The 109616-nt window shown below is 67.6% G+C and carries 115 protein-coding genes and 1 tRNA gene (1 of these 116 running past the window's edge); 53 read left to right on the top strand and 63 right to left on the bottom strand.

Annotation, left to right across the window (positions count from 1 at the left end):
• Positions 1 to 64 carry the 5' end (the start) of an oxygenase MpaB family protein gene (locus ACJH6I_RS21290; protein ID WP_346414869.1) on the bottom strand. Its footprint begins 986 nt before the window's first position, so only the first 64 of its 1050 coding nucleotides appear in the window; it begins with the start codon at positions 62 to 64; its stop codon lies off the left edge, out of view.
• A 17-nt stretch (positions 65 to 81) separates the two neighbouring features.
• Positions 82 to 714 carry a TetR/AcrR family transcriptional regulator gene (locus ACJH6I_RS21285; RefSeq protein WP_318984655.1) on the bottom strand — a complete coding sequence of 211 codons (633 nt, stop codon included), beginning with the start codon at positions 712 to 714 and terminating at the stop codon, positions 82 to 84.
• A 66-nt stretch (positions 715 to 780) separates the two neighbouring features.
• On the opposite strand from ACJH6I_RS21285, the gene ACJH6I_RS21280 reads away from it, so the two are divergent.
• Positions 781 to 2688, top strand: coding sequence for an acyl-CoA dehydrogenase (locus tag ACJH6I_RS21280; RefSeq protein ID WP_406784459.1), 1908 nt, complete (start codon positions 781 to 783; stop codon positions 2686 to 2688).
• On the opposite strand, the gene ACJH6I_RS21275 is transcribed toward ACJH6I_RS21280, so the two are convergent.
• The 3 genes from ACJH6I_RS21275 to ACJH6I_RS21265 all read right to left on the bottom strand — a co-directional run bounded on the left by ACJH6I_RS21275 (position 2685) and on the right by ACJH6I_RS21265 (position 5127).
• Entirely contained in the window at positions 2685 to 3209 is a 525-nt protein-coding gene (locus ACJH6I_RS21275; RefSeq protein ID WP_406784458.1) for a DUF1254 domain-containing protein, read from the bottom strand. The genes ACJH6I_RS21280 and ACJH6I_RS21275 overlap by 4 nt on opposite strands.
• A 158-nt stretch (positions 3210 to 3367) precedes the next feature.
• Positions 3368 to 3640, bottom strand: coding sequence for a hypothetical protein (locus tag ACJH6I_RS21270; protein WP_212808167.1), 273 nt, complete (start codon positions 3638 to 3640; stop codon positions 3368 to 3370).
• Positions 3641 to 3696: 56 nt separating this feature from the next.
• Positions 3697 to 5127, bottom strand: a complete 1431-nt coding sequence (locus tag ACJH6I_RS21265; RefSeq protein WP_318984652.1) for a DUF1254 domain-containing protein — start codon at positions 5125 to 5127, stop codon at positions 3697 to 3699.
• A 150-nt stretch (positions 5128 to 5277) separates the two neighbouring features.
• On the opposite strand from ACJH6I_RS21265, the gene ACJH6I_RS21260 reads away from it, so the two are divergent.
• Positions 5278 to 6276: an AraC family transcriptional regulator gene (locus ACJH6I_RS21260; protein ID WP_212808169.1), complete on the top strand. Its 999-nt coding sequence runs from the start codon at positions 5278 to 5280 to the stop codon at positions 6274 to 6276.
• Positions 6277 to 6280: 4 nt separating this feature from the next.
• Here ACJH6I_RS21260 and ACJH6I_RS21255 read toward each other — a convergent pair whose 3' ends face one another.
• The 4 genes from ACJH6I_RS21255 to ACJH6I_RS21240 all read right to left on the bottom strand — a co-directional run bounded on the left by ACJH6I_RS21255 (position 6281) and on the right by ACJH6I_RS21240 (position 10681).
• Entirely contained in the window at positions 6281 to 6772 is a 492-nt protein-coding gene (locus ACJH6I_RS21255; RefSeq protein ID WP_212808170.1) for a hypothetical protein, read from the bottom strand.
• Between the two features lie 2 nt (positions 6773 to 6774).
• Positions 6775 to 8817 carry a DUF4185 domain-containing protein gene (locus ACJH6I_RS21250; protein WP_318984651.1) on the bottom strand — a complete coding sequence of 681 codons (2043 nt, stop codon included), beginning with the start codon at positions 8815 to 8817 and terminating at the stop codon, positions 6775 to 6777.
• Positions 8818 to 8911: 94 nt separating this feature from the next.
• Positions 8912 to 9277, bottom strand: coding sequence for a hypothetical protein (locus ACJH6I_RS21245; RefSeq protein ID WP_212808172.1), 366 nt, complete (start codon positions 9275 to 9277; stop codon positions 8912 to 8914).
• 6 nt (positions 9278 to 9283) lie between these two features.
• The gene (locus ACJH6I_RS21240; protein ID WP_212808173.1) at positions 9284 to 10681 is read right to left on the bottom strand and encodes a threonine/serine exporter ThrE family protein; all 1398 of its coding nucleotides are present in this window, start codon (positions 10679 to 10681) and stop codon (positions 9284 to 9286) included.
• Positions 10682 to 10815: 134 nt separating this feature from the next.
• On the opposite strand from ACJH6I_RS21240, the gene ACJH6I_RS21235 reads away from it, so the two are divergent.
• The 3 genes from ACJH6I_RS21235 to ACJH6I_RS21225 all read left to right on the top strand — a co-directional run bounded on the left by ACJH6I_RS21235 (position 10816) and on the right by ACJH6I_RS21225 (position 13281).
• Positions 10816 to 10959, top strand: a complete 144-nt coding sequence (locus ACJH6I_RS21235) for a hypothetical protein (protein ID WP_212808174.1) — start codon at positions 10816 to 10818, stop codon at positions 10957 to 10959.
• A 76-nt stretch (positions 10960 to 11035) separates the two neighbouring features.
• Entirely contained in the window at positions 11036 to 12262 is a 1227-nt protein-coding gene (locus ACJH6I_RS21230) for a 26S protease regulatory subunit (RefSeq protein ID WP_212808175.1), read from the top strand.
• The gene (locus ACJH6I_RS21225; RefSeq protein ID WP_318984650.1) at positions 12259 to 13281 is read left to right on the top strand and encodes a tetratricopeptide repeat protein; all 1023 of its coding nucleotides are present in this window, start codon (positions 12259 to 12261) and stop codon (positions 13279 to 13281) included. The genes ACJH6I_RS21230 and ACJH6I_RS21225 overlap by 4 nt, the downstream gene beginning before the upstream one ends.
• Positions 13282 to 13297: 16 nt before the next feature.
• Here the strand turns inward: ACJH6I_RS21225 and ACJH6I_RS21220 are convergent, their stop codons facing one another.
• The 3 genes from ACJH6I_RS21220 to ACJH6I_RS21210 all read right to left on the bottom strand — a co-directional run bounded on the left by ACJH6I_RS21220 (position 13298) and on the right by ACJH6I_RS21210 (position 15173).
• Positions 13298 to 13702: an HNH endonuclease gene (locus ACJH6I_RS21220; RefSeq protein ID WP_318984649.1), complete on the bottom strand. Its 405-nt coding sequence runs from the start codon at positions 13700 to 13702 to the stop codon at positions 13298 to 13300.
• A 46-nt stretch (positions 13703 to 13748) separates the two neighbouring features.
• A tRNA-Thr gene (locus tag ACJH6I_RS21215) sits at positions 13749 to 13820 on the bottom strand.
• A 48-nt stretch (positions 13821 to 13868) separates the two neighbouring features.
• On the bottom strand, positions 13869 to 15173 hold the full coding sequence (locus ACJH6I_RS21210) for a hypothetical protein (RefSeq protein ID WP_318984648.1): 1305 nt from the start codon (positions 15171 to 15173) through the stop codon (positions 13869 to 13871).
• Positions 15174 to 15305: 132 nt separating this feature from the next.
• Here ACJH6I_RS21210 and ACJH6I_RS21205 point away from each other — a divergent pair, with 132 nt between their 5' ends.
• Both ACJH6I_RS21205 and ACJH6I_RS21200 read left to right on the top strand, forming a co-directional pair.
• Entirely contained in the window at positions 15306 to 16025 is a 720-nt protein-coding gene (locus ACJH6I_RS21205; RefSeq protein WP_020098732.1) for a response regulator transcription factor, read from the top strand.
• Between the two features lie 35 nt (positions 16026 to 16060).
• Positions 16061 to 17593 (top strand): HAMP domain-containing sensor histidine kinase, encoded by a 1533-nt coding sequence (locus tag ACJH6I_RS21200; RefSeq protein WP_318984647.1) that lies wholly within the window; start codon positions 16061 to 16063, stop codon positions 17591 to 17593.
• Here the strand turns inward: ACJH6I_RS21200 and ACJH6I_RS21195 are convergent.
• Genes ACJH6I_RS21195 through ACJH6I_RS21175 form a run of 5 tightly spaced genes read right to left on the bottom strand, consistent with a single transcriptional unit; the run spans position 17540 to position 21856 of the window.
• On the bottom strand, positions 17540 to 17944 hold the full coding sequence (locus ACJH6I_RS21195) for an HIT family protein (protein WP_212808180.1): 405 nt from the start codon (positions 17942 to 17944) through the stop codon (positions 17540 to 17542). The genes ACJH6I_RS21200 and ACJH6I_RS21195 overlap by 54 nt on opposite strands.
• A 9-nt stretch (positions 17945 to 17953) precedes the next feature.
• Positions 17954 to 18931 (bottom strand): enoyl-CoA hydratase/isomerase family protein, encoded by a 978-nt coding sequence (locus ACJH6I_RS21190; protein ID WP_318984646.1) that lies wholly within the window; start codon positions 18929 to 18931, stop codon positions 17954 to 17956.
• A gap of 9 nt (positions 18932 to 18940) precedes the next feature.
• Positions 18941 to 20302 (bottom strand): cytochrome P450, encoded by a 1362-nt coding sequence (locus tag ACJH6I_RS21185; RefSeq protein WP_318984645.1) that lies wholly within the window; start codon positions 20300 to 20302, stop codon positions 18941 to 18943.
• Positions 20303 to 20317: 15 nt separating this feature from the next.
• Positions 20318 to 21232, bottom strand: a complete 915-nt coding sequence (locus ACJH6I_RS21180; protein ID WP_318984644.1) for an SDR family NAD(P)-dependent oxidoreductase — start codon at positions 21230 to 21232, stop codon at positions 20318 to 20320.
• Positions 21233 to 21856 (bottom strand): PaaI family thioesterase, encoded by a 624-nt coding sequence (locus ACJH6I_RS21175; RefSeq protein ID WP_318984643.1) that lies wholly within the window; start codon positions 21854 to 21856, stop codon positions 21233 to 21235.
• A gap of 461 nt (positions 21857 to 22317) precedes the next feature.
• Between ACJH6I_RS21175 and ACJH6I_RS21170 the strand changes: the two genes are divergently transcribed.
• From ACJH6I_RS21170 to ACJH6I_RS21155, 4 genes are read left to right on the top strand one after another with little or no spacing between them, the layout of a single operon-like run.
• Complete coding sequence (locus ACJH6I_RS21170) at positions 22318 to 23484, top strand: thiolase family protein (RefSeq protein ID WP_318984642.1); 1167 nt, start codon at positions 22318 to 22320, stop codon at positions 23482 to 23484.
• On the top strand, positions 23481 to 25718 hold the full coding sequence (locus ACJH6I_RS21165) for an MMPL family transporter (RefSeq protein ID WP_318984641.1): 2238 nt from the start codon (positions 23481 to 23483) through the stop codon (positions 25716 to 25718). Before ACJH6I_RS21170 ends, ACJH6I_RS21165 begins: the two co-directional genes overlap by 4 nt.
• Entirely contained in the window at positions 25718 to 26692 is a 975-nt protein-coding gene (locus tag ACJH6I_RS21160; protein ID WP_318984640.1) for an SDR family NAD(P)-dependent oxidoreductase, read from the top strand. The genes ACJH6I_RS21165 and ACJH6I_RS21160 overlap by 1 nt, the downstream gene beginning before the upstream one ends.
• The gene (locus tag ACJH6I_RS21155; RefSeq protein ID WP_318984639.1) at positions 26692 to 27690 is read left to right on the top strand and encodes an NAD-dependent epimerase/dehydratase family protein; all 999 of its coding nucleotides are present in this window, start codon (positions 26692 to 26694) and stop codon (positions 27688 to 27690) included. The genes ACJH6I_RS21160 and ACJH6I_RS21155 overlap by 1 nt, the downstream gene beginning before the upstream one ends.
• Here ACJH6I_RS21155 and ACJH6I_RS21150 read toward each other — a convergent pair.
• From ACJH6I_RS21150 to ACJH6I_RS21115, 8 genes are all read right to left on the bottom strand, one after another.
• The gene (locus ACJH6I_RS21150; protein WP_318984638.1) at positions 27678 to 28100 is read right to left on the bottom strand and encodes a nuclear transport factor 2 family protein; all 423 of its coding nucleotides are present in this window, start codon (positions 28098 to 28100) and stop codon (positions 27678 to 27680) included. The genes ACJH6I_RS21155 and ACJH6I_RS21150 overlap by 13 nt on opposite strands.
• A 70-nt stretch (positions 28101 to 28170) precedes the next feature.
• Positions 28171 to 29301 carry an NDMA-dependent alcohol dehydrogenase gene (locus ACJH6I_RS21145; protein ID WP_064985444.1) on the bottom strand — a complete coding sequence of 377 codons (1131 nt, stop codon included), beginning with the start codon at positions 29299 to 29301 and terminating at the stop codon, positions 28171 to 28173.
• Positions 29302 to 29394: 93 nt separating this feature from the next.
• Positions 29395 to 29958 (bottom strand): nuclear transport factor 2 family protein, encoded by a 564-nt coding sequence (locus ACJH6I_RS21140; RefSeq protein ID WP_053854654.1) that lies wholly within the window; start codon positions 29956 to 29958, stop codon positions 29395 to 29397.
• A gap of 17 nt (positions 29959 to 29975) precedes the next feature.
• Positions 29976 to 30182 carry a ferredoxin gene (locus ACJH6I_RS21135; RefSeq protein WP_212813545.1) on the bottom strand — a complete coding sequence of 69 codons (207 nt, stop codon included), beginning with the start codon at positions 30180 to 30182 and terminating at the stop codon, positions 29976 to 29978.
• The gene (locus ACJH6I_RS21130) at positions 30182 to 31534 is read right to left on the bottom strand and encodes a cytochrome P450 (RefSeq protein WP_318984637.1); all 1353 of its coding nucleotides are present in this window, start codon (positions 31532 to 31534) and stop codon (positions 30182 to 30184) included. The genes ACJH6I_RS21135 and ACJH6I_RS21130 overlap by 1 nt, the downstream gene beginning before the upstream one ends.
• Positions 31531 to 32358 carry an SDR family oxidoreductase gene (locus ACJH6I_RS21125; RefSeq protein WP_318984636.1) on the bottom strand — a complete coding sequence of 276 codons (828 nt, stop codon included), beginning with the start codon at positions 32356 to 32358 and terminating at the stop codon, positions 31531 to 31533. Before ACJH6I_RS21125 ends, ACJH6I_RS21130 begins: the two co-directional genes overlap by 4 nt.
• Positions 32359 to 33588: a cytochrome P450 gene (locus tag ACJH6I_RS21120; RefSeq protein WP_318984635.1), complete on the bottom strand. Its 1230-nt coding sequence runs from the start codon at positions 33586 to 33588 to the stop codon at positions 32359 to 32361.
• A complete protein-coding gene (locus ACJH6I_RS21115; RefSeq protein WP_318984634.1) occupies positions 33585 to 34190 on the bottom strand; it encodes a TetR/AcrR family transcriptional regulator in 606 nt (201 codons plus the stop codon). Before ACJH6I_RS21115 ends, ACJH6I_RS21120 begins: the two co-directional genes overlap by 4 nt.
• A gap of 209 nt (positions 34191 to 34399) precedes the next feature.
• Here ACJH6I_RS21115 and ACJH6I_RS21110 point away from each other — a divergent pair, with 209 nt between their 5' ends.
• From ACJH6I_RS21110 to ACJH6I_RS21090, 5 genes are read left to right on the top strand one after another with little or no spacing between them, the layout of a single operon-like run.
• Positions 34400 to 35869: an aldehyde dehydrogenase gene (locus ACJH6I_RS21110; RefSeq protein WP_318984633.1), complete on the top strand. Its 1470-nt coding sequence runs from the start codon at positions 34400 to 34402 to the stop codon at positions 35867 to 35869.
• A gap of 51 nt (positions 35870 to 35920) precedes the next feature.
• Positions 35921 to 36673, top strand: coding sequence for an SDR family oxidoreductase (locus tag ACJH6I_RS21105; protein WP_020098753.1), 753 nt, complete (start codon positions 35921 to 35923; stop codon positions 36671 to 36673).
• Entirely contained in the window at positions 36670 to 37524 is an 855-nt protein-coding gene (locus ACJH6I_RS21100) for an NAD(P)-dependent oxidoreductase (protein WP_406784457.1), read from the top strand. Before ACJH6I_RS21105 ends, ACJH6I_RS21100 begins: the two co-directional genes overlap by 4 nt.
• Complete coding sequence (locus ACJH6I_RS21095) at positions 37524 to 37967, top strand: carboxymuconolactone decarboxylase family protein (RefSeq protein WP_133428006.1); 444 nt, start codon at positions 37524 to 37526, stop codon at positions 37965 to 37967. Before ACJH6I_RS21100 ends, ACJH6I_RS21095 begins: the two co-directional genes overlap by 1 nt.
• Positions 37957 to 39183, top strand: a complete 1227-nt coding sequence (locus ACJH6I_RS21090) for a hypothetical protein (protein WP_406784456.1) — start codon at positions 37957 to 37959, stop codon at positions 39181 to 39183. Before ACJH6I_RS21095 ends, ACJH6I_RS21090 begins: the two co-directional genes overlap by 11 nt.
• A 7-nt stretch (positions 39184 to 39190) precedes the next feature.
• Here ACJH6I_RS21090 and ACJH6I_RS21085 read toward each other — a convergent pair whose 3' ends face one another.
• Positions 39191 to 39682, bottom strand: a complete 492-nt coding sequence (locus ACJH6I_RS21085) for an EspA/EspE family type VII secretion system effector (RefSeq protein ID WP_406784455.1) — start codon at positions 39680 to 39682, stop codon at positions 39191 to 39193.
• Between the two features lie 72 nt (positions 39683 to 39754).
• On the opposite strand from ACJH6I_RS21085, the gene purD reads away from it, so the two are divergent.
• Positions 39755 to 41023 (top strand): phosphoribosylamine--glycine ligase, encoded by a 1269-nt coding sequence (purD, locus tag ACJH6I_RS21080; protein ID WP_406784454.1) that lies wholly within the window; start codon positions 39755 to 39757, stop codon positions 41021 to 41023.
• Between the two features lie 51 nt (positions 41024 to 41074).
• On the opposite strand, the gene ACJH6I_RS21075 is transcribed toward purD, so the two are convergent.
• Complete coding sequence (locus ACJH6I_RS21075; protein WP_406784453.1) at positions 41075 to 41971, bottom strand: alpha/beta hydrolase; 897 nt, start codon at positions 41969 to 41971, stop codon at positions 41075 to 41077.
• 96 nt (positions 41972 to 42067) lie between these two features.
• On the opposite strand from ACJH6I_RS21075, the gene ACJH6I_RS21070 reads away from it, so the two are divergent.
• Genes ACJH6I_RS21070 through ACJH6I_RS21060 form a run of 3 tightly spaced genes read left to right on the top strand, consistent with a single transcriptional unit; the run spans position 42068 to position 45339 of the window.
• Positions 42068 to 42682 (top strand): TetR/AcrR family transcriptional regulator, encoded by a 615-nt coding sequence (locus ACJH6I_RS21070; RefSeq protein WP_166428169.1) that lies wholly within the window; start codon positions 42068 to 42070, stop codon positions 42680 to 42682.
• Between the two features lie 24 nt (positions 42683 to 42706).
• On the top strand, positions 42707 to 44125 hold the full coding sequence (gene purB, locus ACJH6I_RS21065; RefSeq protein ID WP_406775112.1) for an adenylosuccinate lyase: 1419 nt from the start codon (positions 42707 to 42709) through the stop codon (positions 44123 to 44125).
• Positions 44122 to 45339, top strand: a complete 1218-nt coding sequence (locus tag ACJH6I_RS21060) for a cytochrome P450 (RefSeq protein WP_406784452.1) — start codon at positions 44122 to 44124, stop codon at positions 45337 to 45339. The genes purB and ACJH6I_RS21060 overlap by 4 nt, the downstream gene beginning before the upstream one ends.
• A gap of 57 nt (positions 45340 to 45396) precedes the next feature.
• Here the strand turns inward: ACJH6I_RS21060 and ACJH6I_RS21055 are convergent, their stop codons facing one another.
• From ACJH6I_RS21055 to ACJH6I_RS21045, 3 genes are all read right to left on the bottom strand, one after another.
• Positions 45397 to 46281, bottom strand: coding sequence for a cyclopropane mycolic acid synthase family methyltransferase (locus ACJH6I_RS21055; RefSeq protein ID WP_406784451.1), 885 nt, complete (start codon positions 46279 to 46281; stop codon positions 45397 to 45399).
• A 9-nt stretch (positions 46282 to 46290) separates the two neighbouring features.
• Positions 46291 to 47154 carry a cyclopropane mycolic acid synthase family methyltransferase gene (locus ACJH6I_RS21050; protein ID WP_406784450.1) on the bottom strand — a complete coding sequence of 288 codons (864 nt, stop codon included), beginning with the start codon at positions 47152 to 47154 and terminating at the stop codon, positions 46291 to 46293.
• 377 nt (positions 47155 to 47531) lie between these two features.
• Positions 47532 to 48161 carry a hypothetical protein gene (locus ACJH6I_RS21045; RefSeq protein ID WP_406784449.1) on the bottom strand — a complete coding sequence of 210 codons (630 nt, stop codon included), beginning with the start codon at positions 48159 to 48161 and terminating at the stop codon, positions 47532 to 47534.
• Between the two features lie 30 nt (positions 48162 to 48191).
• On the opposite strand from ACJH6I_RS21045, the gene ACJH6I_RS21040 reads away from it, so the two are divergent.
• Both ACJH6I_RS21040 and ACJH6I_RS21035 read left to right on the top strand, forming a co-directional pair.
• Positions 48192 to 49091, top strand: coding sequence for a phosphoribosylaminoimidazolesuccinocarboxamide synthase (locus tag ACJH6I_RS21040; protein WP_267324618.1), 900 nt, complete (start codon positions 48192 to 48194; stop codon positions 49089 to 49091).
• On the top strand, positions 49088 to 51244 hold the full coding sequence (locus ACJH6I_RS21035; RefSeq protein WP_406784448.1) for a S9 family peptidase: 2157 nt from the start codon (positions 49088 to 49090) through the stop codon (positions 51242 to 51244). Before ACJH6I_RS21040 ends, ACJH6I_RS21035 begins: the two co-directional genes overlap by 4 nt.
• Here the strand turns inward: ACJH6I_RS21035 and ACJH6I_RS21030 are convergent.
• A complete protein-coding gene (locus tag ACJH6I_RS21030) occupies positions 51173 to 51619 on the bottom strand; it encodes a DoxX family protein (RefSeq protein ID WP_212813490.1) in 447 nt (148 codons plus the stop codon). The two genes, ACJH6I_RS21035 and ACJH6I_RS21030, sit on opposite strands and share 72 nt — an antisense overlap.
• A gap of 80 nt (positions 51620 to 51699) precedes the next feature.
• Between ACJH6I_RS21030 and ACJH6I_RS21025 the strand changes: the two genes are divergently transcribed.
• From ACJH6I_RS21025 to ACJH6I_RS21015, 3 genes are all read left to right on the top strand, one after another.
• Positions 51700 to 52251 carry a TetR/AcrR family transcriptional regulator gene (locus ACJH6I_RS21025; RefSeq protein WP_212813488.1) on the top strand — a complete coding sequence of 184 codons (552 nt, stop codon included), beginning with the start codon at positions 51700 to 51702 and terminating at the stop codon, positions 52249 to 52251.
• Positions 52252 to 52619: 368 nt separating this feature from the next.
• Complete coding sequence (locus tag ACJH6I_RS21020) at positions 52620 to 53324, top strand: DUF2334 domain-containing protein (protein WP_406784447.1); 705 nt, start codon at positions 52620 to 52622, stop codon at positions 53322 to 53324.
• Positions 53325 to 53348: 24 nt separating this feature from the next.
• Complete coding sequence (locus tag ACJH6I_RS21015; RefSeq protein WP_406784446.1) at positions 53349 to 54989, top strand: FAD-binding dehydrogenase; 1641 nt, start codon at positions 53349 to 53351, stop codon at positions 54987 to 54989.
• 4 nt (positions 54990 to 54993) lie between these two features.
• Here the strand turns inward: ACJH6I_RS21015 and ACJH6I_RS21010 are convergent, their stop codons facing one another.
• Both ACJH6I_RS21010 and ACJH6I_RS21005 read right to left on the bottom strand, forming a co-directional pair.
• A complete protein-coding gene (locus ACJH6I_RS21010) occupies positions 54994 to 55587 on the bottom strand; it encodes a phosphatase PAP2 family protein (RefSeq protein WP_212813482.1) in 594 nt (197 codons plus the stop codon).
• Between the two features lie 17 nt (positions 55588 to 55604).
• The gene (locus ACJH6I_RS21005; protein WP_212813480.1) at positions 55605 to 56255 is read right to left on the bottom strand and encodes an MBL fold metallo-hydrolase; all 651 of its coding nucleotides are present in this window, start codon (positions 56253 to 56255) and stop codon (positions 55605 to 55607) included.
• Positions 56256 to 56366: 111 nt separating this feature from the next.
• Here ACJH6I_RS21005 and purS point away from each other — a divergent pair, with 111 nt between their 5' ends.
• Together purS and purQ are read left to right on the top strand one after the other, a co-directional pair.
• A complete protein-coding gene (gene purS / locus ACJH6I_RS21000) occupies positions 56367 to 56606 on the top strand; it encodes a phosphoribosylformylglycinamidine synthase subunit PurS (protein ID WP_020098778.1) in 240 nt (79 codons plus the stop codon).
• Positions 56603 to 57277, top strand: coding sequence for a phosphoribosylformylglycinamidine synthase subunit PurQ (gene purQ / locus ACJH6I_RS20995; protein ID WP_064985390.1), 675 nt, complete (start codon positions 56603 to 56605; stop codon positions 57275 to 57277). Before purS ends, purQ begins: the two co-directional genes overlap by 4 nt.
• A gap of 107 nt (positions 57278 to 57384) precedes the next feature.
• Here purQ and ACJH6I_RS20990 read toward each other — a convergent pair whose 3' ends face one another.
• Positions 57385 to 58182 carry a family 1 encapsulin nanocompartment shell protein gene (locus tag ACJH6I_RS20990; RefSeq protein WP_212813478.1) on the bottom strand — a complete coding sequence of 266 codons (798 nt, stop codon included), beginning with the start codon at positions 58180 to 58182 and terminating at the stop codon, positions 57385 to 57387.
• On the bottom strand, positions 58179 to 59195 hold the full coding sequence (locus ACJH6I_RS20985) for a Dyp-type peroxidase (RefSeq protein ID WP_212813471.1): 1017 nt from the start codon (positions 59193 to 59195) through the stop codon (positions 58179 to 58181). The genes ACJH6I_RS20990 and ACJH6I_RS20985 overlap by 4 nt, the downstream gene beginning before the upstream one ends.
• Before the next feature lie 51 nt (positions 59196 to 59246).
• Here ACJH6I_RS20985 and ACJH6I_RS20980 point away from each other — a divergent pair, with 51 nt between their 5' ends.
• Entirely contained in the window at positions 59247 to 60506 is a 1260-nt protein-coding gene (locus ACJH6I_RS20980) for a M18 family aminopeptidase (RefSeq protein WP_406784445.1), read from the top strand.
• A gap of 9 nt (positions 60507 to 60515) precedes the next feature.
• A complete protein-coding gene (locus tag ACJH6I_RS20975) occupies positions 60516 to 60869 on the top strand; it encodes a VOC family protein (RefSeq protein WP_020098783.1) in 354 nt (117 codons plus the stop codon).
• Between the two features lie 4 nt (positions 60870 to 60873).
• Here the strand turns inward: ACJH6I_RS20975 and ACJH6I_RS20970 are convergent, their stop codons facing one another.
• A complete protein-coding gene (locus ACJH6I_RS20970; RefSeq protein WP_212813467.1) occupies positions 60874 to 61044 on the bottom strand; it encodes a hypothetical protein in 171 nt (56 codons plus the stop codon).
• 136 nt (positions 61045 to 61180) lie between these two features.
• Between ACJH6I_RS20970 and ACJH6I_RS20965 the strand changes: the two genes are divergently transcribed.
• Genes ACJH6I_RS20965 through ACJH6I_RS20955 form a run of 3 tightly spaced genes read left to right on the top strand, consistent with a single transcriptional unit; the run spans position 61181 to position 64377 of the window.
• Positions 61181 to 61603, top strand: coding sequence for a DoxX family protein (locus ACJH6I_RS20965; protein WP_212813465.1), 423 nt, complete (start codon positions 61181 to 61183; stop codon positions 61601 to 61603).
• A gap of 51 nt (positions 61604 to 61654) precedes the next feature.
• Positions 61655 to 63943 carry a phosphoribosylformylglycinamidine synthase subunit PurL gene (purL, locus tag ACJH6I_RS20960; protein WP_212813463.1) on the top strand — a complete coding sequence of 763 codons (2289 nt, stop codon included), beginning with the start codon at positions 61655 to 61657 and terminating at the stop codon, positions 63941 to 63943.
• Positions 63944 to 63996: 53 nt separating this feature from the next.
• Positions 63997 to 64377: a sterol carrier family protein gene (locus tag ACJH6I_RS20955; protein WP_406784444.1), complete on the top strand. Its 381-nt coding sequence runs from the start codon at positions 63997 to 63999 to the stop codon at positions 64375 to 64377.
• Between the two features lie 3 nt (positions 64378 to 64380).
• Here the strand turns inward: ACJH6I_RS20955 and ACJH6I_RS20950 are convergent, their stop codons facing one another.
• A complete protein-coding gene (locus ACJH6I_RS20950; RefSeq protein ID WP_406784443.1) occupies positions 64381 to 65724 on the bottom strand; it encodes a DoxX family protein in 1344 nt (447 codons plus the stop codon).
• A 216-nt stretch (positions 65725 to 65940) separates the two neighbouring features.
• Here ACJH6I_RS20950 and purF point away from each other — a divergent pair, with 216 nt between their 5' ends.
• Positions 65941 to 67473: an amidophosphoribosyltransferase gene (gene purF / locus ACJH6I_RS20945; RefSeq protein ID WP_060998897.1), complete on the top strand. Its 1533-nt coding sequence runs from the start codon at positions 65941 to 65943 to the stop codon at positions 67471 to 67473.
• Positions 67474 to 67536: 63 nt separating this feature from the next.
• On the top strand, positions 67537 to 68619 hold the full coding sequence (gene purM / locus ACJH6I_RS20940) for a phosphoribosylformylglycinamidine cyclo-ligase (protein ID WP_020098790.1): 1083 nt from the start codon (positions 67537 to 67539) through the stop codon (positions 68617 to 68619).
• A gap of 60 nt (positions 68620 to 68679) precedes the next feature.
• Here purM and ACJH6I_RS20935 read toward each other — a convergent pair whose 3' ends face one another.
• The 5 genes from ACJH6I_RS20935 to ACJH6I_RS20915 all read right to left on the bottom strand — a co-directional run bounded on the left by ACJH6I_RS20935 (position 68680) and on the right by ACJH6I_RS20915 (position 73245).
• Positions 68680 to 68892 carry a DUF3073 domain-containing protein gene (locus tag ACJH6I_RS20935; protein ID WP_060998895.1) on the bottom strand — a complete coding sequence of 71 codons (213 nt, stop codon included), beginning with the start codon at positions 68890 to 68892 and terminating at the stop codon, positions 68680 to 68682.
• Between the two features lie 144 nt (positions 68893 to 69036).
• Entirely contained in the window at positions 69037 to 70146 is a 1110-nt protein-coding gene (locus tag ACJH6I_RS20930; RefSeq protein WP_212813459.1) for an alcohol dehydrogenase catalytic domain-containing protein, read from the bottom strand.
• Positions 70143 to 71360, bottom strand: coding sequence for an aminotransferase class III-fold pyridoxal phosphate-dependent enzyme (locus tag ACJH6I_RS20925; protein WP_406784442.1), 1218 nt, complete (start codon positions 71358 to 71360; stop codon positions 70143 to 70145). The genes ACJH6I_RS20930 and ACJH6I_RS20925 overlap by 4 nt, the downstream gene beginning before the upstream one ends.
• A complete protein-coding gene (locus ACJH6I_RS20920) occupies positions 71357 to 72373 on the bottom strand; it encodes a transketolase family protein (RefSeq protein ID WP_406775816.1) in 1017 nt (338 codons plus the stop codon). Before ACJH6I_RS20920 ends, ACJH6I_RS20925 begins: the two co-directional genes overlap by 4 nt.
• Positions 72370 to 73245, bottom strand: coding sequence for a transketolase (locus ACJH6I_RS20915; protein ID WP_406775815.1), 876 nt, complete (start codon positions 73243 to 73245; stop codon positions 72370 to 72372). Before ACJH6I_RS20915 ends, ACJH6I_RS20920 begins: the two co-directional genes overlap by 4 nt.
• 281 nt (positions 73246 to 73526) lie before the next feature.
• Here ACJH6I_RS20915 and ACJH6I_RS20910 point away from each other — a divergent pair, with 281 nt between their 5' ends.
• The 3 genes from ACJH6I_RS20910 (at position 73527) to ACJH6I_RS20900 (ending at position 77239) form a co-directional block, all read left to right on the top strand.
• Positions 73527 to 74051 (top strand): Lrp/AsnC family transcriptional regulator, encoded by a 525-nt coding sequence (locus ACJH6I_RS20910; RefSeq protein ID WP_406784441.1) that lies wholly within the window; start codon positions 73527 to 73529, stop codon positions 74049 to 74051.
• A 171-nt stretch (positions 74052 to 74222) separates the two neighbouring features.
• Positions 74223 to 75689: an aldehyde dehydrogenase gene (locus tag ACJH6I_RS20905; RefSeq protein ID WP_212813449.1), complete on the top strand. Its 1467-nt coding sequence runs from the start codon at positions 74223 to 74225 to the stop codon at positions 75687 to 75689.
• Positions 75690 to 75763: 74 nt separating this feature from the next.
• Positions 75764 to 77239, top strand: coding sequence for an APC family permease (locus tag ACJH6I_RS20900; RefSeq protein ID WP_212813447.1), 1476 nt, complete (start codon positions 75764 to 75766; stop codon positions 77237 to 77239).
• Here ACJH6I_RS20900 and ACJH6I_RS20895 read toward each other — a convergent pair.
• Positions 77236 to 78303: a folate-binding protein YgfZ gene (locus ACJH6I_RS20895; protein WP_212813445.1), complete on the bottom strand. Its 1068-nt coding sequence runs from the start codon at positions 78301 to 78303 to the stop codon at positions 77236 to 77238. The two genes, ACJH6I_RS20900 and ACJH6I_RS20895, sit on opposite strands and share 4 nt — an antisense overlap.
• Positions 78304 to 78360: 57 nt before the next feature.
• Between ACJH6I_RS20895 and ACJH6I_RS20890 the strand changes: the two genes are divergently transcribed.
• The gene (locus tag ACJH6I_RS20890; protein WP_371824591.1) at positions 78361 to 79149 is read left to right on the top strand and encodes an aminodeoxychorismate lyase; all 789 of its coding nucleotides are present in this window, start codon (positions 78361 to 78363) and stop codon (positions 79147 to 79149) included.
• Positions 79150 to 79388: 239 nt separating this feature from the next.
• On the opposite strand, the gene ACJH6I_RS20885 is transcribed toward ACJH6I_RS20890, so the two are convergent.
• The 8 genes from ACJH6I_RS20885 to lmeA form a co-directional block, all read right to left on the bottom strand.
• Complete coding sequence (locus ACJH6I_RS20885; protein WP_244872684.1) at positions 79389 to 79793, bottom strand: hypothetical protein; 405 nt, start codon at positions 79791 to 79793, stop codon at positions 79389 to 79391.
• Positions 79794 to 79934: 141 nt separating this feature from the next.
• The gene (locus ACJH6I_RS20880) at positions 79935 to 80594 is read right to left on the bottom strand and encodes an FABP family protein (protein ID WP_212814988.1); all 660 of its coding nucleotides are present in this window, start codon (positions 80592 to 80594) and stop codon (positions 79935 to 79937) included.
• Between the two features lie 291 nt (positions 80595 to 80885).
• Positions 80886 to 81188, bottom strand: a complete 303-nt coding sequence (locus tag ACJH6I_RS20875; RefSeq protein ID WP_020098804.1) for a DUF1416 domain-containing protein — start codon at positions 81186 to 81188, stop codon at positions 80886 to 80888.
• 1 nt (position 81189) lies between these two features.
• The gene (locus ACJH6I_RS20870) at positions 81190 to 82026 is read right to left on the bottom strand and encodes a sulfurtransferase (protein ID WP_061001504.1); all 837 of its coding nucleotides are present in this window, start codon (positions 82024 to 82026) and stop codon (positions 81190 to 81192) included.
• A 38-nt stretch (positions 82027 to 82064) separates the two neighbouring features.
• A complete protein-coding gene (locus ACJH6I_RS20865; RefSeq protein ID WP_212813441.1) occupies positions 82065 to 82532 on the bottom strand; it encodes a DUF4395 domain-containing protein in 468 nt (155 codons plus the stop codon).
• 82 nt (positions 82533 to 82614) lie between these two features.
• Positions 82615 to 82707 carry an Ms5788A family Cys-rich leader peptide gene (locus ACJH6I_RS20860; RefSeq protein ID WP_350224456.1) on the bottom strand — a complete coding sequence of 31 codons (93 nt, stop codon included), beginning with the start codon at positions 82705 to 82707 and terminating at the stop codon, positions 82615 to 82617.
• A 29-nt stretch (positions 82708 to 82736) separates the two neighbouring features.
• Entirely contained in the window at positions 82737 to 83162 is a 426-nt protein-coding gene (locus ACJH6I_RS20855; protein ID WP_318987067.1) for a thioredoxin family protein, read from the bottom strand.
• Entirely contained in the window at positions 83159 to 83956 is a 798-nt protein-coding gene (gene lmeA / locus ACJH6I_RS20850) for a mannan chain length control protein LmeA (protein WP_318987066.1), read from the bottom strand. Before lmeA ends, ACJH6I_RS20855 begins: the two co-directional genes overlap by 4 nt.
• A gap of 208 nt (positions 83957 to 84164) precedes the next feature.
• Between lmeA and ACJH6I_RS20845 the strand changes: the two genes are divergently transcribed.
• The 6 genes from ACJH6I_RS20845 to pstB all read left to right on the top strand — a co-directional run bounded on the left by ACJH6I_RS20845 (position 84165) and on the right by pstB (position 89906).
• Positions 84165 to 84941 carry a response regulator transcription factor gene (locus tag ACJH6I_RS20845; protein ID WP_346414829.1) on the top strand — a complete coding sequence of 259 codons (777 nt, stop codon included), beginning with the start codon at positions 84165 to 84167 and terminating at the stop codon, positions 84939 to 84941.
• The gene (mshD, locus tag ACJH6I_RS20840) at positions 84938 to 85828 is read left to right on the top strand and encodes a mycothiol synthase (protein WP_406775813.1); all 891 of its coding nucleotides are present in this window, start codon (positions 84938 to 84940) and stop codon (positions 85826 to 85828) included. The genes ACJH6I_RS20845 and mshD overlap by 4 nt, the downstream gene beginning before the upstream one ends.
• 149 nt (positions 85829 to 85977) lie before the next feature.
• A complete protein-coding gene (gene pstS, locus ACJH6I_RS20835; RefSeq protein WP_406775812.1) occupies positions 85978 to 87087 on the top strand; it encodes a phosphate ABC transporter substrate-binding protein PstS in 1110 nt (369 codons plus the stop codon).
• 72 nt (positions 87088 to 87159) lie between these two features.
• Complete coding sequence (gene pstC / locus ACJH6I_RS20830; protein WP_036427561.1) at positions 87160 to 88191, top strand: phosphate ABC transporter permease subunit PstC; 1032 nt, start codon at positions 87160 to 87162, stop codon at positions 88189 to 88191.
• An 8-nt stretch (positions 88192 to 88199) separates the two neighbouring features.
• Positions 88200 to 89114, top strand: a complete 915-nt coding sequence (pstA, locus tag ACJH6I_RS20825) for a phosphate ABC transporter permease PstA (protein WP_318987087.1) — start codon at positions 88200 to 88202, stop codon at positions 89112 to 89114.
• Positions 89115 to 89129: 15 nt separating this feature from the next.
• A complete protein-coding gene (pstB, locus tag ACJH6I_RS20820; RefSeq protein ID WP_020098814.1) occupies positions 89130 to 89906 on the top strand; it encodes a phosphate ABC transporter ATP-binding protein PstB in 777 nt (258 codons plus the stop codon).
• 110 nt (positions 89907 to 90016) lie between these two features.
• Here the strand turns inward: pstB and ACJH6I_RS20815 are convergent, their stop codons facing one another.
• Both ACJH6I_RS20815 and ACJH6I_RS20810 read right to left on the bottom strand, forming a co-directional pair.
• The gene (locus tag ACJH6I_RS20815; RefSeq protein WP_212813385.1) at positions 90017 to 90889 is read right to left on the bottom strand and encodes a type IV toxin-antitoxin system AbiEi family antitoxin domain-containing protein; all 873 of its coding nucleotides are present in this window, start codon (positions 90887 to 90889) and stop codon (positions 90017 to 90019) included.
• Between the two features lie 149 nt (positions 90890 to 91038).
• Positions 91039 to 92013 (bottom strand): zinc-binding alcohol dehydrogenase family protein, encoded by a 975-nt coding sequence (locus ACJH6I_RS20810; RefSeq protein WP_212813383.1) that lies wholly within the window; start codon positions 92011 to 92013, stop codon positions 91039 to 91041.
• Between the two features lie 76 nt (positions 92014 to 92089).
• Here ACJH6I_RS20810 and ACJH6I_RS20805 point away from each other — a divergent pair, with 76 nt between their 5' ends.
• Entirely contained in the window at positions 92090 to 92602 is a 513-nt protein-coding gene (locus ACJH6I_RS20805) for a MarR family transcriptional regulator (protein ID WP_212813381.1), read from the top strand.
• On the opposite strand, the gene phoU is transcribed toward ACJH6I_RS20805, so the two are convergent.
• The 5 genes from phoU to ACJH6I_RS20780 form a co-directional block, all read right to left on the bottom strand.
• Positions 92599 to 93267 (bottom strand): phosphate signaling complex protein PhoU, encoded by a 669-nt coding sequence (phoU, locus tag ACJH6I_RS20800; RefSeq protein ID WP_212813379.1) that lies wholly within the window; start codon positions 93265 to 93267, stop codon positions 92599 to 92601. The genes ACJH6I_RS20805 and phoU overlap by 4 nt on opposite strands.
• Before the next feature lie 78 nt (positions 93268 to 93345).
• Complete coding sequence (locus tag ACJH6I_RS20795) at positions 93346 to 95445, bottom strand: LCP family protein (protein ID WP_212813377.1); 2100 nt, start codon at positions 95443 to 95445, stop codon at positions 93346 to 93348.
• A 2-nt stretch (positions 95446 to 95447) separates the two neighbouring features.
• Entirely contained in the window at positions 95448 to 96623 is a 1176-nt protein-coding gene (gene dusB, locus ACJH6I_RS20790; RefSeq protein WP_212814982.1) for a tRNA dihydrouridine synthase DusB, read from the bottom strand.
• Positions 96611 to 97612, bottom strand: a complete 1002-nt coding sequence (locus tag ACJH6I_RS20785) for an acyl-ACP desaturase (RefSeq protein WP_212813375.1) — start codon at positions 97610 to 97612, stop codon at positions 96611 to 96613. Before ACJH6I_RS20785 ends, dusB begins: the two co-directional genes overlap by 13 nt.
• Positions 97613 to 97742: 130 nt before the next feature.
• A complete protein-coding gene (locus ACJH6I_RS20780; protein ID WP_020098821.1) occupies positions 97743 to 98330 on the bottom strand; it encodes a TetR/AcrR family transcriptional regulator in 588 nt (195 codons plus the stop codon).
• A gap of 99 nt (positions 98331 to 98429) precedes the next feature.
• On the opposite strand from ACJH6I_RS20780, the gene ACJH6I_RS20775 reads away from it, so the two are divergent.
• From ACJH6I_RS20775 to ACJH6I_RS20755, 5 genes are all read left to right on the top strand, one after another.
• Complete coding sequence (locus ACJH6I_RS20775) at positions 98430 to 99404, top strand: oxygenase MpaB family protein (protein WP_212813373.1); 975 nt, start codon at positions 98430 to 98432, stop codon at positions 99402 to 99404.
• A gap of 111 nt (positions 99405 to 99515) precedes the next feature.
• Complete coding sequence (locus tag ACJH6I_RS20770) at positions 99516 to 99881, top strand: group 1 truncated hemoglobin (RefSeq protein WP_406784440.1); 366 nt, start codon at positions 99516 to 99518, stop codon at positions 99879 to 99881.
• Between the two features lie 61 nt (positions 99882 to 99942).
• Complete coding sequence (locus ACJH6I_RS20765; RefSeq protein ID WP_212813368.1) at positions 99943 to 101085, top strand: serine/threonine-protein kinase; 1143 nt, start codon at positions 99943 to 99945, stop codon at positions 101083 to 101085.
• Positions 101086 to 101149: 64 nt separating this feature from the next.
• The gene (locus ACJH6I_RS20760) at positions 101150 to 101488 is read left to right on the top strand and encodes a helix-turn-helix transcriptional regulator (protein WP_212813366.1); all 339 of its coding nucleotides are present in this window, start codon (positions 101150 to 101152) and stop codon (positions 101486 to 101488) included.
• The gene (locus tag ACJH6I_RS20755) at positions 101488 to 102147 is read left to right on the top strand and encodes a cation transporter (RefSeq protein ID WP_212813364.1); all 660 of its coding nucleotides are present in this window, start codon (positions 101488 to 101490) and stop codon (positions 102145 to 102147) included. The genes ACJH6I_RS20760 and ACJH6I_RS20755 overlap by 1 nt, the downstream gene beginning before the upstream one ends.
• A gap of 13 nt (positions 102148 to 102160) precedes the next feature.
• On the opposite strand, the gene ACJH6I_RS20750 is transcribed toward ACJH6I_RS20755, so the two are convergent.
• The 3 genes from ACJH6I_RS20750 to ACJH6I_RS20740 are packed head-to-tail and all read right to left on the bottom strand — an operon-like array spanning position 102161 to position 105609.
• Positions 102161 to 103783, bottom strand: coding sequence for an AMP-binding protein (locus tag ACJH6I_RS20750; protein WP_406784439.1), 1623 nt, complete (start codon positions 103781 to 103783; stop codon positions 102161 to 102163).
• Positions 103784 to 103795: 12 nt separating this feature from the next.
• The gene (locus ACJH6I_RS20745; protein WP_318987054.1) at positions 103796 to 104785 is read right to left on the bottom strand and encodes an SDR family NAD(P)-dependent oxidoreductase; all 990 of its coding nucleotides are present in this window, start codon (positions 104783 to 104785) and stop codon (positions 103796 to 103798) included.
• A gap of 32 nt (positions 104786 to 104817) precedes the next feature.
• On the bottom strand, positions 104818 to 105609 hold the full coding sequence (locus tag ACJH6I_RS20740) for an SDR family oxidoreductase (RefSeq protein WP_318987053.1): 792 nt from the start codon (positions 105607 to 105609) through the stop codon (positions 104818 to 104820).
• Between the two features lie 80 nt (positions 105610 to 105689).
• On the opposite strand from ACJH6I_RS20740, the gene ACJH6I_RS20735 reads away from it, so the two are divergent.
• Positions 105690 to 106412: a MerR family transcriptional regulator gene (locus tag ACJH6I_RS20735; RefSeq protein WP_318987052.1), complete on the top strand. Its 723-nt coding sequence runs from the start codon at positions 105690 to 105692 to the stop codon at positions 106410 to 106412.
• Positions 106413 to 106415: 3 nt separating this feature from the next.
• Here ACJH6I_RS20735 and ACJH6I_RS20730 read toward each other — a convergent pair whose 3' ends face one another.
• A complete protein-coding gene (locus ACJH6I_RS20730) occupies positions 106416 to 106766 on the bottom strand; it encodes a YiiD C-terminal domain-containing protein (RefSeq protein WP_318987051.1) in 351 nt (116 codons plus the stop codon).
• A 700-nt stretch (positions 106767 to 107466) separates the two neighbouring features.
• On the opposite strand from ACJH6I_RS20730, the gene ACJH6I_RS20725 reads away from it, so the two are divergent.
• Positions 107467 to 108330: an STAS domain-containing protein gene (locus ACJH6I_RS20725; RefSeq protein WP_318987336.1), complete on the top strand. Its 864-nt coding sequence runs from the start codon at positions 107467 to 107469 to the stop codon at positions 108328 to 108330.
• 2 nt (positions 108331 to 108332) lie between these two features.
• Entirely contained in the window at positions 108333 to 108617 is a 285-nt protein-coding gene (locus tag ACJH6I_RS20720; RefSeq protein WP_318987337.1) for a hypothetical protein, read from the top strand.
• Here ACJH6I_RS20720 and ACJH6I_RS20715 read toward each other — a convergent pair.
• The gene (locus ACJH6I_RS20715) at positions 108605 to 109051 is read right to left on the bottom strand and encodes a hypothetical protein (protein WP_318987338.1); all 447 of its coding nucleotides are present in this window, start codon (positions 109049 to 109051) and stop codon (positions 108605 to 108607) included. The genes ACJH6I_RS20720 and ACJH6I_RS20715 overlap by 13 nt on opposite strands.
• Between the last annotated feature and the right edge of the window lie 565 nt (positions 109052 to 109616).

The following is a 109616-nucleotide window of genomic DNA, read 5'->3' as shown; positions in this document are numbered from 1 at the left end:
TCCAGGTGACGGTGCCGGGGCCGAAGAAGCCGTAGTCGGCGAGGGGTTGCACTGGCTGGGGCACGACTTACTCCTTGATCGTCAGGCCGCGGCGAACGCGCGGCACATGAGTCGTCCGTAAAACTCACCGAGATTGTCTGCGTCCCAGTCGTTCTCGGGGTCGAGCAGGGACCGGACCGCCGCCTCGCTGGACGACACGAACAGTTCGGTCAGAACCGGCATCTTGCGATTGAGGTCGGTGGTCTGCCACCACGTCGTCAGTGCCGGTGCGATCCAGCGCGACGAGCTGCTCGCGAGTGCGCGGCGGGTCTCCGCGACCATGTCGGCGACCGCCGGGTCGGCGTGCGCCAGGTAGACGAAACGCCAGGTATCCGGCTGGTCCTCGACGGCGTGCAGCAGCGCGCGATAGCCGTCGATGAACGCCGCCTCCGGGTCGTCGCCGCGGCCGGTGTGCAGCGCCGCCAGCAGGGTTTCGCGCAACGACTCGCCTTCGCGATCCAGCAGGGCGGCAAGGAGTTCCACGCGGTCCTTGAAGCACGAATAGACAACCGGCCGGGTGACGCCGAGGTGGGTGGCCACGGCGCCGATGGTCACCGCCGCGGTGCCGAATTCCGCAGCGATCTGTAGTGCGGCATCGAGGATCTGCGGACGGCGGCGCTCCGGGCCCAGGTGGGCGGCCCGCTCGCGGGGCTTCGTTGCGGCGTCGGTGGCCATGAACTGAATGTAGCAGGATTATTCTTGTTTGAATAATTTTTCTTCATCCTTGTAGGATTGCTCGCCATGACCATGCTCAACCCGCACAAGCCGGACTTCGCCGACTTTGACGAGCGGACCCAGCAGATCTTCATCGCCACCATCGAGTTCTTCGAGAGCCACGGCAAGGCCTGGCTGACGCAGCAGGACCGCGACCGCGTCTGGTACGCGGAGTTCATCGAATTCCTCAAGAAGGAAAGGGTTTTCGCGACGTTCCTGACGCCGGCATCGGAAGCCGACGGTAACCCCGACAAGCGCTGGGACACCGCACGCAACGCGATGTTCAGCCAGATCCTCGGCTTCTACGGCATGCAGTACTGGTACGTCTGGCAGGTCACGATCCTGGGGCTCGGCCCCATCTGGCAGTCATCCAACACCGCGGCCCGCAAGCGGGCTGCCCAGCTTCTCGAGGCCGGGGAGATCTTCGCGTTCGGCCTGTCGGAGAAGGAGCACGGCGCGGACGTGTACTCGACGGACATGGTGCTGACGCCGGTCGACGACGGCTACCGGGCGAACGGCGGCAAGTACTACATCGGCAACGGCAACCTGGCTCGCATGGTGTCGGTGTTCGGCCGCCGGGCCGACAAGCCGATCCTGGACAGCTCGACCGCGCTGGACGGCGGCAAGCCCGACGAGGATTTCGAGGGGTATCTCTTCTTCGCGGCCGACAGCCAGCATGCCGACTACAAGCTGCGAAAGAACGTCGTCAACGGCCAGATGTACGTCGCCGCTTTCGATCTGGAGAACTACCCGGTCGCCACAGAGGACATCCTGCACGCCGGCAAGGGCGCGTTCCACGCCGCGATCAACACCGTCAACATCGGCAAGTTCAACCTCGGCTTCGGTTCCATCGGCACGTGTGAGCACGCCATGTACGAGGCCGTCACGCACGCCGAGAATCGAATCCTGTTCGGAAAGCACGTCACCGAGTTCCCGCAGATCCGCCGCATGCTGACCGAGGCCTACGCCCGGCTGGTCGGCATGAAGCTCTACAGCGAGCGCGCCATCGACTACATGCGGTCAGCGTCCTCGACTGATCGGCGCTACCTGCTGTTCAACGCCATCGAGAAGATGACCGTCACTCGTGAGGGCGAGAAGATCATCACGCTGCTGTCGGACACGATCGCCGCGCGTGGCTTCGAGAACGACATGTTCTTCGGGATGGCGCTGCTGGGTTCGACCGGTCTGCCGCGCCTGGAAGGCACTGTGCACGTCAACATGGCGCTGTCGCTGAAGTTCATGCAGAACTTCATGTTCCGTCCCGCCGACGCCGGACTGCTGGCGCTGCAGCAGCTTCCCGTCGAGTACTCGCCCAACGCGGCTACGCGGGCACTGGCCACCGGCCTACGTGCGGCCGGCTCGGCACTCATCCCGCGCGTGGCGCGAATTCCGGTGGCGCCGGCGGCATTGCGGTCCGACCGCCTGCCGGTGGTGCGCCGCCGTCGGGACTTCACCAACGACGACTTCCTGTTCCGTCAGGGTCCCAGCCGTGGCCTCGGGCGGGTGGCGTTTGCGGACTGGCGATTCATCTTCGGGCAGTTCGAGCACATCCCCAACGTCGCGGTGTTCCTCAAGCAGGCCAACGGGTTCCAGACCCTGCTGGCTGCGGCCACACCGACCGCCCAGCAGCAGAACGACGTCGATTTCCTGTTCGCGATCGGTGAGCTGTTCACGTTGCTGCCCTACGCGCAGCTGATCCTTGAGCAGGCCGTCATCGACCACACCGACGACGACGTGCTGGACCAGCTTTTCGAGGTTCTGGTCACCGACTTCTCCCGGCACGCCACCACGCTGCATTGCAAGCCGACCGCCACCGCGGCGCAGAAGAAGCTCGCGCTGGATCTGATCGTGGAACCGGTGGGCGACCCGGAACGCCTGGAGCGCATGGTCCGTACGGTGCGGGACCTGGCAGGTCGGTACGAGATGGCGCCCTAGTCGGACACGAACTGAGTGACGTAGGCACTCAATGGAACCAGCGAAATCCGGTCCAGCAGCTCCTGTGCGGCGGCGCGGTCCTCGGCCGTGCCCGTGCACTCGATGCGGCCCAGCAGCCAGATGATCGGGGCGAGCGAGCGGTGTTCGGTGACACCGGCAGGCAGTTCGCCGTTCCAGCTCGGCCCGGTGATGGCATAGGTCTGCGGCGTCGTCCAGGCGACGTGCTCGTCGGCGTCATCGAACACGTCGGCCCGGCCGGAGAGCACCTGGAACAGGTATCTGCGATCGGCGGCGTCCGGCAGTGTCAGCACCCAGGGCTCGGCGTTCACGTCGAGGAACCGGTCGACGTACATGGCGTCGGTGGTGCTCGTCCGCATGAGTTGCTGCAGTGGGCAGCGGCGGGGTGCGGTCGCACCTTCGGCGCGATAGGCCCGGCGAGCCGTGGGGCCGGCCAGGATCACCAGTGCAGCCATGGCGATGGACAACGTGCCGCACCACGGCAGGACATCGGCTGCTGACATGACGGCCGTGCTCCAATCCGGGTGTGGCCCATGGTTGGTCGCGGGCCGGGTTCGGTCCGCTCATCCCACTGTGCAGGACGGCGCTGCCTGAAGTCTTGACATCTAGAGACTGATTCTTGACAGTTCGGGACAGCGCCATCCAGGGCAACAGCCGAGTATCAGCAGGGGGCGCCGGGCGGCGTGTAGTACGGCACGCCTTCGTCTGTGTAGCAGGGAACTTCACCCGCGACATACGGGACGTGCGCCGCCGCAATGGCAGTGCCGACGGCGACGTCGCCCGCGATGTTGGTGCAGCCGCCGGCGGAGAAGTGCCGGCCGCCCGCGCTGGCGCAGACATCCGCGGCGGCGGTGGGGGCCACCGTCAACGGCGCCACGGCCAGGGCCACGCCCATCAGTGGGACGGAAACCAGTGCGGTGATGCGTGGTGTCATGGTGCTCCTTGGGTTGATCAAGGCGAAATCGGCTCGCGTCGAGTACGTTTCGTGGCTTACGGGAGTTTTGTCACGGCCGGTGGCTGCCAGGTGCCATCGATGATCGACGGCGGGTTCTGCTTCGGCCAGTAGAGGCGCAGCATGAGGTTGAAGGCGCCGGCGGGTGCGGGCAACCAGTTGGCCTGCTTCTCCGGTCCCGGATTGTCGTGCTGCAGATACAGATCCACGGATCCATCGGGGTTGCGGGCCAGGTTGTCGCGCTGGCTGAGCGTGAAGCGGTTGAGGGGATTGGCGACGAAGAAGTAGCCCTCGTCGTACATCGTCAGTGACCAGAAGCCCTCGGCGGGAGGCAGCTGGTCCTTGGCGAAGTGCATCACGTACTTGTTGGCGCCGTTGTACGGCTGGCCCGCGGCATCGGTTTTCGATGTCGGGTAGACCGCGTCCTGGGGCCGGTTCGCGCCCAGCCCGATGGCGGTGATCAACGCGCGCTGCAGGTAATCGGTGCCGTATTCGCCCGTCTTGGTGGTGAATTGCCACCCGTTGATGGTGTTCAGGGTGCCGTAGTGGCCCATGATCTTCGCGACGCCGTCCTTGGGTACGGACTTCAGCGCGGCAGCCACATCGGCATCGAGCTTGGTGATGTCGAATTTCTCGCCGGGCACGATGCCGATGCGGGCCATCTTCTCGATGATCGGCTTGTCGGCCGCGGCGGGCGGGTTGTCCTTCAGCAGGGCGGCAAGCATGTCGAAATAGGCTTCGGTACTGAGGTTTTCAACCTGGTCACGGACCGGGGTCTTCATGTCGATGCTGGGGTCGACCTTCCCGGCCGGCGGGGTGTAGGGCTTTCCGTATGAACTCAGCGGCACCAGCGAAATCTGGTCCTGCATCGCGTGCACGGCGGCATAGTCCGCAGGCGTGCCATCGCAGTAGATGCGACCCATCAGCCACACCGTCGACGTCGGCGACTTGTACTCCGTCACGCCCGCGGGCAGCGTGCCCTTCCAGTTCGGGCCGGTGATGGCGTAGGTCTGCGGGCCGGTGCCCGTCGTGCGTTTGCCGGGAACCTGGAACACATCTGTCCAGCCCGACAGCATCGGGAAAAGGTAGTACCGGTCGTGGGCGTCGGGCAGCGTCAGGATCCACGGCTCGTCTTTGACGTCGATGAACCCATTTGTGTAGAGCGTGTCGGCGTTGGGCGCCGTGACGTCGCGGAACGCGGCGTTCGGGTACTCCTGCATGCGCATCAGTTGCCCCATCGGGGCCCGGGGCGCCTGCACCTGGGCGACGTTCGTCATGACCCGCCGCGTCATCTCGACGGTGTTGAGGGCGTAGCCGTAGACGTACGCGTCGACCGCGATGGCCTTGGCCTCGTCGGCGGACAGCTTCGACGGTTTGCTGGATGTGGCACAGCCGGCGGCTGTGGCCGCCAGCGCTGTGATGGTCAGGGCAGCCAGCGTCCGGGTCCACCGGCGATGTCTGTGCAGCATACGGGAAGTGCTCCTATTTCGTTGTTGTGCAGGACACATTGCCTGTACCTGCGGCGCGACGCTGCACCGGCTGATCGTGGGATTCGACTGTGCTGCACCATACCGGTTTGTGTCTTGACATTTCGCGACAAATTTTTGACAGTTAGAGACATGGCGATGATCCGGGGTACGGCGCTCACGTGCTTTCCCGAGTTGGTTGCTGAACTCGGCGGCGACGGTGACGCGCTGCTGGCCGCGGCGCATATCGCGAGCGCGGACATCGGCCGTCACGATCGGTTCATCTCCCTGCCCAGCGGCGCCCTGGCGCTCGAGGCCGCGGCGGTGGCACTGCGCACTCCCGATTTCGGACGTCGACTTGCATTGCGCCAGAACATCGACATCCTCGGACCCGTCGGGCTGGCGGCCCGCAACGCCGAAACGGTCGCCGATGCGTTCGTCATCTTCGACAAGTTCATGGCCGCCTACAGCCCCGCGATCAGTGCCCGGATCACCGTCCCCGCCGGAACCGACCTGCGCCGCTTCGAGTTCGAGTACCTCCTGGACCCGGCACCGCCGCAGGCGCAGGCCATCGAGTTGTCGCTCGGTGTCACGCTGCAGGTGCTGCGACTTTTCCTGGGTCCGGACTACCGCCCGCTCGCGGTGCACCTGCCGCATTCGGCGCGCACCCCGGCCGGCGAGTACCAGTCCTACTTCGGCTGCCCGCCGTCATTCGGTGAACCGGTCGCCGGCTTCACGCTGCGCGCCGCCGACCTGGAGCGGCCGTTGCCCACCGACCGCATCGCGCATCAGACGGCCATGGACTACCTCATGAACACCATCGGTGAATCTGAGCCTGCCACAACGCAATTGGTCCGCACCCTGGTCCGTCAGTTGCTGCCGGGTGGAGCCGTGGGGCTGCAGGACATCGCCCGGCATGTCGGCCTGCACCCGAAGACGCTGCAGCGACGCCTGTCGGCCGAGGGCGCGACGTTCGGTGACCTGGTCGATCAGATCCGCCGCGAGACCGCGCAGCGGTTACTGCTCGATACCGAGCTGACCCTCGACCAGCTCTGCCGGAATCTCGGCTATGCCGAACAGAGCGTGCTCACGCGGTCGTGCAAGCGGTGGTTCGGCACGACGCCCACGGCCTACCGGAACGGCCGGCGCTGACGACTCAGCCGAGCCGCGTCCAGAGGCAATAGCCGGAGAACTCGACCGAGGACGCGGTGGGCGCCACGTCGAAGTGCAGCGTTTGGTCCGGTCCGCCGTCGGTCGCCACGGGCGCGCTGACCACACCGGCGCTGATCACCGCGCGCTGCTCGACATGGCATCGGTTCCCAGGACCGAGCGGCGTGCCACTCCACTTGCCGGACATCAGGTTTGGATTACGCATGCCCTGACCGTGCAGGGCGATGACGGGGCCGGTGCTCCACCAACGGTCGCTGGGTTCCGCGGGTAGTGCGACGGGCTGCCAGCGCCCTTCGTGGCACTGCAGCGGGGTGTTGGCGCCCGACCTGGGCGCCGGCGTCGTCGGCATGGTGGTGGCTTCGTCCGCCGTCGGCGGACACGGCTGATCCTGTTGTGGCGCAACGGGATCAGCCGCGCAGAGGGGCGCGACCGCGGTCGCCAGGGCGACTGCGGCCATCGCGACGGTCGTGCGAATCATGGCTACAGCTTCGTCAGATCGGTCTTCATCAGCATGACGTTGTACTCACTCCACAGTGACAGGTTCCAGTACAAGTCGGTACCCGTGCCCAGGGTCGACGGCGACCAGGGTTGCATCATGGGCGCGTAGATGCCGCCGTTCTGTTGCGGTATCAGCACGGTGGCCGCCGACCACGTGCCCTGTGGGGCGTCGGCGGTGCGCAGCACGACGTTGTTGAACTGGTCGGCGTAGAGCGTCACGTACTTGCCGAGCGTCGGGTTGTACTGCACCGACATCTCGCTGACCTGGTTGCCCGGCTTGCCGATGCCACACGCGCCGGTGTCCCTGCCGAACACCACGCCGGCCTTCGACGGGTCCTTGTACCAGCCCTGTTTGATCGCACCGATGCCGAACCAGCCGCCTGCGCTGCCCTTGTTGTAGTACTCGTACTTCGACACGTCGAGGATGTCGGCTTCGGCCACCCGCGAGATGTAGGCCGCTCCGCCACGGCCGTTCGGGGTGCCATACGAGTAGACGTAGCCGTCCCCCGGACGAACCAGGGCCGCCTGCTGGAAATTGGCGTTGCCGCCCCAGTTCTGGCGGACGCTCTGCGGTGCGATGGTCCAGTTCTCGCCGTTGTCGGTCGAGTAGGCCATCGCCGAGTAGTTCGTCGTCCATTGCCCGGGCGCGCCCCACTGCTTGACCGACATGAAGCTGAGGTACTGGGTGGCGCCGAACTGGGTGCCCGGCGTCGGCACCGAGATGCCGGAGGTCGGGATCAGCGTCACCCCGGACGGTAGACCCGCCGGGAGTTTGGCGGGCAGGATGATCTGGCGTGCTGTCGTCGGCGACGACAGCGGCGTACCGCCGAACATGTTGCCGTTGAACCACTGACCGGCCGGGATCGAGATGCCGTCGGCGAGGTTGGCATCCGACGAGCGGAACAGGATGTTGTTGAGCCAGTTCCCGGTCATGTTGGGGCCGCTGAAGGTGTCGCCGAACGCCATCAACACCTGGTGCTCGTTGATCGGGGTGCTGGGATCGTCGGCGATGCCGTTGTCCCACGCGGTGCCGACGTCGGTGCCCCAGACGCCGAACCGGTTGTAGGTGTCGTTGGGCGCGAAGTTACCCGTCACCCAGTCGACGAAACTCGTCGAGGGACTGAGCTGTTGACCCGGTGTGGGCCAGGCCGGCCGCGGGTTCATGACCGTGGTGAGTGCGGCCATGGGATTGCTCAGCACCTGGCCGGTGGTGGTGAGTGCGCTGACGACGTTCTGCGGCTTGATCGCCGTCAGGAGGTTGTCGATCTCTTTGCGCGCGAACGCCAGCACGGTCCACGCCAGCGTCGGCTGGGCCGGGCTGCCGAACGGGTTGAACGCCCAATTCAGCGCGCCGGACACGGCTTTCATCACGGCGGCCACCGGGTTGGTCGGCTTGACCGTGGGTGCGGTGACGTTGGGGGTGAGCAGGTTCGTCGTCGCCGACACCGGGCTCGGCGACGCCGTGACCGCACTGGTGGTGACCTTCATGACCGTGGGTGCGACGGCCGCCACGCTAACCGGCTTGGGCGCCGCGGTCTGCTGGGCGGCCAGCGGCTTGGCGGCGGGCTTGTCCGGAGTCAGCTGTGGACGTTTCGGGGTTTTCGGGACCGTCGCGGTGTCGCTCGGGTTGTCGTTCTTCGGCTTGTTCGTGCGCTCACGGCCCTTGGCCGGTGGCTTGGTGGGTTTGTCGGTCTTGGGTTCGGGCGTGGTCTCGGCCTTGGGATCGGACTTGGGATCGGCCTTGGGGTCGGACGAGCTGTCGCCGGTGCTGCCCGCGGCCGGAGTCTCGGTCTTGTCGCCGCCCTTCTTGGGCCGGGGCTTGTCGCGACGCGGCTTGGTGGGGCTGCCCGAAGTGCCGGACGCGCCGGCGTTCTCGCCTGTCGTGGACGTGGCCGCCGGGCCGGCGGGCGTTCCTGATTCAGTCTGGTCGGCCCATGCGACGCCTTGGCCCGATGCGATCGCGGTTCCGATGCCGAGTGCGACGGCGAGCCTTCCGACCCGGCCGACGTAGCGTGCGGCGCTCATCGTGTCTCCCTGCTGTTTCAGCTAATTAACTAATGGAACAACATCGGCTCGAACCGCGGGAGACTTTTGGACGGTTGTTTCAGTTTCGACACCGTCAGCGAAGCAGCCCGGCCTCGCGGAGTGCGTCCTCGTACAACTCGATGGCGTGGTCGATGCCGCGATCGACCCAGCTGTCGACGAAGGCCACCCGGTCGGCGATCAGCTGGATTCCGGTGGCCCAGCGCTCGAAATCCCCAGTGCGGCGCAGGATGTCGATCTGGACGCGGGTGCCCTTGATGTGGATGAACCCGCCCAGCTCGGTCGTCTGCGGGCGTAGCACCGTGACGTCGAAGCCTTCGATCCGGCCGTCGTCGACGAGGGCCTGCAGGTAGCCGCGGGCGTCGCGCAGCGCCGCGAGGGCATGCAGTTCCCGTCCCGGGGTGGGCAGTCCCCAGGCAATCCAGATTCCGGTCTCGGACATGGCGCCTTACGCTACGCGCGAGCCGAGCAGTCGGCGGGGAAGACGCGGACGCCGCATGGTGCGCGCCACCCATTCTCCGAGGGTCACCCCGGCGGCCAGCGTGCAACCGACCATGACGGCGGTGAACAGATTTGAGATGGCCGCCAGGGTCTGGCCGGCCATGATCTCGGACAGCCCGCGGTAGACGGCGAGACCGGGCACCAGCGGAGTGATGCCGGCGACGGCGACGATGATCGGCGGGACGACGGCGCGCCGCGCCAGCAGGCCGCCGGCCAGGCCGACGACGGTGGCGGCGACCGCGGAGGCCACGATCGGGCCGAGCCCCGCGTTCAGGATCGACCCGACCAGACCCGCGCCGACAGCGCCCGACGCGAACGAGGTGGTGAGCGCTTTCAGCGACGCGTAGCTGGCGAGCGCGAAGGCCGCCGACGCCAGGCCGCCGGTGAGCACCATGATCGGCAGCGGCGCATAGGGGAGCACCTCCTGCTGCATCGGCGGCAGGCTCGCGCCGAGGGTGCTGGTCAGTCGCAGCGCGATGCCCACGCCGCCGACCAGGCCCGCGGTGTAGACCATCACCTCGATGAACCGGCCGGCCGCTGTGACGGGCGCACCCGTGATGGCGTCCTGCACCGAACCGACGAGCGACAGCCCGGCCATGAGCACGATGATGCCGGACACGATGATGCGGTACGGCGCGACGATGGCGCTGTGCTCGATGGCCAGCTTGTAGATGAACGCGGCCGGGACCGTCGCCATGAAACCGCCCATGACCTGCTGGAAGAAGTAGGGCAGCCCGAGCTTGCCGAGAGAGACGTTGGTTCCGTAGATCGCGGCGGTGGTCACGAACGAGACGACGGCGAGCGTCGGGCTGCCGCCGAGCATGAGCGTCACCGCGGCCGCCATCAGCGCCCAACCCGACAGCGCGACCTTGCGTGAATACGGATGGTCGGCGGCGACGATGTGGTCCAAGGCCGCGCGGGCGGGCTTGAGGCCGAGGTGGCCGCGGCCGATCTGCCGCAGCAGCGTGTCCACCTGCTCGAGCCGGGTGTAGTCCAGCGAGCGGTACTTCACCGTGCGCATGTAGTTGGTCGGCGGCAGTCCCGGACCGCGGCGGGCAGAGACGTGGATGGCGTTGTAGGTGACGTCGACGGCGCAGTCCGGCAGCCCGTAGGTCGCGGCGACGAACGCGATCTGCTTACTGGTGTCAATGGCACCGGTGCCGGAGTCCAGCAGCACCTCGCCGACGTTCATCGCCAGCTCGACCACTTCGGTGACGGCGCGCTCGTCGCTCAGGTCGACGGGCTGTGCCGGTGCGATGACGGGCAGTCCCGCGGTGTCGGCGGTGGACGGCCGGTCACCGAGAATTCGCCGCCGCGCGGAGGCGACGCGATCACGCAGTGTCACAACAGAATCGTAGGTCCCAGGTGTGAACCGCCAGCATTTGCGCGGTGCCGTGTGCCAGATCACGGCCGGGCGACGTTCGGTTGGCCGTCGGTCCGCCGACTACACCTTGCGAACGCGTTCAGAGGGGAGTCGGCGTGAGGGACTTTCGGCCGGGCGGCCGATGGTGGCGGCGGTCGGCCCGCTGGTGGCCGGTGGTGGTGGCGTTGTTGGTCACGGTCGCCCTCGCGATCGCCGGCGAGCATTGGTTGGCGGTCCTCGCCGGTCACCGGCTGAAGTGATGCCCGCCGCATCACCGGGCATGTGCAGGAACCGCCGACCTAGGATTGAGGTCAGCGTGGGGCGAGGGGGATGAAGGTGACCGACGATCCGGTGATCGCGCAGTTGTTGCAAGCGGTCGAGCAGAGTCCGGACGCACTGGCTCTGCGCCTGCACCTGGCAGGACTGCTGGCGGAACGGGGCCGGCACGCCGAGGCGTTGACGCACTGCGGTGCGGTGCTGGCCGCCGACCCGACCGACACCACGGCGCAGGGCTTGTTGCAGCAATGCACCGCGGCGCTTGCTGCCCCGGCACCACCGCCGGAATCTGTTGTACCGCAACCAAAGCCATCGTTCGACTGGGAAGCGGCGGAGGACCAGGTATCCGACATCATCAAGCCGGCGTTCGTCGACGAACCCGCTCAGGCAGTGGGTGAGGACGACTTCGAGGCGGTTACCCGCAGCGAAGTCCGGCTCGCCGACGTCGGTGGCATGGACGCTGTCAAGAAACAACTCGAGCTCTCGCTGCTCGGGCCGCTGCGTAACCCTGAGTTGATGAAGGCCTACAAGATGTCGGCGCGCGGCGGTCTGCTGCTCTACGGACCGCCCGGGTGCGGGAAGTCGTTCATCGCCAAGGCGGTGTCGGGCGAGTTGGGCGCGAACTTCTATCAGGTCGGCATCGCGGACGTGTTGCACCGATGGTTCGGTGAGAGCGAGCGCAGCATCCGCTCGGTCTTCGACACTGCGCGGCGCAACGCGCCCTGTGTGCTGTTCTTCGACGAGGTCGACGCACTGGGCCACCGCCGGTCCGCGTTGAGCGGTACGTCCGGCATCCGGACCATCGTCAACACGCTTCTGGAGGAACTGGATTCGGCATCGGCCAGCAACGACGGTGTGTACATCCTGGGCGCCACCAACGCGCCGTGGGATGTCGACGCGGCGCTGCGCCGACCGGGACGTTTCGACCGGATGGTCTTCGTCGGTCTGCCCGACACCGAGGCCCGGGCCAGCATCGGGCGACTGCATCTGCAGGATCGCCCGATCGAGGGAATCGACCTGTCCGCATTGGCGGCCCGGACGGCAGGATTCTCCGGCGCGGATCTGGCTCATGTCTGTGACACCGCAACGCAATTGGCGATGGCGGACTCGCTGCACACCGGGCAGGTGCGGCCGGTGCGGATGTCCGATGTGGAGGCGGCGCTGCGGCAGGTCCGCCCGTCTACCGGTCCCTGGTTCGATACGGCCCGCAACGTCGTCGAATTCGGCAATCGGGACGGTACCTACGACGAGCTGGCGAAGTACCTGCGTCGCAACAAGATTCGGTGACCGCCGAAAGTGTCGAGGCCGCGCTGCAGCGGGCGCGGCTGTACCTCGACGTCGACAACCATCAGCGCGCCCGCGAGGTGCTGGCCGCCGCGCTTTCGACGGCGCCGGATGACCCGGTGCTGTTGACCCTCGATGCCCAGGCCGCCGTCGGGCTCGGCGACTACATCGGTGCCGAGCGCCGGCTCTATGCGGCACTGAAATCAGCCCCTGATGACGAGCACGCGCTTCGCTTGTACGCGTTGGCACTTCGAGGGCAGGGCCGACTCAACGAGGCGAAGTGGATGGCATGGCGGGCCGTCTGCGTCGATCCGAACGGGTATCGGACCCACCTGGTGTACGCCCAGATCCTGTCGGACGAAGGCTGGCTGGATGCCGCACTGGCCGAGGCCACCGAAGCGATCCGTCTGGAACCCACCGATCCTTCGCTGTTTGTCCTACGAGGGAACATCTTTCGGAAGATGTCGCGAACCGCCGAGTCCGATGCGGAATACACTGCCGCGCTGCAGCTGCAACCCGATCACGCGGTAGCGACACACAACCTGGCGGTCAACCGGATGTCGCGGGGCCGGCTGTTGGGTGCGCTGCGGGGTTTCCTCGGCGCCGGCACGCTGGACCCGGCCCTCGGCGGTTTGGCGCGCAGCAACATCGCGCTCGCGATGGCCCGGTGGCTGCGGTGGTGCACTGCCGGAGTGTTGTTCCTCCTGTGGCTGCTGCTCGTCACGGCAGCTCCGGGGAACACGCTGGGGCTGTGGCCGCGAGTCGGGATCGCCGTGGCGACTGTCGGTCTCGGCGCCGCGCTGGGAAAGCTGGTTGTCACCGTCGGGCGCCGGACCTTGGCCTCGGCGCTGAAGAGCGGGCCACTGCTGGCGGTGCGCCTTGTCGTCGTTGTTGTCGCGGTGATCTTGGGAGCTCTCACAGTCGTCAGCCCCCGCCAGTTGGAGGTGGTGCAGATCGGTGCGCCGATGCTGCTCATCATGACCCTCGTGCTGGCCTGGGTAGGTCGCTTCACGCGGCAGTAGGAGATAGGAGGGTCGGTTAGTACGACTGGCCGTTGGCGTATCGCTCGCGCCGGAAGTGGCGGCCGTTGCCGCGGTTGCGGCTCTTGTACGTCGGCAACTGGGAGTCGCAGTTCGGGCAGATCAGCCGCAGGTTCTCGCGACGGTTGTTCGTTGGGTCGCCGTCGATGTGGTCCAGTACCAACACCAGCGGCAGGTCTTGCCAGGTTGTGTCGCCACCGCAGATGGCGCAGCAGCCGGATTGAGCGCCGAGAAGATAATCCCGGATGTAATGGCCTTGATGGCTGTCGATTCGCCCGACGCCCGTTTCAAGCCAACGTTTCGTGCTGGCGTCGCTGCGGGCCGATGCCTGGCATGCGTTACTGCAGTAGACCTTCTGACTGCGCTTCGAGAGCGGGCTACCGCAAGCGAGACATGACCTCATGCGCGGACACTACGACGGGCCACCGACAAGCGGCTACGGCTATCTGAGCCCCCTGTCAGGATTGAACTGACGACCTTCTGTTTACAAGACAGATGCTCTACCACTGAGCTAAGGAGGCATGCGGTTCGAGCATGCCCGAACCGCCCAGAATCCTAACCCGTCAGCGTCACTGGCTGGATCCCGGCTGGTCCTGCCCATTCTGTTCGACGGCTTGCCGCGCGGCCGCGGCCTTGGCGGCGCGCTTGCCGCGTTGGCGGCTCAGTGGGATGCGCCCGGCGATGTTGCTCAGCGGATTCACCGCGTCGTTGAGCACCAGCACCGCGTCGTACAGCTTGTCGACGGTCGGAGCCAGCCCGGCGAGCACGGGGGCCAGCTGGTTGAGGTTGTCGACGACGTCGTTCAACTTCATCAGGGCACCGTCGGGTGCGGTGAGGACGTCGATCGCGCCGCCCTCGTCGAGCAGCCGTTCGGCGATACCGCCTTCGCTGAGCAGTCGGTCCACGAGGCCGCCGTCGGAGAGCATCTTGTCGACGGGCCCGCCGTCGCCGAGGAGGCGGTCGGCGATGCCGTCGGCGCGCAGCACGCGGTCGACGACGCCGTTGTCGGCCAACAGGCGATCGGCGATGCCACCTTCGCCGACCAACCGATCGGCGATGCCCTCCGGTCGCAGGACGCGGTCCACGATGCCGCCGTCGGCGAGCACCTGATCCACGACGCCGCCTTCGGCGAGGCCACGGTCGGCCACTCCACCCGGGGCGAGCACCCGGTCGAGGATGCCGTCGGTGGACAACACGCGGTCGACGACGCCGCCGTCGGCGAGGACGCGGTCGGCCGGCCCACCCGGTTCGAGCAGCCGGTCGACGATGCCGCCCGAACTCAGCAGCCGGTCCACCACACCGCCGTCGGCGAGGACGCGGTCGGCCGGTCCGTCCTTGGCGATCAGGCGGGCGGCGATGCCGTCCTCACTGAGCACCCGGTCCACCACCCCGTCGGGGGCGAGCACCTGTTCGGCGAAGCCGCCCGGGGCGAGCACGCGGGACAACGCGCCGTCGTCGGATGTCAGCTGATCGAGCAGGCCGCCGTCGAGCGTCAGCCGGTCGATGACGCCGCCGGGTGCCAGGGCCCGTGTCACGGCGCCGCCCTCGGCGGTCAGGCGGTCGAGGAGGCCGCCGTCCTGGCTGATCTGATCGACCAGGCCGCCCGGGCGGAGCAACCGGTCGAGCACACCGCCCGGGGCGAGCGCCCGGCCGAGCGGAGCGTCGTCGTCGATCAGTCGGGTGAGGCGGCCGGCCCGGCTCAGGGCGTCGTCGAAGCCGAAGATGCGGCTCATCGACGGGGCGACGATGGCCGGCCCGCCGCCGTTGAGGCCGCGCTGAACGGCGGTGACGGTGTCGCCGGCGATCTCGAGGCCGACGGTGGCGATCTTGATCGGCGCCGCGGCCAGGTCTGACAGGGCTTTACCCAGATCCATCGGCCAAGTGTATGGCGCCGGTCACATCTGATGTGCCCTGGTGCGGGAGGTCTGGCAAATGGCCGCGCGACTCACAGTATCTTCACAGCCACCAGGCAGGGAGGATTTAAGGCCTGCGAGGACCATGGCTGCATGGCCATGGCTGCAGTTCCTGAGGCGACCCCCGAAGCGCGGATCCTGGTAGTCGACGACGAGACGAACATCGTCGAGCTGCTGTCGGTCAGCCTGAAGTTCCAGGGCTTCGAGGTGCACTCCGCCTCCAATGGCCCCGCCGCACTCGACAAGGCCCGCGAGGTCAAACCCGACGCGGTGATCCTCGACGTCATGATGCCCGGCATGGACGGGTTCGGTGTGCTGCGCCGCATGCGCGCCGACGGCATCGACGCGCCCGCGCTCTTCCTCACCGCCCGTGACAGCCTGCAGGACAAGGTGGCGGGCCTGACGCTCGGCGGCGACGACTACGTCACCAAGCCGTTCAGCCTCGAAGAGGTCGTGGCCCGGTTGCGGGTGATCCTGCGCCGCACCGGCCGTGGTGTCGAAGAGCCGCGCAGTGCCCGGCTGACGTTCGCCGACATCGAGCTCGACGAGGACACCCACGAGGTGTGGAAGGCCGGCGAACCGGTTTCGCTGTCGCCCACCGAGTTCACGCTGCTGCGCTACTTCATCATCAACGCGGGCACGGTGCTGTCGAAGCCGAAGATCCTCGACCACGTGTGGCGCTACGACTTCGGCGGCGACGTGAACGTCGTCGAGTCCTATGTGTCGTACCTTCGCCGCAAGATCGACACCGGCGAGAAGCGCCTGCTGCACACGTTGCGGGGTGTGGGTTACGTGCTCCGCGAGCCGCGCTGAGACACTTTTGGGCGGACATCGCCAACAATGGAGTGATGACACGCCGACTGGGCGAGCGCAGCGACGGGAGATGGCGCGGTACCCGCGGCATTCCGCTGCGGGTTGGGCTGGTCGCCGCGATGGTGCTGCTCGCGGCCTGTGGTCTGCTGGCCTCCGGCCTCGCCGTCACCTCGATCATGCAGCACAGCCTGATCAACCGCGTCGACGAGACGCTGCTGGATGCCTCGCGCAGCTGGGCACAGGAACCGCGGCGCATCCCGGCCACGCCCATCGAAGGCCCGAACCCGGCGCGGCCGCCGTCGAACTTCTATGTCCGCGGGATCGACCCGGACGGGCGGGTGTGGATCGCCGTCAACGACAACGACGCGCAACCGGCGCTGCCGGACAGCAATGACGTCGGGCCCGTCCCGACGACGGTCGGCTCGATCCACCACTCCGACGTGAAATGGCGGGCCATGACGGTGCGCGGCCCGGCCGGGGAGTTGACGACGGTCGCGATCGACCTCTCCGACGTGGCGTCGACAGTGCGGGCACTGGCGTGGTCTCAGGTCGGCATCGGTGCTGCCGTGCTGTTGATCCTGGGCATCGCCGGGTACGTCGCGGTGCACCGCAGCCTGCGGCCCCTCGTCGAGGTGGAGCGGACGGCGGCCGACATCGCGGCGGGGCAGCTCGACCGCCGTGTTCCCGAGCGCGACTCACGCACCGAGGTCGGACGATTGTCGTTGGCGCTCAACGGAATGCTCGCGCAGATTCAGAACGCGGTGGCCTCGTCGGAGCAATCGGCGGAGACCGCGCGCACGTCCGAGGAGCGCATGCGGCGCTTCATCACCGACGCCAGCCACGAGCTGCGGACGCCGCTGACCACCATCCGCGGATTCGCCGAGCTGTACCGGCAGGGCGCCGCCAGCGACGTCGAGATGCTGATGAGCCGCATCGAGAGCGAGGCCCGGCGCATGGGTCTGCTGGTCGAGGACTTGCTGCTGCTCGCGCGGCTGGACCAGCAGCGGCCACTGGAGCAGCGGCCCGTCGACCTGCTGATCCTGGCGACAGACGCGGTGCACGACGCGCGGTCCATCGCACCGCGGCGGACGGTGTCGCTGGAGTTGTTGGACGGGCCCGGCACGCCGGAGGTCCTGGGCGACGAAGCGCGGCTGCGCCAGGTACTGGGCAACCTGATGATGAACGCCGTGCAGCACACGCCGGAGACCGGCGGCATCACGGTGCGCGTCGGCACCGTCGACGGCGACGCGGTGCTCGAGGTCTGCGATCAGGGCCCCGGCCTGTCGGCCGAGGACGCCCACCGCATCTTCGAACGCTTCTACCGCACCGACTCCTCACGAACCCGGACCAGCGGCGGCACGGGCCTCGGGCTGTCGATCGTCGACTCGCTGGTGCGGGCGCACGGCGGCGTCGTCACGGTGACCACCGCGCCGGGCCAGGGCTGCCGATTCACGGTGCGCCTGCCACGTATCGGCGATGCGGCCGACTCAGCCGACGGCGCCGAATCGGCCGAATCAGCCGACGGTGGCGAGGGCAGCGATGATCTTGGCCTGAGCCTCGTCGAGTGATTCCGGCGACGGGTTGCGGTCGACGTTGGCGAACCCGAAGTCGGACAGGTTGCGGGCCGGGAACACGTGCACGTGCAGGTGTGGCACCTCGAGCCCGGCGATGATGACGCCGGCGCGCTCGGTGTCGAAGGCCGAGCACACGGCGCGACCGATCTTCTGCGACACCGCCATCACCTTGTTGAACAGTTCGGGATCCAGGTCCTGCCAGTTGTCCACCTCGGCCCGGGGCACGACCAGGGTGTGACCCTGCGTCATGGGCTCGATGGTCAGGAACGCGACGACGTCGTCGTCCTCGTAGACGAATCGGCCCGGCAGGTCGCGGTTGATGATCATGGTGAAGACGGACGGCATGGTCCCAGCCTATTGCGCGACGCGGGTGCCCGACAGCCAGGGCTCGATGTCCCTGGCGAAGGGACTGTCGCCGATGGCCTCGTAGTCCTGCTGAAAAGCGTCCGCTGTCAAGTGCTTTCGCGGATTTCGGCCGGTCCCGACAAATCCCGCGAGCTCGAAGTCGAGGGCGCCGGACAATGACCTGTTGCCGCCGAAGTAGACGGCGCGTTTGACGGCCGCGATGGCGTAGGGCGAGCGGCGGGACAGGCGCTGCGCGGTGGCATAGACGTCGTCGAGCAATCCCTCGGCAGGGGCGAGCCGGTGCACGATGCCCGCGTCGAGTGCCTCACGCGCGGTCAGCGGGCGGCCTTCCAGCATGTGCTCCAGCGCGGCGGACATCCCGAGCATGGCCGGAAGTCGTTGGCTCCCACCGCCTCCCGGCACGAGGCCGGCCAGAATCTCGATCAGCCCGATACGGACCTGGTCGGCGTCGGCCGCGATGCGCAGGTCGCAGAACAGCGCGAGTTCGAACCCACCGCCGAGGGCGGTGCCGTTGATGGCCGCGATATAGACGACGCCCGACCGGTTCATCCGGGTGATGGTCCGCTTGAGGATGGCGCTGTAGACGATGCCGGTGCCCCAGTCGCCGCCACGGGTCTCGGTGGCCTTGAGCAGGGCGGGCACCCGCATGGCGGCATTGTTCAGCTTGATGGACCAGGTCACCGCGCGCGACGGCAGTGGCGGCGTCGCCATCTGGAAGAACAGTTGGACCTGTTCGGGTTCGGAGTGCGAGATGAACTTGTCACCGGTGCCGGTCAGGACGACGGCGCCGACCGACGGGTCCTGATCCGCGGCACGCGTGAGCCGGTCCATGTCCTTGACCAGCCGCAGTGACAGGAAATGGTTCGGCGGGTCGTCGAACCGCGCGGTGAGGACGCGGCCGTCCTGGTGCAGCGTCAGGGTTTCCAGGTTGAGTTCGGCGGTGCGTACCGGGGCTCGTCGTGGCACGGCGTCTTCCTAGGAGTTCACGGTCTGGACCAGGGCGGGGATGGGCCCGTCCGGCACGATGGTGAGCGGCGCGGTGATGGGGAACGTCGCTTCGCGCGACGTCAGCCGGCAGTGCCGGACGATCGACGCGAGCTCCAGGGTCGCCGCGGTCAGGGCGAAGAACTCGCCGATGCACGACCGCGGCCCACCGCCGAACGGCAGGAACTGCCACTGCATGCGCGAACGGCCGCCGCTGAACCGGTCGGGATCGAATTCCAATGGGCGGTCCCATAATTGCGGGTCACGATGCATGGCGTAGACGCCGACCATGAGCATGCTGCCGGCCTCGACGCGGAAGCCGTCGACGGCCATGTCCTGCCGCGCGATGCGCATCACCGCGGGCGTCGGGCCGCCCAGCCGCAGGGCCTCCTGGATGACGCTGACGGTGTAGGGCAGGTGGCTGCGCGGATTGGTTCGCAGCGCCGTCTCGTCGACCGCGGCGACCTCGGCCGCGACCCGGTCGGAGATCTCAGGATGACGGCCGAGTGCCCACAGGGCGTAGGCGAGCGTCGTCGCGGTGGTCTCCAGTCCGGAGGCCAGGAAGATGACGAGCTCGTGGCAGATTTCCTCGTCGGTCAACGGTTCCGCGGTCTCGGGGTCGCGGGCCTCCATCATGGCTCGGACCAGGGGCGCGCTCAGCTGCGGATCGGCGCGGCAGTCCTGCAGGATCTGCGCGGCGAGGTCGTGCGCCACCTTGTTGAACCTGACCGCGAAGCGTCGTTCCCGGGTCGGGACCCAGCTCGGCAGCTTCACCGGCGCGCGGCCCCGGTCGGCGATGTACTTGCTGATCCGGCGCAGCGGATCGACCAATTCGTCTGTGTACGAACCTGGTTCGAAACCCATGATGGTGCGGCCGAGCACTCGCATGGTGATCCGCCGGCTCTCCTGGTCGAGGTCGATCTCGGACCCGTCACGCCACGAGGTCGCGGCGTCGGTGGCGATGTCGTACATCTGCTCGTTGAGTTCGGCGATGCGCGCGGTGGTGAACACCGGTTGCAGCATGCGGCGCCGCCCGACCCATTCCTTGTGGCTGAAGTTCAGCAGCGAGCCGCCGTTGAGCTTCTGCTGTTCGGTCATGAACGGGAAGTCACGGTCGACGGCCGGGTACGTGGCGGTCAGGACGTCGCGGGCACCCTGCGGCGAGGTGACGGCGATGATCGGCGGCATCATCCACTTCGGCGCGATGCGCACGGTGGTGACCGGGCCGCCGGCGTCGCGGAACGTCTCACATCCACTGTGCGCCACCTGGATCGCGGCGATGCGCTCGCGCAGACTCAAAGGTACGTCGGGGGCGAGGGGCAGCCGGGCGACGTCCGGTGCGTCGGTTGACACGGTCGGCTCCTGTCGTCAGATGTCGTACCGGACACCGGTGTGGTGTTCGGCGGCAACCCAATTCGCGGTCATCAGGGCCGGGTCGGTGGCGGCGCGTCCGGCCTTGGCCGGCGCCGGTAGTCCGCGCATCCCGAAGAACCGGTCGGGTCCGTAGTAGCCGCCACCGTCAACGTCGTCCGCGGCGGCGGCGTAGGTGATCGAGAGGGCCGCGACGTCGGCCGGCTGGCCGATGGCGCGGCACGAGGCGCGCCACGAGAGGTCGCCCCACTTGCGGCCCGAGTGCATGCCGGCGTCGGTGTCGGCCCAACCGGGTTGTGCGGATACCGATTTCACCGTGCTGCCGGCGGCCGTCAGGCGGCGCTGCAGTTCATTGGCGAACAGCAGGTTGGCGAGCTTGGCCTGGCAGTACCCGTCGAACGCGGAGTAGCGGCGGGTACGCCAGCCCGGATCGGCGGGCATGAGCTTGCCGAATCCCGGCCGCCCGACGAACTCGTGCGCGCGGCTGGTGACCACCACGACCCGATCGGTGATCCGGTCCAGGAGCCGGCCGACCAACGCGAAATGCCCGAGATGGTTGATGCCGGTGTGTAATTCGAAACCGTCGGCGGTCAGGCCGTAGGGCACGTGACAGACGCCGGCCAGCGCGATGACGGCGTCGACGGGGCCGCAGGATGCCGCCGCGGACTTGACGGAGTCCAGGCTGGCCAAGTCGAGGTTCAGAGTCTCTGCGGCAGAACCGATTTCGGCGGCCAGTGCCTCGGCCTGTGCGGGACGGCGGCACGCCAGGATGACCCGGGCGCCGGCGGCCGCCAGGTGTCGCGCGGTGGCGGCACCGAGGCCGCCGTTGGCGCCGGTGATCAGGATCGTGCGGCCGGTCTGGTCAGGAATGTGGGCGCTGAGCCAGTCTTCGGCGCCGGTCGACCGCGCCATCTAGCCGCGGGCCCACTTGGGCTGGATGAAGACGCCTTCGGCTTCGATGGTGACGCCCTGGTCGTCGGCGATGTGGGCGACCCCGTAGGCCTTGAAGCCCTCGGTGCGCACGATGCGGGCCTCGGCCCGCAGCTTGCCCAGCGGGGTGGGTCGCACGTACTTCACGTTGATGGTGCCGGTGAACCGGGTGGTGCCGTCGTTCGATGCCACCTCACCCAGCACGTGGTCGAGGATCATGGCGCAGACGCCGCCGTGCGCGTGGTTGGGCGGGCCCTCGTAGGCGGCGCCGAGGGAGAACTCGGACCAGACGTAGTCGGTGGCCTCGAGGACGACCGTCAGCGGCGGCGCGACCGGGTTCCGCACGCCCACAACGGCATTGGTCCACGGCAGCCATTCGCCTTCGGTGGTGAAGCGCAGGCCCCACGTCTTCTCCAGTTGCTTGGAGCGCAAACGCGCGGTGGCCGAATCGATTTCGGCTTTCGCGGCCGCGATGACGTCGGCATCGGCGTCGCTGCGGGCGGTCGCGTCCATCAGTTCGCGGACCGACTGGGTCAGGGGCTCGAATACGGAACGGAGGCGCTGCGCTTCCTCCGGGCTGAGGGTGTCGGTGCTGAAGTCGAGCATGTCGCTACTAGAACATGTTCTACCGGATGCTGTCGAGCCCAGAGTTTGCTGCGACGTCGGCCGCTGGTTTGCCACGGCGACGGGCTCCACTGAATTGACTGCGCGGTCAACGGGCCGATTCATGGCGTCGGCGGGTGGCGTTCGAAACGGTGTTATCGGTTGTGCGCCAACGTCGTTCCGACTGTGACCGGGGTTACACCGATCCATGCCATATGCAAATATTGAAACAAGTTCTAACTAGTTCGCTAAATTCATAATTAACGCTCTTGACGTGGATATTTACGCGTCTGGAATATAGACCGCGTCCGATTCGCGTGCTACAAACTATTGCCGTTAGTCGCTGGAATCAGCACCCCGAAGAACAGCCATGCCGTTATGTCCGCGCGCACACGACAGTTCTGGGCAGTCCGCGGATTGCGCGGTGCCGTATGCGGACGTCGTTGCCGAGGAGGACAAGAACCTTGACCAATCCCGTAGTCGTTGCGTATGCGCGAACCCCGTTCACGCGTTCGCTGGTAGGTGGACTGGCCAACGTTTCCGAGTTCGACCTCGCCAGCACCGTGATCCGCGAGGTCATCAACCGCTCGGGTGTCGACCCCGAACTGATCGACAACATCGTGCTCGGTGAGGTGCTGCAGGGCGGCGGATGTATCGCCCGCTACTCGGCCCTCGACATGGGACTGCCGCTGGACACTCCCGCCGTTGCGGTCGGCGGCTGGTGTGCGTCGGGAATGATGGCGATGCACCAGGCAGTCGCGACCATCAAGGCGGGCATGGGCAACTGCGTCATCGCCGGTGGCCTGAACACGCCCTCGGCGTCGCCGCTGGCCGGTCCGCACTTCGCGGCCACCGGGATCACCGACACCCAGATCGCCCCGATGCATCCCGGCATCGGCGAGATGCCCGCGCTCGACCTGGCCCGCACGCTCGGCGAAGGCACCGCGCGGCAGTACGGCCTGACGCGGCAGGAGGTCGACGAGTGGTCCGCGCGGGCGCACACGCTGGCCTCGGACGCCATCGAGGGCGGTGTCCTGGACACCGAGAAGGTCGCGGTAAGCGTCGACGGCACAGAAGTTTTCGCCGACGAGCTGCCGTGCCGCGAATTCAACATGACCAATCTGTCGGCACTGACGTCGTTCCTCGGCGAGGACTGCACGGTGACGCCCGGCAACCAGACGGGCCTGACCGACGGCGCCGCCGCGATGATGATCTGCGACCCTGACTTCGCGAGCCGCCACGGCCTCACCCCGCTTGCCGAGATCATCGGCTGGTCCGTCGTCGGTTCGGAGCCCGAGCGCGCCACCGATGCGGCGATCACCGCCACCCGGCGTGCCCTGGACGGCGCCGGCATCGACACCGAAGCCGTCGACCTGTACGACGTCCACGACTCCTACGCCTCGATCGGCATCGCCTACGAGCGCTCGCTGAACATCAGCCGCGACCGGCTCAACGTGCACGGCGGCGGTCTGGCACTCGGCCACCCGTACGGCGCCTCCGGTACGCGCGTGGCCGGCACCTTGATCAACGAACTGCAGCGCCGCGGCGGCGGCATCGGCGCGGGCGCGATCGTCAGCGCGGGTGGCCTGGGTGCCGCCGTCGTGCTCAACGTCTTCCCGAAGGCTGCGTGACCCGGGCGATGCTCGATCTGATCTCGCGCGCGGTGATCGCCGCGCCCAAGCGAATTCTCGTCGCCACCGTCCTGCTGATGTCGGTCTTCGGCATCCTGTCCGCGCCCGTCGCGGATCTGCTCGGCGCCGGCGGCTTCACCGACCCCGACGCCCAGTCCAACCGCGCCAACAAGGTGCTCACCGAAGAGTTCCATCGCGGCTTCGTGAACCTGAACCTGCTGGTGCAGGCCAGAGACCCGGGGGTGCCGGTGACCGCTGCTCCTCAGCGGGCTGCGGTCGACCGGTTGGTGACCGAGCTGCGCGGCACCGAACACGTCGCGCGGGTGCTGTCGCCGTTCGAGGCGCCCGATCCGGTCGCGGCCGGCCTGGTGAGCAAGGACGGGCGCTCGGCCCTGGTCATCGCCTTCATGGACGGCAACGAGACCACCGGCATAGCGTCCTCCACCGCGTTGGTGGAACGCTATGTCGGCCAACGCGATCCGGGCCTCACGATCTCGGCAGGCGGCCCCGGTGCGGTGTACTCCGCCGTCAACGAGCAGAGCCGGCACGACCTGACCCTCAGCGAGGCCATCGTGCTGCCACTGACATTCCTGGTGCTGGTGTGGGTCTTCGGCGGCGTCGTCGCCGCCCTGGTGCCCCTGGCGGTCGGAGCCTTCGCGATCTCGGGTTCCGTTGCGATCCTTCGGGTTCTGGCCGAGTTCGTCGACGTCTCGGTGTTCGCGCTCAACCTCGCCGTGGCGCTCGGCCTGGCCCTGGCGATCGACTACTCACTGCTGTTGGTGAGCAGATACCGCGAAGAGATCGGCGACGGCTCCCACCCCGACGAGGCGTTGCGGCGCACCATGCGCACCGCGGGCCGCACGGTGGTGTTCTCGGCGGCCACCGTCGCGCTGTGCCTGGCGACCATGGCGGTCTTCCCGATGTACTTCCTGCGGTCGTTCGCGTACGGCGCGGTATCGGTGGTGGCCATGGCCGCACTCGCGGCGCTCGTCATCACGCCGGCCGCCATCCGCGTCGCCGGCAAGCGGATCGGCAAGCCGGGCCGGCGCGGACCGCTCACCGAATCACGGTGGTACACCTGGACGCACGCCGTGATGCGCCGTCCCAGGATCGCCGCCGCCGTCACCCTGATTCCGCTCGTGATCGTCGGACTGCCGTTCCTCAACATCAAGTTCGGCTTCCCCGACGACCGCATCCTGCCGACCACATCGTCGGCCCGGCAGGTGGGCGACCACGTGCGCAGCGACTTCACGCAGGACGCCGGGCTGCCGGTGCACATCGTGCTGTTGCACGGCAACGGGTCCCGTGACAACGCCGCCATCGACGCCTACGCCGCCGAGCTGTCCAAGGTGCCGACCGTGGTGGCCGCGGCCGGGCCGGGTGCCACCTATGCCGGTGGCCGGGCGATCGGGCCCGCCGGGCACGAAGCCGGTACCGGGAAAGACGCCAGCTTCCTGACCGTCACCACCACGACGCTGCCGTTCAGCGCGGCGTCCGACGAAGCGCTGGACCGGCTGCACGCCGTGCCGCCGCCGGCCGGCATGACGCCGCTGTTCACGGGCGCCGCGCAGTCGAACCGCGACGGCGTCGAGGCCATCGCGAGCCGGGTGCCGACGATGCTCGGGTTGATCGCCGTGGTGATGTTCGTCCTGCTGTTCCTGCTGAGCGGCAGTGTGATCATCCCGCTGAAAGCGTTGGTGCTCAACGCCTTGTCGCTCACTGCGACGTTCGGGGCGCTGGTGTGGATCTTCCAGGAGGGGCACCTCGGTGGGCTGGGGACCACGGTCGTGGGCACCCTGGTGTCGACCATGCCAGTGTTGATGTTCTGCGTGGCGTTCGGGCTGTCGATGGACTATGAAGTGTTCATCATCGCTCGCATCCGCGAATTCTGGCTCGCCTCGGACAAATCCGATGTGGCCGGCCGCGAATCGGTGGCTCTCGGTCTGGCCGGAACCGGCCGGATCGTCACTGCCGCGGCGCTCGTCATGGCCATCACGTTCGCCGGATTGATCGCTTCGCAGGTGTCGTTCCTGCGTATCTTCGGGTTCGGGCTGGCGGTGGCGATCCTGGTGGACGCCATCGTGATCCGGACCATCCTGCTCCCGGCCGTCATGGTGCTGCTGGGCAAGGCCAACTGGTGGGCGCCCGCGCCGCTGGCTCGCCTGCATGCCCGCATCGGCCTGAATGAGGGGGCACCGTCCAGCAATTCGTCGGTTCCAGCGGAAGTCGGGTGATGAATCAGATGGAAACCCGCAGTCTGCTGCTGACGGGCGCCACCTCCGGGCTGGGGCTCGGACTGGCGAAACGAATCGTGGGAACGCCGGGCTGGCACTGCGTGCTGCCCGTCCGGAACGCCGAGCGGGGCGAGGAACTCAAGGCGCTGCTCGGTGACCGCGCGGCCGACGGCACCACCCACATCGTGGTGTGCGACCAGGGTTCGCGCGAAAGCGTGCGTCGCGCCGCAGACGAGATCGCGTGCCTGGTGACGGACGGCGTCATCCCGCCGCTCAGCACTGTCGTGCTCAACGCTGCGGTGCTGCGCAACGACGCCCGTGAACTCAGCCCTGACGGCATCGAATTGACCGTCGCCACCAATCTTTTCGGCCCACACGCGCTGCTGGCGCGGATCAGCCCGCAGCTGGCCGCTGATGCCCGGATCATGATCGTCGGGTCCCCGACCATTCGCCAGACGCTGTTCCAGCGGCTGGCGCGGGTGAAGACCGCGGAATGGCAGCCGCTCGCCGAGCAGTGCCTGCCCAGCGATGACGGTGTCCAGGCCTACGCGCGTACCAAGCTCGGTCTGTTCTATCTGTCGCGCGCGGCGGGGCAGCTGGTGCCCGAAGGGATGTCCGCGGCGTACTTCGATCCGGGCGTGATGCCGGGCACGAACATTCTGCGGGAACGCGGCACGTTCAGCCAGGTGTACTGGCGCCGGGTGCTCCCGTACATCGCGTGGACGTTCGGCGGGGTCACCGTCGGCCGCGGTGCGCGGTCGATGTCTCCCTATGTGCTGCACCAGAAGTCGATGGGGGACAGCGGCTTCCTCTCGGTCAAATGGGGCAAGCGCGCACCCGCCGTCGACCCCGCACGGGTGCACGAATACTTCGTCGAAGCCAACGACATCACCGGGATCGGTGAGGCCGACGCCGCGCCGTGGTGGTCGCAACCGGACCGCCTGCTCGGCCGGCCGGTCGGGCCGCGCGCCTGATGGCACCGCGCAAGTCTCTGGTGATGGGAGCCAGTGGCTTCCTCGGCTCGCACGTCACGCGCCAGCTCGTCGAGCGCGGCGACGACGTTCGGGTGCTGCTGCGGGAGACCAGCTCGACCCGCGGCATCGACGATCTCGACGTCGAGCGTTGCTACGGAGACATTTTCGACGACGACGCGGTGCGGGCCGCCATGTGCGATCGGGACGTCGTCTTCTACTGCGTCGTCGACGCCCGGGCCATGCTGCCGGACCCGGCGCCGTTGTTCCGGACCAACGTCGACGGACTGCGGCGGGTACTGGACATCGCGGTGGACGCCGATCTCGACAAGTTCGTGTTCGTCAGCACGATCTGCACCATCGCCGTCAGCGATGACGGCTCCGTCGTCACCGAGGACACGCCGTTCAACTGGGCCGACAAGGGTGGCGACTACGTCCGATCACGGCGTGCCGCAGAGCAACTCGTGCTGGATGCGGTGGCGCAGCGGGGGCTGCCGGCCGTCGCGATGTGTGTGTCGAACACCTATGGCCCTCGGGACTGGCAGCCGACGCCGCACGGCGAGATCGTGGCGCGTACCGCGGCCGGCCGGATGCGGTTCTATGCCGCTGATGCGGCCGCGGAAGTGGTCGGTATCGAGGACGCCGCCCGGGCGCTGCTGCTGGCCGCCGAGCACGGCCGCGTCGGTGAGCGCTACATCATCTCGGAGAGCTACCTGCCGCTGCGCACCATCCTCGAGACGGCGGCCGACGAAACCGGTGTGCGGCCACCGCGATTCGGGGTGCCCAAGGCCGCGATGTACGCCGGTGCCTACGCCACGGAGCCGCTGCGTGCGGTGCGCCCGGGCAAGATTCCGCCGCTGGTCACCATCACGCGGCTGCTGCACATGACGTCACCGGCCGACAACAGCAAGGCGCGGCGGGAGCTGGGCTGGGAACCGGAGCCGACGGTGAACGCGATTCGCCGCGCGGCCCGGTTCTACGCCGACAATCAGTTGGCCTGATCGGCCGGCTGCTCGAACTTCATGGCCTCGAGGTTCCAGTACCCGCGCAGGTTGGTGATGAGCCCCTCGGCACTGACCTTGTAGGTGAACACGCCGCGGACGCTGGCCACGAAGCCGTTCGGAAATTCGGTGCGCAGCACCAGGATGTAGGCGATCTCGTCGGGCGAGCTGGACGGGAACGTCTCCTCGCACGTCACCGTCAGCTGGTTAGGACCGATGTTGGTGTCGTAGAAGGCGGCGAGCGCCTCCTTGCCCTTCACTCCCGTGCCGTCGGGGTTGGTGACGGCCTCGCCGATCGGGTCTTCGACGACGATGTCGTCGGCCATCAGGGCCAGCCAGCCCTCGCGGTCGTGGCTCTGCACGCATCGCCACGACGACTGCGAGGCGATGACAACGGGACTGTCGGACAAGGGTTTTCCTCCTACGGACAACGCCGAGTCGGCCTGGGACGTCCCCCAGGCCGACTCAGCGAAAGTGGGTTCAGCGGTCGGCGTCGGTGTACCGGATGACGCCGCGGATGTTGCGGCCCTCCAGCATGTCCTGGTAGCCCTCGTTGATCTGCTCCAGCTTGTACTGGCGGGTGACCATGTCGTCGAGGTTGAGGCGGCCGGCCTTGTACATGGCCAGCAGCGACGGGATGTCGTGGTGCGGGTTGCCGCCGCCGAAGATGGTGCCCTGCAGGCGCTTCTGCATCAGCGTCAGCATCGACAGGTTGAGCTTGACGTCCAGGCTGGCCATGTTCGCGACCGCCGTCACCACGCAGGTGCCGCCCTTGCTGGTGATGTTGAGGTAGTTGTCGATGTCCTCACCGTGCAGCTCACCGACGGTGACGATGGTCTTGGTGGCCATGCGGCCTTCGGTGACCTCCGCGACGCCGGCCATGGCACTGTAGATGTCGGGGTAGGCGTGCGTGGCGCCGAACTTCAGGGCGTTGTCCCGTTTGAATTCAACGGGATCCACGACGAACACGTTGCGGGCACCGGCATTGAGCGCACCCTGGAGGGCACCCGTGCCGACGCCGCCGACGCCGACGATGCAGACGTCGTCACCGGGGCGGACGTCGCCGCTGCGGACCGCCGAGCCGTAGCCGGTGGTGACGCCGCAGCCGACGAGGCAGGCGACCTCGAACGGGATGGTGGGGTCGATCTTCACGACGGAGCTCTTGTGCACCACCATGTACGGGCTGAAGGTGCCCAGCAGGGTCATCGGGATCACCGGCGTGCCGTCGGCGGCATGCACGCGGTTGGTGCCGTCGGACACCGCGGTGCCGGTCAACAGGTACATGCCCAGGTCGCACAGATTGCGCATACCGGCCTGACACGACGGGCACTCGCCACACGACGGGATGAACGACAGCACGACGTGGTCGCCGACGGCGATGTGGTCCACGCCCGGGCCGACCTCGACCACGATGCCGGCGCCTTCATGGCCGCCGAGCACCGGGAAACCGGCCATCGGGATGTCGCCGGTCACCAGGTGGTGGTCCGAGTGGCACATGCCCGAGGCTTCCATCTGGATCTTGACCTCGTCCTTGACGGGGTCACCGATCTCGATCTCCTCGATCGACCACGGCTGGTTGAACTCCCAGATGAGAGCACCTTTTGTCTTCACCGCACGTGCCTTCCACTAGAACCTGTTTCAGTTAGCGTAGAGGGAAAAGTTACGTTCGTCACACCCCACCCCCAATAACCGCTCGGCCGGTTTTCACCAGATCGGGACGGGAGCCTCGCCCAGGGGGTAGTAACCCGGCAGCTGCTCGCCGGCGAGGCTGCGCTGGATGCGCTGCTGCATGCCCTTTGACAGTTTTCCGGCCGTCATCAGGTCCAGGTAGAGCTTCTGCACGTGGCCGAAGTCGAAGAAGTCGCGCTGCCAGGCGATCTTCGGTTCGCCGTCGACGTTCTCCAGCCGGAACCAGCTGCCGCCGATGCCGTAGATCTCGCGCGCGGGGGCCGAGGCGTCGTCCGGATCTGTCACGACCTGCTTCCAGAAGCCGACGACCTCACCCTGCTTGTCGTCGATCACCACGCGCTGGTACGGGTATTTCCAGCCTTCGAGGCCCTCCATCTCCAAACCCAGGGCGATGTCGCGGATTTCGGCCTTGCCGAGGCACATGACGTCCTCTTTGGGGCCGATGTTCCAGCCGTACGTGGCGTCGTCGGTGTAGAAGTCGGCCATGGGCTTCCAGTCGCCGGCCGCCTCGGCGTCACGGTTGACCTGCAGCCACCGCTCGACCCACTCTTCGAGTTGTTCGCGGGGGAATGACGTCATTGTCTTGTCCTTTGTTTTCAGCTGGTTTCGCGAATGAACAGGGCTTGGGTCGGGCACTCGGCGACAGCGCGCTCGATCTCCTCGCGCGCGTCGTCGGGCGGGGTCTCGTCGAGGATCTCGACAGTGCCGCGCTTGGGGACGTTGAAGTAGTCCGGTGCCTCCAGGGAGCACATGGCGTGGCCCTGGCACAGGTCGCGGTCGACCTCAACGCGGTAGGAACCCATCAGGCGCGCTTCCGGTAGCGGACGGTGGCGGGCCGGGCCAGTTGGACGACCATCTTGGAATGGTCGTTCTGGTAGCTCTCCGGCGGCTGGGCCATCTCGAACTCGTACTCGCGCAACAGGACCGAGAAGATCGCCTTGATCTGCATCTGAGCGAAGGCCGCTCCCACGCAGCGATGCTTGCCGGCGCCGAACGGGATCCAGGTCCAGCGGTTCAGCAGGTCTTCCTGACGCGGCTTCTCGTACCGGTTCGGGTTGAAGGCGTCGGGGTCGGGGAAGTCCTCGGGGATGCGGTTCGAGATCGCCGGTGAGGCCGCCACCATCTGGCCCTTGTGGATCGGGTGCTCGGCGACCTCGAACTCATCCTGCGCGACGCGCATCAGGATGATCAGCGGAGGGTGCAGGCGCAGCGTCTCCTTCAGGGCGTTGTCCAGATTCGGAATCTGGCGCAGCGCATGGAAACTCACCTCCTGGCCGTCGGCGTAGAGGTCGTCGAGCTCCTGCTGGACCTTGGCGTAGAAGTCGGGGTGACGCAGCAGTTCGATCAGCGTCCACGATGACGTGCCCGAGCTGGTGTGGTGCCCGGCGAACATCAGGGAGATGAACATGCCGGTGACTTCGTTGGCGCTGAAACGGTGGTTGCCCTCTTCGTCCTTGATGGAGACCAGGACGTCGAGCAGATCGCGATCGCTCTTGTCGGTGGGCGGGTTGGCGATTCGCCCGTTCATGACCTCCTGCACGAGCTCCACCAGGTTGGCCCGCGCCTCGTCACGGATGCGGAAGCTCTCGATGGGCAGGTAGGGGTCGACGTAGCAGAGCGGATCGGTGCCGCGCTCGAGCAGGTGGTAGTAGTTCGCGAACCGGGAATCGAGCTGGTTGCGGAACTTCGGTCCGATCAGGCAGGCCGTGGAGGTGTAGATGGTGAGCTCGGAGAAGAACTCCAGCAGATCGATTTCACCGGATTCACCCCAGTTCTCGGTCATCCGCCGGACCTCGCGCTCGATGGTCGCGGCGTGGCCCTTCATCTGCTCGCCGCGCAGCGCGGTGTTGTGCAGCATCTCGGCGCGGCGTTCCGGATCGGCGTCGAAAACCACGCCCTCACCGAAGATCGGGGTCATGAACGGGTAGGCCTCGGCCTGGTTGAGCTCGCTGTCGCTGGAGCGGAAGAAGAACTCGTTGGCCTCGGCGCCGGTCAGCAGCACCACCTGCTTGTCGGCCAGCTGGAACCAGCCGACGTCACCGCATTCGTCGCGGACGCGTTGCATCAGGCCGATCGGGTCGGTGCGGAACTCCTCCAGGTGGCCGTGCTCCTCGGCGCCACCCGAAACCCGTTGAACCTCTTTGGTAATGGTCATTGGTTGGGCATTCCTTCCTCGCCCAGCGCGAGCGACTGACGGTCCTTGGCCTCGGTCAGTGGCGCCTCGGGCTGTAGTTCCATGTTGGCGATGAACCCGCCGCGCGGGGTCTCGGCGACGAACGCGATGGCACGGGCCAGGTCGGCCGCGCGCAGGAAATAGCTGTGCCGGGCCTGGCCCCACTTGGCCCAATCCTCAAGGGCCGGGCCGATTTTCTCGGCAGGCAGGCTCCAGCCCATGGACGTCATGGTCGGCCCCGGGTGCACCACCGAAGCGCGGACGCCGGTGCCTTCCAGCTCCATCTGGAGGTTGGTGACCATCGCGACCAGCCCGGCCTTCGCGGCGCCGTAGGCGCCCATGTGCGGGCGCTGGCGCAGCGCCACGTCGGAGCCGACGAAGATCAGGTCGCCGCGGCGGCGCTCGACCATGCCGTCGAGAACGGCGCGGGCCATCCGGTTGGCGCCGACCAGATGAATCTGCAGCTGCTCGGCGAACTCGTCGGTGCTCATCTCGTGCAGCCGGCCGAAGTTGGTGTCACCGGCGCCGGTGACCAGTACCTCGATGTCGCCGAGCGCGGCCGTCGCCTTGGCGACGAAGTTCTCGACCGACGCGGTGTCGGTGACGTCCAGCGGCAGCGCAACCGCTTCTCCGCCTTCGGCTTTGATCTGGTCGACGAGTTCCTGACACTTCTCCACCCGGCGGGCGCCGAGCGCGACCGGGAAGCCGCGCGCGGCGAGCGCTGTCGCCGTCGCGGCGCCGATGCCCGACGAGGCGCCGGCCACGATGGCGGGCCGGCGGGCGGGGTGTGGTTCGAAACGGGCCATTTAGCGTGCCTTCACAGTTATTGGGAGATGGGCAAATCCGCGTACCGAACTCGAGTGGACGCGGACGGAGTTGTCCTCGTCGACCTCGTAGCCGCGGATACGTTTGAACAGTTCGGTGAGGGCCACCCGGGCTTCCATCCGCGCCAGGTGCGCGCCCAGGCAGAAGTGTGCGCCGCTGCCGAAACTCACGAGCTTCGAACCGATGTCACGGCCGATGCGGTACTCGTCGGGCGCCTCGAACACCCGCTCGTCGCGGTTGGCCGAGCCGGCCAGCAGAATCAGTACGTCACCCGCGGGGACGGTGGTGCCGTAGAACTCGAGGTCCTCCACAACGGCCCGGGCAAGGAGCTGGCTGGAGGTGTCGTAGCGCAGCGTCTCCTCGATCCACGGCGAGATCAGCTCGTGGTCGTCGAAGATCGGATCCAGCTGGTCGGGGTTTTTGTATCCCCAATAGGCCGCGTTGGCAAGCAGTTTCGTGGTCGTCTCGTTGCCGGCGATGACCATGAGGAACAGGAATGCCATGATCTCGTCGTCGGTGAGCTTGTCGCCGTCGATCTCGGCCTCCACCAGCGCCGAGGTGAGGTCGTCGGACTGATTCTTGCGGCGCTGCTTGACCATGTCGGCGTAGTACATCAGCAGCTCACCCGATGCGGCCATGGCAGACGCCGGGACGTCGGCCGTCCCGTCCTCGCGGTGCATCACGCCGTCGGCCAGTGCGCGGATGCGCACGCGGTCTTCTTGCGGGACGCCCATCAGCTCGCTGATCACGTCCATCGGCAGCTTGCCGGCGAAATCGTCGACGTAGTCGAAGGTGTTGTTCTGCAACGCTTCGTCGAGATGCTGGACGGCGATCTCGGTGACCCGGCCCTCCAACTCACGGATGCGCCGCGGGGTGAAGCCCTTGGATACCAGGGTGCGCAGCCGCAGGTGCGCCGGATCGTCAAGGGCCAGAAAGGACATCACGCGGTGGGCTTCGTCGTTGCGGGATATCGGATCCAGCGAGACGCCGTGCTTGTTGGACAGCGCGGTGCTGTTCCGGAAGCCGCGCAGCACGTCCTCGTGGCGGGACAGGGCCCAGAAGTTGAGCTTGTCGTTCCGGTAGATCGGCGCCTCGTCCCGCAGCCGCCGGTAGTACGGGTACGGATCTTCGTGGAAGTCGTAGCTGTACGGGTCGATCAGCAGCTCTACTTGCCGGGGCGAGCGAAGCGACGGGGATGTGTTGGCTGTCATGCGTTGTCTCCCACGATGAGTCCGACGACATAGGACAGCCGGTCGGCGATCTGGTGATAGGTGTAGACGCCGCTGCCGGCGTTGACGAGCGCACCGAAGTACGTCATCTCCAGGGCCGACAGCAGGCGCGGATCGGCGTCGGGGCCGACGGCCGAGCGGATGCGCTTGTGGATTTCGCCACCGATGCGGTCGCGCACCTTGCGGACCGTCTCGTCGTCGCCGGACAGCAGGGCCGTCGTGCAGGCCGCGGCCACCCCCGGTTCGTCGGCGACCACGAGTGCGAGGCTGCGCAGTGCCTGTTCGACACGGCTGGCCCTCGACTGGTTGACGTCGGTGAAGTAGGGCACCTGCCGAACCATGTCCAGGTACACCTCGGCGATGAGGTGGTTCTTGGACGAGAAGTAGGTGTAGGCGGTAGCCGGTGCGACCTTGGCGCGCGCCGCGACGGCCCGCACCGTCAGGTCGGCGTAGGACGACTCCCGCAGCATTTCGCGACCGGCCGCCAGGACCTTCTGGAAGGTTTCCTCCTGGCGGCGGTTGCGCGGCTGGTCGTCCGCATCTTGGCCGGTGCTTGTGAGGGCGGCCACTGCATCGCTGGACACATGTCCAAGTTAGCCGATGGCGCGGCGTTGAAGCAAGAACCGCCCACAAAGAGCCTGATAAACAGGCATTTATGTCGTGCTTGCGGTTGCTGATCCCGCTGGACCCTTGCTACTCGAGGCCGCGTGGGGTTATGGTTCGACCAACGTTGTCGGACAGCTGTCCAGTAAAAATCAGATCGCTGGATTTCGTCCCGAAGGCAGGAGCGCAGATGACCTTGTTGGGTGATGGCGAAAGTCGCCTTCTCATCGACGGAAAATTGGTGCCGGGTTCGCGAGGCACGTTCCCGACCGTCAATCCCGCGACCGAGGAAGTCCTCGGGGTGGCGGCCGATGCCACGGTGGGCGACATGGTGGACGCCATCGATGCCGCCCGTCGGGCGTTCGACGAGACCGACTGGTCGACCAACGTCGAGCTGCGGGTGCGGTGCCTGCGGCAGTTGCAGCAGGCCATGCGCGACCACGCCGACGAATTGCGCGAACTGACGATCTCGGAGGTCGGCGCGCCCCGGATGCTCACGGCCGGAGCGCATTTGGACGGTCCGATCGAAGACCTGAGCTTCGCCGCCGACACCGCGGAGGGCTACCAGTGGACCACCGACCTGGGACATGCCACGCCGCAAGGCATTCCGACCAACCGCACCATCGCCCGGGAGGCCGTCGGCGTCGTCGGGGCCATCACGCCGTGGAACTTCCCGCACCAGATCAACCTGGCCAAGGTCGGCCCGGCACTCGCGGCGGGCAACACCCTGGTTCTCAAGCCCGCACCTGACACCCCGTGGGCCGCCGCAGTGCTCGGCGAACTGATCACCCAGCACACCGATTTCCCGGCGGGCACCATCAACATCGTCACCTCCCGGGACCACAGGGTCGGCGCCATGTTGTCGAAACACGCTGACGTGGACATGGTTTCGTTCACCGGCTCGACCGTGACCGGCCGGGCCGTGATGACCGACGCCGCCGAAACCATCAAGAAGGTGTTCCTGGAACTCGGCGGTAAGTCGGCATTCCTGGTGCTCGAGGATGCCGATGTCGCCGCCGCCTGCGCGATGGCCGCGTTCACGGCGTCGATGCACGCCGGCCAGGGGTGCGCGATCACCACCCGGCTCGTGGTGCCGCGGGCCCGCTACGACGAGGCCGTCGCGGCTGCCGCCGGCACGATGGGCGGCATCAAGCCCGGTGATCCGTCCAGCCCGCGCACCGTCTGCGGCCCCGTGATCTCGGCCCGCCAGCGGGACCGGGTACAGGGCTACCTCGACCTCGCCCTCCAAGAAGGTGGCACGTTCGCCTGTGGTGGTGGCCGGCCGGCCGACCGCGACAAGGGCTTCTTCATCGAGCCGACCGTCATTGCCGGCCTGGACAATTCGGCGCGCGTCGCCCGCGAGGAGATCTTCGGGCCCGTGCTGACCGTCATCGCGCACGACGGCGACGACGACGCCGTCCGCATCGCCAACGACTCGCCGTACGGACTGTCCGGCACGGTGTTCTCGGCCGACCCGCAGCGGGCGGCCGGCGTGGCGGCGCGGCTGCGGGTCGGCACCGTCAACGTCAACGGCGGTGTCTGGTACTCCGCCGACGCACCGTTCGGCGGTTACAAGCAGTCCGGCAACGGGCGGGAGATGGGCGTCGCCGGGTTCGAGGAATACCTGGAGACCAAGTGCATCGCCACGCTGGCCACGTAGGCGTCGGCGTCCCAAAACCATTGGCTCACACGAAGTAGACGAGAGGACATCATGAGCAGGTTCGAGAACAAGGTCGCGATCGTGACCGGCGCGGGCGGCGGCATCGGCCAGGTCTACGCCGAGGCGTTGGCCCGCGAGGGTGCCGCCGTCGTCATCGCCGATATCAACGTCGAAGGCGCCGAGAAGGTGGCCGCCGGCATCAAGGCCGACGGCGGAAAGGCGCTGGCCGTGCGGGTCGACGTGTCGGACATCGACTCCGCCAATGACATGGCCGCCCAGGCCGTCGCGGAGTTCGGCGGCATCGACTACCTGGTGAACAACGCCGCGATCTTCGGCGGCATGAAGCTCGACGGCCTGCTGACGGTCGACTGGGACTACTACCGCAAGTTCATGAGCGTCAACCTCGACGGGGCGCTGGTGTGTACGCGCGCGGTTTTCCCGCACATGGAGAAGCGGGGCGGCGGGGCCATCGTCAACCAGTCCTCGACTGCCGCATGGGTTTACGCCAATTTCTACGGTCTGGCCAAGGTCGGCGTCAACGGCCTGACGCAGCAGCTGTCCCGTGAGCTGGGGTGGCGCAACATCCGGATCAACGCCATCGCGCCGGGGCCCATCGACACCGAGGCCAACCGCAGCACCACGCCGCAGGCCATCGTCAAGCAGATCGTCCAGACCCTGCCGCTGGCGCGGATGGGCACGCCGGAGGATCTCGCCGGCATGTGCCTGTTCCTGCTGTCCGACGAGGCCAGCTGGATCACCGGGCAGATCTTCAACGTCGACGGCGGACAGATCATCCGGTCATGAGTTCAGATGTGAAACTGGGCTATATCGGCCTGGGCAACCAGGGCGCACCGATGGCCAAGCGACTGGCCGAATGGCCCGGCGGGCTGACCGTTTTCGACATGCGCGCCGAGGCCATGGCGCCGTTCGCCGAACTCGGCGCCACTCTGGCCGACAGCGTCGCCGAGGTCGCCAAGGCCGATGTCATCAGCGTGACGGTGCTCAACGACGAGCAGGTCCGTGACGTCGTGGCGCAGCTGGCGGAGCATGCCGAACCCGGTACCGTCATCGTGATCCACTCCACCATCGAACCCACCACCGCGGTCGAACTGGCCGAGCAGTTGCGGCCCAAGGGGATTCACATCGTCGATGCGCCGGTGAGCGGCGGCGCCCATGCGGCGAGCAAGGGTGAGCTGGCCGTGATGGTCGGCGCCGACGACGACGCCTACGACAAGGTCAAGCCCGTCTTCAAGCAGTGGGCATCGCTGGTGGTGCGGGCCGGCGAACCGGGCGCGGGCACCAAGATGAAGCTGGCGCGGAACATGCTGACGTTCATCGGTTTTGCCGCGGCATGCGAGGCGCAGAAGCTGGCCGAGGCATCGGGCATCGACCTGCAGAAGCTGGGGCGCGTCGTCCGGCACAGTGACGCGCAGTCCGGTGGACCCGGCGCCATCATGGCGCGCGACGACACCAAGCCGCTGGCGCCCGACCACTTCCTCTACAACATGTTCGTCCACACCCGCGGGCTGGCGGAGAAGGATCTGTCGCTGGCACTCGGGCTGGGTTCGACTGTGGGAGTGGACCTTCCGCTTGCCGAGCTGGCGCTGGCCAACCTCGCCGAGGGCCTCGGCGTACCGCACCCGAAGGAGTCATGATGGACGAGCTGCGCGCCAAGGGCCTGGCGAAGATGAACGAGGTCTACGGCTGGGAGATGCCCAACATCGAGGGCGACCCGTACTTCGACCTCACCGTGGATCACCTGTTCGGCACCATCTGGAGCAAGCCCGGACTGTCCATGCGAGAGAAGCGCCTGATGACGTTCACCTGCGTCACCGCCGTCGGCTCGCAGGACCTCGCCGAGATCCAGATCAACGCCGCCTTGCTCAACGAGGAATTCACCGAGACCGAGCTCAAGGACATCGGCATCTTCCTGACCCAGTACCTCGGCTTCCCACTCGGTTCGGCGTTCAACGGCGCGGTGTCCAAGGTGGTTGCCAGACGGCGCAAGGCGGCCGAGAAGGGCGTGGCGGAGGATCGGAAGGCCAACGTCAACGCCGCGGTCAGGATGAACACCGGGAGCGAGCTCGATGACAAGTAGGTACGCGTCGCTGTCGCGAGCTGAGCTCGCGGCGCTGGTGCCGGAGCTGCTGCTCATCGGCCAGCTCATCGACCGCGCCGGAATGGCTTGGTGCATCGTCGAATTCGGCCGTGAGGAGATGCTGCAGGTCGCCATCGAGGAGTGGGCCGGGTCCAGCCCGCTCTACACCAAGCGCATGCAGAAGGCGCTGAAATACGAAGGCGTCGACGTCATCACGATCTTCAAGGGCCTGCAGCTCGACATCGGCGCGCCGCCGCAGTTCATGGACTTCCGGTACACCGTGCACGACCGCTGGCACGGGGAATTCCACCTCGACCACTGCGGTGCCCTCATGGACGTCGAGCCCATGGGCCCCGACTACGTGCGCGGCATGTGCCACGACATCGAGGACCCGACGTTCGATGCCACGGCCCTGGCCACCAACCGGCGCTGCCAGGTGCGGCCCATCCACCGGCCGCCGCGTGTCCCGGCGGACCGGACCCCGGCCTGCGCGTGGACCGTCATCATCGACGAGTCGTACCCCGAGGTCGGCTTCATCCCGCAGCTCGACATCATCGGCGCGACAAACGCGTACCGCTGCGAGCTCGACGACATCGACCCCGCGGACGAGGGCCAGGCCGACTACTCCGGTCCGCTGGTGAGCGACGTCGACTTCTCGGAGTTCTCACACTCGGCGCTGGTGCGCATCGCCGACGAGGTGTGTCTGCAGATGCACCTGCTGGTGCTGTCCTTCGCGCTCGCCGTGCGGGCCCGCTGCAACGGCGACGTCGACAAGGAACGGTCCATCCGGACCAAGTCCCTGATCGGTATCTCCGGAGTCGCGGCCGAACGCATCCAGAAGGTGTTGGGGTTGCCGGCCGATGCCGCCGGTGCCCTGCGGGTACTGGAGCTGCATCCGCTCCTCAACCCGGCCGCCTATGTCTCCGTTGGTGTTTCGGGCGACGAGGCGCACGTACACCCGTCGCCGGCGCACGAGGACGGCGCGTGGATCACCCTGGTGTCCCCGGAGTCCGATCTGCCGCTGCAGGCCGTCGCGACGGCCGTCAACCCACTGCTGCGGGCCGAGGTGTCGGGCACCGACACCGACTGGACCGTCCGGTTCGTCGAAACCGACACCCCGGCAAAGGAACTCGGCGAGGTGTCGGTGTGCAAGGTCAGCAGTGGGGCGTCCTGGGTCTTCGAGGAACGTAAGTCCCTGCCGCTGACGGTGGTGTAGGGGTCGCTCAGAAGTCGTCGAACTCGCTGTCGAGGCTCTGGATTCGGCCGGCGACTCCCGACAGGTCGGTGTGGGAGCGCTGGATGATGTCGGCGACGTCGCCGCTGGCCTTGCCGATCGCCGACCACAGCGCGTGGTCGGCGGCAGCGGTCGGCGTCTTCTTCGATTCGTCGGCGAGGTCGGTCACCCACCGCTTGAGCGCGTCGAGTTCGCGCCGTCCGCCGTTGACCACGTCCGCGGACCGCTCGAGTTCGTCGCCCACGCGCTTGTCGAGGTCGGCCAGCCGGCCGAGGGCCTGGGCGTGCTTGGCATTGGCGTCGGCGTAGCGGTCGGCCGCCCCGCCGGTCCAGTGCGGACCGGGACCCGCGGCCTGCACCTGCTCCTGGAGCGCGCGCAGCTGCTCGCTCTTGTCGAACTCGGAGCGGTCGTGCGGTACGCCCTCGCCGAAGGTGGCGCGGGCCCGCTCCCACATCAGTAGGAAGGCATCCAGCGGCTCCACCGGTGCGGACCTCCTCGCGTGCGTCGGGCCTGCCCAGTTTAGGACGAGCCGACCAGCTACTAGGGTGTGGCTGTGCGCGTCCTCGTGATCGGCTCCGGTGCCCGTGAACATGCCCTGCTGCTGGCCCTGAGCCGCGACCCCCAGGTGGACTACCTGGCCGTCGCCCCCGGCAATGCCGGTACCTCCGCCGTCGCCGAGCAGCACGACGTCGACATCACCGCCGCCGACGAGGTGCTGGCGCTCGCCAAGAAGCTCGCCGCCGACCTGGTCGTGATCGGCCCCGAGGTGCCGCTGGTGCTGGGCGTGGCCGACGCGCTGCGCGCGGCCGGCGTCGCAACCTTCGGGCCGTCCAAGGACGCCGCCCGCATCGAAGGCTCCAAGGCGTTCGCCAAGGACGTCATGGCCGCGGCCGGTGTCCGCACCGCGACCAGCGAGATCGTCGACAACCCCGCCCACCTCGACGCCGCACTGGACCGCTTCGGTCCGCCCGCCGGCCAGCAGGCCTGGGTCGTCAAGGACGACGGTCTGGCCGCCGGCAAGGGTGTCGTCGTCTCCGCGGACCGGGAAGCCGCCCGCGCCCACGCCGCCGAGCTGCTCGAATCCGGCCACCCGGTGCTGCTCGAGTCGTTCCTCGACGGGCCCGAGGTGTCGCTGTTCTGCGTCGTCGACGGCGAGACCGTGGTGCCGCTGCTGCCCGCGCAGGACTTCAAGCGCGTCGGCGACAACGACAGCGGACCCAACACCGGCGGCATGGGCGCCTACACGCCGCTGCCGTGGCTGCCCGCCGCGGTCGTCGACCAGATCGTCGACGAGGTCGTCAAACCCGTTGCCGCGGAACTGGTCCGGCGCGACAGCTCCTTCTCGGGCCTGCTGTACGCCGGCCTGGCCATCACGTCGAACGGCCCGGCCGTCGTCGAATTCAACTGCCGCTTCGGAGATCCCGAGACCCAGGCGGTGCTGGCACTGCTGGAGACGCCGCTCGGCACGCTGCTGAACGCCGCCGCCACCGGGACCCTGGACTCAGTCGGTGCGCTGCAGTGGCAGGACGGGTCGGCCGTCACTGTCGTCGTAGCTGCCGAGAACTACCCGGGCCGCCCCCGCGTCGGGGACGTGATCACCGGATCGGAGACGGCCGGCGTGCTGCACGCCGGCACCAGTCGCCGCGATGACGGCAGCGTCGTCTCCTCCGGCGGCCGGGTGCTGTCGGTGGTCGGCACCGGCGCGGATCTGGCGGCCGCGCGGGCGGAGGCCTACCGCATCATCGAGTCGATTCGCCTGCCGGGCAGCCACTTCCGGACCGACATCGGCCTCGCCGCCGCCGAAGGCCGCATCTCGCTCTAACCGGGATTTGTGCACGATTTTCCGCGGTGACCGCGGATTTTCGTGCACAAATCACTGGACGAGGAGCGGGGCGAGCCAGGAGATCTCGGCCGGCAGCTGTGCGCTCCAGAACGACGCGTCGTGCCCGCCGGGGGAGAAGCCGCCCGCGGCGCCGTTGGGCAACTGCGCGATGAACTGCTTGGTCGCCGAGTAGAACGGATCGCTGTCACCGCAGTCGATTCGGATGGGGATACCGGCCAGCCCGGGCAGCCCCCACACCGAGTTGGCGGCGTAGTCGGCAGCGCCGTCGAAGGCGCCCGGGGCCGTCGCTCCCGATGACGTCCAGAGCGCCGGGCTGACGGCGCAGATCGCCGCGGTGCGGGCCGCGCCCAGCCGGGCGCCCAGTAGCAGCGCACCGTAGCCGCCCATCGACCAGCCCAGGAAGCCCACCCGCGAGGTGTCGAGGCCCTGCGCGGCCAGCATCGGGATCAGTTCGTCGAGCACCATGGCGCCCGCGTCCTCGCCCGAAGCCCGCTTGTGCCAGTAGCCGCCACCGCCGTCGACGGCCACCACCGCGAACGGCGGCAGCCCCGCCGCCACCGCCTGCGCCAGCCCCTGTTCGACGCCGCCGGCCATCACCGTCGCGGCGTCGCTGCCTTTGCCGTGCAGCGCGATCACGGGCCGCAGCGGGGCCGTCTGGCCCGGCGGGCGGGCGATGGCCCAGTTGGTGGAGATGCCGCCGCGGGCCTGCGAGACGAAGGAACCCGTCACGTAGGTCGGTGCCGGATCCGCGACGGCCGGGGGTGGCGCCAGCGGCACCCCGACGCTCGTCATGGTCACCGGGGTCGCGGTGACGGTCGGGCGGCCCGACGTCGACCCCAACGCGAATGCGCCAGCGGCCCCTGCGGCGGCGCCGGCTCCGAGACGGAGGACGGCGCGTCGGCTCAGCTCTGCCATGGCCGCCATCATGCCATCGGCCGCAGCCCGGCATTCCTGAGTAATGCCTAATGGATTACGTGAAATCGTGATCGCCGCGTGACCATTCCTGGCAGCATTTACAGGGTGATGACAGCAGTCACCCCAAAGGGGGAACGGCGACGGTATGCGCTGGTCAGCGCTGCCGCCGAGCTGCTGTGTGAGGGCGGCTTCGACGCCGTCCGGCACCGCGCCGTGGCGCAGCGGGCCGGGCTGCCGCTGGCCTCCACGACGTACTACTTCTCGTCCCTCGACGACCTGATCGAAAAGGCGGTCGAGCACGTCGGAGAATCGGAATCTCAGCAGCTGCGCATGCGCGTCTCGGCGTTGTCGCGACGCCGCCGCGGCGCGGACGCGACGGCGGATCTGCTGGTCGATCTGCTGGTCGGCGACGGCAATCGCGCGTCCGACCAGTTGATTTCCCGCTACGAGCGGTACATCGCCTGCGCCCGCCAGCCCGGGCTGCGCGACGTGCAGCGACGCATCCTCAAGCAGCGGTCCGATGCCGTCATCGAGGTGGTGGAACGGTCCGGGCGCTCGGTGCGCGCCGAACTGCTCACGGCCCTGGTCTGTGCCGTCGACGGCGCTGTGGTGGCGTCGATGGTGAGTGACGGCGACGGCCCGCGCGCGACGGCCCGGGCGACCCTCGTGGACGTCATCGACGTCTTGGCGCCCTTCGACCAAGAACGCCGGGTCGCCCTATAAGCGGGCTTAGTAGGCTGTAGTCCCGTGAGCATCCCCAACGTGCTGGCCAATCGTTACGCCAGCGACGAGATGGTGGCCATCTGGTCGCCGGAGAACAAGATCGTCGCCGAACGCCGGCTGTGGCTGGCCGTGCTGCGCGCGCAGTCCGAACTGGGCGTGGCCGTGCCGTCCGGCGTCGTTGAGGACTACGAGCGGGTGCTGGACCAGGTCGACCTGGATTCCATCGCCGCGCGCGAACGCGTCACCCGGCACGACGTCAAGGCGCGCATCGAAGAGTTCAACGCGCTGGCCGGCCACGAGCACGTCCACAAGGGCATGACGAGCCGCGACCTCACCGAGAACGTCGAGCAGCTGCAGATCCGGCAGTCGCTGGAACTGGTGTTCTCGCACGGCGTCGCGGTGGTGGCCCGGCTCGCCGAGCGCGCCGCGCTGTACCGCGACCTGGTGATGGCCGGCCGCTCGCACAACGTCGCGGCGCAGACCACCACCCTCGGCAAGCGGTTCGCCTCGGCCGCCGAGGAGACCCTGGTCGCGCTGACCCGGCTGCGGGAGCTGATCGACCGCTACCCGCTGCGCGGCATCAAGGGCCCGATGGGCACCGCGCAGGACATGCTGGATCTGTTCGGCGGTGACGCCTCGCGGTTGGCCGACCTGGAGCGCCGGGTTGCGGAATTCCTGGGATTCACCGAGGTTTTCACCTCCGTCGGGCAGGTGTACCCGCGGTCGCTGGACCACGACGTGCTGTCCGCGCTGGTGCAGCTGGGCGCCGGCCCGTCGTCGTTCGCGCACACCATCCGGCTGATGGCCGGCCACGAACTGGCCACCGAGGGCTTCGCGCCCGGGCAGGTCGGCTCCTCGGCCATGCCGCACAAGATGAACACCCGCTCGTGCGAGCGCGTCAACGGCCTGCAGGTCGTCCTTCGTGGTTACGGCTCCATGGCCGCGGAACTGGCTGGGGCGCAATGGAATGAAGGCGACGTCTTCTGCTCGGTGGTGCGCCGCGTCGCGCTGCCCGATGCGTTCTTCGCCATCGACGGACAGACCGAGACGTTCCTGACGGTGCTCGACGAGTTCGGCGCCTACCCGGCCGTGATCCAGCGCGAGCTGGACCGCTACCTGCCGTTCCTGGCGACGACCCGCATCCTGATGGCGGCGGTGCGCGCCGGTGTCGGCCGCGAGACCGCGCACGAGGTCATCAAGGAGCACGCCGTCGCCGTCGCGCTCGCGATGCGCGAAAAGGGTTTGGAGCCAGACCTTCTGGACCGGCTGGCAGCCGACTCGCGCCTCCCGCTGGACCGCGTCGAGCTCGACGCGGCGCTGGCCGACAAGCAGGCGTTCAGCGGCGCCGCCGGTGACCAGGTCGACGCCGTCGTCGCGGCGGTGGACCGTCTGGTCGCGCAGTACCCGGAAGCGGCCAAGTACACCTCGGGCGCCATCCTGTGACCTTGGCGGGAAGCTTGGCCGGGGTTGACCTGACCGACCTCGACAACTTCGCGTCGGGCTTCCCGCACGAGTTGTTCGCACGGCACCGCGCGGAAGCTCCGGTGTACTGGCACGAGCCGACCGAGAACACCCCGGACGGCGAAGGCTTCTGGTCGGTCGCCACACATGCGGAAACCCTTGCGGTGCTGCGGGATCCGGTCACATACTCGTCGGTGACGGGCGGTGCACGCCCGTTCGGCGGGACGCTGATCCAGGACCTGTCGATCGCCGGCCAGGTGCTGAACATGATGGACGACCCGCGGCACGCGGAGATTCGGCGGCTGGTGTCGTCGGGGCTGACGCCGCGGATGATCGCGCGGGTCGAGGACGACCTTCGCGTGCGCAGCCAGGCCCTGCTGGACGCGGTGTCGCCGGGGGTGCCGTTCGACTTCCTGGTCGACATCGCCGCCGAGCTGCCCATGCAGATGATCTGCATCCTGATGGGCATCCCTGAGTCGCAACGACATTGGCTGTTCGAGGCCATCGAGCCGAGCTTCGATTTCGGCGGCTCGCGCAAGGCCGCCATCACCCGGTTGTCCGTGGAGGAAGCCGGCTCCCGGATGTACAACTTCGGCATGGAGCTGATCGCTGCCAAGCGAGCCGAGCCGACCGACGACATGCTGTCGGTGGTGGCCAACGCCGAGGGGGTATCCGATCTCGAGGTGTACCTGTTCTTCAACCTACTGTTCAGTGCGGGCGCCGAGACCACCCGGAACTCGGTGGCCGGCGGGCTTTTGGCCCTGTGCGAGAACCCATCTCAGCTGGCGCTGCTACGCGCCGACCTGTCGCTGCTGCCGTCGGCGATCGAGGAGATGGTGCGCTGGACGTCACCGTCGCCGTCCAAGCGGCGCACCGCCACGTGTGCCGTGTCGCTCGGCGGCTGCGATATCGAGGCGGGACAGAAGGTGGTCGTGTGGGAAGGTTCGGCCAACCGTGACGAGCTGGTGTTCGCCGACCCCATGACGTTCGACGTGACCCGGAAGCCCAACCCACACTTGGGATTCGGGCAGGGACTGCACTACTGCCTGGGAGCCAACCTGGCGCGGCTGGAGCTGCGGGTGCTGTTCGAGGAGCTGCTCACCCGGTTCCCCGACATCCGGGTCGTCGAGCCGCCGGAATGGACCCGCAGCAACCGGCACACCGGACTCCGGCACCTCTGGATTTCCCTGTCGTGATTTGTGCACGATTTTCCGCGGGTGGCGCGGAAAATCGTGCACAAATCACGAAGGTTTCTAGGCCGCGCGCTTGTGATAGCTGGCCAGGGTGACGTCGAGCAGACCTTCGGTGAAGTAGCGTTCACACCCGCGCAGATACTTCATGAAGCGCTGGTAGACCTCCTCGGATTGGATTTCCACCGCCTTCTCGTGGTTGGCCTCGAGTGCGTCACCCCACGTCTTGAGCGTCCGGATGTAGTGCGGCCGTAGGGATATGGCTTCGGGGACGACGAAACCGGCCCGTTCGCCGTGTTCGACCATCATGTCTGTCGTCGGTATCCGGCCGCCCGGGAAGATCTCGGTGACGATGAACTTGATGAACCGTGCGGTCTCGAAAGTCACCTTCTTCCCGTCCGCATTCAGCTGGTACGGATGGAAGCCGACGCTGCTCTGAATCGTCATCCGGCCGTCGGCGGGCAGAATCTCGAAGCAGTTCTTGAAGAAATCCGGATAGCGTTCGAAACCGAAATGCTCGAAGGCCTCGATGGACACGATCCGGTCGACGGGTTCGTCGAACTCCTCCCAGCCGTGTAGCAGCACCCGGCGGGTCCGGTCGCTGTCGATGCCGTCCAGCAGTTGCTGCGTGAAGGCCTGTTGATTCTTCGACAGGGTCAATCCGATGACGTTGACGTCGTACTTCTCGACTGCGCGTTTGACGGTGGCACCCCAGCCACACCCGATGTCCAACAACGTCATTCCGGGTTCGAGATCGAGTTTGTCGAGGTTGAGATCGATCTTGGCGAGCTGCGCTTCCTCGAGGGTGAGCGTCGGCGGTTCGAAATAGGCGCAGCTGTAGGTACGGGAGGGGTCTTGGAACAGCGCAAAGAAATCGTCTGACAGGTCGTAGTGGGCTTGCACTTCTTCGAAATGCGGTCGCAGGTCGTCATGGGAACCAGATGGCATGAACCGGGCCTACTTCTCCAGTGTGAACTGGTTGATGTCGACCTGGCGGCGACGGAACATGTCCGCGCAACCCGTCAGGTATTTCATGTACCGGTCGTAGACCTCCACCGACTGGATTGCGATGGCCTCATCGCGATGTGCCTCCAGCGCCTCGGCCCACAGATCCAGGGTCCGCGCGTAGTGCGGCTGCAGCGATTGCACCCGAGTCACCCGGAATCCGGCCGCACCGGCCTGGTCACAGACCATCTGGATGGACGGCAGCCGGCCGCCCGGGAAGATCTCGGTGAGGATGAACTTGATGAACCTCGCCAGCTCGAAAGTCAGTGGTACACCGAGTTCGGCGGCCTGCGCCGGCTTGATGCCGCAGATGGTGTGCAGCAGCATGACGCCGTCGGGCGGGAGCGCGTCGTAGGCCATCCGGAAGAACGCCGGATAGCGGTCGTGGCCGAAATGCTCGAAGGCGCCGATCGACACGATGCGGTCCACCGGTTCGTCGTACTCCTCCCAGCCCTCCAGCAGAACCTTCCGCGAGCGCGTGGTGTCCAGGCCGTCGAACAGTCGATTGACATGTGCGGCTTGGTTTTTCGACAACGTCAGCCCGACGACGTCGACGTCGTATTTCTCGATTGCGCGTCGCATCGTCGCGCCCCAGCCGCAGCCGATGTCGAGCAGCGTCATTCCCGGTTCGAGGCCCAGCTTGCCCAACGCGAGGTCGATCTTCGCCAACTGGGCCTGTTCGAGCGTCATGTCGTCGCGTTCGAAATAGGCACAACTGTAGGTCTGGCTCGGATCCAGAAACAGTCTGAAGAAATCATCTGACAGGTCGTAATGCGCCTGGACGTCCGCAAAATGCGGTTTGAGTTTTTCTGCCATGGCTTCCTCTCCAGGCCGACGGCCTGAGAATGCTGATCGCGCGCACGCCTGCTCAGCCGGCGACTCCGACGGCTCGTAGGGAAGTGCTGTGCCCTGTACACGTTTGTGGTGCCCGCACGGTTCACGAGCACGACAACTGGTATTCGTTGCCAGGTTTCAGTTGGATGGGTGAGGCGCCGAAATTGATGATTTGCCCGGTTGCTGGAGCGAGATCGGCGCAGCGATCGGCAGCGCAGGAATTCGCGGTCTGGCGGCGCCCGCGCTGCTGGAGCGATCAGCCAGAGAAGCCCTGAAAGATAGTGCCGACGGCTTACCAGTGAAGCAACGACTCAGCGGCAATGCAAGAGCAAACGCCCACGATCGGTCGGTGTCATCCGTTAGGACGACGTGGGCCGGGCCGGCCGGAGACCGGCCGACCGCAGTTCCAGCGCCGCCAGCTTCCGGATCGCGACGGTGTCGTGGGTGCGCCACGCGGTCACCGGATCGTCGGAAACCTCGGTCAGCTTTGCCAGCGGCCGGTTGGCCAGCGCCCGCAACGCCAGCAGCTGTTCGCCGGCGTCGGTCGACGCCAGCGTCACGGCCGTCCACTTCCGGCGGAAGAACCTGATCCGCAGCACCAGCCACGGCATCGCGACGGCGAGGATCGGCGGCAGCGCCACCGCCAGTGCGAGCACCCAGGCCAGCCAGCTGGCGGTGCTGTTCAGGCTGTCGCCCGCGCCCGCGATGTCGACCGCGGCGTGGCCGGCTGACCGCAACGGGGCCCCGAACGCCTTCCCGATCAGGGGAATGCCGTCGGCATTGTGGCCGGCCGAGGCCAGGCTGTCCGCAACACCGTCGGCGCCGTCGTGCACCTGACGCCCGACGTCGGCGATGGTGGCGATCGCGCTGTGCACCGCGACGCCGACGGAGATCCAGATGACGAACCACACCAGCGCGACGACGTCGCTGGTCAGCTGGGCGAGCAACCGGCCCGGCGTCCGGGCGTAGGGCACATAGCGCGAACTCATGCCAACCATCCCAACAGATAGGGTGGTCCGATGCGCCCAGCTTTGTCCGACTACCGGCATCTGACCAGCGGCAAGGTTCGCGACCTGTACCGCATCGACGACGACCACCTGCTGTTCGTCGCATCGGACCGGATCTCGGCTTTCGACTACGTCCTCGACAGCGAGATCCCGGACAAGGGCCGCGTGCTCACCGCCATGAGCGTCTTCTTCTTCGACTATCTGGCCGAGCAGCTGGGCACCGCCAACCACCTCGCCGGCCCGGCCGACGACGAGCGCATCCCCGCCGAGGTGCTGGGCCGTGCCCTGGTGGTGCGCAGCCTGGAAATGATGCCGGTCGAGTGCGTGGCGCGCGGCTACCTGACCGGTTCGGGGCTCATCGACTACCGCAAGACGGGCCAGGTGTGCGGCATTGCGCTGCCCGACGGGCTGACCGAGGCCAGCAGGTTCGGTGAGCCGCTGTTCACGCCGGCGACCAAGGCCGAGATCGGTGCGCACGACGAGAACATCGCGTTCGACGCCGTCGTGAAGCTGGTGGGCGCCGAGCGGGCCGAGCAGCTGCGCGACGCGACACTGAAGGTCTACAGCGCCGCCGCCGCGCACGCGCTGACCAAGGGAATCATCCTGGCGGACACCAAGTTCGAGTTCGGAGTCGATGCCGACGGCGGGCTGGTCCTCGCCGACGAGGTGCTGACGCCGGACTCGTCGCGATACTGGCCGGTCGACGGTTACACCGAAGGTGTGGTGCAGCCCAGCTTCGACAAGCAGTTCGTCCGCAACTGGCTGACCGGTCCGGACTCCGGCTGGGATCGCGCCGGCGACACCCCGCCGCCGGCGTTGCCCGACGACATCGTCGAGGCCACCCGGGCGCGGTACATCGAAGCGTACGAACGGATTTCGGGTCGCCGCTTTGCCGATTGGATCGGCGCGTGAGCACCCCGCCGATCGCCAAGAAGGTCGATCACCGCCGCGAACACCACGGCGACGTGTTCATCGACCCGTACGAGTGGCTGCGCGACAAGAACGACCCCGAGGTGCTCGCGCTCCTGAACGCGGAGAACGCCTACACCGAGGAAGTCACCGCACCACTGGAACCGCTGCGGCAGAAGATCTTCGACGAGATCAAGGCCCGTACCAAAGAGACCGACCTGTCGGTGCCGACCCGACGCGGCGACTGGTGGTATTACGCCCGCAGCTTCGAGGGCAAGCAGTACAGCGTGCATTGCCGGTGCCCCATCAGCGATCCCGACGACTGGACCCCGCCGCAGCTCGATGAGCACACCGAGGTCCCCGGCGAGCAGGTGCTGCTGGACGAGAACGTCGAGGCCGAGGGCCACGACTTCTTCTCGCTCGGCGCGGCCACCGTCAGCGTCGACGCCAACATCCTCGCCTACTCCGTCGACACCGTGGGCGACGAGCGATACACGTTGAAGTTCAAGGACTTACGCACCGGTGAGCTGTACGACGACCGGATCACCGGCATCGGCGCCGGCGGCACCTGGGCGGCCGACAACCGGACGCTCTACTACGTCACGGTCGACGACGCCTGGCGGCCGGACACCGTCTGGCGTCACCGACTGGGCTCCGGGCTGCCCGGTGAGAAGGTGCACCACGAGTCCGACGAGCGGTTCTGGGTGGGCGTGGGCCGCACCCGCAGTGACAAGTACATCTTCATCGCCGCGGGCAGTGCCGTCACCTCCGAGGTGCGTTACGCCGACGCGGGCGACGCCAAGGCCGAATTCAAAGTGGTGTTGCCGCGCAAGGACTCCGTCGAATATTCGGTCGAGCACGCGGTGGTCGGCGGCGAGGATCGGTTCCTGATCCTGCATAACGACGGCGCCGAGAACTTCACGCTGGTCGATGTGCCGGTGTCCGATGCTCCGCTGACGAGCCTCGACGGCGCCCGCACGCTCATCGAGCACCGCGACGACGTCCGCCTCGATGGCGTCGATGCGTTCGCCGACCAGTTGGTGGTGAGCTATCGGCGGGAGGCGTTGCCGCGAATCCAGCTGTGGCCCTTCGATTCCGACGGCAACTACGGCGAGACCCAGGAGATCGCGTTCGAGTCGGAGTTGATGTCGGTCGGCCTGTCGGGCAACCCGAACTGGTCGTCGCCGCGGCTGCGGGTGGGGGCGACGTCGTTCGTCATCCCGGTGCGGATCTATGACCTGGACCTGGCCACCGGTGAACGAATCCTGTTGCGCGAGCAGCCGGTTCTTGGTGACTACCGGCCCGAGGACTACCTCGAGCGCCGGGACTGGGCGGTGGCCGCCGACGGTACGAAGGTGCCGTTGTCGATCATCCAGCGGGTGGGCGCGCCGACCCCGGCGCCCGCGCTGCTGTACGGCTACGGCGCCTACGAGTCCTGCGAGGACCCCCGTTTCTCGATCGCCCGGCTGTCGCTGCTGGACCGCGGCGTGGTGTTCGTCGTCGCGCACGTGCGTGGCGGCGGTGAGCTGGGGCGTGGCTGGTACGAGCACGGCAAGCTGCTGGAGAAGAAGAACACCTTCACCGACTTCATCAGCGCCGCAGAGCATCTGATCGCCACGGGCGTCACCAGGCCGGAGAATCTCGTGGCGCTCGGTGGCAGTGCCGGTGGCCTGCTGATGGGTGCCGTCGCCAACATGGCGCCGCACCTGTTCGCCGGCATCCTCGCCCAGGTGCCCTTCGTCGACGCGCTGACCACCATCCTCGACCCGTCGCTGCCGCTCACCGTCACCGAGTGGGACGAGTGGGGTAACCCGTTGGCGGACAAGGCCGTCTACGACTACATGAAGTCCTACACGCCGTACGAGAACGTGACGGCTCAGGACTACCCGGCGATTCTGGCGATGACGTCGCTCAACGACACCCGCGTGTACTACGTCGAGCCCGCGAAATGGGTTGCCGCGCTGCGCAGTACCAAGACCGACGACCATCCCGTCTTGCTCAAGACCGAGATGGCGGCCGGGCACGGCGGCACCAGTGGGCGCTACGAACGCTGGAAGGAAGCCGCGTTCCAGTACGCCTGGGTGCTAGCCACCGCGGACCGCGACAAATATGGCAGCGGCCAGGTAGATGACCTCCTGGACGGAGCGCACGCCTAGGTTCGACGCCATGGAGGGCGGGGTGTCGGGCATCTGCGCGGCGTAGATGTTGGCGGGGAACATGGCCAGCATCAGCAGGAACAGGCAGATGGCGGCCGCGACACGCGTGGGCGGGAACAGGAGCCCGACGGCGCCGAGCAGCTCCAGCACGCCGGTGATGGCCACCAGTCGTTCCGGCGACGGCAGCCGCGGCGGGACGATCGCGATCATGTCGCGCCGCATGCCCGGGGTGAAATGTGCGACGCCGGTCATGAAGAACATCAGGGCCAAGCCGACCGCGATGGCGCTCGGCCAGCTGTCGACGTAGCCGACCCCGAGCCAGCCGGCGACGCGTGCGGCCAGGCTGCCCAGCACGAGAGCGAGAAGAACGGCCATGGGCTGCGCCTCCGTAATCTAGTCGACGTCTAGATTGAAGGATATCCTGGAACTTGACACTGTCAAGATAGGATGCGGACATGGCCAGGCAGAGCTACCACCACGGCGATCTGAAGGCCGTCATCCTGGAGCAGGCGGCCGCGCTCGTCGCCGAACGTGGCGCCGACAGCATCTCGCTGCGCGAGTTGGCCCGCGCGGCCGGAGTATCGCACGCGGCGCCGGCGCACCACTTCACCGATCGGCGGGGGTTGTTCACCGCGCTGGCGACCGAGGGCTTCACGCAGCTGGCGGCTGCCCTCGCTGAGGCGGAGCCGGAATTCGCCTATGCGGCACGGGCTTACGTGCAGTTCGCCCTCGACCACCCCGGCCACTACGCCGTCATGTTCGACAAGATGCTCTACGACGCATCCGACCCGGACCTGCGAGCCGCCGAAGCCGAGGCGGCCGCCGAACTCACCGGCGGCGTGGCGACCCTGGTTGATCCCAATGCCCAGAACGACCCCGAGGGCTCGGCCCTGGCCGCGTGGTCTCTGGTCCACGGTTTCGCGCTGCTGACCCTCAACGGCGCGGTCACCGACCCCGATCCCGTCGACACCGCCGAACGCCTCGCCCGCATCCTCTTCTCCGGCTAGCTCTCCGGCTAGCCCCATCTCCCGCCCCCACCTCGCGCCTCCCACCCCCACTTCCCGCTGCCCCCACTTCCCGCGAGCGGCCGTGTTTGTACGGCAACACGCCGCTATTTGCGTGCAGAAGGGTCGCGCTCACAACTGCTGAGCGGCCGTGTCTGTACGGCAACACGCCGCAATCTGTGTGCAGGAAGGTGCCGCTCGTGGCTGCTGAGTGGCCGCGTTTTGTACACGTAGGTCGGCGTGTCGCCGGACAAACACGGCCGCTCGCGCTGAAAGGCGGCAGGGGGAGCAGGCGAGAAAAAGGGGCAGTGTTCAGGCGGCACCAATGTCACGGCAACCGACGGGACACCTGACGTTGTCACACTGCTTACATGGCTGGCCAATTGATCGTCTCGATCTCGGGGATCCGGGACCGCACGCTGGGTGACGTCGCCGACTTCTGCACCGAGCTCGACGCCCGGCAGATTCCGGCGTCGCTGCTGGTCGCCCCGCGGCTCAAAGGCGGCTACCGGCTGGAGCGTGACATCCCCACGGTCGAGTGGTTGACCAAACGCCGCGCGGCGGGGGCCGCTGTTGTCCTGCACGGGTTCGACGAAGCGGCCAGCAAGAAGCGTCGCGGCGAATTCGCCGCCCTGCCCGCACACGAGGCCAACCTGCGCCTGATGGGCGCCGACCGGGTGCTCGAACACCTCGGCCTGCGCACCCGCTTGTTCGCCGCGCCCGGTTGGACGGCGTCACAGGGCACCGTGACCGCGTTGCCGCGCAACGGCTTCCGGCTCCTGGCCGGCGATGCGGGCATCACCGACCTGGTGCGGTCCACCACCTTGCGGTCGCGGGTCTTCGGTATCGGCGAGGGGTTTCTCACCGAACCCTGGTGGTGTCGCACCCTGGTGCTGGCCGCCGAGCGCACGGCCCGGCGCGGGGGCACCGTCCGGCTCGCAGTGGCCGCCGGTCAGCTGCGGCGGACCGGGCCGCGCCAGGCCATGCTCGACGCCATCGACCTCTCACTCATGCACGGCTGCGCACCCGCGGCCTACGAGTGGACGCCCGACCCGGCACTAACTGACGCGGCCTGACGCCCGGGACGCTAGCGTGGCCCCATGGACGCTGACGTCATCGTCGTGGGGGCCGGGCTGGCCGGGCTGGTCGCCGCCGCCGAACTGCTCGAGCGGGGCCGGTCGGTTCTGGTCGTCGACCAGGAGAACGAGGCCAACATCGGTGGCCAGGCGTTCTGGTCGTTCGGCGGGCTGTTCTTCGTCGACAGCGCCGAACAGCGACGGGTCGGTATCCGCGACAGCTACGAGCGGGCGCTGGAAGATTGGCTGCGCACAGCAGGTTTCGACCGCGACGAGGACCACTGGCCCGAGCAGTGGGCCCGCGCCTACGTCGACTTCGCCGCCGGCGAGAAGCGCAGCTGGCTGCGCGAGCGGGGCCTGCAGACCTTCGCGTTGGTCGGCTGGGCCGAACGCGGCGGCTGGGACGGCAAGGGGCCGGGCAACTCGGTGCCGCGCTTCCACATCACCTGGGGTACCGGCCCGGCACTGGTCGACATCTTCGCGCGACGGGTCGTCGGGCACCCCAAAGTGCGCTTCGCACACCGGCATCGGGTCGACGAACTGATTGTCGATCAAGGCGCCGTCGCCGGCGTGCGCGGCGCGGTGCTGGAACTGTCGACCACCGCCCGTGGAGAGGCGTCATCGCGTAACACCGTGGGGGAGTTCGAGTTCCGCGCGCAGGCGGTGATCGTCGCCAGTGGTGGCATCGGCGGCAACCACGACCTGGTGCGCCAGAACTGGCCCAAGCGCATGGGCCGGGTGCCCGGCCAGCTGCTGTCCGGTGTGCCCGCGCACGTCGACGGCCGCATGCTCGGCATCAGCCAGGCGGCCGGCGCCAGCGTCATCAACAACGACCGGATGTGGCACTACACCGAGGGCATCACCAACTACGACCCGATCTGGCCGCTGCACGGTATCCGCATCCTGCCCGGGCCGTCGTCGCTGTGGCTGGACGCCACCGGCAAGCGGCTGCCCGACCCGCTGTACCCGGGCTACGACACCCTGGGCACGCTGGAGTACATCTGCCAAACCGGTTACGACTACACGTGGTTCGTACTCGACCAGAGCATCATCGCCAAGGAATTCGGGCTCTCCGGACAGGAGCAGAACCCCGACCTCACCGGCAAGAACCTGCGGGAAGTGCTGGGGCGTAGCCGGGGCGGCGGCCCGGCTCCGGTCCGCGCGTTCGTCGACAAGGGCGTGGACTTCGTGTCGGCGAACACGTTGCGCGACTTGGTTTCTGCCATGAACAAGGTGCCCGACGTCGAACCGCTGGACTACGCGACCGTCGAGGCCGAGGTCAACGCCCGCGACAAGGAGATGACCAGCAAGCTCACCAGCGACGGCCAGACCGTGGCCTACCGGGCCGCACGCTCGTACCTGCCGGACCGGCTGGCGCGCATCGCCGGACCGCACAAACTGACCGACCCCAAGGCCGGCCCGATGATCGCCGTCAAGCTGCACATCCTGACCCGAAAGTCCTTGGGCGGCTTGCACACCGACCTCGACTCGCGGGTGCTGACACCAGAGGGTGCGGTGCTCGAGGGACTGTACGCGGCCGGCGAGGCGGCCGGTTTCGGCGGCGGCGGTGTGCACGGCTACCGGGCGCTGGAAGGCACCTTCCTGGGTGGCTGCATCTTCTCCGGCCGCGCCGCCGGACGTGCCGCGGCCCGCGCCGTCGGCTGAGTTCCTAGCCGCCGGCGGGTGACTGCACGCGGTCGGCGCCCCTGGCGCGCGGGGAACGATGCAGTACCTGCGGGCCGGCGGCCAGGACCGCCAGGCACACCATCGACGTGGCATAGAGCGCGCCGCCGATGATGTCGGTGAAGTAGTGGAAGTGGTTGCTGGCCATGCCGATAGACGGGATGGCGGCGCCGATCGTCGCGATCGTGACGCTCCACGCGTGCACCCCGATCCCGAGCACCAGCATGGCCGCGACGGTGATCGCCACGGTGGTGTGGCCGCTGGGATACGCCAGATTCTCGCCGTACCAGGGCCGGCCGAACAGCACCTTCAGCACCTTGGCGCCGATGATCGAGATGACCGGGCACAACGCGGCCACGGTGGCCAGCCGCCACTCGCGTCGCCACAGCGGGATGCCCACAGCCAGCAGATAGAGCGGTACCAGCACCTTGACGCGGTTGAGCAGCAGCATCCAGTACGGGTGGTCGCCGAGCAGTGCGCGCGACGTCTGCATGAACCAGTGATCCACGGCCGAGTCACCCGACCGGACGACGATGCCCAGCGCGATCATCGCGGTGAACCCGACAAGCGGCCACCACACCAAGAACCGTCGCGCGTTCAGAACCGCATCTCCTGCTCGGGCGTCAGCACCCGGAAGTCGGTGTCGGTCATCTCGTCGAGGCGGCCGTAGTAGATGCCCTTGGCCTGCTCGGCGACGACGCCCTGATGGATCGGCACCGCATGCTGCGGCGCGACGGCCCGCAGGAAGTCGACGGCCTCGGCGATCTTCATCCACGGAGCGGCGGCCGGTGCGGCCAGCACCTCGACCGGCTCGTCCGGCACGAACAGCGCGTCGCCCGGGTGCATCAGGCGGGCAGCGTGACCAGCATCACCGACCAGGTACGAGATGTTGTCGATGATCGGAATCTCCGGGTGGATCACCGCATGCTTGCCGCCTGCGCCGCGCACCGTCAGGTGACCGATCGACACCGTGTCGCCGACGTGCACGGCCTGCCACGCGCCACCCAGCTGCGCCGCGGTCATGGGGTCGGCATACAGCTTGGCCTGCGGATTCGCCTCGACCAGGGCCGGCAGCCGGGCCGGATCGGCGTGGTCGGGGTGCTGATGAGTGATCAGGATGGCGTCCAGTCCCGTGATGCCCTCGAACCCGTGCGAGAAGTTGCCCGGGTCGAACAGGACCGTCGCCTGCGCGTCACCGTCGGTGAATCGGGCCAACAGGCAGGAATGTCCGAAGTGCGTCAGCTCCATCAGTCCATTGTGCGGGCATCGCGGCGCACAAGGGCGCCGGTAGAGTACAGATGTCTTCCCGTCGCTACGCTCGCCTCGGCAGAGCAATCCGACCCGAACAAAGGAGCGCGCGTGGCCCGCGTCGTTGTGCACGTGATGCCCAAGGCCGAAATCCTGGACCCGCAAGGCCAGGCGATTGTGGGAGCGCTGGGGCGCCTCGGGATCACCGGAGTGTCCGACGTCCGCCAGGGCAAGCGCTTCGAGCTCGAGGTCGACGACACCGTGTCCGACGAGACGCTGGAGCACGTCGCCGAGACGCTGCTGGCCAACACCGTCATCGAGGACTTCTCGGTGCACCGGGAGAACGCATGACCACCAAGGTCGGTGTCATCACCTTCCCCGGCACGCTCGACGATGTCGACGCGGCGCGCGCCGTCCGGGCCGTCGGCGGCGAGGCCGTCAGCCTCTGGCACGCCGATCCGGACCTGAAGGGCGTCGACGCCGTCATCGTCCCCGGCGGTTTCTCGTACGGCGACTACCTGCGCTGCGGCGCCATCGCCAAGTTCGCGCCCGTCATGACCTCGGTCGTCGAAGCGGCCGGCAAGGGCATGCCCGTGCTGGGCATCTGCAACGGCTTCCAGGTGCTGTGCGAGGCCGGGCTGCTGCCGGGCGCGCTGACCCGCAACGAGGGTCTGCACTTCATCTGCCGCGACGTGTGGCTCGAGGTGACCGCGACGTCGACCGCGTGGAGCAGCCGCTATGAACCCGGCGCCGACATCCTGATCCCGCTCAAGTCGGGTGAGGGTCGGTACGTCGCGTCGGAGAGCGTGCTCGACGAGCTCGAAGGCGAAGGTCGCGTGGTCTTCCGCTACCGCGACAACATGAACGGCTCGATGCGCTCGATCGCCGGGATCAGCTCGGCCAACGGCCGCGTCGTCGGCCTGATGCCGCACCCCGAGCACGCCACCGAGGCCCTCACCGGCCCGTCCGACGACGGACTCGGCATCTTCTTCTCGGCACTCGACGCGGTCCTGAGCGCCTGACGCCGTTCTGGCTTGCCCGACCTGTTGACCCTGACCTGAGGGCGCACCTCGCTCGAACGAATGCGCCCTGGGTACAGGGTCAACTGGCGGCGGGATCAACGAGTAGATCAGCTGTCGAGCGCGACCGACGCTTCCGCGGTGTAGCAGAGGAACGTCAGCGTCTCCTGCAGGTACAGCTGCACCGTCTCGGCATCGTGCGACAGGTAGCCGATGGTCACGTCGGTGCCCAGCTGCAGATCGAAATCGCCTCCGCGCGTGGACAATACGAACGCGCCATCGATGGCGGGCGCCCAGATGATCTCACCGTCGACCAGTCGGTTGAGGTGCTCCAGCAGCGGGTAGCCGTGCTCGGTGGTCTCACTGACCTTGGTGTAGGCCTCCGCCGACAGCAGCACCGAGTACGGCCCGTCCACACCGGCCAGCCGCAGCTCGGACAGCGCCTGGGAGATCACGTCCGGGTAGCCCCGCGGGTCGCTCGGCAGCGCCAGCGCCGGGTTGGAGCTGGCGGCGCGGATGCCCTCGATCTGCGCGGCCGGGTAGCCCTCGAAGATCGCCCGGTCCTCCGAGAACGCCAGCTTCTTGGCGGCTTCCTTCACCGGATCCCAGTCGGAGTCCTGCGCGCCGCGCTCGACGTCGTCGATCGCCGTGCGGGTCACCGTGAACGGCACCCGCAGCCGCACCAGCGGCCGGGCTTCCCGAAGGTGCGCCACCACACCGTCGGCCGGCGACGTGACATCGACGAGATGGCCGGTGCTGACCGCGGCCGTCTTCGGTCCACCCGGCTCGCTCACGTCGACGACGCGACGGCCGGCGATGTGCCGCTTGAACGTCCGGGCGGCCTCCTCTTCGATCTGGGCCCACGCGGCCGCGGTGATCGGAGCGAGATCGCGGTACAGGTTGTTCATTGCGGTTGACCTTTCAGACTGCCGATGGACAGGGTGCCAGTTGACGTGGGTTGGGCTTCGGGTTCGGCCGGTGCTGCGGCGGGCAGGGGCGGCGGGGCATCGAGGAAATCGACTGTGGGAGTGAAGAACAACACTCCGGTGACCGCCGTGGAGAAATCCAGGATGCGATCGGTGTTGCCCGGCGGATCGCCGATGAACATGTTGCGCAGCATGCGTTCGGTGACGGCCGGGTCGGCCGAGTACGCGATGTAGTACGTGCCGAATTCCCCTGAGCCGACGCGGCCGAACGGCATGTTGGCCCGCACGATCTGCAGTTGGTTACCGTCGTCGTCCTCGATGACGTTGAGGGCCAGGTGTGAGTTGGGCGGCTTGACGTCGTCGGCCATCTCGATGTCCTCGAGCTTGCTCCGGCCGATCACCCGTTCCTGCTCGGTGACGCTGAGCGACTCCCACGACGCCATGTCGTGCAGGTACTTCTGCACGTGAACGTAACTGCCACCGGCGAATTCGGGATCGTCGTCGCCGACCAGTGCCGCGACCACGGCATCCGGTCCGTCCGGGTTCTCGGTGCCGTCGACGAAGCCGAGCAGGTCGCGGTTCTCGAAGAACTTGAATCCGTGGACCTCGTCGATCACCGTCACCGCGCCGTCGAGTGACTTCAGAATCTGGCTGGCCAGCTCGAAACACACGTCCATGGCGTTCGCCCGGATGTGGAACAGCAGGTCGCCCGGCGTCGACGGCGCGTGGTGACGCGCACCCTGCAATTCCGGGAACTCATGCAGCCCGGCCGGCCGCGGCCCGCTGAACAAGCGATCCCAGGCGTCCGAGCTGATGCCGGTCACGAGGCTCAGACGGCTTGCGGGCGTGCGGAATCCAACTGCCCGAACGAGTCCGGACAGCCCGGTGAGCGCATCGTGCACTTCGGGCTCGGCGCCCTCATCGATGGTGGCGATGAGAAAGATGGCAGCAGATGTCAACGTGGTGAGAACGGGCTGAGGCCGTGCGGGACACACGAACTCGACCCTAGCGGCAACGGCAACGGATTTCCGGGTGATGATGGCCTCATGACCGGAGCTACTGCCGCAGGCCTCTGCGGGTTCATCGACGCGTCGCCCTCACCCTTCCATGTGTGCGCGACGGTGGCCGCGCGGCTGACCGCCGCCGGGTTCACCGAACTCGCCGAGACCGACGCCTGGCCCGCCTCTCCCGGTAACTACTTCACGGTGCGGGCCGGCTCGCTGGTGGCGTGGCGGGCGACGGACGCGCCGAACCCCTTCCGCATCGTCGGCGGCCACACCGACAGCCCCAACCTGCGGGTCAAGCAGCACCCGGACCGGTTCGTCAGCGGCTGGCAGGTCGTGGCGCTCGAGCCCTACGGCGGCGCGTGGCTGAACTCGTGGCTGGACCGCGACCTCGGCATCAGTGGCCGGCTCTCGGTACGGCGCGGCAACACCGTCGAGGACGTCCTGGTCCGGATCGACGACCCGATCCTGCGGGTGCCGCAGCTGGCCATCCACCTGTCCGACGACCGCAAGGGCGTCAGCCTCGATCCGCAGCGGCACGTCAACGCGGTGTGGGGCGTCGGGACCGGAACCCGGGACTTCGTGGCCTTCGTCGCCGAGCGGGCGGGCGTCGAGGGCGCCGACGTCCTGGCCGCCGACCTGATGACGCACGACCTGACGCCCTCCCGGCTGATCGGCGCCGACAGTGAGCTCGTCAGCGCACCCCGGCTCGACAACCAGGGCACCTGCTACGCCGGGCTGGAGGCGTTCCTGGCCGCGCCGGCTGCCGACTACGTTCCGGTGCTGGCGCTGTTCGACCACGAAGAGGTCGGGTCGACGTCCGACCACGGCGCGCAGTCCGATCTGCTGCCGACGGTGCTGGAGCGCATCGTGCTGGCGGCTGGCGGAACGCGCGAGGATCTGCTGCGCCGGCTGGCCGGCTCGATGGTGGCCTCGGGCGACATGGCGCACGCCACGCACCCGAACTACCCGGAGCGGCATGAACCGGGGCACCTCATCCAGGTCAACGGCGGCCCGGTGCTCAAGGTGCAACCCAACCTGCGGTACGCCACCGACGGCCGGACCGCCGCGGCGTTCGCATTGGCCTGCGCGCAAGCCGGGGTACCGCTGCAGCGGTACGAGCACCGCGCCGACCTGCCGTGCGGATCGACGATCGGACCGATGACCGCCGCCCGCACCGGCATCCCGACCGTCGACGTCGGCGCCGCGCAGCTGGCCATGCACTCGGCACGCGAGGTGATGGGCGCGCTCGACGTGCCGGCCTACGCCGCGGCGCTGCAGGCGTTCCTGGCACCCGCCTAGAGTTTGACCATGGCACTCAAAGTGGAGATGGTCACATTCGACTGCACCGACGCGCAGGCCCTCGCCGACTGGTGGGCCGCGCAATTCGGCGGCAAGGTGCACACCCTGATGCCGGGGGAGTTCTTCGTCGTCAACTTCCCGGAGGGCCCGAATCTGGGCTTCCAGCAGGTCGACGACCCGACGCCCGGCAAGAACCGGCTGCACCTGGACTTCCACCTCGAAGGCGACATCGAGCCCGAGCTCGAGCGCCTCAAAGCCGCGGGCGCGACGGAAACCGAACGCCATGCCTTCGGCGAGGTGGCCCGCTGGGTGGTGCTGGCCGACCCGGAGGGCAACGCGTTCTGCATCGCGGGCGCGGCCTGACGGGCTAGGGACCGGCCTGCTCGACCAGTTCGACGCCGGTGGACACCACCGGCTCCGACGCGGCATGCCACGCCTTGGACGCGACGACGATGGCGCCGGCACAGATACACACCAGGGCCGCGATCACGGCCAGTACCGCGATCGCACCCCGGTTGAGTCCGATGTGAAGTCTCATCCGGCCACGCTAAGAGTGCGGGATGAGGCCCCGATGGGTCCTACCTAGCAGCCCGCTATGAGGGCCGCCGCGATGAGTTCCCGCCTTCGGGCGAGTCGACCTAGTGTTGAACCGCCGATCGAGAACGGAGTCCGCCATGGCCGACGCCAAGGATGTATCGCAATCACGGGCCGTGTGGGCCGGTCGCACCACACCGCAGAAGGCCGGCCTCGTCCTGAGCGCCTTCCTCCTGCTGTTCCTGCTGGCCGATGCCATTCCGAAGATTCTCGGGATGGAGTTCGCCCGCACCGCGACCGAGGGCATCGGCTTCCCGCCCTACCAGACGTACGTCATCGGGTGGGTGCTGCTGGCTTGCATCATCGTGTGGGTGATCCCCCGCACCGCAGTGCTGGGCGCGGTCGGGCTGACGGCCTATCTCGGCGGTGCCGTGACCATCGACATGCACCAAGAGGCGTGGTTCCCCGTGGTCTTCGCGGTGGCCTTCGGACTCTTGATCTGGGGCGCGCTCATCCTGCGGCGGCCGGCGCTGCTCAAGGTGCTGGTCAGCGGCGACGAGTAGCCGGCGCTCGCCGTGGCGGGCGGGCAAGTTCCGCAACGATAGACTCTCTGCGTGACGTCCTCGGTCGATACCGTCAATAACGCGACTACCACGCCCGACCAGCCGCAGCCGTATCGCGAGCTCGGTCTCAAGGATGACGAGTACCAGCGCATCCGCGAGATCCTCGGCCGTCGGCCCACCGATGCCGAGCTGGCCATGTACTCGGTGATGTGGAGCGAGCACTGCTCGTACAAGTCCTCCAAGGTGCATCTGCGCTACTTCGGTGAGACCACCACCGACGAGATGCGCGCCGGCATGCTGGCCGGTATCGGCGAGAACGCCGGCGTCGTCGACATCGGTGACGGCTGGGCCGTCACCTTCAAGGTCGAATCGCACAACCACCCGTCGTACGTCGAGCCCTACCAGGGCGCGGCCACCGGCGTCGGCGGCATCGTCCGCGACATCATGGCCATGGGCGCCCGCCCGGTCGCGGTGATGGACCAGCTGCGCTTCGGCGCGGCCGACGCGCCCGACACCCGCCGCGTGCTCGACGGCGTCGTCCGCGGCGTCGGCGGCTACGGCAACTCGCTGGGCCTGCCGAACATCGGCGGCGAGACCATCTTCGACCCGTCGTACGCCGGCAACCCGCTGGTGAACGCCCTCTGCGTGGGCGCGCTCCGCGTCGAGGACCTGCACCTGGCGTTCGCGTCGGGTACCGGCAACAAGATCATCCTGTTCGGCGCCCGCACGGGACTGGACGGCATCGGCGGCGTCTCGGTGCTGGCCTCCGACACCTTCTCCGGCGACGAGTCGGGCGCCGGCCGCAAGAAGCTGCCGTCGGTTCAGGTGGGCGACCCGTTCACCGAGAAAGTCCTGATCGAGTGCTGCCTGGAGCTGTATGCAGCCCACCTGGTGGTCGGTATCCAGGATCTCGGTGGCGCCGGATTGTCCTGTGCCACTTCGGAACTGGCATCGGCCGGCGACGGTGGCATGCACATCGACCTCGACAAGGTGCCGCTGCGCGCGACCGGCATGACCCCGGCTGAGGTGCTTTCCAGCGAGTCGCAGGAGCGCATGTGCGCCGTCGTGACGCCGGAGAACGTCGATGCGTTCATGGCCGTCTGCCGCAAGTGGGACGTCCTGGCGACGGTCATCGGTGAGGTCACCGACGGTGACCGGCTGAAGATCAGCTGGCACGGCGAGACCGTCGTCGACGTGCCGCCGCGCACCGTCGCGCACGAGGGCCCCGTCTATGAGCGGCCGGTCGAGCGCCCGGACACCCAGGACGCGCTGATCGCCGACACGTCGGCGAAACTCCCGCGGCCCAAGACCGGCGACGAGCTGCGCGCCACCCTGCTGCAGCTGCTCGGCAGCCCGCACCTGTGCAGCCGCGCGTTCATCACCGAGCAGTACGACCGCTATGTCCGCGGCAACACCGTGCTGGCCGAGCACGCCGACGGCGGCGTCCTGCGCATCGACGAGGCCACCGGCCGCGGCATCGCCGTCTCGACCGACGCGTCGGGCCGCTACACCCAGCTGGACCCGTACACCGGCGCGCAGCTGGCGCTGGCAGAAGCCTTCCGTAACGTCGCCGTCACCGGCGCGACGCCGGTGGCCGTCACCAACTGCCTCAACTTCGGCTCGCCGGAGGACCCGGGCGTCATGTGGCAGTTCTCGCAGGCCGTGCGCGGCCTCGCGGATGGCTGTGCGGCCCTTGGTATTCCGGTCACCGGCGGCAACGTCAGCTTCTACAACCAGACCGGCTCGACGGCCATCCTGCCGACTCCGGTGGTCGGCGTGCTCGGCGTCATCGATGATGTGCACCGCCGCATCCCGACCGGCATCGGCCTGGAGCCGGGCGAGACGCTGATCCTGCTCGGCGACACCCATGACGAGTTCGACGGTTCGGTGTGGGCCCAGGTCACGGCCGATCACCTCGGTGGCGTCCCGCCTCGGGTGGACCTGGCGCGCGAGCAGCTGTTGTCCGAGGTGCTGACCGCGGGTTCGCGCGACGGATTGATCTCGGCCGCCCACGACCTGTCCGAGGGCGGGCTCATCCAGGCTGTCGTCGAGGCCGCGCTGGCCGGCGAAACCGGTTGCCGGGTACTGCTTCCGGAAGGTGCGGACCCGTTTGTGCAGCTGTTCTCCGAGTCGTCCGGCCGGGTGCTGGTCGCGGTGCCGCGCACCGAGGAGAGCCGCTTCATGGCGATGTGCGAGGCCCGCGAACTGCCGGCCGTCCGTATCGGTGTGGTGGACCCGGGCAGCGACTCGGTCGAGGTGCAGGGTCAGTTCAGCGTCACGCTGGACGAACTGCGCACAACTTCCGAGAGCGTGCTGCCCGCCCTGTTCTCCCATGAGTGATTTGTGCACGAAAATCCGCGCCCACCGCGGAAAATCGTGCACAAATCCCTGAGATGGTGACGCGTAAGGCGCCCGACCCGGCGGCGACGCGGGCGGCGGTGCTGCTCGTCGCCGACTGGCTGCGCGACGAGCAGACCGGAACGCCGCCGCGCGCCGCGATCGCGGAGGCCGTGCGGCTGACGGCGCGCACGCTGGCGGCCGTCGCGCCCGGCGCCAGCGTCGAGGTGCGGGTGCCGCCTTTCGTTGCGGTGCAGTGCATTTCGGGCCTCAGTCATACCCGCGGCAATCCGCCCAACGTGGTGGAGACGGACCCGCGCACCTGGCTGCTACTGGCCACTGGGCTGTTGTCGCTCGACGACGCGACGGGCGTCGTCGAGCTGTCGGGGTCGCGGGCACCGGAGATCGGCCCGTGGCTGCCGCTGGTCGAGCTGTAGCGCTCACTTGAAGAACGGGTATTCCTGCACCCAGTGAAAGCCCCTGTTGCGCAACGTGAATTGATCGAGGTCGACCTGATCGAGGGCGATCTGTACCGGACGGCCCTGCAGCGTGCCGGTCAGTTGCAGCTGCCGGGCCGCCGGCCGCGAGACCTTCAGCTCGGCCAGTGCCGCGCCGCCGGGTCCGGTCGCGGTGATGGTGTCGGACTTGATGGTGGCGGGGGCGTCGACCAGTTCGCCGTTCATGCGCTGATACGTCAGGGCGCCGTCGGTCTCGAAAACCAGCCGTTGCCAACGGGTTTGATCGGTCGTCAGTGGCGGCAGCGGCTTGCCGTCAACGCTGAACTCCCGGACCGCCCAGATGCCGTACAGCTCGGGTTTGGCCATGCCGCCGCCGTAGGCGTGCCACGCCTGCCAGCTCGCGAAGACGCATCCGGCCAGTACCCAGAGCCCGAGCACGGCCTGCACGGTGGCGGCTCTGCGATTGGCCCGCGCGGAGCTGAACAGGGCGGGTTGGCTCACCGGCTCCGACGGGCGTTGCAGCACGAACAGGTCCGTCAGCCGACGCAGCTGCGGCGCGAGCAGCACCAGGCTCATCAGCAGCAGATGTCCGGACAGGATCTTGACCGGCACGTCGAACGTCATGTTCAACAGGAACACCTGGGCCATGCTGGCCAGCCCGAGCAGCGTGCCCAGGGTCGCGGTGCGCGGCAGGAACATCAGCAATCCAGCCAGTACCTCCACGGCGCCGAGCGTCATCTCGTACGGGTGTGAGCTGCCCACCTGCAGCCACAGCACAGAGGCCGGACTCAAGTCGCCGAAGGACCGCAGCAGCGCGGACGGCGGCGGAGACGGCATCTGGGTGGGCACCAGTTTGGCGAACCCGTAGAAGAGCATCTGGCCGGCGACGCACAACCGCAGGAAGGTCAGGAACCACGCCGACAGCCGCGCGTAGTCGGGCCGCCGTCGGTCAATGAGCGTCCACACCGCGGTGCCGACGGCCGCGACGACCGCCAGGGTGAAGACCATCACCCAGACGACGGTCTGATCGCCGCTGCCGGAGTCCTGATGGAGCACCGCGTCGACGCCGAAGACCTCGCGACCGACCCACCTCAGTGGCGGGCCCAGCAGCGTCATCTGCCACATCACCGCCAGCTTGGGCAGCCACTCGCCGACGATCCCGAAGAAGGCAAAGGTGATCTGCGCGAACAACACACAGAACAGACCGAAGTACAGAAAGCAGAATCTGAATGCGATCTTCGTCACGGTCGACCATGGCCGGGTGGGGTCGGCGGCGACGGGATCGGCGACAACGGAACCGGAACTCTCGGATAATTGACTGGCCATGAAATCCATATAAACAGCCGGATTGAAGTGGGCTGATGAGACGGCTGACGCCCCCGCGCGAAGCCGTCCGCGGCGCGGCGGCCGAGCCGGAAACCGGCCCGGCCGACACGCCTACGGTGTACGACGCGCCAACAGAAGGAAGATTCGATTCCGTTTCGCGCCCAACGGGACCGTAGACTCGAACCCGTCACCAACCGCCTCCCCGGGAGCAGCCCTATCGTGACCGAACAGACCGAGAACGAGCCACGCGAGGAATGCGGCGTATTCGGGGTCTGGGCCCCTGGCGAGGATGTGGCAAAGCTCACTTACTACGGTCTCTATGCCCTGCAACACAGAGGGCAGGAAGCGGCAGGTATCGCTGTCGCTGACGGATCGCAGATTCTGGTCTTCAAGGACCTCGGTCTGGTCAGTCAGGTGTTCGACGAGCAGACCCTGGCCGCCATGCACGGCCACGTCGCCGTCGGGCACTGCCGCTACTCCACCACCGGCTCCACGACGTGGGAGAACGCCCAGCCGGTGTTCCGCAACACCGCCGCCGGCACCGGCGTCGCGCTCGGCCACAACGGCAACCTGGTCAACACCGCCGAACTGGCGGCGCGGGCCCGCGAAGCCGGACTGATCAACGCGCGTGGCCATGTCGCCGCCACCACCGACTCGGACATCCTGGGCGCCCTGCTGGCGCACGGCGCGGCCGACTCGACGCTGGAACAGTCCGCCCTGGAACTGCTGCCGACGGTCCGTGGCGCGTTCTGCCTGACCTTCATGGACGAGAACACCCTGTACGCCGCGCGCGACCCGCACGGCGTCCGTCCGCTGTCCCTGGGCCGGCTGGACCGCGGCTGGGTCGTCGCCTCCGAGACCGCGGCGCTGGACATCGTCGGCGCCTCGTTCGTCCGCGACATCGAGCCCGGTGAGCTGCTGGCCATCGACGCCGACGGCGTGCGCTCCACCCGGTTCGCCAACCCCGAGCCCAAGAGCTGCGTCTTCGAGTACGTCTACCTGGCCCGCCCGGACAGCACCATCGCCGGCCGCTCGGTCCACGCCGCGCGCGTCGACATCGGCCGCAGGCTCGCCCAGGAGAAGCCCGTCGACGCCGACCTGGTGATCGGGGTGCCCGAATCGGGCGTACCCGCGGCTGTCGGCTACGCGCAGGGCTCGGGTATTCCGTTCGGCCAGGGCCTCATGAAGAACGCCTACGTCGGGCGCACGTTCATCCAGCCGTCGCAGACCATCCGTCAGCTCGGTATCCGGCTCAAGCTCAACCCGCTGAAGGAAGTCATCCGCGGCAAGCGGCTGATCGTCGTCGACGACTCGATCGTCCGCGGCAACACCCAGCGCGCCCTGGTCCGCATGCTGCGCGAGGCCGGTGCTGTCGAGGTGCACGTACGCATCGCGTCGCCGCCGGTGAAGTGGCCATGCTTCTACGGCATCGACTTCGCCACCCCCGCCGAGCTGATCGCCAACGCCAAGAGCACCGAGGCGAGCGAAGACGAGATGCTCGAAGCGGTCCGGCACGCGATCGGCGCCGACTCACTCGGCTACATCAGCCGCCAGGGCATGATCGCTGCCACCGAGCAGCCCGCCACCCGGCTGTGCGCGGCCTGCTTCGACGGCAACTACCCGATCGAACTGCCAGGTGAAGCCGCCCTCGGCAAGAACGTCGTCGAGCACATGCTGGCGTCGGCGGCCCGCACCGGCCTGCCGCTGACTGCCGACAACGACAACGCCTCGGCCCTGCGCCGTCCCTGACCTGACGGCCGTCAACAGGCGCGACGTGCATCCGCGAGGGTGCGACCGGTAGCCTTGGGGCCGATGACTAGCCAGGATGAGCGAGCTGAATCGATTGGCGCCTCCTACGCTTCGGCGGGGGTTGACATCGAGGCAGGCGATCGCGCCGTCGAATTGTTCAAGCCCCACGCCAAGAAGGCCACCCGCCCCGAGGTCCGGGGTGGCCTCGGAGGTTTTGCCGGGCTGTTCGGCCTGAAAGCCGGGTACCGCGAGCCGCTGCTGGCTTCGTCGACCGACGGTGTGGGCACCAAGCTCGCCGTGGCGCAGGCCATGGACAAGCACGACACCGTCGGCATCGACCTCGTCGCGATGGTCGTGGACGACCTCGTGGTGTGTGGCGCCGAGCCGCTGTTCCTGCAGGACTACATCGCCGTGGGCCGCACCGTGCCCGAGCGCGTCGCCGAGATCGTCTCAGGCATCGCAGAGGGCTGTGTGCAGGCCGGCTGTGCGCTGCTGGGCGGTGAGACCGCCGAGCACCCGGGCCTCATGGAGCCCGACCACTACGACATCTCCGCGACCGGCGTCGGCGTCGTCGAGGCCGACGACCTGCTGGGCCCCGAGAACGTCCGCCCCGGCGATGTGATCATCGCCATGGCCGCCACCGGCCTACACTCCAACGGCTACTCGCTGGCCCGCAAGGTGCTGCTCGAGATCGACCGCATGAGCCTGTCCGGGCACGTCGAGGAGTTCGGCCGCACGCTCGGCGAAGAGCTGCTGGAGCCGACACGGATCTACGCCAAGGACTGCCTCGCGCTGGCCGCCGAGACCCAGGTACGCACCTTCTGCCACGTCACCGGCGGCGGACTGGCCGGAAACCTGGAACGCGTCATCCCGCACGGCCTGACCGCAGAGATGGACCGCGGTACCTGGACGCCGGCACCGGTGTTCCAGATGATCGCCCAGCGCGGCCGCGTGGAGCGTGCCGAAATGGAGAAGACGTTCAACATGGGTGTCGGCATGGTCGCCGTCGTCGCGCCGGAGGACACCGACCGCGCACTGGCGATTCTGACTGCCCGGCACCTGGACTGCTGGACTCTGGGCACCGTCAACAAGGGTGGCAAGAGCAGCGTTCGCGCCGAGCTGGTGGGCCAGCACCCGCGCTTCTGACCTTCGGGTCGCGCGCGGGGCTGGGCCTGCGGCCCTGGGACTCAGGGCCGCTCGTGGGGTCTAGTGACGCCAGTCGTCTTCGGGTACGGCCCAGCGACCGGCGGGCTCGTCGCCCGAGTCGTCGTCCAGGTCGTCATCGATGGCACTGGAGCTGTAACCAACGGAGTCGTTCGAGAGCTCTCGCTGCAACCGAGTGAAATCGGTCTGCGGTGAGCTGTACTTAAGGTCTCGAGCAACCTTGGTCTGCTTTGCCTTTGCCCGGCCGCGGCCCATAAGGGACCCCCTCGCGCAATAACGGAGCGGCCCGATGTGCAGGCGGCTCCGATCTGAGTGTGTTTATTGTCCTGCCGTTAGCTTACCGTGCCCGGCGGTCTCATGCTGGCAGGCCACCCTCACGGGGGTCTGAGGGCCGAATCGTCAGCCCTGGTCGAACAGGATGACCTGACGAATGGCCTGCCCGTCGGCCAGCCGATCCATCGCCTCGTTGATCTGATCGAGCCGAATCCGCGCGGAAATGAGCTTCTCCACCGGCAGCTTCCCGTCGCGCCACAGTTGCGCGTACCTGGGGATGTCGCGGGCCGGGACCGACGAGCCCAGATAGCTGCCGACGACCATCCTGGCCTCGGCGGTGACCGTCAGCGGTGAGATGGCGGCCAGTGCGGCCGCGGCCGGCAGGCCCACCGTGATGGTGTTGCCGCCCGGCAGCGTCGCGCCGAAGGCCGTCTCGAAGGCGCGGGGATGCCCGGCACACTCGATGACGTGCCGGGCCTTGATGCCGAGTTCAGCGGCCTGACCTGCGGTATAGGTCTCGGTCGCGCCCAGCGCGGCTGCCTGGCCGAGCTTGTCCGCGGCGGTGTCGACCGCGATGACCCGCGCGACCTGCAGCGCCCGCGCGGTGATGACGGCCGCCATGCCGACGCCGCCGAGGCCGACCACCATCAGGCTGTCGGTCGGCGCGGGCCTGGCGACGTTGAGTACCGCACCACCGCCGGTCAGCACGGCGCAGCCGAGCATCGCGGCGACGTCGGGCGGGACATCGGATCCGACGGGCACGACGGAGGCCCGGTCGACGACGGCGTGGGTGGCGAAACCGGAGACGCCGAGGTGGTGGTGCACGGGCCGGCCGGCCGCACTCAGGCGCCGGCCGGCCAGCAGCGTGCCGGCGGAGTTCGCCGCGGATCCGGTCGGGCACGGCAGGCGGCCGCCTTCGGCGCAGTCGGGGCACTCGCCGCAGCGGGGCAGGAACGACATCACGACGCGCTGCCCGGGGCGGATGTCGCCGACGGCGTCACCGGTGGCGACGACGACACCGGCTGCCTCGTGCCCCAGCAGCATCGGCAGCGGGCGGGGCCGGTTGCCGTCGACGACGCTCAGGTCCGAGTGGCATACGCCGGCCGCCTCGATCCGGACCAGCAGCTCGGTCGGGCCGGGATCCGCCAGCTCCAGCTCGCCGACCGTGATCGGCCGCGACTGTGCGTACGGCCGGGCCCGCCCGGCCTCCTCGAGGACTGCACCGGTGATCTTCATCGGCGGGCCAATGCCGCGAAGGCGTCGTCGGTGCGGTCGAGCGCGTCGTGGATGTCCGTCGCCGTGTGGGCCGCGCTGAGGAACCAGTTGTGGTACGGGTGCAGGTAGACGCCGCGGGCACCGGCCTCGTCGCACCACAGCCGGGTCTGGCTGAAGTCGTCGTCACCGGCGAACCGCAGCAGTGGCATCTGCACCGGCCCCGTCTGCACGACCTCGAAGCCGTGCGCGCGGGCCTGGGCCGCCAGCCCTTCGCGCAGGCGCTGACCGGAGTCGGACATGCGCTGCATCGCGTCGGTGTCGCGCAGTTCCCGGATGGTCGCCAGCGCGGCCGCCATCGACACCGCGGAGTACCAGAACGACCCCGTGGCGTAGATGCTGCCAGCCGCTTCTCTCATCGCTTCGGTGCCCGTCACTGCCGCCAGCGCGTAGCCGTTGGCGATGGCCTTGGACCACGCCGACAGATCGGGACGCACGCCCAGCGGCTCCCAGCTACCGGCGAGGTCCAGCCGGAAGCCGCAGCGGACGTCGTCGAGGACCAGCGCCGCGCCGGTGCGGTCGCACAGTTCGCGTAACCCCTTGGCGAACAACGGATCGGCCAGTTCCTGATCGCGGTACACGTCGTGCCGGAACGGGCAGACGATGACGGCGGCCAGATCGCCGCCGGCGCGGTCGACAGCGGCGCGAAGGGAATCGAGGTCGTTGTACTCGAAGTAGTCGAGATGCGCCCGGTCCTCACGCGTCACCCCTGCCGTCACGGGGGTGCACCACGGCACCGCACCGTGATACGCCCCGTGAGCGATGAGCACCTTGCGCCGCCCGGTGGCCGCGCGCGCGATCGTCACACACGCGGTGGTGGCGTCGGTGCCGTTCTTGGCCAGCATCGCCCAGTCGGCGTGGGCCACGGTGTCGACGAGCAGTTCGGCCAGTTCCACCATCACCGGAGCCGCGCCGTTGAGGCAGTCGCCCTTGGCGATCTGCTCCGAAACCGCTTGTTGTACAGCTGGATTGCGATGGCCGAGCACCACGGGGCCCCAGCCGCACATGAAATCCAGGTACGTGTTGCCGTCGGTGTCGGTGAGGCGGCAGCCGTCGCCGGTGGCCATGTACTGCGGCAGCGTGGCCGAGAACGACCGCACATTCATGTGTCCGTACATGCCGCCGGGGACGACGAGCCGGGCCCGTTTGGTCAGGGCCGTGTCGTTGTGGTCGATCATCGCAACAGCTCCCGGGCCACCGCCGCGACACCGGGTGCGTCCAGCCGGTACTTGGCATACAGCGCCGCCGGGGGACCGACGGGGATGTACTCGTCGGGCACACCGTGTTTGGCGAACGGCACGGTGGGCGCGCCGTTCAGGAACAGCGCTTCGGCGACCGCCGACCCCAGGCCATTGGTGACGTTGTGTTCCTCGACGGTGAGGATGGCGCCGGTCTCGTGCGCGGCGGCGAGTACCTCGTCGATGTCGAGCGGCGCGACGGTGTGCATGTCGACGACGCGGGTCCTGATGCCTTCGTCCGCCAGGATCGCCGCGGCCTCCAGGGCCGGGTGGACCTCGCTGCCGGTGGCGATGATGGTCAGGTTGTGGCCGTCGCACAGCCGGATGGCCTTGCCGAAGGTGAGCTCGGGCACCGTCTGATAGACCTCGGGGTCGCGGCCGCGGCCCAGCCGGATGTACATCGCGCCCGGGTGGTCGACGGACGCCCGCAGGATCGCGCGCAGGTGGTTGGCGTCGGTCGCGCAGACGACGGTCAGTTCGGCGAAAGTGCGCAGTACGCCAAGGTCTTCCAGCGCGTGGTGGCTGGTGCCGTAGAACCCCATCGACATGCCGGAGTGGTGTCCGACGATCCGCACGGGCATCCGCGGGTACGCGCAGTCGGTGCGGATCTGCTCGGCGCACAGCAGTGCCGAGAACGACGCGAACGTCGCGGCGAACGGCACGTAGCCGCACGACGCCATGCCGGCCGCGGACGTGATCATGCCCTTCTCGGCGATGCCCATGTTGAAGAACCGGTCGGGGTGGCGTGCGGAGAAATCGGTGGCCCGGTTGGCGCTGGCCAGATCGGCCGTCAGCACGACGACGCGCGGATCGTGGTCGGCCAGGTCGGCCAGTTCCTCACCGAACACGAACGCGGGAATCGAACTGACGTCGCTGCCGTCGAACGAGCGCTTGTCGCGCAGTTCGGTGGCGCCGCCGCCGAAAATCTCTGCCTGGTCCTGGGTTTCGGTCATTTCGCTGCCTCCAGCGGACGCAGGCCGGCCTGCAGTTCCGCGATCACGTCGTCGTAGTCGGCGCCGACGAGGTTGCCGACGTGCCAATCGGGGTTGTATTCCATGAGCTGCACGCCGCGGCCCTTGACTGTGTCGGCGACGATGAGCTGTGGTGGGCCGTCGGGCTTGTCGGGCAGGGTGCCGAACAGATCCAGCAGCGCCGCGGGGTCATGCCCGTCGACGCGGTGGGTCTGCCAGCCGAAGGCGGCGAAGCGGTCTTCGATGGGCTCGACGCTCATCACGTCATCGGTGAAGCCGTCGATGCACAACTGGTTACGGTCGACGATCGCGACCAGCTTGCCGAGGCGGTAGTGCCCGGCGGCGTTGGCGGCCTCCCAGATCTGGCCCTCGTGCAACTCGCCGTCGCCCAACATGCAGAAGGTGCGGTACGGGCGGTTGCCGACCCGTCCGGCGAAGGCCATGCCGACGGAGATGGACAGGCCGTGGCCGAGCGAGCCCGAACTGAAATCGATGCCCGGGATCTTCTTCATGTCGGGGTGATCGCCGAACGGGCTGCCCAGGCGTGTGTAGTCGTCGAGCGCCGACGGCGGGAAGAAGCCGACTTCGGCCAGCACCGGGTACAGGCCGATCGCGGCGTGGCCCTTGCTCAGGACGAACCGGTCACGGTCGGCCCATTTCGGTTCTGCCGGGCGGTATTTCAGGACCGAGTAGTACAGGGCCGCGAACAGCTCGGCGGCCGAGAAGGACGACGTGTAGTGGCCGGCGCCGGCGATCCGGGACAGTCGCACGGTCTCGAGCCGGATGAACTTCGCCCGGTCGGCGAGTTGCTCCAGTGCTGCCGCCCGGTCGGGCGTTCCCGTTGGTGGAATCATCTGCTGCTCCCTTGCAGTGGGTGGTGCCGACCGGGGCGTGCCAAAGGCGATGTGGCGCAACGGGTATGGCGCTGATCGCAGTTCCGGCTGTGGTCGGCCTCACGCTATGGTGGGAGATCTTTCGAGGCTGGACGGGTGCCACCGAATTTCGTTCGGAAACTCAGGCGAACAAGACTCTTTTTTCGGCTGCGGCCCGTATTGTCCGAGATGCGCCGAAGGATGTGCTGCCCGAACTCGGGCGCGGACGCCGCGGCTTCAGGCTGTGGCACGAGGAGGTTCAGATGCAGCGGTATGAGGACGGCCGGGTCGGAGAGGTCAAGACCGACGAGATCGACGAGTTGTTGCTCTGGGAGCTGACCACCAACGGCCGGCGCACCAACAATGAGTTGGCCCGCAAGGCGGGAATCGCGCCGTCGACCTGCCATGCGCGGATCAAGCGGCTCGAGCAGCTCGGTGTCATCCGGTCGATCAACGCGTTCGTGGACTACGAGGCGCTCGGATTCCCGGTGCAGGCAATCGTTTTCGTGCGGCTGCCCGCGTCGGCGCGCGATCAGGTGAAGAGCTACGCCAGTCGGGTGATCCGGTTTCCCCAGGTGCTCAACGTGTTTCACATGGGCGGGCCGGACGACTTCCTGATCCATGTGGCGTGCACGTCGACCAGTCAGCTGCGCGACTTCGTCGCGACCAAGCTCAGTTCCGGGCCCGTCGCGGCCACGACGACCAGCATCATGTTCGATCACTACATCGGCGTCCAGCACATGGAATACGTCAGCGGTTACGACGAGATGCGTCGGCCGATCCGGTAAATACCGAAGAAATTTCGGCGGGCACCAGGTCTGGCCGGGCTTGTTTCGAAGAACATCGAAACTTCCGGACCACCTGGCGCACGATGTTCGGAATCCTCCCGGGGCCCGAAATGTGGTCTGCATCATAGGCAGCGTCTTGCCGCCACGGCCCGCCCCGAGAGGAATTCGACGATGACCGCAGCAATGGAACTGCTCGCCAAGCACCGGATGTCGATCGGTGGTCAGGAGCGCGACAGCGCCTCCGGTCAGGTCATCGAGATCCGCGACAAGTTCGACGGCCACCTCATCGGCACCGTGCCGGCCGGCACCGTCGCCGACGCGCAGGACGCCCTCGACGCAGCCGTGGCCGGTGTCGAAACCTGGTCGGCAACACCGGCGTTCCGTCGAGCCGCCATCCTCAAGACCGCCGCTGCACAGATCCGCGCCGACCGCGCCCAACTGAGCGCGATGCTGTCGGCGGAGAACGGCAAGACCATCTCCGATGCCAGGGCGGAGATCGACACCACCGCCCGCATCTTCGACGGCTTCGCCGAAGAATCCCTGCGGCTGTTCGGGCAGACCATCCCCCTCGACATCCAGGACGGGCTGCAATCGGACCTCATGCTCACAGTGCGTGAGCCGCTCGGCGTCATGGTGGGCATCGTCCCGTTCAACTTCCCGGCCGAGTTGTACGCGCACAAAGTGGGGGCCGCGCTCGCCGCGGGCAACCCCATGATCGTCAAGCCGCCGGAGGACGACCCGATCGTCACCGTCATGCTCACCGAGATCCTGCACCGGGCCGGAGTGCCCGGCGCCGCACTGCAATTGGTCACCGGTTATGGCCACATCGTCGGCGCGCACCTGGCCGGCAGCCCCGACATCGCGGCGGTCACGTTCACCGGCAGCACCGCGGTAGGCGCCGTCATCGCCGCCGCCGCGGGCCGCAACGTCGTTCGCGTCTTCCTCGAACTCAGTGGCAACGACGCCTTCATCGTCTGCGACGACGCCGACCTCGACACGGCCGTCGACCATGCCGTCGCGGGGCGCACCTACGCCAACGGACAGGTGTGCGTGGCCACCAAACGCATCATGGTCGTCCGGTCCCGCTATCAGGAGTTCGTGGACCGCCTGCGTGAGCGGGTCGCGGCGCTGCGGGTCGGCGATCAGCGCTGCGAAACCACCGATGTCGGTCCGCTCATCAGCGTCGAGGCAGCGCGGACCGTCGAACGGCAGATCCACGAAGCCGTCGAGCAGGGCGCGCGGGTGCTGGTCGGTGGCACCCGGCGCGGTCCCTTCATCGACCCCACGCTGCTGGAGATCGACACCCGCGTCGGCATCGCCACCGACGAAGAAATCTTCGGGCCCGTCTTCTCGGTGCTCGCCGTCGACAACCTCGACGAGGCCATCGAACTCGCCAACGCCTCCCAATTCGGGCTCAATGCAGCGGTTTTCACCAACGACGTCACACAGGCCATCCGCGCCGGCCGGCGCATCAAGGCCGGCATCGTCTCGGTGAACGGCGGCAACACCTACCGGCCCGACGTGGCCGCGTTCGGCGGCTACAAGAAGAGCGGCCTGGGGCGTGAAGGGATCGCCTACACGCTCGACGAATTCACCCAGGTCAAGAGCATCGTGCTGCGGGGCGTGCTCGCCGACTGACCCCGCCCGCTCGCCCCGCCGTTCCTGGGTTCCCGGAATTCACCCCGACAGCGTCGTCAGAAAGCCGAAAATCAATGATCAACACTCCACCATCCGACCCCGCGACGACGCTGGAAGCAGCGCCCGGGACACACACCATGCTGCAGCGCGGGCTGGGCGTCGGCTCCATCGTGTTCATGGTCGTCGCCGCGGCGGCCCCGCTGGCCGTCGTCACCGCCAGCGTCCCGATCATCATCTCGGTGAGCGGCAGCGCCGCCGCGCCGCAGTTCTTCCTGATCGCGATGGTGATCCTGGCGCTGTTCTCGGTCGGTTTCACCTCGATGAGCAAGTACGTGCCCAATGCCGGCGCGTTCTACTCGTACATCCAGCGCGGCCTGGGACGGCACGTCGGGGTGGGCGCGGCGGCACTCGCGCTGGGGTCTTACGGGGTGATGCTCATCGGGCTGTACACCTACCTCGGCGTGGCCACGTCGAAGCTGTTGACCGCGGTGCACATCGGAATTCCGTGGTGGGCCAGTGCGATTGGCTGGGTCTGCCTGGTCGGGGTGCTGGGCTACCGCGACATCGAGCTGAGCTCCAAGGTGCTGGGGGTACTGCTGATCGCCGAGACGCTGGCCGTCGTGCTCGTCGACATCGGTGTCATCTGTGCAGGCGGAGCCGGCTGGTCCGGCGGCGAGGGCGGCCTGAGCCTCGTACCGCTGTCACCGTCCGAATTCGCCATCGGCGCACCGAGTCTAGGCCTGATGTTCGCGTTCTTCTGCTTCATCGGATTCGAGGCCACCGCGGTGTTCCGCAACGAAGCCAAAGACCCCGACCGCACCATTCCGCGGGCGACCTACACCGCCGTGGTCTTCATCGGACTGTTCTACGCGCTGGCGGCATGGGCGGTTGTCGAGGGCCTGGGTGTGGATCGGGCCGTCGATTCCGCCAAGGCCGAGCCCGAGAACGTCGTGCAGAATCTGGCGAGCACCTACATCTCACCGATCCTCACCGACGTCATCCAGGTGCTGCTGGTGACCAGCTTCTTCGCCTGCGTGCTGTCGTTCCACAACGTCATCACCCGCTACCAGTTCACGTTGGCGACCAAGGGGCTGCTGCCCGCGTCGCTCGCCGAGGTCGACGAGCGGCACCGCACGCCGTCCCGGTCGTCGCTGGTGTTCACGGTGATCTCGCTGGCCGCCATGGTGGCTGTCGGGGTGATCGGCTGGGACCCGATCACGCAGACCTACATGTGGTTCTCGGGCGCATCCACGCTGGGCCTCATCGCCCTCATGGCGATGACGAGCCTGGCCGTCATCGTCTTCTTCCGGACACAGGAGCACGGTGCGAGCGTGTGGCACACCGTGATCGCGCCCGGCCTGTCGTTCCTCGGGCTCACCGCGATCCTGCTGCTGGTGATCAAGAACTTCGCGCTCCTGGTCGGCAGCACCACCACTGCGGTGGTGCTCGGTGGGCTCATCGCCGCGATCTTCGCCGCGGGCGTGGCCGTCGCCGAGCGGGTTCGGTGCCGTCGTCCCGACCGCTACCGGGCGCTGGTGCAGGACAACTAGTTCCGGGCGCCGCCGCGCAACCGGTCCACCGCGGCCCGGCCTGCGCCGGCAGACGTGTCGGCCTCCGGCAGCGAGTCCGCGTCGATCGCGGCGGGCACCTCGGCGTCACCGCCGGTGGTCAGCTCGGTGTCGGCGGGCACGCCGCGCTTGAGCAGCGCCAGCGCGATGGGGCCGAGGTCCACATGCTCGGCGACGGTCCCGACGCGGCCGATCGCCCGGCCGCCGGCGAGTACCGGATCACCCGTCGCGGGGCGGTCGTCGCCGCCGTCCAGATGCAGCAGGACCAGCATGCGGGGCGGCTTGCCCAGGTTGTGGACCCGCGCGACGGTCTCCTGGCCGCGGTAGCAACCCTTGTCCAGATGTACGGCGCCGACGCCCGGGCCGCCGATCCAGCCGACCTCGTGCGGGATGGTGCGCTCATCGGTGTCGACGCCCAGTCGCGGCCGCAGCGCCGCTACGCGCAGGGCCTCGTAGGCCCACAGCCCGGCGGGCCGGACACCCGCGTCGAGCAGCCGCTGTCGCCATGTCGCGGCGTCGGCCCGCGGGACCACCAGCTCGATCTCGTCGGGGCCCACTCGGCGGACGAAACCGCCCTGGGGCAGCGGCGCGGCGGTCCAGGCGGCGTCCGGGGTCGGCAGGTCCAACTGGTTGACGGCGGGCCCGAGCAGCGACAGCACCGCGAGGTCAGCGGGGTTCACTTCGACCTTCGACCAGAACACCATCTTGCGCAGGAAGTCGGCGAGCGGCTGCCCGCGCCACGACTCGGTGTCCAGCGTGGTGACGCCGCCGAGTTCGGTCTGCAGCCAGTGGTCCTCGACCCGGCCCTGGCCGTCCAGACTCAGGTTCTGGACGACGGACCCCTCCGGAAGGGCGCTGACGTGCTGGCTCGAGATGGTGTGCAGCCAGCTCTGGCGATCGTCGCCGGTGAGCTCGATGGTCGCGCGGTGGCCGCGGTCGACGACGACGGCCTCGGTGGCGGCGGCACGCTGCTCCCCGAGCGGGTCGCCATAGTGCCAGACGGCGCCGGCGTCGGGTCCGGATTCGGGGGCGGGAACTGCGCTCATGCTTCGAGCGTAGTTGGCGTCCCGACTAGCCTTCTGGCCGTGACCACCCCGCCGCCCATCGTCGTCGCCGTCGACGGCTGCCGGGCCACGGTCCGCGCCGACGATCCCGTGTTCTCCCGCGGCGACGGGGTTTTCGAGACGGCACTCGTGCGTTCGGGGGCCGTCTGCCTGTTGGACGAGCACCTGGCGCGGCTGACGGCGTCGGCGGCATTGGCGGGCCTGCCGTGTCCGGACGCCGGCCGATGGCGGGCGGCGGTGACGGCCGCGGTGGCCCAGTGGCCCGACGGGGAGGCCGTGCTGCGGCTGGTGCTCGGCCGCGGCGTCGACGGTGTGGTGGCCTTCGTGATGGTCTCGGCCGTGCCGGAGCGCGTCGCCGCGGCCCGCCGGGACGGCGTCGCGGCCGTGACTCTGGTGCGGCCCCACTGGCCGCTGGCCGCCGCGAAATCGTTGTCCTATGCGGCGAACGTGGCCGCGCTGCGGCACGCCGAACGGGCCGGCGCCGGCGACGCCGTGTTCGTCGACGCGACGGGCGCGGTGCTCGAAGGGCCGCGCTCGGCCGTCGTGCTGGCGGTTCGTGGCTCAGCCGGGGAACCCGTCCTGGTGACGCCCGATGCGTCGTCGATCCTGCCGTCGACCACGCAGCGCGCGCTGTTCGCGGCCGCCGCGGCGCAGGGCATCGAGTGCGTGTACCGACGGGTGACGGTACCGGATTTGATTGCCGCGCAAGGTGTTTGGCTGCTTTCGGCGATCACGCTGGCGGCGCGGGTGCATACGTTGGATGGGCGGACGCTGGCGGCTTCGCCCTTCGAAGCCTTGATCAGCGGGTTGATCGACCGGCAGATCTGAGCCCGAGAAAAATCGGTTGTCGGGTCTTCGACCTGGGAGTACGGTCGCACGTACACAGGGAAGGAGGTGGTCCGACAAATTGATTGATTCTTTGAGGACATGTGAGGTGGCTGCCCGCTAGTAGCGCCGGGTAATTCCCGAGCGCACTCGCGAATTCCCGCAGCCACCCGGCCCCCGAGCCTCCCGGTCTTGTCCAACCAGGAACCTTGGCTCGGGGGCTGCCTCATGTCCGGGGTAGGTCAGCCGGCCGGCGGAGGCGTCGGCGCGAGCGAGTTGCACGCCTGCGTCGCGGACTTCCAAGTGTTCTCGTCGACCCCGGGAGGAGCCGGCGGGGTGCCGTGCTCGCCACTGGGCGGGGGACCCTGATGGCCCTCGTGCTTGCCCGGAGCGCCCGGCGGCGGGCCCTGCGGCGGCGCGGGAACGCCGTGCTCGGTCAGGCACTGCGCGAAGGCGTCACCACCGGGTGGCGTGCCCGGAGCTTCCGAGCCGGACACCGGTGCCGCGCTGCTGGACGAGGCTGCCGACGACGCCGTGCTCGAGCTGCTCGGCGCCGAGTCGCTGCTCGACGAACACCCGACCACACCGCCGACCAGCGCGGCCGCAGTCGCACTGAAGACGGCGAGACGAATAGCGGAAGGAACCACGTTTCCCCCAATCTGGTTGCGAATTGCTGACCAGGCAGACGCTAGAGAGCGCCGATGGGGGAGTGATATCGAGAATCTAGGCGTCACCTGTGAAGTGGCGGCGCCGAGACCGACGAAACCCGACGCGAAGCCGAAGCAGCGTCAGCCGACGAAGCGCGACAGGCGCGCGGAGAGGTGCGGGGTCAGGCCGCCGTCGGCGTCCACGCGCTCCTCGACGTAGGCCAGGTCGCCGTTCTCGATGATGCCGTAGAGCCGCTTCGCGCCGCCGACGAGCATGCCGGACTTGCTACGGGCCAGGGCGTCGGTCGCCAGTTCCCAGGAGGCCTGGTTCAGCGGGGTGCCGTAGAACAGCTCGACGTAGCCGGCCGAATGCGCCAGCAGCAGCTCGATGGCCTGGGACTCGTCCTGCCCGTGGGGATCGTTCGGGTCGTTCACGAACCGCCAGTAGCCGGTCTCGCGCAGGCCCGGGCCGGCGTATTCGCCGTTCTCGTCGAGCCGCCAGGAGCGGGCATCCCAGTTGAGGTAGTCGCCGCCGTTGTGCGACACGATGATCTGCTGGCCGAAGCGGTAGTCACCGGCGGAATCGCGGCCTTCGCCCTCACCGCGCCAGACACCGACGAGCGGCAGCAGGGCCAGCAGGGCGTCGTTGAAGTCCGCGCCCTCACGGAGGTTGGCGGTATCCGCGGGCAGTGGCAGGTCGTCGAACCCGGGTACGTTGCGCGCGGCCGTGGCCTTGGCGCGATCGGCCGCCGCGGCGATGGCGCGGTCGCCGGAACCGGCCAGCGCGCCGAGCTCGCCCAAGCCGTCAGGGGCTGAATCGCTCCTCGCGTGCGCGGGGTCCTGGTCGGACGTCACGACTCGTCGGTGATCAGGCGGTACAACGCGTAGAGCGCAAACCAGGTGATGGCCAGCGAGGCCACGACCAGCAGGATCTCGAAGAAAAGCACCACGGACAGACAGGTTACTCGGGATGCCGGTGTGACGTGCGCCGCACCGGCCCCTCAGATGCGACGAGCGGCCGCATCTGTACGTCCAGACACGGAGTGTCGGGGTACAAACACGGCCGCTCGCGGCAGTAAGAACTAACTCAGGTCACGCGACCTTGACGTCGACCTCGTGGATGCCGGCACCGGTCGGCGCCACCACGGCGTCGCCGTTGCCGACCTTGGACAGCGCACGCAGCGTCCAGGTGCCGGGCGCGGCGAAGAAGCGGAAGTCACCGGTGGCCGACGCGACGACCTCGGCGGTGAACTCGTCGGTGCTGTCCAGCAGGCGCACGAATGCCCCGCCGACAGGCTGGCCCGAGCCGTCGACGACGCGGCCGGTGATGACCGTTTCCTTCTCCAGATCAACGCTGGCCGGCAGCGTCAGGCCTTGCTTGGGTGCAGAGCACATATCAATTTCCCAACTCGATCGGGGCACCCACCAGGGAGCCGTATTCGGTCCAACTGCCGTCGTAGTTCTTTACATTCCGATGGCCGAGCAACTCCTGCAGCACGAACCAGGTGTGCGACGAACGCTCACCGATGCGGCAGTAGGCGATGGTCTCCTTCTCGCCGTCGAGGCCGGCGTCGGCGTAGATCTTCGCCAGCTCCTCGTCGGACTTGAAGGTGCCGTCGTCGTTGGCGGCCCGGCTCCACGGCACGTTGATGGCGCTCGGCACGTGGCCGGGGCGCTGGCTCTGCTCCTGCGGCAGGTGCGCGGGAGCCAGAATCTTGCCGGAGAACTCGTCGGGCGAACGCACGTCGACCAGGTTCTTGGTGTTGATCGCGGCGATCACCTCGTCGCGGAACGCGCGGATGCTGTTGTCAATGGGCTTGGCCTCGTACGAGGTCGCCGGGCGGACGGTGGCGTCCTTGACCAGCGGGCGGTCGTCGAGCTCCCAGCGCTTGCGGCCGCCGTCGAGCAGCTTGACGTCGTTGTGGCCGTACAACTTGAAGTACCAGTAGGCGTAAGCCGCGAACCAGTTGTTGTTGCCGCCGTACAGGACGACGGTGTCGTCGTTGCTGATGCCCTTGTCGGACAACAGCTTCGAGAACTGCTGCTGGTCGACGAAGTCACGCTTGACCGAGTCCTGCAGATCATCGCGCCAGTCCAGCTTGACGGCGCCGGGGATGTGCCCCTCGTCGTCGTAGGCGCTGGTGTTCTCGTCGACCTCGACGAACACCACGCCGGCGGTGTCGAGGTTGTTCTCGGCCCATTCGGTCGAGACCAGGACGTCGGAACGTGCCATGTACGAATTCCTTTCGGTTGCTTATGAGCTCTAGCGGGTCAGGTGGCGGGGACGCCCGTGCGGCGCAGTCGCGCCACCAGGGGGTAAATCTGGCAACCGAGGCAGATGCCGAAGGCAGCGTTCAGGAAGGCGGCGATCAACGCGAACGCGGTGGCACCGAGTCCCAGGGCGGTGATACCCGTCGCGAAGCCGACGAATCCCGCGATGGCGAACAGCAGGCCCACGAGTTGGGCGAACTTCAGCGGTGCGACCGGTTCCTTCTCCGACACCGGCGCCAGCCGCGGCGCGATGAAGGTGGCGAAGATCCGGCCATAGGGGTGCTTGCGCGGGCCGCCGATCGCGCCGATCGCGAACACCACGGCCTGCACGCCGAGGATCACGGCCGCGGCGATCGGGCTGACAGCCGACACCAGCAGCGCAGCGATCAGCACCGCGGTGGTGACCCAGGCTGCGAAGCGGGGTCCACGCACGTCGACCTGCGGGGTTTCGATGGAATTGTCTGACATGGGAAAGCTCCTGTTGTTTGTGATCGTGGACTGGCCACAGAAGGGCTGCTCGGAGCGCAACACGAAATGACGGCGCGGCTACTCAGCAGCTACAACAACAACAGCAACAACCCGCAACGCGGCACAGATCTACTGCGCGACGCTTGGTGAGCAGGAGCTCGCGGGGGGCCAACACGGCAGACAGCTTACCCAAAGACGGGGTGGTCAGGCCAACAGCGGTAGCAGGGCCTCGCGCAGATCAGCGGATTTCGGGACGCCCGCGGTGCGGTACCGCTGCTGCCCCGCGGCGTCGAAGATGAACGTCGTCGGCAGCGAGAGCACCGACAGTCGTCGGGCCGCAACGGGATTGGCGTCCAGATCGAGCTCGACATGCGCGACCCCGAGGTCATCACAGACCTGGTCGACGACGCGGCGCACGGCCGCACAGGGTCCGCACCACGTTGCGCTGAAATGCACGACGGTCGGGCCGGTGGTCGACAGGCCGAGGTCGGCGTTGTCGTTTTCGGCCGACGTCTCGGCCGGCACGACTTCCTTCATCAGGCCGGCGCGCAGCGTCAGCAGACGCCCGATGATGTACGCGATCCCGAGCGCGGCGACCAGGACCGTCAGCACCACGACTGTGGAGTTCATGATTGTCTGAACCCATCCAGGGGCACGGTTACTCCCGTGGCGATGCCTTCGATGATGACGTCGGAGCCGCGCGCCCCCTCGCTGGTCGGCGTGAGCCCGAACGGCAGCTTCATCCCCGGCATCGTGGTGGAGAAGGCCCGCAGGACCGCGGCCTTCTTGTCGTCGGGCACCTTTTCTTCCGCCGTGCCCGGACCGGTGAGCACATCGGTCGCCGTGAACACCAGGTTCGTGTGGTCGGCGCCGGTGATGGACAGGTCCACCGAGACGCTGACGCGCTTGTTCAGGCCGGCGGCGGCCGGGGTCCCGGTGAACACGAGGCCGTGGTTCTCGGAGATACCGGATTCGGTGGTGCCGCCGGTGGCGTCGTTGGAATCGTTGGTCGGGGCTTCCACCAACAGGTCCTTGATACCCATGAAGCGGCCGACATGGGTCGAGTCGACGATGATGCGGCTTTCCAGCTTGGCCGCGGTCAACTTGGCGTCGGGTCCGATCAGCCAGGACTTGGGCGTCGCGACCATGTCGTACAGCGTGGCCTCGATGGACGCCTTCCCCACGACGGGGTGCGCGACGGCGGCGGCCTTGACCTCGACCTGCTGGTAGCGGCCCCGCGCCGCCTGGGTCGCGAAGGGGAAACCGAGGATGGACACCCACGGATCGAAGTGCAGGTGGGCCGCGGTCCGGACGCTGCGGGACATTCGGTATTCGGCGAAGATCGCGAAGCCGAAATCGGTGCCGACGACCGCGAGGATCAGCACGACCGCTGGGATCAGCAGCCGGGTCAGCACCTTACGCATCCGGACATTCTGGCGTACGGCCAGCCACGCAGTGTTGCGACCGGCCGTTCCAAGCCGCTAAATCGCAGGTGGCAAGCTATCGTTAGATGATCTTGGCCGGTAACGGCCATGTGTCAGCCATGATTCTCCGGAGTTGAATCGGATTGAACTGCGACAGCGTCGTCGCGGGGGCGGGTCCGGTGCGGCCCCGGACGTACTGGAGGACCCGTTGGATCTTCTGCTACTGACCGTCGACCCGCACCCGGAGTCTGTGCTCCCGGCGCTGGCGCTACTGCCGCACAGTGTGCGGCCGGCACCCACCGAGGTGTCGTCGTTGCTGGAAGCCGGCAACGCCGATGTGGCGATCGTCGACGCGCGCACTGATCTCGCGGCCGCCCGCGGACTCTGTCGTCTGCTGGGCAGCACCGGAGCGTCGGTACCCGTGGTGGCCGTGGTCAACGAAGGCGGCCTGGTGGCCGTCAACGTCGAGTGGGGTATCGACGAAATCCTGCTGCCCGGCACCGGCCCGGCCGAGATCGACGCCCGGCTGCGTCTGCTCGTGGGACGCCGTAACGGCGTCGCCGACCAGCAGAGCGCCGGCAAGATCACGCTCGGTGAACTCGTCATCGACGAGGGCACCTACACCGCGCGGCTGCGTGGCAAGCCGCTGGACCTGACCTACAAGGAATTCGAGCTGCTGAAGTACCTGGCCCAGCACGCCGGCCGGGTCTTCACCCGCGCCCAGCTGCTCCAGGAGGTGTGGGGCTACGACTTCTTCGGCGGCACCCGCACCGTCGACGTGCATGTCCGGCGCCTGCGCGCCAAGCTCGGCCCCGACTACGAATCGCTGATCGGCACCGTCCGCAACGTCGGTTACAAGGCCGTGCGGCCCGCGCGCGGCCGCGCCAACGGCGCCCCCGAATCGGTCGACGACATCGACGACGAGGACGACGGCGACTCCGGTGACGTCGAGAACGGCGCCCGCCAGACCCAGCCCGTGCAGTGACAGAACTGACCTGGCACACCGCACTGAGTGCTGCCGACCAGACGGCCATCCGTGAACTCGTCGCGGCGGCGACCGCCGCCGACGGCGTGGCCCCGGTCGGGGACCAGGTGCTGCGCGAACTCCCGCTGGACCGCACCCGGCACCTGCTGGCGCATGACTCCGGTGCGCTGGTCGGCTATCTGAATCTCGCGCCGGACATGGCCGAGGCCGTCGTCGCCGTCGGCGCCCGGGGCCGGGGGATCGGCAGCGACCTGATCCGCACCGGCCTGGCCGCCGGTGGTCCGGCCACCCGAATCTGGGCGCACGGCAACCTCGATGCCGCACGGGCCACCGCCGCGGCACTCGGCCTGACCGCGGTGCGCGAACTCTGGCAGATGCGCCGCTCGTTGTCCGATCTGCCTGCGCTGACCGATGTCCCGGGCGTTCGGCTGACCACGTATCCCGGGCCCGAAGTCGACGACGAACTGCTGCGCGTCAACAACGCGGCCTTTCACTGGCACCCCGAGCAGGGCGGCTGGACGCAGGCCGAGGTGGACGAGCGCCGGGGTGAGTCCTGGTTCGATCCGGCCGGGTTGTTCCTGGCGTACGACGCCGACGATCTGACCGGGGAACGGTTGCTCGGCTTCCACTGGACGAAGATTCACCCGGGCTCGGGCCTGGGCGAGGTGTACGTCGTCGGGGTGGGCCCGGACGCGCAGGGCCGCGGCCTCGGGGCGTTGCTGACGCTGGCCGGTCTGCACCACCTGGCCGACCGGCTGGGGCCGGACGGGACCGTACTGCTGTATGTCGAGGCAGACAACACCGCGGCGGTGAAAACCTACCGACGTCTGGGGTTCGAGCTGTACAGCGCCGATGTCGCCTACGCGGCGGCTCCGACCGTTAGCTGAAACGGCGAGTTGGCTGAAAAGTCCCTGACCGTGTTCACCCGGTGTTCATTCGGCATCAGTGATTCGTCCATTACGGCCGCATACGTTGCGCGGGAGTCGGAAGCCGACCCTTGAAAGCCGACCATCGGCCGACACCGAAAGTAGGACCCGTGAAGTTCACCAGCATCGGTAAAGCATTCGTCGTCACCGCAGCGGCTGCGTCGCTTGCCGTCGGCATGACCGCGTGTGGCAATGACAACACGTCCGGCACCGCGTCGTCGACGTCCGGTTCGTCCGCCGAGTGCGGCGGCAAGAACGCGCTGACCGCCGAGGGCTCGACCGCGCAGCAGAACGCGATCGCCGAGTTCAACAAGGCTTGGGGCCAGGTTTGCTCGGGCAAGAACCTGTCCTACAACGGCACCGGCTCGGGCGCCGGCCGCCAGCAGTTCATCGCCAAGCAGGTCGACTTCGCCGGCTCGGACTCGGCGCTGGCCAAGGAGCAGATCGAGAAGGCCGCCGAGCGTTGCGGTGGCAACCCGGCATGGAACCTGCCGCTGGTCTTCGGCCCCGTCGCCCTGGCCTACCACCTCGAAGGTGTGAGCAAGCTCGTCGTCAACGCCGATGTGCTGGCCAAGATCTTCCAGGGTGAGATCAAGAAGTGGAACGACCCGGCCATCGCCGCGCTGAACGCCGGCACCAGCCTGCCGGACGCCGACATCAAGCCCGTCTACCGCTCGGACTCGTCGGGCACCACCGACAACTTCCAGAAGTACCTGTCCGCCGCGGCTCCGGAGAGCTGGAAGAAGGGCGCCGGCAGCGAGTTCCAGGGCGGCGCCGGTGAGGGCGCGCAGAAGTCGGCCGGCGTCGTGCAGGCCGTCCAGGCCACCCCGGGCGCCATCGGCTACGTCGAGAAGAGCCCGGCCGCGGCCGCCGGCCTGCCGTTCGCGCAGATCGACACCGGTTCGGGCGCAGTCGAACTGACCGACGACAACGCCAAGAAGGCCATTGCCTCCGCCAAGTTCGCCAAGGACGGCAACGATCTGGCCCTCGACCTGAAGTCGCTGTACTCGACCAAGGAAGCCGGCGCGTACCCGCTGGTGCTGGCCACCTACGAGATCGTCTGCTCGAAGGGCTACGACGCCGACACCGCGGCCGCGGTGAAGTCGTTCCTGAAGGTGGCCGCCAACCAGGGGCAGGCCAACCTGTCGAAGGCGGGCTACATCCCGCTGCCCGACGCCTTCAAGACGCGTCTGCTGCAGTCGGTCGACGCAATCGCTTAAGCAGTGCTGGCGCTCCGGTTCCATCGCAGTAAGGATGGAACCGGAGCCCACGACCGTTAGGTTCCTGACAGGATGACAGTGACAACACCGAATCCAGCCGACGCGGGGTCGGGGGAGGCGCTTGCCGCACCCTTCCCCGAGCCGACGCCGGTGTCTCTCGACCCGCTGAAGGGCTCGAAAGTTCGCCTGGGCGACCGGATTTTCCGCCTGCTCGCCGAGGGTTCCGGCGTACTGATCGTCGCCCTCATCGCGGCCATCGGTGTGTTCCTACTGTGGCGCGCCATCCCGGCGCTGGCCCGCAACAAAGAGAACTTCTTCACCTTCGGTGGCAACTGGGTCACCACCGACACCTCGGCGATGCACTTCGGCATCCTCGATCTGCTGCAGGTCACCGTCTTCGTGTCGGTGTTCGCGCTGCTGATCGCGATGCCGGTGGCGCTGGGTATCGCGATCTTCCAGACGCAGTACGCACCGCGCCGGCTAGCCGGACCGCTGGCGTATGTGGTGGACCTGCTCGCGGCGGTGCCGTCGATCGTCTACGGCGTGTGGGGCCTCTACGTGCTGGCACCCGTGCTCAAGCCGTTTGCGTTGTGGCTCAACAAGAATCTCGACTGGCTGTTCCTGTTCAAGACCGGAAACGCCTCGGTCGCCGGCGGCGGCACCATCTTCACCGCTGGCATCGTGCTCGCGGTGATGATCCTGCCGATCATCACCGCTGTCACCCGTGAGGTCTTCATCCAGACGCCGCGCGGCCAGATCGAAGCCGCGCTGGCGCTGGGCGCCACCCGCTGGGAGGTCGTGCGCACCACCGTGCTGCCGTTCGGCCTCTCGGGCTACATCAGCGGCGCCATGCTCGGCCTCGGCCGCGCGCTCGGTGAGACCATCGCGCTGCTGATCATCCTGCGCGGTACGCAGACCCAGTTCAGCTGGACCCTGTTCGACGGCGGCTACACGTTCGCCAGCAAGATCGCGGCCACCGCAAGCGAATTCAACGACCAGTACAAAGCAGGCGCCTACATTGCCGCCGGCCTGGTGCTGTTCATCCTGACGTTCGTGGTGAACTCCGCGGCGCGCGCGGTCGTGGCCGGAAGGACGGCGAAATGAACGCAAAGATGGCGGCGATGCTGGAGCGGCCCGTCAAGCACCAGTCGTTCGAAGGGGTGGGCCTGCGCCGCAAGGTGACCGACAAGGTCGCGACGGTGCTCGTGAGCCTGTCACTGCTCGTGGCGCTGATCCCGCTGGTGTGGGTGCTGTATTCCGTTGTCACCAAGGGCTACAAGGCCCTCACGGCGTCGGAATGGTTCACCAACTCGCAGTCCGGCATGACGGCGTTCGTCGAGGGCGGCGGCGCGTACCACGCCATCGTCGGCACCGTGCTGCAGGCGCTGGTGTGCGCCGTCATCTCGATCCCGATCGGCGTGATGGTGGCGGTGTACCTCGTGGAGTACGGGGGCGGCACCAAGCTGGGCAAGGTCACCACGTTCATGGTCGACATCCTCACCGGTGTCCCGTCGATCGTCGCCGCGCTGTTCGTCTACGCGCTGTGGGTCGCGACCCTGGGCTTCCAGCGCACGGGCTTCGCGGTGTCGCTGTCTCTGGTGCTGCTGATGATCCCGGTCATCGTGCGGTCCACCGAGGAGATGCTGCGCATCGTGCCGATGGACCTGCGTGAGGCCAGCTACGCACTGGGTATCCCGAAGTGGAAAACCATTGTGCGCATTGTCATCCCGACTGCACTGTCGGGCATCGTCACGGGCGTCATGCTGTCGCTGGCCCGCGTCATGGGTGAGACGGCCCCGCTGCTGGTCCTGGTGGGCTACGCACAGGCCATGAACTTCGACATGTTCGGCGGCTTCATGGGTTCGCTGCCGGGCATGATGTACGACCAGATCGGCGCCGGTGCCGGCGCCAACGAGGTCCCCACCGACCGGATGTGGGGAGCGGCACTGACCCTGGTGCTGCTGATCGCGCTGCTGAACGTGGCGGCGCGGTTGGGCGCCAAGTTCTTTGCCCCGAAGAAAGTTTGAGCAGGAGTACCGTCAATGGCCAAGCGTCTGGATCTCAAAGATCTCAACATCTACTACGGCTCGTTCCACGCCGTGCAGAGCGTCAGCCTGTCGGTGGAGCCGCGCAGCGTGACGGCGTTCATCGGGCCGTCGGGCTGCGGTAAGTCGACGGTGCTGCGCACCCTCAACCGCATGCACGAGGTCATCCCCGGCGCCCGCGCCACCGGATCGGTGCTGCTCGACGGTGACGACATCTACGCCCCCGGCGTGGACCCCGTCGGCGTGCGCAAGACCATCGGCATGGTGTTCCAGCGCCCGAACCCGTTCCCCACCATGTCCATTCGCGACAACGTGGTGGCCGGGCTGAAGCTGCAGGGCGTGCGCAACAAGAAGACGCTCGACGAGGTCGCCGAGCGGTCGCTCAAGGGCGCCAACCTGTGGAACGAGGTCAAGGACCGCCTCGACAAGCCCGGTGGTGGTCTCTCCGGTGGTCAGCAGCAGCGTCTGTGCATCGCCCGCGCCATCGCGGTGCAGCCCGACGTGCTCCTGATGGACGAGCCGTGCTCGGCGCTGGACCCGATCTCGACGCTCGCCATCGAGGACCTGATCGCAGAACTGAAGCAGGACTTCACAATTGTGATCGTCACGCACAACATGCAGCAGGCAGCGCGTGTCAGCGACCAGACCGCGTTCTTCAATCTCGAGGCCACCGGCAAGCCCGGCCAGCTGATCGAGATCGACGACACCGAGAAGATCTTCTCCAACCCGTCCAAGAAAGCCACCGAGGACTACATCTCCGGCCGCTTCGGTTAGGTCGCCCGCGGATATGCGCGGGGGTTCGCGGTCACTTTCTCTCGCGAGCAGACGTAAAACTGTCGTTTTTGGTTGAAACTTGACAGTTTTGCGTCTGTTCGCGCAGGAACTCATGCCGCGCGATCAAAGTGACGTCTGATTCTTGTGCACAGCTCGACCGGGTATTGCCTGATGTCGTCGACGACAGCCGGAACGCTGGTCCAGCTCATTTCCTGTAGCCGTGCCGTCTTGATGCGATCATGTTTGACCGCAGCGGGATTCGAGTGCCATTCCATACTGTCGTACTCAGCTGCCACGCGGTATTCGGGCCAGGCGAAATCGAGTCGCCATAGTTGACCGTGGAGATCGCGTACCTCGTACTGCAATTCGGGAGTCGGAAGCTGCCATTCGATGAAGACCAACCGCATCTCGGATTCCATTGGAGACTCGGCTCGCGCGTCAGCCAGTGGCAGCAGCTCCCGGACATTGACCACGCCGCGACGGCCACGTTGTTCCTCAAGGGCCTGCAGCAGTTCCGCCCTGCTGCAGGTGCCGCTGCGGAGAGCGGCATCCAATACCGCCAGCACCCGCGGACGTTTCAGTGTCCGGGCGACTTCTATCGCTGTCCATGCGGGCGCGGTGGCGAGTCGGCCGTCAAGTTTCTTGAGCGGCGCGCCAATTCGCTGGTGCACGATGAGGTCGAGCGAAGTCCGTATGCGCACGCCCGGGTCGAGGATGTGGGTGCGATCGTCCTGTTCGGTATCGAAGCCGTACATCGCGGCAGCAGTATTCATACAGGCGACGATGGGGACGTCGGACAGCAGGTCCAGTGCTCTGAGCCGGCTTGTCGTGTCTGGAGGCCGCGCGGAGTAGACGCCGTGGCACACCCGGAAGACTTCTCCCTCCCGGACTCTGCGTGCGAGTGCCCGATCGGTCATCGTCGCGAGCAACTGCTGTGCTGTCGCAACGCCGTTGTGGACGGCGAATACGTCTTCGAGCGTCATGCGTCGATGGTGGCGGCCGCATCCCATCGCCGCCAGCATCCGGCCTCCAGCCCTGTGGATAACTCCGCGAGCAGACGTAAAACTGTCATTTTTCGCTCGAAAACGACAGTTTTGCGTCTGCTCGCGAGGGGAGGTGACCCAACTGCGTCCTACGGCGTGATGACGACGCGGGTGCCGGAGGGTTCCTTTGCCGCCCAGACGTTTTCGATGTCGGCGAGGGGACGGGCGGCGGTGGTCAGCTGCAGCTCACCGGCGTCGAGCATCGCGAACATCCGGGGCAGGCCTTCGGTGCGGGCGCGCTGCAGGGCCTCGGGCGGGACGCTGCCGATGCCCACGCCTTGAAGCGTGATGCCCGTGCTGCGCAACGTCGCGGCGTCGACGCTGATGCTCGCGCCGGTCATCGAACCGACCTGGATGAAGCGCGTGGCGTGGAAATGGGTCGACGGATGCGCGGCGGCCAGGGCGGTCAGCGTCTGCTCCGCGGGTGTGCCCCACAGGTAGTCGATGACGGCGTCGAACGGCCGCGCCGAGTGTTGGGCCACAACGCTTTCCGCGAGATCGTCGGTGCCGAGCGCGATGACGTCGTCGGCTCCGACGGTGCGGAGCCACTCCAGCCGTTCGGGGTTGCGGCCGGCCACCACAACGCGTCCCGCCCCGAAGACGAACTTGGCCAACTGCACTGCCACTGATCCCGTGACGCCGGTGGCGCCGAGGACCAGCACGTGGTCGCCGGGTTTGGTCTGGGCCGCGTAGTCCAGGCTCATCCACGCCGACATGCCGGGGTTGGGCACCGCCGCCGCGGTCACCGAGTCGACGTGCTCGGGCACCGGGACGGCGCCGGCCGGGACGACGAGGGTGCGTTCGGCCATCAGCCCGTACGGGGCGAGCGATCCGGTGTACACCCGTGAGCCGTCGTCGAGGCGGGCGACGCCGTCGACCCCGGCGATGGCGGGGAGCTGAACCTCCTTGCTGCTGTAGTGCTTTCCCATGATGACCATGCGACTGAGGTTGGTCAGCGCCGACGCCTCAACGGTGGCGACGACGGCGCCGTCGCGCGGCTGGGGCTCGGGGAAATCCAGGTACCGGGGCTGCTGGCCCCACTCGTGCACGACCGCTGCCTTCATGTGCGCTCCTCGACTCAGAATATGGTTTCTGTGGAAACTATATGCCGATGGCTCGCCGGATGGCAAGATGGTTTCCATGAAAACCAAATCCGCGCTGATCGCCGACATCAGTGCGTTGGTCGGCGCGGTGGGGGACAAGTTCGACACCGACGAGGTTGATGCCGAGCGCGACTACCTCGCCGCGCACTGCCCGCCGCGGCTGGAACGCACCGTGCGTGAGCTGCCCACCCTGGGCCTGCATCTGCTGGCGGAGCTCGCTGACGGCCCGATCAGTGTGGTGGGCCTGGCCGCCCGCGCCGGGCAGCTCAAGGGCACGGTGTCGAAGCACGTCCAAAGACTCGTCGACGCCGGGCTCGTGACCCGCACACCGGTGCCGGGCAACCGCAAAGAGCTGCAGCTGACCCCCACCGCGGATGGAAAACGCCTCATCGAGGTACACCAGCGCATGCACGACGAGATGGACGCCGGCCGGCACGACTTCCTGTCGCGCTACACCGCCGCGGAACTGTCGGTGCTGGAGAAGATGCTGCAGGACCTGCTGGCCGCCGGCCGCGACGGCGTGCGGCTGGTACCCGCCGAACGGGCCTAGCTGATGGTGGGCAGGCCGTCGTCGTCGGAGAACCGGCCGGTGACCTGGAAGATCACCCGCCGCGCGACCTCGACGGCGTGGTCGGCGAAGCGCTCGTAGAAGCGGCTGAGCAGCGTCACGTCGACCGCCGCGGTCACGCCGTGCTTCCACTCGCGGTCCATCATCACGCTGAACAGATGACGGTGCAGGTCATCCATCGCGTCGTCTTCTTCCTGGATGCGGGCCGCGCGCTCCGGGTCCCGGGTGAGCAGCACCTCTTGCGCGGTGTTGCCCAATTCGACTGCGAGGCGGCCCATTTCGGCGAAGTAGCCGTTGACCTCCTCGGGCAGCGCGTGCTGCGGGTGCCGGCGGCGGGCGATCTTGGCGACGTGGAGCGCCAGCGCACCCATGCGGTCGACGTCGGCGACGATCTGGATGGACCCGACGACGGACCGCAGGTCACCGGCGACGGGGGACTGCAGGGCCAGCAGGACGAAGGCCTGTTCCTCGGCCTGCGCGCTCAGGGCGGAGATGTGCTCGTGGTCGGAGATGACCTGCTCGGCCAGCACCAGATCGGCCTGCAACAGGGCCTGGGTCGCGCGCTCCATGGCAACGCCGGCCAGGCCGCACATCTCTCCGAGGCGGTTGGTCAGGCCTTCAAGCTGCTCGTGGTACGCGGTACGCATGGGCTCCAGACTACTTTCTGGCCCTTGGACATGCCGTGATCTGGCAATGAACGGCCGGTGAATGGGACAGGTCAGATGCTATTTGCAGGTGGTGTCGGCCGCGTTGGTGATGCTGAGGTCTTCCGGCAGCTTGGTCGGCTCACCCGACAGGCTGCCATGGGTCACCCGCATCTGGGCGGCTGAACCGCTGGCGGCCGGGGTTCCCACCGCGGTGAAATCGGTCCCGAGCACCACGCGCACCACGTCTCCCAGGCCCGACACCCGCTCGACGTGGGCATTGGGCAACGTGGACGCCACGGTCGCGGCGGCCTGTTCGTGCCCTGCCGAGTAGAACACCGTCGTCGACGTCACCTGGCCCTGGTAGTCGTCCGGCGAGTTGACCGTGAAGCCGTGCTGCTCGAGTTCCTTGGTCGCCGTCGCGGCCAGGCCGTCCTGCCCGGTCGAGTTGGACACCCGGACCGTCACCTGGCTCGGGTCGGTCGTCGTGGTGTTGACCTCTTCGCCGTCCGGGGTGGCCGCGGTGCTGCTGGGGGCAGCCGACGTGGCGGGGACCGGGGTGTTGTCGGAGTTGCGTTCCTCGGGCAGCGGTTCGTCGTTGATGATCGCGTCGAACAGCGCGCGCATGTCGTCGACCCGCGGCGGTTCGTTGCCCTCGGAGTCGGTGACGCCGGTGGGCACGGTGACGAAGGTGACGCGGCCGGCGCTGACGCCCTGGATGGACTGGCCGAGCTGCACCAGGTCCTTGGTGGTGACGTTGTCGACCGAGGAGTCGTTGATGAACAGGTTGACGACGTTGTTGAGCTTGCCGATGTTGAAGAACGTGTCCTTGGAGATCATCGACCGCAGCAGGGAGGACAGGAACATCTGCTGGCGCTTGATGCGGCCGTAGTCACCGTTGACCTCGGTGGTGACCTGGCGGGCGCGCACGTACTGCAGCGCGGTGTGACCGTCGATGACCTGGCGGCCGGAGTGCTCCAGCACGGTGCCCAGTTCGTAGTCCTCGAGCGGTGTGCTGCTGCAGACCTCGACGCCGCCGACGGCGTCCACGAGTTTGGAGAAGCCGGCGAAATCGACTGCCATGAACCGGTTCACCGACAGGCCGGACAGCTTCTGGATCACCTTCACCAGGCACTTCGGCCCACCGAACGAGTAGGCCGAATTCAGCTTGGTCTCGGTGTAAACCTGGTCGGGCCCATAGCTTTTCGTGTCTTCGTCATAGATGGGCCCGTAGCCGCCGGTCTTCGGATCCCAGGCTTCGCACTGTGTCGACTTGATGGCCAGGTCGCGCGGGAACGACACCGCCACAACACGTTTGCGGTTCGCCGGGATGTTCACCAGCATGATCGTGTCGGAGCGGGTGCCGCCCGCGTCTTCGGTGGTGCCGGCACCCATGTCGGCGTTCTGGCCGTAGCGGCTGTCCACGCCGACGATCAGGAAGTTCTCGTCGCCGAACTGCGCGTTGGGGTCGATGATGTCGCGGGAGTTGAGGTCCAGCGCCGAGACCCGGTTCATGTTGTTGTTCTTGATGTTTTGCCACTGCCAGGCGGCGCCGGTCATCGACAGCGCGATGACGGCCGCCAACGCCATGAGGATGCGACCGGCAACCGCGAACCGGTGGCGGGTGTGGTGATCGACCGGTGGGGGCGCGTCGATGTGCGCCGGCCGCTCGGGATGGTCGATGTAGTTCCGGACGTCCGTGCGCACCACGGCCCGCGGCCGTTCGGGCAGCGCGTCGGGGTCGGCCAGCGGCGCGCCGAAAACCTCTGTGACGGGCTCGGATTCGACTCGACGGCGAGCGGTGCGCGCCGGCTCCTCGGCCGCTGGCGGGGCGACGGGCTCGAGCTTCGGCGCGTTCCGTGGCGCCGGCGCCGGCTTCGGCGCGGGCCGCTGGGGCTTCGGTGGCTCGGGTGGTGCGGGTGCCTCGATGACAGGTGCTGACGGGACCGCGCCGCCCGAGAGCCGGGCGATGAGTTCGGCGACGGTGACGCCACCGCCGCCGTGGCTACCGGTTTCCTCGTCGTCCGCGCTCTCGTCGTCCGGCTGGCTCTGCAGGCGACCGGCCCGTTCCCACGGCGCCCGGACGGGGCCCGCGGCCCGCGTCGTACGGGTTACCCAGGGGTTGTCGCCGGCAGCATCGCCGTCACCCTCACCGGGGGTGGTCCGGTCGCGGTCGCTCACGTTTACCCGCCGGAGTTGACCATGTCGGCGCCGAACGGCACCGTGCAGTCGTCGGGGTCGTCCAGCCAGCCTTCGGGCAGCACCACGGAACCCGGCGACCCCTGCCGGCCTCGTGGGCCCTCTGCGCAGTCCGGGAACGGCACATCGGAATCCAGTTGGGTGAGCAGCTCGTCGAGTTCGGCCAGGGTTTTCACCAGGGCCAGTGCGCGACGCAGCTCAGCGCCGGCGGGCAGCCCGTGCAGGTACCAGGCGACGTGCTTGCGGATGTCGCGCATGCCCTTGTCCTCGCCGAAATGATCGGCGAGCAGCTGGCCGTGCCGGCGGATGATGTCCCCGATCTCGCCGAGCGTCGGCGGGGTGGGGCGGGGCTGGCCGTTGAAGGCGGCCGACAGTTCGGCGAACAGCCAGGGCCGGCCCAGGCAGCCGCGGCCGATGACGACGCCGTCGCAGCCGGTCTCGGCCATCATCCGCAGTGCGTCGTCGGCGTCGAAGATGTCGCCGTTACCGAGCACCGGGATGCCGGTGACGTGCGCTTTCAATGCGGCGATCTGGTCCCAGTCGGCGGTGCCGGAGTAGCGCTGCGCGGCGGTGCGGGCATGCAGTGCGACTGCCGCGGCACCTTCCTCGGCGGCGATCCGGCCGGCATCGAGGTGCGTGTGGTGGGCGTCGTCGATCCCGATCCGGAACTTCACGGTGACGGGAATGTCGGTGCCTTCGGTCGCGCGGACGGCTGCCGCCACGATCTGGCCGAACAGCTTGCGTTTGTAGGGCAGGGCCGAACCACCGCCGCGGCGCGTGACCTTGGGCACCGGGCAGCCGAAGTTCATGTCGATGTGGTCGGCCATGTTCTCGTCGACGATCATCTTGGCCGCAGCGTACGTGGTCGCCGGGTCGACGGTATAGAGCTGCAGGGAGCGGGGCGATTCCTCGGGCGCGAACGTCGTCATGTGCAGCGTGGCGGCGTTGCGCTCGACGAGGGCCCGCGCGGTGACCATTTCGCAGACGTACAGGCCGCTCACGGTGCCCACGCGGGCGAGCTCCTGCTCGCGGCACAGGGTGCGGAAGGCGACGTTCGTCACACCGGCCATCGGCGCGAGGACGACCGGAGAACGCAACGAGATCGGCCCGATCCGAAGGGATCGGGCCGTCTCGTTGACAGCTTCGGTTACGACGCTGATGTCGACACCAGGAGGTTCTTCATGGCCTTCTTCTCGGCCATCTTCCGCTCACGCTCGAGGCGACGTTCCTTGGCCACCTCGAACTTCGCGCAGGTGTCCTCGAGCTCCTTGATGATCCGGCCGAGGTCGTCGCGCAGGCGCGCGCCCTCACCGGTGAAGTCCTCGCGCTCGAAGATGCGCCACTTCTTGAGCACCGGCATGAGGACGTCGTCGAGGTGGATGCGCGGGTCGTAGACGCCACCGACGGCGATGATGACGGCCTTGCGGCGGAAGTCGGGCACGGTGTACCCGGGCATCTTGAAGTTCTCCACGATGCGGTGCAGCGAGGCCATCGCCTGGTTCGGGTTGATGTCCAGGCCGGCGGCCGAGACATCGCGGTAGAAGATCATGTGCAGGTTCTCGTCACCCGAGATGCGCTGCAGCAGCTGGTCGGCGACGGGGTCGTTGCAGGCCTTGCCGGTGTTGCGGTGCGAGACGCGGGTGGCCAGCTCCTGGAACGAGACGTACATGACCGAGTCGAACAGGCTCTCGGCGAACAGGTCGCCCTGCAGGTTCTGGCCGGGCGAGAAGCCGCGGGTGACCTGCTCGACGCGCAGTTCCTCGAGTTCGACCGGGTCGCAGTTGCGGGTGACGACGAGGTAGTCGCGCAGGGCGATGCCGTGGCGGTTCTCCTCGGCGGTCCACCGGTTCACCCAGTAGCCCCAGGCGCCGTCCATGCCCATGTTCATCGCGATCTCGCGGTGGTAGGACGGCAGGTTGTCCTCGGTCAGCAGGTTCTGGACCATGGCGGTCTGGGCGACCTCGGAGAGCTTCGACTGCTCCGGATCCCAGTCCTGGCCGCCGAGGGCGTAGTAGTTCTTGCCCTCTTTCCAGGGGATGTAGTCGTGCGGGTTCCAGTCTTTCCGCATGCTCATGTGGCGGTCGACGAGCGTCTCGACGACCGGCTCCAGCTCATGCAGCAGCTGAAGGTCGGTGTAGTCGGCTGTCATGGCGCCTCCCGATTAGATATCTGTACCTGTTGGTAGCAGTCAGAGTATCTGTGTCCCGTAGTGACATCAAGTTGCTGTGACGCATGTCCGATCGGTGAATCTGAACTGTGATGTCGCGGCTTCGTAGGTGTTACCGGTGCGACGGGACCCGGCTCATCAGCATGTCGACGCAGTAGTCGACGAACTGCTCGCGGGTGACGGGCAGCTTGCCGCCGAGATATCCGGTGAACAGCGCGGTGAGGGCGCCGATGAGGCTGGTGGCCTCGAGTGCCCGCCGCGCCGGATCGCCGTCGGGGAACATCTTGTGCTGCAGCAGTTCGATGAAGCTCGGCATCCAGTCGGCGCCCGACCGGGTGAGGACCGGCTCCTGCGCCGGGGCGATGAGCAGTACGCGGCCGCGGGTGGGGTCGTCGACCATCATGGTGACGAATCGCTCGACGGCGTCGCGCGGACTCTGTGAGGTGGTCAGTGCCGCCATGGCCGTCGTGCATACTTCGTCGTACACGGCGCGGACGAAATCCTCACGGTCGGTGAAGCTTTCGTAGAAATAACGCTCGGTCAGGCCGGCGGTGCGGCACACCGTCCGGACCGTCGCGGCCGGGCCGTCGGAATGGCCGAGGGCGGCGATGCCGGCTTCGATGAGCGCCTCGCGGCGCCGCGTCGGGCGGTCCGCCAGGGGGACGGCGGACCAGCGGCCCTGTCGTTGACCGGAAGGCACGTGACTCCTAAGCTGTGGCTGACAACGCGTGTAGTCAGGATACCCGCTGACATCCAGGAAAGAATGCCGGTGACTCAAAATACTTCCGACGCATGCCCCATGACCAGCGACTCTGCGCCCGTGGCGGCCGGCTGCCCGGTCACTTCCGGTGGTTATGACGCGGTGCCGCTGGGGCCCGACTCGCTGACGTGGAAGTACTTCGGCCAGTGGACCGGGCTGTTCCAGGGCACCTGGGCGGGCTCGATGCAGAACATGCATCCGCAGCTCGGGGCGGCAGTCGAGGAGCACTCGATCTTCTTCATGGAGCGGATTCCGCGGCTGCTCCGGTCGATCTACCCGATCGGCGGCGTGGTGTTCGACGGTGACCGCGCGCCCCAGACCGGCGCCGAGGTGCGGGACTACCACATCGGGATCAAGGGCGTCGACAAGCAGGGACGCCGTTACAGCGCGCTGAACCCCGACGTCTTCTACTGGGCCCATTCGACGTTCTTCAAGTCCACCCTGCTGGCCGCCGAGAAGTTCGGCGGCGGCATCTCCGAAGCGGACAAGCGACAGCTGTTCGACGAGCACGTGCAGTGGTACCGCATGTACGGCATGAGCATGCGGCCCGTGCCGAAGAGCTGGGAGGACTTCGAGGCCTACTGGGATCACATGTGCCGCAACGTCCTGGAGAACAACTATGCGGCGCGCGAGGTCATGGATTTGTCGACCATGCCCAAACATCCATCGCTGCAATGGATTCCGGACTGGCTGTGGGCTCAGAACCTCAAGGTGATGCAGCGCTTCCTGACCTTCATGACGGTGGCCCTCTACGACCCGCCGGTGCGCGAGTTGATGGGCTACACGTGGTCTGCGCGCCAGCAATGGGTGCATGACCGCCTGTGCCAGGTCATCACGCTGGTCTCGAAATACGGCCCGAAGCGCAGGCTCATGCATCCGCGCAAGCGATCGGCGATCGACCGGGCGACCGGCCGGCTGCCCATCGATTCACCGCTGGTGGAGACGCCCGCACGTAACCTGCCGCCGGTCGAGTACCGCGGCCAGCCGCAGTTCTACTGCCCAAAGGTGGACTGACCCAGGCGTTTTGCGGTACTCGCAGCATTTCGAGGGGTCTGTGAGATCGATTTAGTCGCTGGGTCACCGTCGAGCAATGGTTAGGCAACACGGCCGGTGTTGGCTCGACGCATGACGAGCATCTATGAACAGATCGGAGGGGCAGAGGCGCTCGAACAGGTGGTGGCGGACTTCTACGAGCGCGTGCTGGCCGACCCGGAACTCGCCGGCTTCTTCGCCGGCGCGAACATGACACGGCTCAAAGGTCGGCAGGTGGAATTCTTCGCCGCGGCATTGGGTGGGCCCGAGCCCTACACGGGCGCATCCATGCGGGACATCCACCGCGGCCGGGGGATCTCCAGGCAGCACTTCAATCTGGTCGCCGCATATCTGAGTGAAAGCCTGGCTGCGGCAGGCGTTCCGGCGCGGACAGTGCAGCGAATCATGGCAGCGATCGCGCCGCTGGCCGACGACATCGCCACCGCAAAGAGCGCCTGAGCGCCCACGGCACCGACTCTGCCTGGGCCCGCGGGGTGGCATCAGGACTAGCGTTGAGGCCATGTCAGTGCCGGGCGTTCTCGCCGACCGCTACCAATTGCGGGGGACGCTGGGCCACGGCGGCATGGCAGAGGTGCGCGACGCCTGGGACACCCAGTTGCAGCGCCCGGTGGCCGTCAAACTGCTGTACGCGCAGTTCAGTAATCAGCCGGACTTCCGGCATCGCTTCCAGGTCGAGGCCCGCGCGGCGGCCGGGCTGAACCATCCGCACGTCGTTGCGGTGCACGACTACGGCGAGCAGGACGGCACCCCGTTCATCGTCATGGAACGGCTGCCGGGACGGACGTTGGCCGACGTGATCGCCGCCGGTCCGCTACCCCAACACGTGGTCCGAGCGGTCCTCGACGGCGTGCTCTCGGCGCTGGCCGCGGCCCACGCGGCAGGCATCCTGCATCGCGACATCAAGCCGGGAAACATCCTGTTGGCCGATTCGGGAGCGGCGAAGATCGCCGATTTCGGCATCGCCAAGAGCGCCGACTCGAACCACACCGTGGCCGGCCAGGTGGTCGGCACGATGGGCTATCTCAGCGCCGAGCGGCTGTCGGGACGGCCCGCGACGGTGGCCGACGACCTCTACGCCGTCGGGGTCGTCGGGTACGAGGCACTCACGGGCCGGCGGCCCTTTCCGCAGGACAACCTCGTCGACCTGGCGCGGGCCGTCACCGAGGGGCATCCGGTGCCACTGCGGGCGTTGCGTCCCGATGCCGACCCGGCGCTGGCGGCCGTCGTCGAACGGGCGATGGCCCGTGACCCGCGGGTGCGCTTCGGCAGTGCCGACGAGATGCGTGCGGCGCTGCACGGTGCTGTGCCCGCCGGTCGTCCCCCGACGCTGGTGCTCGGCCAGCCGCTACCGGACCCGACGACGTCGATGCTGCCGGTCGCCGCACCGCGGCGCCGCTCGCGACTGCTGCTCTGGGGTGCGGCTGCCATCGTGGTACTCGTGACGGTCGTCGCGGTGATCGTCGACGCTGCGTCACGGCCGTCGACGCCGACTCCGGTCGGGACGAGCACGCCAGAGCCGACCCCGACGTCCACGTCGGCCCCGCCGCTGACCTCGACCCCGGTGCCCATCGATGACCGTCCCACGCCCAACGGCCCGGGCAACGGGCACGGCAAAGGCCCGAAGAACAAGCACCGCGACTGAACCGCGATAGCGCGCAGAGTGTACATAGATTTATGGATACAGAATTTCATGTACATTTCAAGACGTGGCAACCGCGCAGCACACCGACGCCCTGTCTCGTTTCGGGCATGCCCTGTCGGATTCGACGCGGGCGCGAATCTTGTTGAGCCTCAACCGGTCTCCCGGGTATCCGTCGGAGCTCGCTGACCAGCTCGGCGTCTCTCGGCAGATCCTCTCCAATCACCTGACATGCCTGCGCGGCTGCGGGCTGGTGGTCGCAGTACCGGAAGGTCGCCGCATGCGATACGAGCTGGCGGACCACCGCATCGGGCGTGCGCTCGACGACCTCATGGGTTTGGTCCTTGCGGTGGACCCCGACTGCGTGTGCGTCGGTGCCGACGGCGAGCCGTGCGGGTGCGCTTGATGACGCTCACCGAGCCCCGTCGCGGGCAGCTGGCGCGACGCATCCGGTGGCTGGTCGCGGCGACCATCTCCTACAACGTCATCGAGGCCGTCGTGGCGCTGTCGGAAGGGGCCCGGGTGTCATCGGCTGCGTTGGTCGGTTTCGGCCTCGACTCGGTGATCGAGGTGTCTTCGGCTGCGGCGGTCGCCTGGCAGTTCGCGGGCGCCGATCCGGAAGCCCGCGAGAAGGCCGCCCTGCGCGTCATCGCGTTCTCGTTCTTCGCGCTGGCCGCCTACGTGACGGCCGACGCGATCCGTGCCCTGCTGGGTTTCGGCGAAGCCCGGCACTCGACTGTCGGCATCGTGCTCGCGGCGGCAAGCCTGATCGTCATGCCGGTGCTGTCGTACGCACAACGACGGGCCGGCCGGGAACTCGGATCGCGTTCGGCGGTGGCTGATTCCAAGCAGACACTGCTGTGCACCTACCTGTCGGCCGTGCTGTTGATCGGTCTCGTGGTCAACAGTGTTCTGGGCTGGTCGTGGGCCGACCCGATCGCGGCGTTGGTGATCGCCGGGATCGCGGTGAGGGAAGGTGTGGGCGCCTTGCGAGGCGATGTGTGCTGTGCGCCGGCCGTCCGCGAGCCCGCCGCAGCACCCGACGGGTGTGGCTGCTCTGACTGAGTCCGACGGGCCCTCAGTCGTTCCGGGCGACCAGATCCCGCTTGAGCACCTTGCCCGTCGGGTTGCGAGGCAGCTCGTCGAGGAACACCACCTCGCGCGGCACCTTGTAGCGGGCCAGGTTGTCCTTGACGAACTGCTTGACCTCATCCTCCGACACCTCGGTCCCCTCGACGGTGACCACGAAGGCGCGCAGGCGTTTTCCGAACTCCTCGTCGTCGACGCCGACGGCGGAGGCCTCCACGATGGCGGGGTGGGTGATCAGCAGTTCCTCGACCTCGACGGGGAACACGTTCTCGCCGCCGGAGACGATCATGTCGTCGTCCCGGCCGTCGATGTAGAGGCGGCCCTTGTCGTCGAAGTGCCCGACGTCGCCGCTGGCCATCAAGCCGTCGATGAACTCTTTGGTGCCGCCACCGGTGTAGCCCTCGAATTGCGTTGCCGCACCGACGAATATCCGGCCTGTTTCAGGGGCAGGCACCTCGTGGCCGTTATCGTCGAAGATCTTGATCCGGCAGCCGAGCATCGGCTTGCCGACAGAAGTGGGTGCCTCGCGGATGTCAGCGGGTGTCGCCATGGTCGCGAGCGCCACTTCCGTTGAGCCGTAGAGGTTGTAGACCACCTCACCGAGCAGGTCTTGCGCCGCGGTTGCGACGGCGGCCGGCAACTGGGAACCGGCGCAGAAGATGGCGCGCAGGCTCGTGGTGTCGTAGCTGCGGACGGTGTTCTCGCCGAGGCCCAGCACCCGCTGCAGCATGATCGGCACGACGCACACTGTGGTGGCTTTGTGCCGCTCGATGTCCGCGACCAGTTGTTCGGCCTCGAACTTGCGCCGCAGCACCAACTTCGAGCCCAGCGCGATCGTCATGATGGCGATCAGCAGGCCCGTGCCGTGGAACAGGGGCGGCCCGATGATGGTGGCTTCACGAGCACGCATCGGCAGCCGCTCCAACAGACCGCCCGGGAGGATGAAGCTGCGCGGCTCGGCGCGCGGTGCGCCCTTGGGTGTGCCGGTCGTGCCGCTCGTCAGCAGGATGATCCGGCCCTGCTTGGCCGGAGCCGGCGGCGCCTTCGGCGACGCGTCGGCCGCGAGGGCGTCGAGATCGTCACTGGCGCTGTCGATATCGGTGACGTACGTGCCGCGCGGGGCCTCGATGTCGGCGACCAGATCGGTGAACTCGACGTCATGCACCAGCAGGTCGACGCCTTCGCGGTTGGCGACCTCTGCGGCCTGGCGGGCCGAGAACGCCGTGTTGAGCCACACCGCGTTGACCCCGGCGCGCGACGCGGCGAACGCCACGATCAGGGGTGCGCGGTGGTTGCGGCAGAGGATGCCGACGGTGGCTCCGGGGGCCAGGCGAGCACGCAATGCGTTGGCAATCCGGTTGACCGCCTGATCGAATTCGGCGTACGTCAGCTCGCCGCGCTCGTCGGCGATCGCCGGATAGGCGCCGTGCCGGATCGCGGCGATGCGCGGTGCGGCGCCGAACGGCCCGTAGGTGTTGAGTGCCGCCAGGACCTGCACCAACCGGTGCGGCAGGTCGACGCCGATGGCGCCGGCCCGCACCAATGCCACGAGGGCGCGGGTTTCGAGACCGGCCCGCCGGGCCGGCTCGGCAAGCAGTGAGTTCAGCTCCATCAGGTTCCTTTTCTATTCAGCCGCAACGGGTTCGGCGGACTCTGCCGGTGCCGCCTGCGCAGCGGCGGACTCACCGAACATCGAGTAGACCTTGTTCCGCACCAGGTCGAACGGACGCGGGCTGAGGGCGTCGGTGAGGGCCGTCAGCTGTCCGGACGGCGGGCTCAGGCGGCGCGGCCGGTGCATGATCGCGTCGCACAGCGTGGCCGCGGCCTGCTCGGGCGTCAGGGTGGGGAAGCGGTCGTACATCTTGGTCGGGGCGATCATCGCGGTCCGCACCAACGGCATGTGCACCGTCGTGAAGGTGATGTTCTCCGACACCGTCTCACCTTGCAACGTGTCGCACAGTCCGTCCAGTGCCGACTTGCTGGCGATGTAGGCGCCGAAGCGCGGCAGCTTGGTCTGCACGCCGATCGAGGACACGTTGATGATGTGCCCGAAGCCGCGCTCACGCATGCCCGGCGTGAACTTCAGGATGAGCTGGACGGGCGCGAAGTAGTTGAGCTGCATGGTCCGCTGGTAGTCGTGCATCCGGTCGTGGGACAGCTCCAGCGAGCGGCGGATGGACCGGCCGGCGTTGTTGATGAGGATGTCGACATGACCCAGGTCGGCCAGCACCTGGTCGGCCATGGCGCCGATGGCGTCGAGGTCGCTCAGGTCGCACGGGTACACGTGCGCGGTGCCGCCGTCGGCGCGGATGTCCTCGGCGACGCGTTCCAGGTTCTCCCGGGTGCGGGCCACCAGCACGACCTCGCCGCCGGCGGCGCCGATGCGGCGGGCGGTGGTCTCGCCGATACCGGCCGAGGCGCCCGTGATCACCACGATCTTCCCCGCGACGGCGTCCTCGAGTGTGTAGCCGGTGAGGGCGTCGACCACGGTCTGCAGGTAGATCGGGCGGGTCTTGATGGGCGTGTTCATGACGCTGGCGAACACGGCGAGCGGCTTGGCGCTGACGGCGGCGACGGGCTTGGTCGCCAGTGCGGTGATGTCGGAGAGGTTCATGGCAGGTGGTCCGTTCTTGAGCGGGGTCGATTTCAGCCCAGGGCCCGGCGGGCCAGGCGGAGGGCGGGCAGCAGCAGGGTGTGGGGAGTGATCGAGCCGGTGATGGCCATGAGCTTGACGACGGTGCCGGGCACGATCTGGCGGGCGCCGCCCTGCATGCCGTCGACGGCCTGCGTCGCGACGTCGACGGGGGAGACCTGAGCCGGCCGCAGGCTGAACTCGTGTGCCGAGGCGACCTCGGCCCATTCGGTGGGGACCGGTCCGGGGCACAGCGAGGTGCAGGAGACGCCCGTGCCGCGCAGTTCTTCGTGCACGGCTTCGGAGAACGAGTTGACGAACGCCTTGGACGCGCCGTAGGTCGCCATCGACGGCATGGGCTGGAAGGCCACGACGGAGGCGACGTTGAGGACGGCGCCGGCGCCGCGTTCCACCATGCCGGGCAGCACGGCGTGCGTGAGTTCTTGCAGCGCAACAACGTTGACCTCGACCTGCTCGCGCTCGCGGTCCATCGGCAGCGTGTGGAAGGCGCCGCTGGTGCCGAAGCCGGCGGAGTTGCAGAGGCCGGCGACCGGCCGGGTGCGCAGTTCTTCGATCAGCGTCTGTCGCTGCGCAGCGTCGGCCAGATCGCATGGGCGCACCGTCACGCCGACGCCGTGGTCGGTGCGCAGTTCGTCGGCGAGGGCGTTGAGGCGGTCCTGGCGACGTGCGACCAGGAAGAGGCTGTAGCCGCGGGCGGCGAGCACGCGGGCCAGTTCGGTTCCGATTCCGGAGGAGGCGCCAGTGATGACGACCTCGGTGGTGCCATCGGGCTTCGGCAGGGTCATGTGGCTCTCATTTCCTAGTGACGTGTTACTGTGCCAGTAACACTGGCACAGTGTGAATGTTGGTGTCTATACTTCGTGGAATGACAGATGTCACAGTCGAGGAATTCACCATCGACGAACTGGCCGCGCGTACCGGCACGACGGTGCGAACCATTCGCTTCTACAACGAGAGCGGCCTGCTGCCGCCCGCCGAGAGGCGCGGCCGCCTCGCGTATTACGGTGCGCCACATCGCATTCGGCTCGAGTTGGTGCAGCAGCTGCAACAGCACGGCTACACGCTGGCCGCCATCACCAAGGTGCTGGCGCGGCTGCCGGAAGGCGCGACGGCCCACGACCTCGCCGTGCGTGCGGCACTTCTCACACCGTGGAGCCCGGCTGACGATGAGGCCGTCGACCTACGCGAACTTGAACAACGTGCCGGTCTGGCGCTGGACGACCGGGCCCTCGACACGCTCGAAGCCTTGGGTGCGATTCGACGCCTGGATGACGGCCGTTTCAGCGTCCGGCAGTCGGTGCTCGGCGCCGCCATGAACCTGCGCGACACCAACGTGCCGGCCGACGACATCCGGCGCCTGGCCGGCGTCGTCGACAAGCACATCGATGCCCTCGCCAATGAGGTGACGGACGTCGTGTTCAGCCGGATTCGCGAGGCGGAGGACCCCAATGTGTACCTCGGGCGGATCGCCAAGGTGGTGCCGAACCTGCGGCCGCTGGCGGCGCAGATGATGGCCGACCGCTTCACTGCCGCGATCAGTCAGGCGGTGCAGGAACGCGTGGCGGAACTGGAGATTCCGGCCAAATAGGCGCTACTTCCGCCGGAGCTGGCAGGTCGCCTGGGTGGTGGCGACGACGGTCCCGTCGGCGTCGGTGACCACGGCTTCGACGACGTACTCCGACTTACCGTTCTGTGCGGCTTCGGCCTCGATCCGCGCGATGTCGTCGCCGCTCATCTCGGCTTGGGCCCGCACATCGGATTTGGCGGGTGCCTTGTACTGGATCGACATGTCCTTGACGAGCGGGAAGAACTGGCTCTGGTCGAACGCGGTGAGCGCGAGAATCCCGCCGAGCACCTCAGCGACGGTGAACAACACCCCGGCATACATCACGCCAAAGTGGTTGCCGTTCCCCGCGATTGGGGCTGTCGTTAACCTCCGCAAGTGATAGCTTCGAGCCGACCCGCCTTGCTTGTGTCCCCTTCGACAGACCGCCCATAGGGGGCTCCTCGTCGGCCGCCGTCGGCTGCTGATTCTTCAGCGCGCCCCAGCAAATGAGCTGCCCGGTAACCACGAGGTGCAGCTGCAAGCCTCCAGGCTGGTATTTGCCGTCGTGGTGTGGTGGGCGCGGAACATGTCGCCGAGGTCAACTCGCACGGGCAGCGGTGGGTCGATCCGGCGGAAGTCCCCCGCCACGTGTCGGCCGGTATCGGGACCGCCGGCGGGTCACCCATTGTTCGATCGTACGTTCAATGGAACCGTTGGGGCGCCGGATACGTCTATACCGATATGCGAAACATTGCCGCCATCGACGCCGATCTCAGAATGATCGCCATCGTGGGAGTCGGCCAGCGCGAATTTGGCGCGGTCGATAGCACCACCGCGTTGGACCAGCTACTCGACGAGCGAAACTCGTTTGGTGGCCGACGACACCTCGATGGAACGTCGGGCGGCTTAATTGCTTGGATATGGGCAAGCCAGGTTTGTGACCACGAACGCTGCGGTGCGCCTACCGAACCGCTCCCCGGCCATGAGCGCGATGGTCCGCCTGCTCGACATGCGCCTGAAGCTCGATCAGTCCCGCGTTTTCGACAATGGGTCCCACAGTCACAATGAGGATTCTGGGGCGTGACATGATCTGGCAGTGAATCTGCGGCCGCCGCCAGGCATCAGGTATGCCGGGCCTTTCAAGGCCTCAACGCTTGGCGAATGGAGTGCAGAAACTCCCGCGGATGCCGATGAAGTTGTGATTGACATGTCGAAGGCGGCCTTTATCGACAGTATGGGACTCGCCACGATTGCCGCAGTTGCCGAAGACGCCGCGAACTGCGGACGGGCGCTGAGATTTATCGAGCCTCAGCACCACGCGGTCCGGACCTACATGTCACGTATGCATTTGGACGATTGTCTGCGACAATACTTTTGCTCTGGTGTCACTCTTCCCAAAGTTAATGAGCGAGATACTGGACACCGCCTATTCGAATTACAGCGCTTCGACACTAACGGCGGAGACGAACTCGCTGAACGCGTATTCCAGGCAATGGTTGCGGACGGAAGCAACCAAGCTGATGCAATCGAATTCTTCAAGGGAATATCCGAAGTCGTCAACAATGTTGCCGACCACAGTGGGGCCGGCGGCGGATGGGCGGCGATGCAAGTGATGCCGAGTAGCCTAGGTACCGGCTTGATCAACTTCGCGGTAGCAGACGCTGGGCACGGGTTCGAAACAACGCTGAGTCGGCGTTACTGGGTATCAGGCCCTGTGGACGCGATGGCGAAAGCCTTCCAGCGCACAGTCTCGGGTACTGGCGAAGCAGGGCGCGGCGCAGGGCTCGATGATCTTCATCAACGCATCCGCCGGCATCAGGGGAGCTTGACGGCTTGGAGCGGCGCGGCGATTGGACAGAACAGTGGTAGCAGTGGCCCTCTCTCGTGTCGACGGGTAACCGCTGCCTTCCCAGGAACAGTGATCTACGCTGGGTTTAAACCGAGCGCGAAGGAGGTGTAAGGATGACGGTTTCACTCGAAGCACCAGCATTGGCAGGTTCGCGCCCGCGGGCACAGCAGATCCTTGCAGAGCTTCCTCATGATCTGTCGGGTCAAGTGGTGCAGTTGCATTGCGCCTCGCTGATCGCGGCTGCCGCGTCGTTCGCTGATGAAATCGTGCGGGAAGTCCTCGTCAAACGGAACGCCCGACGACTTGAAGTCAGTAGCGTCTCCGATCGCGAGTTCATCGGATACCTGCGTGACCGCGCCGAGGTTCACAACGTCGCGGACCGTCTTCAGGTTTCGTAGCGCCTCAACTTGGCTGATAGGTACGCGTGCTCGTCATTGAGCTGCTGGAGGGTCGGCACGGACCTGTTCGCGTCCAGCGGGTCTTGGGGTTCGCCGAACATCAGATAGAACTCGGTCAGCTGGTTTCGGTAATGGATTGCGGCATTTCGTAGACATTCGATGTTGAGCATCTCGACGGCTTGGTTGTACCCACGCATCGCCCCTTGCAACGGCAGCACGGCGTGCGGGTCATTCGGATCACTTGCAGCCGCCACGACCCACTCCGCATACGCCTTATCCAGCTGGCTGAGTGCAGCCAAGACCCGGTCCACGCAGCGCTTTCTGCGATCGGCGTCCCTCGTCTTACGTGCCGCAATCTGGGCGCTGAACGCACCGATGAGCGCTCCGAAGAGACCCGACGTTGCGGTGATAGCCGCCGTCGTCATATCAGCCACGGCGGAATCGTAATGTCAGGTCGAATAGATGAAATCGAGCCCCCATCGAGCGAGGCCGCCAAGTAGTTAATGCCATACGTCGAGCCTCGCATGGCAACGCGTGGAGTAGAACGGATGAAGAAGTGTCGCGGCCCCTTTTGAGTCCGAGCTACTGACCCCAACGGCAGTCAAATCTCACGGTGTGTACGGGCTGCGGGTTTTGAACGAGTCTGAAGGTTGCGACGGCTAGCTTTGTCGAGTGCTTCCGCGAGACTTCATCGACCTTCCCAACGACCTGGTCAACTGCGTGCCCGCGACAGACCCGGGCTGGCTAACACAACCGCGCGCCACAGTTTTGGCCGCGTGCATCGCGTTGGTCGCGGCCGCGATCGCCTGGGCCAGCACGCGCGCGCAGATTCGTGCGGAAGATCGCCGCGCTCGCCGAACTGAGCGATTAGACGCCCTGACTGAGGCCACTGCTGCCGCGCATGACCTCGCGCTCAGTTGGGTGTCGTCGGTCACGTAATTCCCCAGGGGTTGCTGTCACGTAATTCCCCAGGTGTGGGCCTCGTGTTGGTCTTACCGG

Source organism: Mycobacterium sp. SMC-13 (assembly GCF_045311035.1).
In the GTDB taxonomy this organism is placed as follows: Bacteria; Actinomycetota; Actinomycetes; order Mycobacteriales; family Mycobacteriaceae; genus Mycobacterium.
Note: the sequence above shows the minus strand (reverse complement) of the source record. Positions and strands in the feature narration are given on the sequence as shown.

What these genes read in the sequence shown, in the direction of transcription:
- ACJH6I_RS21285 (WP_318984655.1), bottom strand. Translation starts at nt 714, where the DNA reads ATGGCCACCGACGCCGCAACGAAGCCCCGCGAGCGGGCCGCCCACCTG.
- ACJH6I_RS21280 (WP_406784459.1), top strand. Translation starts at nt 781, where the DNA reads ATGACCATGCTCAACCCGCACAAGCCGGACTTCGCCGACTTTGACGAG.
- ACJH6I_RS21275 (WP_406784458.1), bottom strand. Translation starts at nt 3,209, where the DNA reads ATGTCAGCAGCCGATGTCCTGCCGTGGTGCGGCACGTTGTCCATCGCC.
- ACJH6I_RS21270 (WP_212808167.1), bottom strand. Translation starts at nt 3,640, where the DNA reads ATGACACCACGCATCACCGCACTGGTTTCCGTCCCACTGATGGGCGTG.
- ACJH6I_RS21265 (WP_318984652.1), bottom strand. Translation starts at nt 5,127, where the DNA reads ATGCTGCACAGACATCGCCGGTGGACCCGGACGCTGGCTGCCCTGACC.
- ACJH6I_RS21260 (WP_212808169.1), top strand. Translation starts at nt 5,278, where the DNA reads ATGGCGATGATCCGGGGTACGGCGCTCACGTGCTTTCCCGAGTTGGTT.
- ACJH6I_RS21255 (WP_212808170.1), bottom strand. Translation starts at nt 6,772, where the DNA reads ATGATTCGCACGACCGTCGCGATGGCCGCAGTCGCCCTGGCGACCGCG.
- ACJH6I_RS21250 (WP_318984651.1), bottom strand. Translation starts at nt 8,817, where the DNA reads ATGAGCGCCGCACGCTACGTCGGCCGGGTCGGAAGGCTCGCCGTCGCA.
- ACJH6I_RS21245 (WP_212808172.1), bottom strand. Translation starts at nt 9,277, where the DNA reads ATGTCCGAGACCGGAATCTGGATTGCCTGGGGACTGCCCACCCCGGGA.
- ACJH6I_RS21220 (WP_318984649.1), bottom strand. Translation starts at nt 13,702, where the DNA reads ATGAGGTCATGTCTCGCTTGCGGTAGCCCGCTCTCGAAGCGCAGTCAG.
- ACJH6I_RS21210 (WP_318984648.1), bottom strand. Translation starts at nt 15,173, where the DNA reads ATGGATCTGGGTAAAGCCCTGTCAGACCTGGCCGCGGCGCCGATCAAG.
- ACJH6I_RS21205 (WP_020098732.1), top strand. Translation starts at nt 15,306, where the DNA reads ATGGCCATGGCTGCAGTTCCTGAGGCGACCCCCGAAGCGCGGATCCTG.
- ACJH6I_RS21200 (WP_318984647.1), top strand. Translation starts at nt 16,061, where the DNA reads ATGACACGCCGACTGGGCGAGCGCAGCGACGGGAGATGGCGCGGTACC.
- ACJH6I_RS21195 (WP_212808180.1), bottom strand. Translation starts at nt 17,944, where the DNA reads ATGCCGTCCGTCTTCACCATGATCATCAACCGCGACCTGCCGGGCCGA.
- ACJH6I_RS21180 (WP_318984644.1), bottom strand. Translation starts at nt 21,232, where the DNA reads ATGGCGCGGTCGACCGGCGCCGAAGACTGGCTCAGCGCCCACATTCCT.
- ACJH6I_RS21175 (WP_318984643.1), bottom strand. Translation starts at nt 21,856, where the DNA reads ATGCTCGACTTCAGCACCGACACCCTCAGCCCGGAGGAAGCGCAGCGC.
- ACJH6I_RS21160 (WP_318984640.1), top strand. Translation starts at nt 25,718, where the DNA reads ATGAATCAGATGGAAACCCGCAGTCTGCTGCTGACGGGCGCCACCTCC.
- ACJH6I_RS21155 (WP_318984639.1), top strand. Translation starts at nt 26,692, where the DNA reads ATGGCACCGCGCAAGTCTCTGGTGATGGGAGCCAGTGGCTTCCTCGGC.
- ACJH6I_RS21140 (WP_053854654.1), bottom strand. Translation starts at nt 29,958, where the DNA reads ATGACGTCATTCCCCCGCGAACAACTCGAAGAGTGGGTCGAGCGGTGG.
- ACJH6I_RS21135 (WP_212813545.1), bottom strand. Translation starts at nt 30,182, where the DNA reads ATGGGTTCCTACCGCGTTGAGGTCGACCGCGACCTGTGCCAGGGCCAC.
- ACJH6I_RS21130 (WP_318984637.1), bottom strand. Translation starts at nt 31,534, where the DNA reads ATGACCATTACCAAAGAGGTTCAACGGGTTTCGGGTGGCGCCGAGGAG.
- ACJH6I_RS21125 (WP_318984636.1), bottom strand. Translation starts at nt 32,358, where the DNA reads ATGGCCCGTTTCGAACCACACCCCGCCCGCCGGCCCGCCATCGTGGCC.
- ACJH6I_RS21120 (WP_318984635.1), bottom strand. Translation starts at nt 33,588, where the DNA reads ATGACAGCCAACACATCCCCGTCGCTTCGCTCGCCCCGGCAAGTAGAG.
- ACJH6I_RS21110 (WP_318984633.1), top strand. Translation starts at nt 34,400, where the DNA reads ATGACCTTGTTGGGTGATGGCGAAAGTCGCCTTCTCATCGACGGAAAA.
- ACJH6I_RS21105 (WP_020098753.1), top strand. Translation starts at nt 35,921, where the DNA reads ATGAGCAGGTTCGAGAACAAGGTCGCGATCGTGACCGGCGCGGGCGGC.
- ACJH6I_RS21100 (WP_406784457.1), top strand. Translation starts at nt 36,670, where the DNA reads ATGAGTTCAGATGTGAAACTGGGCTATATCGGCCTGGGCAACCAGGGC.
- ACJH6I_RS21095 (WP_133428006.1), top strand. Translation starts at nt 37,524, where the DNA reads ATGGACGAGCTGCGCGCCAAGGGCCTGGCGAAGATGAACGAGGTCTAC.
- ACJH6I_RS21090 (WP_406784456.1), top strand. Translation starts at nt 37,957, where the DNA reads ATGACAAGTAGGTACGCGTCGCTGTCGCGAGCTGAGCTCGCGGCGCTG.
- ACJH6I_RS21075 (WP_406784453.1), bottom strand. Translation starts at nt 41,971, where the DNA reads ATGATGGCGGCCATGGCAGAGCTGAGCCGACGCGCCGTCCTCCGTCTC.
- ACJH6I_RS21070 (WP_166428169.1), top strand. Translation starts at nt 42,068, where the DNA reads ATGACAGCAGTCACCCCAAAGGGGGAACGGCGACGGTATGCGCTGGTC.
- ACJH6I_RS21055 (WP_406784451.1), bottom strand. Translation starts at nt 46,281, where the DNA reads ATGCCATCTGGTTCCCATGACGACCTGCGACCGCATTTCGAAGAAGTG.
- ACJH6I_RS21050 (WP_406784450.1), bottom strand. Translation starts at nt 47,154, where the DNA reads ATGGCAGAAAAACTCAAACCGCATTTTGCGGACGTCCAGGCGCATTAC.
- ACJH6I_RS21045 (WP_406784449.1), bottom strand. Translation starts at nt 48,161, where the DNA reads ATGAGTTCGCGCTATGTGCCCTACGCCCGGACGCCGGGCCGGTTGCTC.
- ACJH6I_RS21040 (WP_267324618.1), top strand. Translation starts at nt 48,192, where the DNA reads ATGCGCCCAGCTTTGTCCGACTACCGGCATCTGACCAGCGGCAAGGTT.
- ACJH6I_RS21030 (WP_212813490.1), bottom strand. Translation starts at nt 51,619, where the DNA reads ATGGCCGTTCTTCTCGCTCTCGTGCTGGGCAGCCTGGCCGCACGCGTC.
- ACJH6I_RS21025 (WP_212813488.1), top strand. Translation starts at nt 51,700, where the DNA reads ATGGCCAGGCAGAGCTACCACCACGGCGATCTGAAGGCCGTCATCCTG.
- ACJH6I_RS21020 (WP_406784447.1), top strand. Translation starts at nt 52,620, where the DNA reads ATGGCTGGCCAATTGATCGTCTCGATCTCGGGGATCCGGGACCGCACG.
- ACJH6I_RS21015 (WP_406784446.1), top strand. Translation starts at nt 53,349, where the DNA reads ATGGACGCTGACGTCATCGTCGTGGGGGCCGGGCTGGCCGGGCTGGTC.
- ACJH6I_RS21005 (WP_212813480.1), bottom strand. Translation starts at nt 56,255, where the DNA reads ATGGAGCTGACGCACTTCGGACATTCCTGCCTGTTGGCCCGATTCACC.
- purQ (WP_064985390.1), top strand. Translation starts at nt 56,603, where the DNA reads ATGACCACCAAGGTCGGTGTCATCACCTTCCCCGGCACGCTCGACGAT.
- ACJH6I_RS20990 (WP_212813478.1), bottom strand. Translation starts at nt 58,182, where the DNA reads ATGAACAACCTGTACCGCGATCTCGCTCCGATCACCGCGGCCGCGTGG.
- ACJH6I_RS20980 (WP_406784445.1), top strand. Translation starts at nt 59,247, where the DNA reads ATGACCGGAGCTACTGCCGCAGGCCTCTGCGGGTTCATCGACGCGTCG.
- ACJH6I_RS20975 (WP_020098783.1), top strand. Translation starts at nt 60,516, where the DNA reads ATGGCACTCAAAGTGGAGATGGTCACATTCGACTGCACCGACGCGCAG.
- ACJH6I_RS20970 (WP_212813467.1), bottom strand. Translation starts at nt 61,044, where the DNA reads ATGAGACTTCACATCGGACTCAACCGGGGTGCGATCGCGGTACTGGCC.
- ACJH6I_RS20965 (WP_212813465.1), top strand. Translation starts at nt 61,181, where the DNA reads ATGGCCGACGCCAAGGATGTATCGCAATCACGGGCCGTGTGGGCCGGT.
- ACJH6I_RS20955 (WP_406784444.1), top strand. Translation starts at nt 63,997, where the DNA reads ATGGTGACGCGTAAGGCGCCCGACCCGGCGGCGACGCGGGCGGCGGTG.
- ACJH6I_RS20950 (WP_406784443.1), bottom strand. Translation starts at nt 65,724, where the DNA reads ATGGCCAGTCAATTATCCGAGAGTTCCGGTTCCGTTGTCGCCGATCCC.
- purM (WP_020098790.1), top strand. Translation starts at nt 67,537, where the DNA reads ATGACTAGCCAGGATGAGCGAGCTGAATCGATTGGCGCCTCCTACGCT.
- ACJH6I_RS20935 (WP_060998895.1), bottom strand. Translation starts at nt 68,892, where the DNA reads ATGGGCCGCGGCCGGGCAAAGGCAAAGCAGACCAAGGTTGCTCGAGAC.
- ACJH6I_RS20930 (WP_212813459.1), bottom strand. Translation starts at nt 70,146, where the DNA reads ATGAAGATCACCGGTGCAGTCCTCGAGGAGGCCGGGCGGGCCCGGCCG.
- ACJH6I_RS20925 (WP_406784442.1), bottom strand. Translation starts at nt 71,360, where the DNA reads ATGATCGACCACAACGACACGGCCCTGACCAAACGGGCCCGGCTCGTC.
- ACJH6I_RS20920 (WP_406775816.1), bottom strand. Translation starts at nt 72,373, where the DNA reads ATGACCGAAACCCAGGACCAGGCAGAGATTTTCGGCGGCGGCGCCACC.
- ACJH6I_RS20915 (WP_406775815.1), bottom strand. Translation starts at nt 73,245, where the DNA reads ATGATTCCACCAACGGGAACGCCCGACCGGGCGGCAGCACTGGAGCAA.
- ACJH6I_RS20910 (WP_406784441.1), top strand. Translation starts at nt 73,527, where the DNA reads ATGCAGCGGTATGAGGACGGCCGGGTCGGAGAGGTCAAGACCGACGAG.
- ACJH6I_RS20905 (WP_212813449.1), top strand. Translation starts at nt 74,223, where the DNA reads ATGACCGCAGCAATGGAACTGCTCGCCAAGCACCGGATGTCGATCGGT.
- ACJH6I_RS20900 (WP_212813447.1), top strand. Translation starts at nt 75,764, where the DNA reads ATGATCAACACTCCACCATCCGACCCCGCGACGACGCTGGAAGCAGCG.
- ACJH6I_RS20895 (WP_212813445.1), bottom strand. Translation starts at nt 78,303, where the DNA reads ATGAGCGCAGTTCCCGCCCCCGAATCCGGACCCGACGCCGGCGCCGTC.
- ACJH6I_RS20875 (WP_020098804.1), bottom strand. Translation starts at nt 81,188, where the DNA reads ATGTGCTCTGCACCCAAGCAAGGCCTGACGCTGCCGGCCAGCGTTGAT.
- ACJH6I_RS20870 (WP_061001504.1), bottom strand. Translation starts at nt 82,026, where the DNA reads ATGGCACGTTCCGACGTCCTGGTCTCGACCGAATGGGCCGAGAACAAC.
- ACJH6I_RS20865 (WP_212813441.1), bottom strand. Translation starts at nt 82,532, where the DNA reads ATGTCAGACAATTCCATCGAAACCCCGCAGGTCGACGTGCGTGGACCC.
- ACJH6I_RS20855 (WP_318987067.1), bottom strand. Translation starts at nt 83,162, where the DNA reads ATGAACTCCACAGTCGTGGTGCTGACGGTCCTGGTCGCCGCGCTCGGG.
- lmeA (WP_318987066.1), bottom strand. Translation starts at nt 83,956, where the DNA reads ATGCGTAAGGTGCTGACCCGGCTGCTGATCCCAGCGGTCGTGCTGATC.
- pstC (WP_036427561.1), top strand. Translation starts at nt 87,160, where the DNA reads ATGACAGTGACAACACCGAATCCAGCCGACGCGGGGTCGGGGGAGGCG.
- pstA (WP_318987087.1), top strand. Translation starts at nt 88,200, where the DNA reads ATGGCGGCGATGCTGGAGCGGCCCGTCAAGCACCAGTCGTTCGAAGGG.
- pstB (WP_020098814.1), top strand. Translation starts at nt 89,130, where the DNA reads ATGGCCAAGCGTCTGGATCTCAAAGATCTCAACATCTACTACGGCTCG.
- ACJH6I_RS20815 (WP_212813385.1), bottom strand. Translation starts at nt 90,889, where the DNA reads ATGACGCTCGAAGACGTATTCGCCGTCCACAACGGCGTTGCGACAGCA.
- ACJH6I_RS20810 (WP_212813383.1), bottom strand. Translation starts at nt 92,013, where the DNA reads ATGAAGGCAGCGGTCGTGCACGAGTGGGGCCAGCAGCCCCGGTACCTG.
- ACJH6I_RS20805 (WP_212813381.1), top strand. Translation starts at nt 92,090, where the DNA reads ATGAAAACCAAATCCGCGCTGATCGCCGACATCAGTGCGTTGGTCGGC.
- phoU (WP_212813379.1), bottom strand. Translation starts at nt 93,267, where the DNA reads ATGCGTACCGCGTACCACGAGCAGCTTGAAGGCCTGACCAACCGCCTC.
- ACJH6I_RS20785 (WP_212813375.1), bottom strand. Translation starts at nt 97,612, where the DNA reads ATGACAGCCGACTACACCGACCTTCAGCTGCTGCATGAGCTGGAGCCG.
- ACJH6I_RS20775 (WP_212813373.1), top strand. Translation starts at nt 98,430, where the DNA reads ATGACCAGCGACTCTGCGCCCGTGGCGGCCGGCTGCCCGGTCACTTCC.
- ACJH6I_RS20770 (WP_406784440.1), top strand. Translation starts at nt 99,516, where the DNA reads ATGACGAGCATCTATGAACAGATCGGAGGGGCAGAGGCGCTCGAACAG.
- ACJH6I_RS20765 (WP_212813368.1), top strand. Translation starts at nt 99,943, where the DNA reads ATGTCAGTGCCGGGCGTTCTCGCCGACCGCTACCAATTGCGGGGGACG.
- ACJH6I_RS20755 (WP_212813364.1), top strand. Translation starts at nt 101,488, where the DNA reads ATGACGCTCACCGAGCCCCGTCGCGGGCAGCTGGCGCGACGCATCCGG.
- ACJH6I_RS20750 (WP_406784439.1), bottom strand. Translation starts at nt 103,783, where the DNA reads ATGGAGCTGAACTCACTGCTTGCCGAGCCGGCCCGGCGGGCCGGTCTC.
- ACJH6I_RS20745 (WP_318987054.1), bottom strand. Translation starts at nt 104,785, where the DNA reads ATGAACCTCTCCGACATCACCGCACTGGCGACCAAGCCCGTCGCCGCC.
- ACJH6I_RS20740 (WP_318987053.1), bottom strand. Translation starts at nt 105,609, where the DNA reads ATGACCCTGCCGAAGCCCGATGGCACCACCGAGGTCGTCATCACTGGC.
- ACJH6I_RS20735 (WP_318987052.1), top strand. Translation starts at nt 105,690, where the DNA reads ATGACAGATGTCACAGTCGAGGAATTCACCATCGACGAACTGGCCGCG.
- ACJH6I_RS20720 (WP_318987337.1), top strand. Translation starts at nt 108,333, where the DNA reads ATGACGGTTTCACTCGAAGCACCAGCATTGGCAGGTTCGCGCCCGCGG.